Source organism: Cupriavidus phytorum (assembly GCF_003254285.1).
In the GTDB taxonomy this organism is placed as follows: Bacteria; Pseudomonadota; Gammaproteobacteria; order Burkholderiales; family Burkholderiaceae; genus Cupriavidus; species Cupriavidus phytorum.
This window is the reverse complement of record NZ_QKZN01000001.1, coordinates 57,164-169,027: the sequence shown is the minus strand read 5'-3', so window position 1 is coordinate 169,027 and position 111,864 is coordinate 57,164. Positions and strand designations below refer to the sequence as shown.

Below are 111,864 nucleotides of genomic sequence, written 5' to 3'. Positions count from 1 at the left end.
TCCCGACAATCCCGCCAACTTCCCGCGCAACATGTTCGTGTGGCGCTCCAATATCCTGGGCAGCTCGGGCAAAGGGCATGAGTATTTCCTGAAGTACCTGCTCGGCACGCAGAACGCCGTGTTCGGGGACGAAAATGATGCGATCACGCCGAGCGAAGTCACCGTGCGTCCGGCCGCCGAAGGCAAGCTCGACCTGCTGACCGTGCTGGACTTCCGCATGAGCACCACCTGCCTGTATGGCGACATCGTGCTGCCGACGGCAACGTGGTACGAGAAGGACGACCTCAACACGTCCGACATGCACCCCTTCATCCACCCGCTGTCCGAAGCCGTGCAGCCGCTGTGGGAAAGCAAGACCGACTGGGAGATCTACAAGGCCATCGCGAAGAAGTTCAGCGAGATCGCGGGCCCGTACCTGGGCACGCGCAAGGACCTGGTGTGCACGCCGCTGCTGCATGACACCCCGGGCGAACTGGGCCAGCCGTTCGAGCCGAAGGACTGGAAGGCCGGCGAGTGCGACCTGATCCCGGGCAAGACCGCGCCGTCGATGACGGTGGTCGAGCGCAACTACGCGGACATCTACAAGAAATTCACCTCGATCGGCCCGCTGCTCGACAAGCTCGGCAATGGCGGCAAGGGCATCAACTGGAACACCCAGCATGAGGTCAAGGAAATCGGCGACCTGAGCCACACGGTGACGGAGCCTGGCGTGAGCCAGGGCCGTCCGAAGCTGGAAACGGCAATCGACGCCGCCGAGATGATCCTGACCTTCGCGCCCGAAACCAACGGCCACGTGGCGGTCAAGGCCTGGGAAGCGCTGTCGAAGATCACCGGCCGCGACCACACCCACCTGGCCGAAGGGCGCGAGCACGACAAGATCCGCTTCCGCGACGTGCAGGCGCAGCCGCGCAAGATCATCTCCGCGCCGACGTGGTCGGGGCTGGAATCGGAAGAGGTCAGCTACAACGCCGGCTACACCAACGTGCACGAGCTGATCCCCTGGCGCACGCTGACCGGCCGCCAGCAGTTCTGGCAGGACCATCGCTGGATGCTGGACTTCGGCGAAGGCGCGTGCGTGTACAAGCCGGCCATCGACACCAAGACCGTGGCGCCGGTGCTGGGCAGGAAGCCCAACGGCAACCCGGAGCTGGTGCTGAACTGGATCACGCCGCACCAGAAGTGGGGCATCCACTCCACGTATTCGGACAACCTGCGCATGCTGACGCTGTCGCGCGGCGGCCCGCACGTATGGATCTCGGAAGCCGAGGCCAAGGCCAACGGCATCCGCGACAACGACTGGGTCGAAGTGTTCAACGTCAATGGCACGCTGACCGCGCGCGTGGTGGTATCACAGCGCGTGCCCAAGGGCATGTGCCTGATGTACCACGCCCAGGAAAAGATCGTGAACGTGCCGGGCGCCGAGACCAGCGGCATGCGCGGCGGCATCCATAACTCGGTCACGCGCGCGGTGACCAAGCCTACCCACATGATCGGCGGCTACGCGCAGCTGGCCTACGGCTTCAACTACTACGGCACCGTCGGCAGCAACCGCGACGAGTTCGTGATCCTGCGCAAGATGAAGAAGGTCGACTGGCTGGAAGGCCCGCTCGTGGAAAAGACTGAGAAGGAAGGAGCAACGCAATGAAGATCCGCGCCCAGGTGGCCATGGTGCTGAACCTCGACAAGTGCATCGGCTGCCATACCTGCTCCGTGACCTGCAAGAACGTCTGGACCAGCCGCGACGGCGTCGAGTACGCGTGGTTCAACAACGTCGAGACCAAGCCCGGCATCGGCTATCCCAAGGAATGGGAAAACCAGGACAAGTGGCAGGGCGGCTGGCGGCGCAATGCCGACGGCACGCTCGAGCCGCGCCAGGGCGGCAAGCTGAAGATCCTGGCGAACCTGTTCGCCAACCCCAACCTGCCGGCGATCGACGAGTACTACGAACCCTTCACCTACGACTACGAGCATCTGCAGAAAGCGCCGCTGTCGCAGACCCCGCCCACCGCGCGCCCGGTCTCGGTGCTGACCGGCCGCAAGATGGAAAAGATCGAGTGGGGCCCGAACTGGGAAGACGACCTCGGCGGCGAGTTCAGCTCGCGCGGCCGCGACAAGCTGTTCGACGACGTGCAGAAGGAGATGTACTCGACCTTCGAGAACACCTTCATGATGTACCTGCCGCGCCTGTGCGAGCACTGCCTGAACCCGGCGTGCGTGGCCTCGTGCCCGTCGGGCTCGATCTACAAGCGCGAGGACGACGGCATCGTGCTGGTCGACCAGGACAAGTGCCGCGGCTGGCGCATGTGCATCTCGGGCTGCCCGTACAAGAAGATCTATTTCAACTGGCAGAGCGGCAAGGCCGAGAAATGCCTGTTCTGCTATCCGCGCATCGAGGCCGGACAGCCCACGGTCTGCTCCGAGACCTGCGTCGGCCGCATCCGTTACCTCGGCGTGATGCTGTACGACGCCGACCGCATCGAGCAGGCCGCGTCGGTGGCCGATGAGCGCGACCTGTACCAGTCGCAGCTCGACGTCTTCCTCGACCCGCATGACCCCAAGGTACAGGCCGAGGCGCAGCGCCAGGGGATTCCGCAAAGCTGGCTGGAGGCCGCGCGCAAGTCGCCGGTCTACAAGATGGCGTGCGAGTGGAAGATCGCCTTCCCGCTGCACCCTGAGTACCGCACGCTGCCGATGGTCTGGTACGTCCCGCCGCTGTCGCCGATCCAGTCGGCGGCCGAAGCGGGCCACATGGGCATGAACGGCATCATCCCGGACGTCAAGAGCCTGCGCATCCCGGTCAGGTACCTGGCCAACCTGCTGACTGCGGGCGACGTGATGCCGGTGCTGTCGGCGCTGGACCGCATGCTGGCGATGCGCGCCTACAAGCGCTCGCAGGTGGTCGACGGCGTGCAGGACCTCGATGTGCTGAAGCAGGTAGGCCTGACGCCCGCGCAGGTCGAGGACATGTACCAGACCATGGCGATCGCCAACTACGAGGACCGCTTCGTGATCCCGTCCTCGCACAAGGAAATGGTCGAGGACAGCTTCAACGACAAGGCCAGCTGCGGCTTTACCTTCGGCAACGGCTGCTCGGGCGGCACTTCGGAGGGCGCGCTGTTCGGCAAGAAGCCGCAGGGCAGCGTGCATTTCGTCGACATGCCCAGGTCGCGCAAGAAGGCCGTGATGAGCTGAACGCCAGCGAACGAACCGGAGAACGACATGCCCCTCTATCCCATCCTTAGCGCGCTGCTCGGCTATCCCGAGCAGGAACTGCTCGACGCGCTGTCCGAGATCGACGCCGCGCTGGGCGAATGGCCGCAGGCGCGCGAGTTGTTGGCCCCGGTGACCGACATGCTGCGCAGCGAGACGCTGATCACGCTGCAGGAAAACTATGTCGCCACCTTCGACCGCAACCCGGCGCACTCGCTGCACCTGTTCGAGCACGTGCACGGCGAAAGCCGCGACCGCGGCCAGGCCATGGTCGACCTGATCGACGAGTACCGGCGCGCGGGCTTCGAGCCCGCAGCATCCGAGTTGCCCGACTACGTGCCGCTGTTCCTGGAGTTCCTCGGCGCGCTCGCGGCCGACGGCAACGAGGCACGCGCCGAACAGCTGCTGGGCGAAGCCATCCACGTGCTGGCCGCGATCGGCGACCGGCTCGCGCGCAACCAGAGCCCCTACGCCGGCGTGTTCGCGGTGCTGCGCACGCTCACCGACGTGCAGCCGCAACCGCAGCAGGAGCCGCCGGTGCGGGACATGGACGAGGCGCTGGAAACCTTCGGCCCGGGCGCCGACGGCGTGGAGCCGCTGCTGGCCCCGCACACCGGGCCGCAGGCGGTGAAGTTCTATCCACGCGGCACGGTACCGGCGCCCGCGGCCTGCTGACATGCCATCGCCAACCGCCGGTTTTCTCCCCTCTCCCGCTTGCGGGAGAGGGGCGGGGGAGAGGGCGGGAGCTTCCACCAAGCGCCGGTGCTTAAACCACCCCTCACCCTGAACACAGTTGGCACAGACGGCCGCCAAGGCAGCCCAAATCCTCTTGAAGAGCTAACACCATGGCAACCCTCCACCAATTCCTCTTCGGCATCTACCCGTACATCGCGCTTGCCATCTTCCTGTTCGGCAGCCTGGCCCGCTTCGAGCGCGAGCAATACACCTGGAAGAGCGACAGCTCGCAGGTGCTGTACCGCGGCCACCTGCGCACCGGCAACATCCTGTTCCATGTCGGCATCCTGGGCCTGTTCTTCGGCCACCTGGTGGGCCTGCTGACCCCGGTGGCGGTGTGGGACGCGCTGGGCGTCTCGCATGGCTTCAAGCAGGGGGTGGCGATGGCCGCCGGCGGCGTGATGGGCACCATGTGCCTGGCTGGCCTGCTGATCCTGCTGCACCGCCGGCTGACCAACGCGCGCGTGTCCGCGGTGACCCGCACCGGCGACAAGGTGCTGCTGCTGTGGCTGCTGGTGACGCTGCTGCTGGGCCTGTCCACCATCTTCGAATCGGCCGGCCACATGGACGGCCACATGATGGTGCAGCTGATGAACTGGGCCCAGCACATCGTCACGCTGCGCGGCGACGCCGCCGGCTTTATCGCCGACGCCCCGTTGCTGTTCAAGGCGCACCTGTTCATGGGCATGACCCTGTTCGTGATCTTCCCGTTCACGCGGCTGGTGCATGTGTGGAGCGGCTTTGCCTCGCTCGGCTACCTCGGCCGCGCCTGGCAGCTGGTGCGCAGCCGCTGAGCGCCATCACCGCACAAGGAGAACCCGATGCCTGTCACTGTCAACGGCGTGGAACTGCGCGACGCCGATATCGAGCGCGAACTCGACCACCATCACGACGCCGCCAACCCGGCGCGGCTGGCCACCATCTCGGCAATTCTGCGCCTGCTGATGCGGGCCGAAGCCGCGCGCACCGGCCTGGACGCCGGGGCCATGGACGACGACGCGCTTGCGCAGGCGCTGCTCGCGCGCGAGGCCGCCACGCCGGAAGCCGACGAGGCCAGCTGCCGCCGCCACTACGACAGCCACCCCGAGCGCTTCCGCGAAGGCGAATGGGTGGAAGCCGACCATATCCTGTTCCAGGTCACGCCGCGCGTGCCACTGGACGCGCTACGCGAAGTCGCGGCGCAGACGCTGGCGCTGGTGCGCGGCGATCCCGCGAGCTTTGCACATCATGCCAGCGCGCTGTCCAACTGCCCCAGCGGCGCCAACGGCGGCCGGCTGGGACGCGTGTTCCGCGGCGAGACCGCACCGGAGTTCGAGCGCGCACTGTTCGCCGCGCAGCAGGACGGCGTGCTGCCGCACTTGCTTGAGTCCCGCTACGGCCTCCATATCGTGCGCATCCTCGAGCGTTGCCCGGGCACGCGCCTGCCCTTCGAGGCGGTGCGCGGGGAAATTGCCCGCGCCCTCGGCGCCGCGGCGCGCGACCGCGCCTGGAAGCAGTACGCCAGCCTGCTGATCGGCCGCGCGCGCATCGAAGGCATCGAGCTCGAGGGCGCCGACAGCCCGCTGGTGCAGTAGCGAGCGGAGGCGACCGTGCATCACATCGAACATCTGCTCAAAGGCTTCGAACGCTTCCAGCAACGCTATTTCGACGACGAGCCCGGGCTGTTCGACACCCTGCGCACCGGCCAGCGTCCGCCGACGCTGCTGATCGGCTGCAGCGACTCGCGCGTCGACCCCGGCCTACTGCTCGGCTGCGACCCGGGCGAGCTGTTTACCGTGCGCAATATCGGCAACCTGGTGCCGCCCTGCACCGGCCGCCACGAAGGCAGCCTGCATGGCGTGTCGGCGGCGATCCAGTTCGCGGTGCAGCAGCTGCGCGTGGCCCGCATCATCGTGATGGGCCACGGTGGCTGCGGCGGCATCCGCGCGCTGCTGGCGCAGCCGGCCGATGCCGGCGACCATGCGCCCGACGACGGCGAGGATCCGGACTACCTCGGCGCCTGGGTGCGCATCGCCGCGCCGGCGCGGCGGCAGGTGGAGGAAGCCCTCGCCGGCGCCAGCGCCGCGCAGCGCCAGCGCGCCTGCGAGCAGGCGGCGATCCTGGTGTCGCTGCGTAACCTGCAGACCTTCCCGTTCGTACGGCGCGCGCTGGAAGCCGGCGCGCTGACGCTGCACGGCTGGTATTTCGATCTCCAGGCCGGCGCGCTGCTGGCCTATTCGCAGCGCGCCGACAGCTTCCTGCCGCTGGTCTGCCCGCTGCCTGCTCAATCAGAAACCTGCGAACCCTGCGAAGGCTGACCCCATGCATCCCTTCATCCTTGGCATCACCGGCACCTCCGGCAGCGGCAAGACCACGCTGATCACGGCGCTGCTGCCGTGGTTCCGCGTCCAGGGCCTGACCGTCAACGTGGTCAAGCACAGCCACCATCCGCTCGAGCTCGAGCCGCCGGGCAAGGACAGCGCGCGCTTCCGCGCCGCCGGCGCGGCCGAGGTGATGGTGGCCTCGCCCTATCGCTACGCCATCGTGCGCGAACTGGCCGACGAGGCCGAGCCGACACTGGCCGAACAGGTCGCGCGCCTGCGCCCCGCCGACATCACGCTGGTGGAAGGCTTCCGCCGCGAGGCGATCCCGCGCATCGAGGTCTACCGGCCCGCGCACGGCCGCGCGCCCTACTATCCGGGCGATCCGTCGATCATCGCGCTGGCCACCGACACGCGCATGGACACCGTGCTGCCATGCCTGGCGCTGGACGATATCGCGCAGGTCGGCGGCTTTATCCTGGCCCTGCGCGACCAGGCCGCCGCCATGCCGGGCGCGGGCGCCGGCGCTGCGCGTGTCCCGGAACTGGCGCTGTAGCCGCCTGAAACCGCCTGAAGCCGGCCCCGGCCTACCAGGCGCTGGCGCCGTTGTTGCCGCCGCCCGCGGCGCGATGGCCGGCAAAGTGCTCCAGCAGGAAATCCACCAGCGCCCGCACCTTGTCCGGACGATGATTGCGCGCCGGGAACACCAGGTGGATGTCCGCGGGTGCGAACTGCCACTGCGGCAACACCCGGCGCAGCGCACCGCTGCGCAGGTGCTCCGCCGCGTCCCACTCCGAGCGCACGATCAGTCCCTGGCCATCGAGCGCCCACGCCAGCGCCGACTCGCCGTCATTGGTGCTCATGGTGCCGCGCACCTTGACGGTCTCCTGCTGCGCACCATGGCGCAGATGCCAGGTGCCAAAGGTCTCGTCGGCCTCGCGGATGAAGATGCAGTTGTGCCGCGCCAGTTCACGCGGGCTTGACGGCTCGCCATGCGCCGCCAGGTACGACGGCGCCGCGCACAGCAGCCGGCGGTTGTTGGCCAGCGGGCGCGCGCTCAGCCGCACGTCCGGCATCTCGCCGAAGTGGATCATCGCGTCGAGCCCCTGCTCGACCAGGTTCAGGGGCCGGTCGCTCAGGTACAGCTGGACCTCGATATTCGGGTAGCGGCGCGCGAACCTTGCCAGCGCGGGCGCGATATGCCGGCGCCCGAATCCCAGCGTGGCGCCGATCTTCAGCAAGCCGTGCGGGGTGCTGCCGGTGCCCGCGATGGCGCGTTCCAGCGCTTCCATCTCGGCCAGGATGCGAGCGCCTTCCACCAGGTAGCTTTCACCCTCCGGCGTCAGGCTGATGCGGCGCGTGGTCCGGTGCAGCAGGCGCACGCGCAGCCGCGCTTCCAGCGCGGCCAGGCGCTTGCTGACCGCGGGCGGCGTCACGCCCAGCTGCTGCGCCGCGCCGGCGAGGCTGCCGTGCTGGTTGATACAGGCAAAGAACGCGACGTCGGAGAGCTGGTCCATTGGTGAATCAAAGGAAATAAAGAAGTAACCGAGTTTGAATTATGTGCCTCCAGGTGAATGATACGATGGCTTCCATAACAAGTCATCGCCACAGGAGACACCCATGAAAGTTGCCCGCCTCACCGCCTTGCTGCTGTGCGCCGCGTCGATCGGCACCGCCGCGGCGCAGAACTATCCCCAGCGCCCGGTGCGCCTGGTCGTGCCCTACGCCCCGGGCGGCAGCGCCGACATCGCCGCGCGGCTGGTCTCGGAGGCATGGGCCAGAAGCCTGGGCGGCACCATCGTGGTCGAGAACCGCGCCGGCGCCGGCGGCAATATCGGCGTCGACGCCGTCGCCAAGGCCGTTGCCGACGGCTACACCATCGGCCTGCAGACCGTGTCACTGGCGATCAATCCGGGCCTGTTCCCGCGCATGCCATACGACACCCTCAAGGACCTCGCGCCGATCGGCATGGTGGCCAGTTCGCAGCATGTGCTGGTGGTCAACAACAACGTGTCTGCCACCAACCTGCAGGAGCTGATCGCGGCGGCCAAGGCCGCGCCCGGCAAGCTGACCTACGGCTCCGCCGGCAACGGCAGCACCTTCCATATGTCGGCCGAACTGTTCAAGTCGGTGGCGAACGTCGCCATCGTCCACGTGCCGTATCGCGGCGGCGGCCCCGCGCTGGTCGACACCATCGCGGGCCAGGTCGACATGAGCTTCCCGGTCATCTCCGCGGCGCAGCAGCATGTGCAGGGCGGCAAGCTCAAGGCGCTCGCCGTCACCGGCCCGCGGCGCTCGGCGCAGCTGCCGAACGTGCCGACCGCGGCCGAGGCGGGCCTGCCCGGCTATGCCTTCGAGACCTGGTTCATGGTGTTCGCCCCGGCCGGCACGCCGCGGCCCGTGATCGACAAGCTCAACGCCGCCCTCAACACCGCACTGGCATCGCCGGCCACGCGCGAGCGCATGGTCAGGGAAGGCTTCGAGCCCACGCCGACCACGCCCGAAGCGGCACGCCAGCGCCTCGAAAAGGAAATGCCGGTGTGGGCCAGGCTGATCAAGCAGCGCGGCATCACCGCCGAATAACCCTTGATGACCCCTGACAAGGCAGGCTCCATGCCCCCCAAGACGCTATACCAGAAGCTGGTCGATGCGCACACCGTCGCCAGGATCGACGACGACAACGTGCTGCTGTACTGCGACCTGCACCTGATGAACGAGTACACCAGCCCGCAGGCCTTCGCCGGGCTGCACGAACAGCAGCGCGGCGTGATGGTGCCCGGCCAGAACGTTGCGGTGGTCAGCCATATCATCCCCACCCATCCCGGCGCGATCCGCGTGATCGCGGACCCGGCCTCGGCGCTGCAGGCGACCAACCTGCACGCCAACTGCGCGCGCCATGGCATCCCGCTGTTCGACACCAACGATGCGCTGCAGGGCATCGAGCACGTGGTCGGTCCAGAGCACGGCATGATCCGTCCCGGCATGGTGGTGATCTGCGGCGACAGCCACACCACCACCTACGGCGCGCTGGGCGCGCTGGGCTTCGGCATCGGCACCTCCGAGGTCGAGCACGTGCTGGCCACGCAGACGCTGGTCTACCGCATGGCGCGCACCATGCGCATCCGCGTCGACGGCACGCTGCCTGCCGGCACCACCGCCAAGGACCTGATCCTGAAGATCATCGGCGCGATCGGCGCGCAAGGCGCGCGCGGCTATGTGGTGGAGTACTGCGGCTCGGCGATTCGCGCGCTGAGCGTCGAGGCCCGCTTCACGCTGTGCAACATGACGGTCGAGGCGGCCGCGCGCGGCGCGCTGATCGCACCGGACGCGGCGGCGACCGATTACGTGCTGCGCCGCGCGCCGGACATCGCGGGCCCGCAGCGCGACGCCGCGCTCGCCCACTGGGCCACGCTGCACAGCGACGCCGATGCGGCGTTCGACCTGGAGTTCGCCTTCGATGCCGGCGAGGTCGAACCGTACGTGACCTGGGGCACCAGCCCGGACCAGGTGCTGCCGGTGTCGGGCACGATCCCGTTTGCCGAGGACCAGATCGACGAGGCCGGGCAGCGCTCGGTCGAGCGGGCACTGGCGTACACGCGCCTGCAGCCGGGGGCGGCGCTGGCCGGCACCGCGATCCAGCATGTCTTCATCGGCTCTTGCACCAACGGCCGCATCGAAGACCTGCGCGCGGTGGCGGCGGTGGCGCGTGGGCGCAAGGTGGCCGCGGGAGTCAGGGCCATGGTGGTGCCCGGCTCGGGTGCGGTCAGGGCGCAGGCCGAACGCGAAGGGCTGGCCGGCATCCTGATCGAGGCCGGCTTCGAATGGCGGCAGCCGGGCTGCTCGATGTGCCTGGCCATGAACGACGACGTGCTCGGCGACGGCGTGCGCTGCGCCTCCACCACCAACCGCAACTTCGAGGGCCGGCAGGGACGCGGCGCCATCACCCACCTGATGAGCCCGGCCATGGCGGCAGCCGCGGCCGTGACCGGCGCCATCACCGACGTGCGCCAGCTGGAGATTTCCCATGCCTGAAACGACCTGCATCGCCGGCAAGGCGGCGGCGATCCGCTTCGAGAACCTCGATACGGACCAGATCATTCCCAAGCAGTTCCTGCGCGGTATCGACAAGTCCGGGCTGGCGCAAGGCATCCTGTACGACCATCGCTTCGACGCCAGCGGCGCGCCGCGCGCGGACTTCGTGCTGAACCGGCCCGAGTACGCCGGCACCGGCATCCTGGTGGGCGGCGCCAACTTCGGCTGCGGCTCCAGCCGCGAGCATGCCGTCTGGGGCCTGCAGCAGTTCGGCATCCGCGCCGTGATCGCGCCGAGCTTCGGCGAGATCTTCTACTCCAACGCGATGAACAACCGGCTGCTGCTGGTGATGCTGCCGCGCGACGTCATCGAGCATCTGATGGACGCCGTGGACGCGGACAGCCGCAACACCGTCAGCATCGACCTCGACGCCATGCGCGTGCGCACGCCTGTGGGCGAGCATGCCTTCGAACTGTCGGCGCGCCATCGCCGCATGTTTATCGAAGGGCTCGACATGATCGGCCTGTCGCTGCGGCAGCGCGGCGAGATCGAGCAGTTCATGGCGCAGTACTGGTCCGCGTTTCCGTGGACGCAGAACGTGGCCGCGCGCACGCGCGCACGACTCGGCCGCACCTGAGCCACACCGCCTCGAGCGTGTCGCCGCCACGGCGACACGCTGCCCGCCGGGAACGAAGGTCACCACCTTCCGCATTTCGTTCCCAACCTCCCCGCTTCGTTTGATGCCAGTCAATCCCATGTCGGCAGTGTGTGCGCATGATCGCCACATGACGACGGGTCCAGGCAAACACCAGCCTGCGCGCCGCGAAATCGCTTTCCCACCGCTGATCCACGGCACCCCATGAAAGCAAAAAACTGGCTGTATCCGGCAATCGCGGCATTGCCGCTCTCGCTCTGGCCTGGCCTGCCTCACGCTGCCACCAAGGCCGACGCCAAGACCGCCCAGAAGGCTGAACACAAGGCTGAACACAAGGCTGAACAGAAGGCCGCCATCCCCACCCTGACCACCGCTGAATTCGACCACGCGCGGCAGATCTACTTCGAACGCTGCGCCGGCTGCCACGGCGTGCTGCGCAAGGGCGCCACCGGCAAGGCGCTGACCCCTGACATCACCCGCGCGCGCGGCACCGAATACCTGAAGACCTTCATCAAGTACGGCAGCCCCGCGGGCATGCCCAACTGGGGCACCTCGGGCGACCTCACCGACAAGGAAGTCGACCTGATGGCGCGCTACATCCAGCTCGACCCGCCGACGCCGCCTGAGTTCTCGCTGGCCGATATCGAGAAAAGCCGCAAGGACATCGTGCCGGTGGCCAAGCGCCCGACGCAGAAGATGAACCAGTACAACCTGGACAACCTGTTCTCGGTCACGCTGCGCGACGCCGGCGAAGTGGCGCTGATCGACGGCGACAGCAAGCAGATCATCAATATCGTCAAGACCGGCTATGCGGTGCATATCTCGCGCATGTCGGCGTCCGGGCGTTACCTGTACGTGATCGGCCGCGACGCGCGGCTGGACCTGATCGACCTGTGGCTGCCCAAGCCCGATATCGTCGCCGAGGTGAAGATCGGCATGGAGGCACGCTCGGTCGAGACCTCCAAGTACAAGGGCTACGAAGACAAGTACGCGGTGGCCGGCTCCTACTGGCCGCCGCAGTACGTGATCATGGAAGGCGACACGCTCAAGCCGCTGAAGGTGGTGTCCACGCGCGGCATGACCGTGGACAACGAGTACCACCCCGAGCCGCGCGTGGCGTCGATCGTGGCCAGCCATTTCCATCCGGAGTTCGTGATCAACGCCAAGGAGACCGGCAAGATCCTGATGGTCAACTACTCGGACCTGGCCAACCTGAAGACCACCACCATCGACTCGGCCAAGTTCCTGCATGACGGCGGCTTCGATTCGACCGGGCGCTACTTCCTGGTCGCGGCCAACGCCTCGGACAAGATCGCCGTGGTCGACACCAAGGAAGACAAGCTGGCTGCGCTGGTCAACGTCGGCAAGACCCCGCACCCGGGCCGCGGCGCCAATTTCACGCATCCGCAATTCGGCCCGGTCTGGGCCACCAGCCACCTGGGCGACGAGACCATCAGCCTGATCGGCACCGACCCCGCCGGCCACCCCGCGCAGGCGTGGAAGGTGGTGCAGACGGTCAAGGGCCAGGGCGGCGGCTCGCTCTTCATCAAGACCCATCCCAAGTCGTCCAACCTGTGGGTCGATACGCCGCTGAATCCGGATGCCAAGCTCAACCAGTCGGTCGCGGTGTTCGACACGCGCAACCTCGACGCCGGCTTCAAGGTGCTTCCCATCGCCGAATGGGCCGACCTGAAGGGCAGCGGAGCAAAGCGCGTGGTGCAGGCCGAATACAACAAGGCCGGCGACGAGGTCTGGTTCTCGGTGTGGGGCACCAAGGATGGTGAATCCGCGCTGGTGGTGGTGGACGACAAGACCCGCACGCTCAAGACCGTGATCAAGGACAAGCGCCTGATCACGCCGACCGGCAAGTTCAACGCCTACAACACGCAGCACGACGTCTACTGAGCCCGCGCCCTCGCTGCGCCCCGGCGTGGCGAGGGCCGCCGACGTCCCCGCGTTCCTTCCATGGAGAAAACCATCATGCGAACACAAACCGCGCTGCGTGCGCTGCTGGCGGCGTTCGGCTGCCTGCTGGCATTCGGCACAGCCATGCCGGCACACGCCAGCCAGGCCCTGGCATCGAGCAAGGCCTGCCTGGCGTGCCATGCCATCGACAAGAAGATGGTCGGCCCCGCCTTCCAGGACATCAAGGGCAAGTACACCGGCAGGAAGGACGCGCAGGCGCAGATGGTCCAGTCCATCCTGAAAGGCAGCAGCGGCCGCTGGGGCCCGGTGCCGATGCCGGCCAACGCGGTCAGCGCGGCCGACGCCAACACGCTGGCCAAATGGATCCTTTCCCTCTGAACCATACTGCATGGCACCGCGCCGCGGTCGCGTTGCTGGTCGCCACAGCCTGCGCCAGCGCGCTCGCATCCGCGGACCCGCCCGCGCCGGCGCGGCAGGCGCAACTGGCGCACTGGCTGCGCGATGACTGCGGCGCGTGCCACGGCATGACCCTGCGCGGCGGGCTGGGCCCGCCGCTGACGCCTGCCAGCCTTGCAGGCAAGCCGCCTGACGGCCTCGCTGCCACCGTGCTGTACGGCCGGCCAGGCACGGCGATGCCGCCCTGGCAACCTTTCATGACGCAGGATGAAGCCCGATGGCTGATCGATCGACTCCAGGCCGGCCAGCCGCCGGCCGTCACGCCGCAAGGCAACTGATGCGCGGGCTGGCCGCCGCGGCATGCACCGTGCTCGTCGCCGTGCTCGCTGCCGGTTGCGCCGCCACCGTGCGCGGCACCGGCGACTTGGGCGTGGTGGTGGAGCGCGCCGCGGGCCGGCTGCAGATCGTCGAGACCACCGGCATGACGCGCCTCGCCACGGTCGCAGGGCTGGGTGACCTGTCCCACGCCAGCGTGGTGTTCTCGCGCGATGCGCGCTATGCCTATGTGTTCGGCCGCGACGGCAGCCTGACCCGCGTGGACCTGCTCGGCGCGCGCATCACCCACCGCGTGCTGCAGGCCGGCAACAGCATCGGCGGCGCCATCTCGCAGGACGGCCGCGTGATCGCCGCGCAGAACTATGCGCCGGGCGGCATCCGGCTGTTCGACGCGCAGACGCTGGCGCCGCTGGCAGACCTGCCGGCGATCGGCAGCGACGGGCGCCGCGCCAAGGTGGTCGGGCTGGCCGACCTGCCCGGCCGGCGCTTTGCCGCCAGCCTGTTCGAGTCCGGCGAGATCTGGATCATCGACGCCAGCGATCCGCGCCAGCCGCAGGTAACGCGCCTGCCCGCCGGGCGCGAGCCTTACGACGGACTGGTCACGCCGGACGGCCGCTGGTACCTGGCCGGCCTGTTCGGCGAAGACGGCCTGGCGCTGGTCGACCTGTGGCAGGCACCGCCGCAGGCGCGACGCATCCTGTCCGGCTATGGCCGCGGCAACGCGCCGCTGCCGGTCTACAAGATGCCGCACCTGCGCGGCTGGGCCATGGCGCAGGGCATGGCGTGGCTGCCGGCGATCGGCCGCCATGAAGTGCTGGTGGCCGATCCCGCCAACGGCTGGCGCGAGGCGGCGCGCGTGGCGCTGGCGGGCCAGCCGGTGTTCGCCATGGCGCGGCCCGACGGGCGCCAGGTCTGGGTCAATTTCGCCTTTCCGCACAACGACACCGTGCAGGTGATCGACACCGCCACGCGCCAGGTGGTGCGCACGCTGCGCCCCTGCCGCGGCGTGCTGCATATGGAGTTCACGCCCAAGGGCGAGGCGCTCTGGCTGTCCTGCCGCGACGACAACCGCCTCGAGGTCTACGACACCGCCACCCTGGAACGCGTGGCCACGCTGCCGGCCGACAATCCCAGCGGCATCTTCTTCACCGCGCGCGCGCAGCGCTTCGGCATGTAGGGCACGCCATGTTCAACGAGCAAAGCCTCTACGACCAGCTGCAGCGCGGCTTCCCGCTGCAGCCGCGACCCTACCAGGCGCTGGCCGCGAAAGCCGGACTGTGCGAGCACGCGCTGCTGACGCTGCTGGCACGCGATCTCGGCAGCGGGCGCATCAGCCGCGTCGGCGCCGTGTTCGCGCCCAACGTGATCGGCGTCAGCACGCTGGGCGCCTTGTCGGTGCCGCCTGCGCAGCTCGATCACGTGGCGGCGCGCGTCAGCGCCTGCGCGGCGGTCAGCCACAACTACGCGCGCAGCGGCCATCGGTACAACCTGTGGTTTGTCGCGGGCGCGCGCGAGCGCGTCACGCTCGATGCCACGCTGGCGTCGATCGGCGACCTCACCGGCCTGGCGCCGCTGGACCTGCCGATGGCGCGCGAATACCACATCGACCTGGGCTTTCCGCTGGCGCGCCGGCACGGCGTCCGCTCGCGCCGGCCCGCGGGAATGGCAGCGCCGGCCGCGGCGGTGGCGCTGGACGAAGATGACTGGCGCCTGGTCGCGGCGCTTGAAGCCGGGCTGCCGCTGACGCCACGCCCGTTCCATGCACTGGCACGGCAGGCGCGCCTGGCCGTGCCGCAGGTGCTCGAGCGGCTGGCGCACTGGTCGGCGCAGGGCGTGATCCGGCGCCTGGGGGTGGTGCTGCGCCACGGGCGCTTCGGCTACCGCCACAACGCCATGTGCGTGTGGGACGTGGCCGACGCCCGCGTCGACGCCATCGGCATGAGGCTGGCACGGCAGCCGCGCGTAACCCTGTGCTACCGCCGCGAGCGCCGGCTGCCGGACTGGCCCTACAACCTGTTCGCGATGATCCATGCCCGCAGCGCGCAGGACCTGCAGGCCGCACTGGCGCAGGTCCGCGCCGCCGCCGGCCTGGAGCAGGTGCCGGGCTCGGTGCTGGTCGGCACGCATTGCTACAAGCAGCGCGGCACGCGCTATGCCACCGAGGTGCCGGCATGAACGGCGCCGTGTCCTGCGACGCCTCCGATCCGCACGAACCTCTCGATGCGCTCGACCGCGGCATCATCAACGCCCTGCAGCGCGGCCTGCCACTGGTGCCGCGTCCGTACGCCGAAGCCGCCGCGGCGCTCGGCATCAGCGAGGCTGTGCTGCTGGAGCGGCTGCGCGCGCTGCTGACCACCGGCGTGCTGACACGCTTCGGCCCGCTGTACCAGGTCGAGCGCGCGGGCGGGCGTTTCGTGCTGTGCGCCTGCCATGCGCCGGCAGCACGGTTGGAAGCGGTCATCGCCGCAATCAACGCCCACCCAGAGGTCGCGCACCACTACGCGCGCACCCACCACCTGAACCTGTGGTTCGTGCTGGCGGTGGCGCGGCCGGAGCAGGTCGCGCCGGCGCTCGCGCGCATCGCCGCGGCGGCCGGGGTCGAGGTGCTGCCGTTTCCCAAGGAACGCGAGTTCTTCGTCAACCTCTATCTGCCCGCGTGATGCCAAACGCTGCCGACGCCGCCGATCCCACTGACCTGGCGCTGATCCGCGCCACCCAGGCCGGCCTGCCGCTGGTATCGGCCCCGTACGCCGCGGTCGCGGCGGAACTGGGCCTGACCGAAGCTGAAGTCATCGCACGGCTGGCGGCGATGCAGGCGCGCGGCGTGCTGCGCCGCATCGCCGCGGTGCCCAACCATTACCGGCTCGGCTGGCGCGCCAACGGCATGACCGTGTGGGACGTCGACGATGCCCGCATCGATGTGCTGGGCGCGCGCGTCGGCGCCCTGCCCTTTGTCAGCCATTGCTATCGGCGTCCGCGCCGCTTGCCGCACTGGCCCTACAACCTGTTCGCGATGGTCCACGCCCGCTCGCGCGAACAGGCCGCGCCTCAGGTCGCCGCGATCGCGGCACTGCTGGGCGACGCCTGCCGCGCGCACGACGTGCTGTGGTCCACACGCGTGCTGAAGAAGACCGGGCTGCGGCTCGCGCCAGCCGATGCCCACATCCTGTCGGCCCCAGGCCCCGGCTAAACACGCCCGAACACACCCGCACACATCAATAGGAAGCCCCACCCATGTTCCGACTGTCCCGCTTCATGGAAGCCCTGCGCGATGACGGCCCGCTGCCGCCGCCGCGCCAGCCCGTCGGCCCGGTGGTGATCTGGAACCTGATCCGCCGCTGCAACCTGAACTGCCGGCACTGCTACGCCACCTCGGCCGACACCGACTTCAAGGGCGAACTCGATACCGCCGAAGCGCTGAACGTGCTCGGCCAGCTGCGCGCGGCGCGCGTGCCGGCGCTGATCCTGTCCGGCGGCGAGCCGCTGCTGCGCCCTGACCTGTACGAGATTGCCGGGCACGCGCGCGCGCTCGGCTTCCATCTGTCGCTGTCGTCCAACGGCACGCTGCTCGATGCGGGCCATGCGGCGCGGCTGGCGGCGGCGGGCTTCGACTACGTCGGCGTCAGCCTCGATGGCCTGCCCGCCACGCATGACCGCTTCCGCCGCAGCGACGGCGCGTTCGCGCAGGCGCTGGCGGGCCTGCGCACGGCACGCGCGGCCGGGCTGCGCGTAGGCGTGCGCATGACGCTGACCGAAGCCAACGCGGCACAGCTGCCCGAGCTGGTGGCGCTGGCCGAGCGCGAGGGCATCGACAAGTTCTACCTGTCGCACTTCAACTATGCCGGGCGCGCACGCAGCCACCGCACCGACGACGCACGCCATGCCTGCACCCGCGCCGCGCTGGACTGGCTGTTCGACCACGTCTGGCAGCGCGCGCGCCAGGGGCATGCGGGCGACTTCGTCACCGGCAACAACGATGCCGACGGCGTGTACCTGCTGTACTGGATCGCCAGCCGCTTTCCGCACCGCGTTGCCGACATGCGCCAGCGGCTGGAGCGCTGGGGCGGCAACGCCACCGGCGTCGGCGTGGCCAATATCGACAACCTCGGCAACGTCCATCCCGATACGATGTGGTGGCACGTGACGCTGGGCAATGTGCGCCAGCGGCCGTTCGGCGAGATCTGGGCCGACCGCGCCGATCCGCTGATGGCGGGGCTGGCCAGCACGCCGCGGCCGCTGCAGGGGCGCTGCGCGGACTGCGCCCACCGCGCCATCTGCAACGGCAACACGCGCGTGCGCGCCTTTGCGCTGACGGGCAACGCGTGGGCCGAGGACCCGGGCTGCTACCTCAGCGATGCCGAGATCGCGCACACCTTAAGCGCGGAGGTCGCGGCATGACAGCGCTGATCCGATGGCTGGGCATGTTGATGCTCGCCTGCGTCGCGCAAGCCGCAACGGCAGTCGACCCGGCCGCGCTCTACGGCCAGCACTGCGCCGCCTGCCATGGCGCCGACCGCCTCGGCGCGATGGGCCCGGCGCTGCTGCCGGAAAGCCTGGAGCGCCTGCGCGCCGGCGAGCTCGACGCGGTGCTGCGCGACGGCCGCGCCGCCACGCAGATGCCGGCGTTTGCGGGCACGCTCGCTGCGGCCGAACTGCAGGCGCTGGCACGCTGGCTGCGCACCGCGCCCAACGCCGCGCCGCGGTGGGACGCCCACGCCATCCGCGCCAGCCATATCGTCCACCACGCGCCCGGCACCCTGCCGGCGCAGCCAGTGTTCAGCGCCGACCCGCAGAACCTGTTCGTCGTGGTCGAGGCGGGCAGCCATCACATGACCGTGCTCGACGGCGACCGGCTCGCGCCGATCCATCGCTTTGCCACGCGCTTCGCCTTGCATGGCGGGCCCAAGTTCAGCCGCGACGGCCGCTATGTCTACATGGCCAGCCGCGACGGCTGGGTCAGCAAGTACGACCTGTGGAACCTGGCCTACGTGGCCGAGATCCGGGTCGGCGTGAACACGCGCAACGTGGCCGTCAGCGACGACGGGCGCTGGGTGCTGGCCGGCAACACGCTGCCGCGCACGCTGGTGCTGCTGCATGCCGACGACCTGTCGCTGGCGCAGGTGATCGACGTTGCCGGGCGCAACGGCGAGCGCTCGCGCGTCTCCGCGGTCTACGATGCCGCGCCGCGCTACAGCTTTATCGCCGCGCTGAAGGACATCCCCGAGGTCTGGGAGATTCCGTATGCTGACGCCGCCGGCGCGCCGCTGCCGCCTTCGGCGCTGCTGAAGCCGCGCGCGATCGAACTGGACGACGTGCTCGACGATTTCTTCTTCGACCAGCCGTACCGCCATATCCTGGGCGCCTCGCGCCAGGGTGGCGGCCAGGTGATCGACCTGCAGCAGGGCCGCAAGGTGGCGTCGCTGGCGCTGGGCGGCATGCCTCACCTGGGCAGCGGCATCACCTGGCAGCGCGATGGCCGTGAGGTGATGGCCTCGCCCGATCTCGGCCAGGGGCGCATCACGGTGATCGACATGCAGGACTGGCACACCGTCGCCACCGTGCCGACCAACGGCCCGGGCTTCTTCCTGCGCAGCCATGAGCGCACGCCCTACGCCTGGGCCGACGCGATGATGAGCCCCAGACGCGACACCCTGCAGGTCATCGACAAGCAAAGCCTGCGCGTGGTCGGCAGCGTCACGCCCAGCCCGGGCCGCACCGCCGCGCACGTCGAGTTCACGCGCGACGGGCGCTACGCGCTGGTCAGCCTGATGGAGCGCGACGGCGCCATCGTCGTGTATGACGCCGCCACCTTGCAGGAAGTCAGGCGCCTGCCGATGGACAAGCCTATCGGCAAGTACAACGTCTTCAACAAGACCACGCGCTCGGCCGGCACCAGCCACTGAGCGCGTGGCGAGATCCCAATGCAGGAGTCCAACATGCAAGCACCGCTGAAGCCCGGCAAGGTCTGGCTGGTCGGCGTCGGCCCTGGCAGCCCCGACCTGGTCACGGTGCGCGCCATGCGCGCGCTGGCCGCGGCCGAGGTCTGGCTGGTCGATGACCTGGTCTCGCCCGACATGGCGGTTTATGCCAGCCCTGGCACCCATGTGGAGTGGGTCGGCAAGCGCGGCGGGCGCTGCTCGGTGAGCCAGCAGCGCATCCAGCAGCTGACGCTGCAGCACGCGCTGGCCGGCCGCGCGGTGGCGCGCGTCAAGGGCGGCGATCCGCTGCTGTTCGGGCGCGGCGGCGAAGAAGCCGCGTTCCTGCGCGGCCACGGGTTGCAGGTCGAGATCGTCAACGGCATCAGCAGCGGCATGGCCGCCGCGCAGGCGCTGGGCATTGCGCTGACGCATCGCGCCCACTGCCACGGCGTGACCTTCGTCACCGGCCATACCAGTGCCGACGGCTCGCCCGACTGGCACGCGCTGGCGCGGAGCGGCACCACGCTCGTGATCTACATGGGCATGAGCCGCATCGCCGCGATCCGCGACGGCCTGCTCGCCGCCGGCATGGCGGCCGGCACGCCGGCGGCGGTGGTGATGCACGCCGGCAGCGAGCACGCGCGCAGCTGGACGGGATCGCTGGGCAAACTGGCAGATGCGCTCGCAGCCGGGCTGGCGAGTCCGGCGGTGGTGCTGGTCGGCGGGGTGGTCGCGGACACGCTGCCTGCCGTGGCGGCAGCGGCTTCCGCTCAGCCCTTTCAGTAAGGCAACCCCACATAGTTCTCCGCCAGCACGCGGCACGCCGCCTCCGACCCCACCAGGTAATCGAGCTCGGCCCGCTGCATGCGCAACGAAAACGGATCCGCATCCGGGAAGCGATGCATCAGCGAAGTCAGCCACCATGAAAAGCGCTCGGCCTTCCAGATGCGGCGCAGGCAACGCGCCGAGTAGGCGTCCAGCTCACGCCTGTCGTCATGCCGGTAGGCGGCGATCAGTCCGTCGGCCAGGGTCAGCACGTCACTGGCGGCCAGGTTGAGCCCCTTGGCGCCGGTGGGCGGCACGATATGCGCGGCATCGCCGGCCAGGAACAGGTTGCCGAAGCGCATCGGCTCGCACACGAAGCTGCGCAGCGGCGCGATGCTTTTCTCGATGCTCTGGCCCGTCACCAGCGACTGCGCCGAGTGCGGATCGAGGCGGCCGCGCAGTTCGTCCCAGAAGCGTTCATCGGACCAGTCCTCCACGCGCTCGCTCGACGGCACCTGTACGTAGTAGCGGCTGCGCGTGCGCGAGCGCATGCTGCACAGCGCAAAGCCGCGTTCGTGGCTGGCGTAGATCAGTTCGTCCGCCACCGGCGGTGTGTCCGAGAGGACGCCAAGCCAGCCGAACGGATAGACGCGCTCGAACAGCTGCGTGGCCGTCTGCGGCACGCTCTGGCGGCTGACGCCATGAAAGCCGTCGCAGCCGGCGATGTAGTCGCAGTGGATCTCATGCGCCACGCCGTCCTTGCGGTAACGGACCACCGGCCTCGTACCGTCGAAATCATGCAGACTGACCTCCTGCGCGTCATAGACCGTGGTGATGCCCGCTTCCTGCCGTGCCGCCATCAGGTCGCGCGTGACCTCGGTCTGGCCGTAGACGGTCACGCTGCGGCCGACCAGCGCGTGCAGGTCGATGCGATGCCGCTGGCCATCGAACGACAGCTCGATGCCATCGTGCACCAGCCCTTCCTGATACAGCCGCGCCGCCACGCCGGCGCGTTCCAGCGCATCGACGGTCACGCTCTCCAGAATGCCGGCGCGGATGCGCCCGAGCACGTAATCCGGACTGCGTTGTTCGACGATGATGTTGTCGACGCCCGCCCTGGCGAGCAACTGTCCGAGCAACAGGCCCGCGGGGCCGGCGCCGATGATGGCAACCTGCGTGCGCATGTCTTGTCTCCTTTTGCGTATCGATCTGGTGGCGCTAACGATAGTTGCCGGACGGCCGCTACGGAATGGACAGACCGAACCAATGGCAGGACAATCGGAACATTGCTGGTAAACACTGACGCCCCCGTGAGACCTGTCCCAACCTACTCCCTGTACGGCGTGAATTCGTCGGAGCCGCTGTCAGACCAGCTCCATTTCGAATCCATTGCCGCGCGCAGCCGCCTGCATGGGTGGGAGATAAAACCCCATCGGCATGAGCGCTTCCTGCAAATTCTGTACATTCATGCGGGTAGCGGCGAAGCCCTGCTCGAAGAGCGCCGCGAGCCGCTGCGCAGCGGCTCGCTGGTGACGATGCCGCCGCGGCATATCCACGGCTTCGTGTTCACACCGGATACGGATGGCATGGTCGTCACCATGACCGACACCCACCTGCGCACGCTGCTGGCAGGAGTTCCGGATGCGCTGCCGCTGTTCGGGCATCCACGCCATGACCGCGTGCGGCGTGGCCACTCGCTCGCGGGCGCGCTGGCGCTGTTTCGTGGAGAGATGGAAGCCGTGTCCGCCTGGCGCGGGGCCTCGCTGTCGTCGCTGCTGACGCTGGTGCTGGTTGGGATTGCGCGGCTCGCCAATGCCGATCAGCCGCCGGCCGCGCGCAGCAGCAGCCGTCCGGCGCGGCATTTCCAGCACTTCCAGCAACTGCTGGAATCGGACTACCGCTACCACAAGGAGATCGGCCACTACGCCGGCGCGATCGGCATCACCGCCACGCAGCTCAACCGCGTGTGCCGCCAGGCGTCAGGGCAGTCCGCCCTGCAGCTGATCCATGCGCGCGTCCTCGCCGAAGCGCAGCGCGACCTGCTCTTCAGCGACCTGGAAATCAAGCACATCGCTCTGTCGCTCGGGTTCTCCGATGCGGCGTACTTCTCGCGCTTCTTCGCCCGGCTGGTGGGACAGGCACCCACGGAGTTCCGGCAGTCGGGTCGGGCGCGGCTGCCGGCGTTCGCAGTCCGCTGATCGATCCGATCAGGCCGGCCGGTCCATCGTGTTGAAGATTTCCTCGGCCAGGTGGAAGGCCGAATTCGCCGCCGGCACACCGCAATAGATCGCGGTCTGCAACAGCACTTCCTTGATCTCGTCACGCGTCACGCCGTTGTTGGCGGCTGCACGCAGATGCAGCTTCAGTTCTTCCGCACGGTTCAGCGCGACCATCATGGCGATGGTCACCAGGCTGCGCGTATGGCGCGGCAGGCCCTCGCGCGTCCAGATTTCGCCCCAGGCATAGCGCGTGATCAGGTTCTGGAATTCCTCGTTGAGCGGCGTCAGCCGCGCCAGCGAACGATCGACATGCGCGCTGCCGAGTACCTCGCGCCGCACCGAGAGGCCCGCGTCATAGCGCGCGTGGTCGTCGGTGACGGGCAGGCGCCCTTGCACGAAATCGATCAGAGCTGCAGTAAAACGGCCGGGCTGCTCGAAGCTCGAGATATGCGCGGCAGGCAATTCGATATATCGCGCGCCGGGAACTGCGTCGGCCAGCGTGCTGCCCTCCTGCGCGCTGGTCGACGGATCGTGGCTGCCGGCGATGACCAGCACCGGCACCGGGATCGACGACACCGACTCGCGGAAGTCGGCGTCGCGCACCGCCGCGCAGCAGGCCGCATAGCCACGCGGATCGAGTCTTGCCAGCACGCTGCGCAGACCATCCAGCGCGCGCTCGGCCGTGGCGGCAAACCCGGGGGTGAACCAGCGCTCGACCGAAGGCGCGACCATCACGCCCATGCCGTCGCGCAGCACGGTGTCGATGCGCGTGTTCCATCCCTCCGCGTTGCCGATCTTTGCGGCGGTATTGGCCAGCACGATACGGGAGAAGCGCTCGGGCGCATGGATGCCGAGCCACATCCCGGTGAGGCCGCCCATCGACAGGCCACAGAACACGGCCTGGGCGATGCCCAATGCGTCGAGGATGGCGATCACGTCCTGACCGAGTTGTTCAACCGTGAAGGCATCGCCGGGTGCGGTCGAGCGGCCGTGGCCGCGCGTGTCGTAGCGCACCACGCGGAAACGCCCGGCCAGCGCGGCCGCCTGCGGCTCCCACATGGTGTGGTCGGTGCCAAGCGAGTTGGAGAAGACGATGGCCGGTGCCGATTCGGGGCCGTCGACGGTGTAGAAGAGCCGGGCGCCGGCATGATCGAGATAGGGCAATGCAGTCTCCTGAGAGTCTTCAGGCCAGTGCGCATGCGACGCGCTCGGCAAGCGCGGATTGCCACGCCTGCACGGCCGCATCCGCGAATGCCGCTGACTGGCCCGCGTAGTTGGCGGGGTTGGCGAGGCGGTCGAGCGTGGCGTCGTCGAGTAGACCCGCATGAGCAGGATCCTGCTGCAGCGTGAGGGCCAACGCATCGCGCAGGCTGGTGCCGTCGGCCACGGCGCGGCGCGAGGCGCGCTCCACCAGATGGTGCGCCTGCAGCCGCCCGATCCTGCCGCCGAGTTCCAGCATCGCGGCCTCGCCGAGGATCAACCCATGCGTCAGATCGAGATTGCCACGCATGCGCGCCGCATCGACCTGCAGCCCCGCCACCACCTCGCCCATCTGGCGCAGCGCGCCCGCGGCCAGCGTGACGATCTGCGGCAGCGTGTCCCATTCCGCCTGCCAGCCGCCAAGCGCGCGCTCGTGTTCCTGCACCATGCCTGCCAGCATGGTGGCTACCAGCGGCGGCACCCGCACCGCTGCCGTCAGCACCGCCGCGCAGCCGACCGGATTGCGCTTGTGCGGCATGGTGCTGGAACCGCCCCGGCCGGGCCCGGTGGGCTCGGCCACTTCCGCCACCTCGGTCTGCATCAGCAGAGAGATGTCGCGTGCCATCTTGCCGAGCGTGCCGGTCAGCATGCCGAGCGTGGTGGCAACTTCAACCATGCGGTCGCGATGCGCATGCCACGGCAGCACCGGTGCGACCAGGCCCAGCTCTCGGGCCAGTGCGGCAGCTACGCCGGGCGCGGCGTCACCGAGACTGGCAAGCGTGCCTGCGGCGCCGCCGAACTGCAGCGCGCGGGCATGCGCGCGTGTCGCATCAAGGCGGGCGAGGTCGCGGCGCAGCGCGTCGAGCCAGCCGGCGGTCTTGCAGCCAAAGGTGGTCGGCAACGCATGCTGCAGCCAGGTGCGCGCCACCATCGGCGTGGCACGGTGCGTGGTGGCCAGCACGGCGCAGGCGTCGCCCAGGCGTATCAGGTCGGCATCGAGCACGCGCAGCGCATCGCCGAGCTGGAGCACCAGCGCGGTGTCGATGATGTCCTGGCTGGTGGCGCCCCAGTGCACGAAGCGCGCCGCATCGGCATCGCGCACAGCCACCGCGGCAGTCAGTTGCTTGACGAAGGGAATGGCGAGATTGCCGGCGGCGACCGCGGCCTGTGCCAGCGCATCGCGGTCGATGGCGCCGAGGTCGCGGCAGACTTCGGTGATGACGGTCGCGGCAGCGGCCGGAATCACGCCGCATTGCGCTTCGGCGCGCGCGAGCGCGGCCTCGACGACAAGCATGTGCTGCACGGTGCCGGCGTCGGAGAAGATGTCCAGCACCGCGGGGCTGCCGAACATAGGATCGGTAAGACGCGTGACGGTTGGCATGGGGGCGATCGATAGGGGTCGTGGCGATAACGGCCACCTGATTATGCGTCGGTCGCCGGCGGCCCGGGAGTTTCCCCGGCCGCCGGCGCGGCGTGTCAGATATCGAAGAACACCGTCTCGCCCGGGCCTTGCAGTACGATATCCCAGCGCAGCGTGCCGTTGCCGGCAGCGTTGCCAACCAGCGTGCCGCGCCGCTCGGCCGGCACCAGCGCCAGCACCGGATCGGCCGCATTGGCCGCGGCCTCATCCGGGAAGTACATGCGCGTGGCAACGTGCCTGACCAGCCCGCGCATGAACACCGACACCATGATGTGCGGCGCCTGCGGGCTGCCGTCGACCCCGGGCACGGCGCCCGGCTTGACGGTGACGAAGCGGAACGAGCCGTCGGCCTCGGTCGGCACGCGGCCGAAGCCGGTAAAGCCTGGCACCAGAGGCAGATCGCGCGTGTCTTCGGCGTGGCGGTAGCGGCCGGCGGGGTTGGCCTGCCAGATCTCGACCATGCCGTCCGGCACGGGCTCGCCGTTGCCGTCGGTGACGCGGCCTTCGATCACGATGCGCTGGCCGGCCAGTGCCGGTGCGCTGGCGGTCAGGTCGGCGCAGTTCAGCCCGCTCAGGCCGATATGGAGGTAAGGACCGACGGTCTGGGATGCGGTGGCATAAAGCATGGTCTTACTCCATCGGCGTGGCATCGCGGCCGCGCAGCACGATATCGAAACGGTAGCCGAGCGCGGATTCGGGCTGGGTGGTCTCCCAGTCGAGGCTGGCGATCAGCCGGTCGCGCGCCTTCTGGTCCGGCACGCAGTTGAAGATCGGGTCGAACGGCAGCAGCGGATCGCCGGGGAAGTACATCTGCGTCACCAGGCGCGTGGCATAGGCATTGCCGAACAGCGAGAAGTGGATATGCTGCGGCCGCCAAGCATTGTGATGGTTGCGCCAGGGATAGGCGCCGGGCTTGATGGTCTTGAACCGGTAATGCCCGTTGGCGTCGGTGACGGTGCGGCCCTGGCCGGAGAAATGCGGGTCCAGCGGCGCGTCATGCTGGTCGCGCTTGTGCAGGTAGCGGCCGGCGGCGTTGGCCTGCCACACCTCGATCAGCGCGTTCGGCACCGGCCGGCCATTCTCGTCGAGCACGCGGCCGGTCACGAGGATGCGCTCGCCGATTGGCTCGCCGCCATTGCCGATGGTGAGGTCGTTATCCCCCTCGCGCACGAACTCGGCGCCGAAGGCGGGGCCGGTCACCTCGGACAGCGACTGCGGCAGCGCAATCAGCGGCTGGCCGGGCGAGCGCTTCTGCGTGGAAGCGTAGGGGTCGAAGCGGTATTCGGGCTGGGTGTCCCAGTAGGGACGGCGATATTGGGCAATACGGGTCATGGCGCAGTCTCCTTGTGGTTGGCATGGCAGGACTTTAGGCAACACATAAAGTCATGTAAATTGAGTTTTCTGAGAATTACGATAACTTTCCCGCATGAAAACTGCCGCCCGGCCAGCGCTCGAAATCTTCCGCAACCGCGTGCGACTGCGGCACCTCTACTGCTTCGTGGCGGTGTCGCAGACCCAGCACCTGGGCCGCGCCGCCGACCGCCTGGGGCTGACGCAGCCAGCCGTGTCCAAGACCCTGAGCGAGCTGGAGGAACTGACCGGCACACGCCTGCTGGTGCGCCAGCGCGCCGGTACCGAACTGACCACCGCCGGTACGCGCTTCCTGCGCCACGCGCTGCGCATCCTCGCGGATATCGACGCGGCGGCCGACAGCATGGCCGGCGAGCAGGCGCAGCCCCGCGAGCGCATCCGGCTGGGCGCGCTGCCCAGCGTCGTGCCGGCGGTCCTGACCGATGCCTTGCTGCGCTTTCGCGCCGCGCACCCGGAGGTCGGGCTGGCCGTGCAGACCGGCATGAACCGCGGCCTGATCGACCAGCTCAAGGCCGATGTGCTGGATCTGGTGATTGGCCGCATGGATGACCCGGTGGCCATGGAAAGCCTGTGGTTCGAATCGCTCGGGCCCGACTCGCTGGCCCTGGCGGTACGCCCCGCCCATCCGCTTGCCGCCGTAGCGCGGCCCGCCTTGCTCGACGTGCTGGCATGGCCGCTGGTGGTCCCCGCCGCGGGCTCGATCCCCCGCCACAACACCGAAAGCCTGCTCGCCCGCCATGGCCTGCCCCTGCCGAGCGGGTGCGTGGAAACGTCGGATGCCTATCTCGGACGGCTGCTGGCCCGCCACAGCGATTGCGTGTGGGCCGCGCCGCTCTCCGCCGTACAGCGCGCGGTGGCCGAGGATGAGCTGGTCCTGCTGCCGCTCGACACGCAGGGCACCGAGGAACCGATCGGGCTGCTGCGGCACGGCGACCGCACGCTCAGCCCGATGGCCGAAGCGCTGGCAGACTGCATCCGCGCAGCGGCCAGGCCGCTTACCGCTCAGTGAAAGGTCCTCAGTGAGGGCTCAGTGCGCGGCCACGCCCGCGCTGCCGGGAGTATCGGCACCTGACGCACGGCCGCCGCTGACATGCTTGACCACCAGCGCACCGGCAGCCAGCAATGCCGGCACGGCGAGCAGCGTGAAGATGGTGTCGAAGCCAAGGTGCAGGCGCAGCAGTTCGGCGCCCAGCAACGCCCCGGTGATGCCGCCGAAGCGGCCGATGCCAAGCATCCACGCCACCCCGGTGGCGCGCCCCTGCGTCGGGTAGAACGCTGCTGCCAGCGAAGGCATCGACGACTGCGCGCCGTTCATGGCGGTACCGGCGAGGAAAATCAGCACCCCGAGCAGCACCTGGCTGCCGGCGCCCTGGCCCACGGCGTAGATCAGCACGCCGGTAGCAGCGTAGGTGATGGCGATCACCTTGTTCGGATTGAAGCGGTCCATGAACCAGCCGGCCGCGATGGTGCCGATGCCGCCGCCGAGCGGGAACAGCGCCGTCAGGAATGACGCGTGCTGGATCGAGAAGCCGGCGTCCTTCATCAGCGTGGGCATCCAGCTCGTCAGCAGGTAGAAGATCACCAGGCCCATGAAGTAAGTGCACCACAGCATCGCCGAACCCAGGCGATAGCCGGGCGCCAGCACGGTGCCGACGCCGGAGCGCCCTGCGGGCGCCGGTTCGCCGATGATGAAGGTATCGGCTCCGGCCAGGTCCGCGCCGGTCACGCGCCGCAGCAACCGGCGGATCTGCTCGGCCGGATAGTTGCGCACCACCATGTAGCGCACCGACTCGGGCAGCAGCACCACCAGCAGCAACGCGAGCGCAAGCGGCACGATGCCGCCCAGCAGCAGCACGCTGTGCCAGCCGAAGTGCGGGATCATCGCGGCGGCGACAAAGCCGCCGGCGGCGGAGCCGAGCGGAAAGCCGCAGAACATGGTGTTCACCAGCACCGCGCGGCGGCGTTGCGGCGCGAACTCGGCGGTCAGGGTCACGGCATTGGGCATGGCGGCGCCCAGGCCCAGGCCGGTCAGGAAGCGCAGCACCGTCAGCCAGCCCAGCGTGGGCGCGTAGGCCGTGGCCAGGCTGCAGGCGCCAAAGAAGAACACCGACAGCACCAGCACCTTCTTGCGGCCAATGCGGTCAGCCAGCGGGCCGGCAAAGATCGCGCCGAAAGCGAGGCCGAACAGCGCCGCGCTCATGACGGGCCCGAGGGCAGATTTTTCGATCGCCCAGTCCTGCACCAGCGCCGGTGCGATATACCCGATGGCGGCGGTATCGAAGCCGTCGACGGCAACCACCAGGAAGCACAGCACGAGAATGAGCCACTGGTAGCCAGTGAATCGCTGTCCGTCGATCAGGGCCTGGACGTCGGCGACGCCAGTGTTGGATGGGAGGGATTGAGGCACTGTTGTCTCCGTCTGCCTTGGAATTGCACGGTGCATCTGCGTGCAGGCGCTACCGGGCGCAATGATTTTGTTCTAATAGCGAACTGACGTTCTCTAATTGAACGAATCTTAGGCAACGGGCATCAGGGCCAAGAATTAGCGTTAACCCCGGCAGAAACGTGGAGCCAGGGAAATCGAGATTTGCCAAGAATTTGCCTGCTCTCCCTCTCCTTTCCTGCCCTTTAAGCCATCGGCTGATGCTTTATTGCACGTTTTCGTTGCCGTCGTGCAATTTCCCGGCGGACGCATTTATATGGATAACGAAATTTCATATCCAAAGCGCCAGCTCTCAATTTACATTCGCTGAACTCTATGAAGTCGGGGCCCAAGCAGACAATGCCGATCAGTTAACGACCGTCGTTCCCGTCAGGCCGGAATCTACGCGCCAGCACGCGGGTCAAATGCCTCAAGACTGGCCTCACGATCCGCATCCCAATGCAACGCCTGCTCCTCATCCTGGGTGCCGTGCTGCTTGCCGCCGGTGCCGCATGGCCCTGGCTGTCGAAACTGCCGTTCGACCGCCTTGGCCGCCTGCCCGGCGACATCCATATCGTCCGCGACGGCTTCAGCCTCTACCTGCCCATCACGACCTGCATCCTGGTGTCGGTGGTGGTCTCCATCGTGATCTGGCTCCTGCGGCGCTAGGCGCCGGCCGGCGCCGCGTCGGTGCGGAACACCGCCACCGCCCGCTGCATCTGCAGCGCCTGCTCCCGCAATGACTGCGCCGCGGCCGCGGCCTGTTCCACCAGCGCCGCGTTCTGCTGCGTGACCTGGTCCATCTGCGCCACCGCCTGGTTGACCTGCCCGATGCCGCTGCTCTGTTCGCGCGAGGCCTGGCTGATGTCATCCATCATCGCCGTGACCCGACCGATGGCGGCGACGGTGCCGGCCATGGTCGCGGCAACGTCGAGTGCGAACGTATTGCCCGCGGCCACGCGCTCGCCGGATTGCGAGATCAGCATGCGGATCTCCTTGGCCGAGGCCCCGGCGCGCTGCGCCAGCCCGCGCACTTCGCTGGCCACCACCGCAAAGCCGCGGCCGGCCTCGCCGGCGCGCGCCGCCTCCACCGCCGCATTCAGCGCCAGGATATTGGTCTGGAAGGCAATGCCGTCGATCACCGCGATGATGTCGGCGATGCGCCTGGAGTCGGCGTCGATGGCCTGCATGGTCTGCTGCATGCGGCCGACCGCGTCGCCGCCGGCGCGCGCCGCGGCCGAGGCTTCGCGCGCCAGCGCGCTGGCCTGCGCGGCATTGCCGGCGTTCTGCTGCACGGTCGCGGTCAGTTGCTCCATGCTGGCCGCGGTCTGCTCCAGCGACGACGCCTGCTGCTCGGTGCGCTGCGACAGGTCGATATTGCCCTGCGCGATCTCGCCCGCCGCGGCCAGCACGTTGTGCGCGCCGGCCTTGGTGTCGCCGATCAGCGTGCGCCAGCCGGCCGCCAGCGCCAGCAGATGCCGCTTGATTTCGCTGAGCTCGTCGCGCCCGCGCACCGCAAGCCCCGCGGTCAGGTCGCCGGCATTGATGCGCGCGACCATCGCGGCGACCTCGCGCACGTCGGCGCGCATGGCGCGGCTGAAGCCGATGAACAGGTAGAACGCGGCGCCCACCGTCACCAGCGCAATGCCGGCCAGCCACGCGACCTGACGCGCCTGCGCCGCGGCGCGCTGCGCCAGCATGCCGGCGGCAATCGCGGCGAATTCGCGGCTGGCTTCCGCCACGCCTTCGATAGCGGCGGTGGCTTCGTCGAAATAGGCCCTGGCCTCGATGTCGATGCCGGCCGCGCCCAGCATGCGCACCTGCAGCGTGCGGTGGAAGCGGTCCATCGCGTCCAGCCGTGCCAGCGCGGCATCGATGCGCGTACGGTAAGCGGGTGCTGCCTTGCCGACGCGCGCGATATCGCGCCGGATCGTGTCCAGCCCTGTGCGGATCTGTTCGGCCAGGGCCCCGATCGCCGCCTGCTGCGTCGCATCGGCATAGCCGCCCTGCGCGATGATGCCCGCGCCGCGGCCGCGCGCCAGGGCGCTTTGTTCGGCCAGTTGCGGCATCGGTCCCGTCAGCAGGCTGACCAGGTAGTACGAGCCCACCTCGCTGTCCAGCGCCAGTTGCGAGCGCTCGGCGACGTCGGCGATAAACGCCTGCGTCTGCCGCACCAGCGCGCTGTGGCGCTCGAACAGCGGCCCCGCCGCGGTGCCGAGGCCGGCCCCGCGCAATTGCTGCCAGTCCTGCTCCAGCTGGCGCATGCCGGCCGCCAGTTCAAAGCCGGGATTCTGCGCGAGGCTGCGTGCCAGTGCGGCAAGGTTGGCCGCCGCCTTCTCGTCGGCCTTGTCGAAGGTGGCGCGAAAGGCGGCATTGCCCGACAGCAGCGCATGCGCGGCGCCACGCCGGACCTGGGTCTCGCGCATGAAGTCGAGCGCGTGCCCGACCACCGCGAGCCCGCGGATTTCCTGGCTGGTGGTGTTGCGCGCTTGCACCGCGTCGCGCAGCGCCACGGACAGCGCGCCGACCAGCGGCACCAGGAACAGCACGGCAATCAAGGCCAGCTTGCGGCGGATATTCAGGCGCGCCATCAGGCGCTCGGCGGGAAGGAACAGGGCGGGCATGGAGGGTCGCAGAGGGGCTTGGTTTCCCCCTGCTATCGGCCCGGTTTGGTAGTGCTGAAGCGCAGATGTCAGGGTTTTTGACGATGCGCAAATGCGGTGCGACAAAAGCGCTGAAGTGGGGCAAACGGCGCGCCGATCAGGGGCATGTTGCCCTGCTGGCGGGCCGTTTTCCCGGCATTGCCGGCACGGTTACAGCTGCGCGCCGATCAGCGAGGCCAACCGGTCGCGCAATCGTTCCTGCCATGGACGCTCGAGCCACGCCTCATAGGTCATCGGCCGCGACAGCTTCAGGTCTTCCTCGAAGATGCGCGTCTGCTGCGCCGCAAACGCCGCGTCGAGGATATTGAGCGTGGCCTCGTCATTGAGGCGGAACGAGCGGTTGTCGAAGTTGGTCGATCCCACCGAGACCAGCAGGTCGTCGACGATCAGCACCTTGCAGTGGTACATGGTCGGGGCGTACTCGGCGATCAGCGCGCCGGCCTTCAGCAGGTCGCCCCAGCGCGCGCGCGAGGCCGAGCGCACGGTTTCGGAGTCGATATGCTCGCCCGGCACGATCACCCGCACCCGGACCCCTCTTGCCAGCGCCGCCAGCAGCGCCTTCTCTGTCAGCGCGTCGGGAACGAAATATGCCGCGGACAAATCGATGGTGCGCGCCGCCGCGGTGATCGCCAGGTGGTACATCAGCGCCATGCTCTCGCTGCCGCCCGTCGGCGAGCTGCTGAACATCTGCGCCCGGCCGTTGCCGACCGGCGGAAGTTCGGGGAAGTAGTCGGGGCCGTGCGGCACCGCGCCGCTGATCTTGATCCAGTTGTCGAGGAACACCGACTGCATCTGGCCGACCACCGGACCTTCCACCTCGAAATGCGTATCGCGCCAGTGCCCGGGGTCCTGCGCGTGGCCGGTCCACTCCGGCGCGATGCCGACGCCGCCGGTAAAGCCGATGCGGCCGTCGACCACCAGCACCTTGCGGTGGGTGCGATTGTTGAGCTTGCCGATGGTGTACCAGCGCACCGGATGGTAGCGGCGCACATCCACGCCGGCACGGGTCATCAGTTCGAGCGCGCCCTTGTCGATCTTGGAACTGCCGACCGCGTCCAGCAACACTTTGACGCTGACGCCGGCCCTGGCGCGCTCGGCCAGTGCCTGTGCGAACTCATGGCCGATATCGCCCGACCAGTAGATATACGACTCGAAGTTGATGGTCTTCCGCGCGGCGCGAATCGCGCCCAGCATCGCCGGGAAGATCTCGTCGCCGTTCCTGAGCACGCGGTAGCGGTTGCCGTCGACCACCGGCGGGCCCAGCAACACCCCCAGTTCGCGCGCGAACTGCGGGTCTTCCACGCTGTAGACGCGGTCGAGGCGGCGCTCGATGCGCTTCTCGCCGCCGACCAGGTTGTAGGCGACGATGCCCGCCAGGGCAAGCAACACGATGGCGGCGGCAAACGCGAACATGCGGCCCCTAGTTCGAAACCTGGGAAAGACGCGGCGGATCACGCAGGCACCATGATATGGGGCGCGCGGTTGCCCGCGGCGGAGGTAAGTGGCCGATACAGGATAGGCGTTATCGGCGCGCTTGTGGCATCCGGCCAGCGCCGCGCTCGCGCGGCACGGGCGCCCGTTCGACCATGCCGGCGGTCGGGATGGCCTGGCGCATGGCCTCGGCGAACAGCCGCAGCCTGGCCGGATAGAAGCGCGCATGCGGATAGACCAGGTAGATCGGCAGCGGATCGGCCTGCCATTGCGGCAGCAGATGCAACAGCCGGCCGCTGGCGATGTCGTCGGCAAAGATCCACGACGAGCCGACGGCAACGCCCAACCCCAGCCGGGCCGCCGCATGCAGCGCGTACAGGCTGTCCGTGCTCATGCGCGGCGCGAACGACAGGCCGTGACTTGCGTCGGTTTGCAGGTTCCGCAGCACGATCTCGTTGCGATAGAACGTGCGCAGCGCCAGCCAGGGCAGGCCTTCCAGGTCTTGCGGACGGCGCGGCAGCGGCTTGCCGTCGAACAGCGACGGTGCGGCGATGACCGCGCGCGGCACGTCGGCCAGGCGCACGGCGACCAGGCCGGGTTCATGCACCTCGCCCACGTGGATCGCGCAATCGATGGCCTCGGCGATGAAGTCCGGGGTGCGGTCGTGCAACAGCCATTCCACCGCGACCTGCGGATATTGCCGCAGGTAGTCCGCCAGCGGGCCCACCAGCACCTCCTGCCCGAACGCGTGCGGCACCACCACCCGCAGCGTGCCGCTGGGGGCGTGGCCCACGCCGCGCAAGTCGGCCTCGAAGCGGGCCCAGTCGGCCACCAGTTCGCGCGCGCGCTCGTAGCAGCGCGCGCCGTCCTCGGTCAGCTTCATTGCATGCGTGGACCGCTGCAGCAGGCGCACGCCCAGTTGGCGCTCCAGCGTCTGCAGGCGCCGGCTGATGGTGGGCTGGGTGGTCTGCAGCTGCGCGGCGGCCAGCGACAGGCTGCCGGCCTCGACGATGCGCACGAAGGTCTGCATCAGGTCGATCCGGTCCGCGCCGGGCGCGCCACGGGCGGCGGCAGGGGCGGTGGTCGGGTTGGCGGCTGGCTGGCCTTTCATACGCGTCTCGTATAGCCATTGTTCACCCCGCACGTCTACCAGAATCGGCGCGCGTGGACAACACTTCGGGCCATCCCAACCCCTTTGCGAATCGCGCAAACCCGCCATGTCCCCTGTTCCCGCAACCTCGCCCGCCGCCACGCTGGCCGACCCGGCCGTGCCAGCGCGGCTGGTCCTGCTGCTCGCCACCGGCGCCGGCCTGTCGGTGGCCTCGCTGTACTACAGCCAGCCCATGCTCGGCGTGATGGCTCCCGACCTGCACGCCACTGATGCCACCGCCGGCGCCATCCCCACCCTGACGCAGCTGGGCTATGCGCTGGGCATCCTGCTGCTGGCGCCGCTGGGCGACCGCTATGACCGCCGCCATATCATCGTGGCCAAGGCGGTGGCGCTGGTCGGCGCGCTGCTGCTGGCGGGCCTGGCGCCCGGCATCGGCATGCTGCTGGTGTCGAGCCTGGTGGTGGGCCTGTCCGCCACGCTGGCGCAGGACATCGTGCCGGCCGCCGCCGCGCTGGCGCCGGCCGCGCAGCGCGGCAAGGTGGTCGGCACCGTGATGACCGGGCTGCTGCTGGGCATCCTGCTGTCGCGGGTGGTCAGCGGCTTCGTCGCCGCGCACTTCGGCTGGCGCGCGATGTTCATGCTGGCGGCGGCCAGCATCGCCGCGGTGGCGCTGGTGGCGCGGCGCCAGCTGCCGCGCTTTGCCCCGGCCACGACGTTGCCGTATCGGGCCCTGCTGGCCTCGCTGGCGGCGCTGTGGCGCCAGCATGGCGCGCTGCGCCGAGCGGCGCTGGCGCAGGGGCTGCTTTCGGTGGGCTTCAGCGCGTTCTGGTCGACGCTGGCGGTGATGCTGCATGGCGCGCCGTTCCACCTGGGCAGCGAGGCCGCCGGCGCGTTCGGCCTGGCCGGTGCCGCCGGCGCGCTGGGTGCGCCGCTGGCCGGCCGGCTGGCCGATCGCGGCGGTCCGGAACGGGTGACCCGCGCGGGCGCGGCGCTGGCGGCGCTGTCGTTTGCCGCCATGCTGCTGACGCCGCTGGTGCCGCCGCAGGCGCAGCTGTGGCTGATCGGCGCCAGCGCCATCGGCTTCGACCTGGGGGTGCAGGTGGCGCTGGTCGCGCACCAGACCATCGTCTATGGCATCGACCCGGGCGCGCGCAGCCGCCTCAATGCCGTGCTGTTCGTCTGCATGTTCACCGGCATGGCCGCCGGCGCTGCGCTCGGCAGCCTGGTGCTGGCGCGCTTCGGCTGGACCGGCGTGGCCGCGCTGGCCACCGCCGCGGCGCTGTCCGCGCTGGCGGTGCGGTTGATGCCGCAGCGCGCGGCGCAGTAAAGCCCCTAGTAAGCCGGAACCAGCCCTATGCCGCGGGCGCGGCCCCTTCGCCGGGCGTGCCCGCCTCATCGCCCTGCGCCGGCGCCAGCGGCACCTCCACCGTCAGCGCCGTGCCGCCGGGCGCCGAGCGGATCTGCAGCCGGCCGCCGATCGCCGCGGCGCGCACCTGCATATTGCGCAGCCCGCGACCGCCGCGCGTGGCCGCGGCATCGAAGCCGCGGCCGTCGTCGGCCAGTGTGATGCGGATCTCCTGCGCGTCCGCCTGGGCGGTCACGGTCAGCGTGCGCGCCGCCGCATGCTGCAGCACGTTGGTAACGCCTTCCAGCAGCAGGTATTGCAGCTCCTGCACCTTGCGCGCGGAGAAATGCGGCAGCACGGGCAGGCGTTCGACCTCCCAGCGGATTTCCAGCCCGGCATCGGCGATGCGCGGCCCCAGCCGGTAGCGCAGGTTGCCCAGTACCGCCGCCAGGTCGCCGCCAGTGTCCTGCATCGCATCGATGGAAAGCTTGAGCGAATCCAGCGCATGCCGCACCTGCGTGGCCACCTCCGGGCCGCTGGCCTTGCCGGACTCCAGCATCGACAAGGTCGTGACCAGCTGGCTGCCCAGCCCGTCGTGCATGTCGCGCAGGATGCGGCCGCGCTCGCGCAGCGCGGTTTCCTCGGCGGCAATCTTCTGCGTGCGCGCGAAGGCCGCGCGCAGTTGCGCCTCACGCTGCGCGACGCGCTCGGTCAGCACCTGGTTGGCGTCCTGCAGGCTCTGCACCGCGCTGGTGTAGCGTTCCACCAGCATCCATGCCATCACCACGCTGAACGGCACCGAAACATAGCGGGTCATCGAATGGACCCAGTAATAGTCGCCGGTCAGCCAGACCTTGATCCAGTCCGCCAGGAACAGCACCGCCGACACGCCCACGGTGACGGCCAGCAGCGTCGCCTCGCGGCTGGGCCGGCGCAGCGCGCCCCACACCATCGCGCCGGCCACGGTCAGGATGATGCCCACCTTGACCAGCCAGCTCAGCGGAAACACCAGCGGATGGCTGGAGATGGCGGCCAGCGGCGCAAGCACCGGCAGCGCCAGCCACAGGTAGGCGTCGAGGGTGCGATGCAGCCAGCGCCACGGCACCCGGATCACCAGCAGGCAGAACCTGGCAATGGCGCCCAGGAACACTTCGCGCGCGGCGGCGACGATATAGCCGCGCACTTCCGCCGGGATGGCGAGGTCATCGACGAAGTAGTCGAGCAGGCGCACGCTCCATGCCACCTCGGCCAGCCCGTACAGGCCGAACAGCGGATCGCGCTGGCGCCACCAGATCAGCAGCGCCAGCCCGCCCAGCACCACGCTCAGCACCGCCGCGATCAGCGGGCCGACCACGCGCAGCAGGAAGGCCCGCTCATACTGCGCGCGCACCTCGGCGGCCGGACCCACCGTCACCGGCAGCAGGCCCGAGCGCGCATAGGCGCGCGCGGCCACGGTGATGCGCAGCAGGTTGCCGTGCGTGTTGGCCAGCTCGGGCGGCACCGCCACGTAATACGGGCGTTTGGCCAGCGCCGACGCCGGCGCGTCCAGGCGCCCGCCGGCGGCGATCAGCACGCCGTTGAGGCGCACCTCGTAGCTGCCGCCGGCCCAGGGCACGAACAGCCCGCCGGGCGCCGCCGCGGGCCAGTTGCGGTCGAAGCGCAGTTCGTAGACCACGGTGCCGGACTTGCCCGGCATCACCCGGTCCCAGTAGTCCGGCAGCGCCAGCGCGCGCGCCGGCAGCACGGTGCCGTCGGCGAGTGTGGCCGAGCGCGTGGCCTCCGCCAGCGCCATGGTGTCCGCCGCCGCCATGCCGGGCAGCAGCAGGCTGGCCCACGCCAGCAGCAGGGCCAGCACGGGGCGCAGGGATCGCGGCCACGACGGCATGGTGCGTCTTACAGGGACTTGAGCAGGCCGAGCTTGGCCGCCTCGAACACGGCCTCGCCGCGCGAGCGCACCGCCAGCTTGCCGTAGATGTTCTTGATATGCGATTGCACGGTATGCACGCTCAGCCCCAGGTAGCGCGCGGTTTCGGCGTAGGTATAGCCGCGCGAGATCAGGTCCAGGATCTCGTTCTCGCGCACCGACAGCACTACCGCGCCAGGGCCCGCGCCGGGGCCCGCATCGCGCGCCGCCGCCTCCGGCGGCGCGCCGCGCAGCCGGTTCACCACCTGGCGCGCGATCAGCGGGCTCATCGGCGAGCCGCCCGCGCGCAGTTCGCCGATCGAGGCGGCGATGCGGTCGGTGGTTTCATCCTTGAGCAGGTAGCCGATGGCGCCGGCCTCGATGCTGGCCAGCACATGCTGGTCGTCGCCGAACACCGTCACGACCATGCAGTCGCAGGCGGGATAGCGCTCGCGCGCGTTGCGGATCACGTCGATGCCGCTGCCGTCGGGCAGGCCGAGGTCGCACAGCAGCACGTCGGGCTGGTGCTGCGCCAGCCACGCCAGCGCCTCCGCCACGGTCGAGGCGCAGCCCGCCACCACGGCATCCGCTGCATGCAGCTCGACGGCCTGCGCCAGCCGGCGCAGCGCCAGGGGGTCGTCTTCGACGATGAGGACTCTTGTTGTGCTTGCCATGCCTGTATTCCCGAGCCACGCCGCGATGCGGGCCCCTCCCCAGTGTTGCCGCGCGGTGCGCTGGCCGGGCAGGTTGCGCCGGCACGACGGCGGATTCTGACATATCCCGTCCGCGCGCGGACGGCCCGGCGGGCCCGTTCAGGGTAAACGCCGCCGCCCGTACCCATCGCACGGCCGCATGCCGTTGCCCATCCCATATTCAGGGGAGGCGGCGCGCCGGGGCTGGTGCGCTGCGCAACAATTACTGGCGCTCCCGTTCGGGTCGTAGCGTTCCAGACCCGTTCGGGGGATGCCAGCCTGATCTTCCCGACCGTTGCAGCGCTTTTGGCAGTTCTGTTGGATTTTGCAAGATGTACGCATACAATGCCCCGGCGTCAGCCGATAGAGCTGGCGGACCTGGAGAAGAAGCAAAATGCAGACGGGAAAACTGATGGCAGGGCTGGTCCTGGCCGGGATGCTGGCCGGTTGTGAATCGATGGATGGCGCGATGTCCTCCATCAGCGGCGTGCTCGACGGCACCGGCGACGTGCTCAGCGGCGACTTCCGCATGCTGGCCGACCCCAAGCCGGCTTCGCTGGGCGACATCTGGACGGACTGGAAGAAGAACGAAATCACGGCGAAGAAGAAGTGGGACGCGCAGGCCATCCTGGTGTCGGGCACGGTCTCGCGCATCACCAAGGTCGATGGCCTGAGCATCACGGACGACACCATCGCGGTCTACTTCAAGGATTCGGTCAATCCGCAGTGCACCGGCAAGGCGCTGATGCGCGATGCGATGCTGGTCAACCAGAAGAAGATCAGCAACCTGCAGACCGGGGACAAGATCAACGTGACCGGTGTGCTGGCGACCAGCGATGCCGAGTCGGCCAACAGCAGCAACAAGGAATGCTATTTCGCCTTCGCCAAGTCGAAGATCGAAGCGGCACCGGCAAGCACGGCCGCCCCGTCGAAGGCCTCCACCGGCACCAAGTCGAAAGCGACCAAGACCAGCAAGAAATAAGCCGTCCCGCGCGGAACGCGCGCCGGCGGCCGGCATGAACCGGTCGCCGGGCTCGATGCCCCCTGTGCCTGCTGCGCCGCGTGCGGGCCACGCCACACGCTGCCGCCAAGACTGCATCCCTTACACGCTCTGAAACCGTTGCACGGACAGTCCGTGCGCCCGGCTCCCGTGCGCCGGGGCCCGCGAGGCCATCGGCCGCACGGTACGAATCTTGCCCCTTGCTGATATCCGCCCGCGGTGCCGGCGCAACTTTGCCCCGGTTTCCGCACATGGGCGCTACCTTGTCAGGAAACCAGCATGGGCTACTACTACGATGAGCGTGAAGCGCGCGACCAGCGCGAGCGCCGCCAGGCATGGGACGACGATGACTGGCAGCCGGAATCGGAACGCGACCGCTGGCAGGCGCAGCGCCGACGCCAGCAAATGACTCCGGGCCAGACCAGCTACGGCGGCCCCGCCCGCCCGGCCCGGGAATTCAATGAGCAGTACGGCGCCAGCCGCTACCCCGACTATCCCCGCGAGGGGCGCTACGGCAGCGACCTGCGCTATGGCCTGAACGGCGGCTACGGCTGGGAACGCGCCGGCGAATGGCGCGACCCGCAAGCCTGGCAGCGCGACGACGAATACGCGGAGCAGCAATGGCGCCAGAGCACCGAACGCGCCCGCGAGCCGCGCGAGCGTTATCAGTCGCGCGAGCGCTATGAGGGCCGCGGATCATCCCGCGACGAAGGCCGCGAGCGCTACTTCAGCGACCTGCGCAGCGACCGCCGCTACTGGACCGACCCGGACGACGACGAAGAGGAAGAACACCGCTACACGGTGCAAAGCCACAGTCCGGGCTACCGCCAGTACGCACAGCGGCGCGGCTGGGAGACCGATGAAGATCGCGACGACGATCGCGATGACGACCGCGAGCACGGCATGCTTTACAACCTGGGCCGCCGCATCGGCGAAGTGGTGGGCGACTGGTTCGGCACGCCCGACGAGCGCGAACGGCGCTCCGGCCCGCGCGGCTACCAGCGCAGCGACGAGCGCATCCGCGACCAGATCTGCGAGCGGCTCAGCTACGCGCGCGGCGTGGACGTCAGCGATGTCAGCGTCGACGTCAATGACGGCGTGGTATCGCTGACCGGCACCGTGCGCGACCGCGGCCAGAAGTACTACATCGAGGACATGGCCGACGGCACCTACGGTGTCAAGGACGTCAACAACGACATCCGCGTGCGCCGCGACAGCGAGCGCCACGGCGAGTCGTCCGGCGTTACCCGCAGCGCGGGCAGCACAGGCAGCACAGGCAGCACAGGCAGCACAGGCAGCACCAGCAGCTCCAGCAGCTCGCCGGGCTCGGGCAGCGCTACCGCCACCACCGGCGGCAGCACCACCAGCACCACGACGGGCAGCACCTGGCGTGCATAAAGGCCAGCAGCCGGCGGAAATCTTCCGCCGGCTTTTTTTGATCACGCCACCGCCCACACCGCCCGCACCGCATGCCCGCGTCCAGGCTGAAGATCGCCACCTTCAACATCAACGGCATCCGCAGCCGCGTGGGTGCGCTGTGCCACTGGCTCGCGCGCGAAGCGCCGGACATCGTCTGCCTGCAGGAACTGAAGACCGCCGACGAGAGCTTTCCGGCCCGCGAGATCCGCGACGCCGGCTATGGCGCAATCTGGCATGGCCAGAAATCCTGGAACGGCGTCGCCATCCTGGCGCGCGGCGCGGAGCCGGTCGAAGTGCGGCGCGGACTGCCCGGCGATCCTGACGACAGCCACAGCCGCTACCTGGAGGCGGCGGTCGCCGGCATGCTGATCGGCTGCCTCTACCTGCCGAACGGCAATCCGCAGCCCGGTCCCAAGTTCGACTACAAGCTGGCCTGGTTCGAACGGCTGATCGCGCATGCGCAGGAACTGTTCGACAGTGGCCACCCGGTGGTGCTGGCCGGTGACTACAACGTGGTGCCGACCGACCAGGACATCTACAACCCGCGCTCGTGGCGCAAGGACGCGCTGCTGCAGCCGGAAAGCCGCGAGGCCTACGCGCGCCTGCTGGCGCAGGGCTGGACCGACGCGCTGCGCCAGCACCATCCCGATGCGCCGATCTACACCTTCTGGGATTACTTCCGCCGGCACTGGCAGACCAACTCCGGCCTGCGCATCGACCACCTGCTGCTGAGCGCCGAGCTGGCGCCGCGGCTGCGCGACGCCGGCGTCGATCGCTGGGTGCGCGGCGAGGACCATCCCAGCGACCATGCGCCGGCATGGGTGGTGCTGGGCCCGGCGGCGCGGCGCAAGCGCGCGGGCTAGCCCGCGGCCTCGGCCACCAGCTTGTCGCGGATAAAGCCCAGGAAGGCGCGCACGCCCTCCGGCAGCGTGCGGCCCGCCAGCGTCTGCAGTTCGATCGCCCGGCTGCGCATGCCGCGTTCGCGGATGGTGGCGGCATGCAGCTCGCCGCGGCGCAAGCGGTCGCCCACGGTCACGCTGCCCGAGATCGACAGGCCGCCGCCGTGCAGCACGAAGCTGGTCAGGGTCTCGAAGTGGTTCGTCACCAATACCGGCTCGAACACCATGCCGCGCTCGCCACAGGCCAGGTCGAACAGCTGGCGCACGGTGTTGTCGCCCTCGGGCAGCGCCAGCGGGTACGGCTGCATCTGCGCCAGCGTGACGCTGCGAAAGCGCGCCAGCGGATGGTCCGGGCGCATGATGGCGATCACCGGCGCGGCCTGCCGGTGGGCGATGCGGATGCCCTGCTCGGCGGCGCGGCTGTAGGTGATGCCGATATCCGCGTCGCCATGCAGCACGATGCCGGTCACATCCGCCGGCGGCGCCACGCGCACGTGGAACTGCAGGCCCGGATAGCGCTGGCGGAACTCGGCGATGATGCGCGGCAGGAACTCGATCGCAAAACCGGCGGAACTGGCCACGCGCACCCGGCCGCGGCGCAGGCCCTGCAGCGCGGCGATCTCGGACACCACGCGGTCGGCTTCCAGCGCGCCGCGCAGTGCGTAGGCCGCCAGCAGCTCGCCGGCGGCGCTGGCCACCATGCCGCGCGGGCGACGGTCGAACAACGGCACGCCGAGCAGGGCCTCGAGCGCGGCGACCTGCCGGCTCACCGCCGACACGGTGACATTGAGCCGCTGCGCCGCCTCGGTCAGCGAGCCGCTGCGGACCACTTCCAGGAAATAGCGCAGCGAGGTGTCCTGCAGGCGATGCGACAACATGGGGGCGGGCTCCGGTCGGTTTGCGTTTTACGCAAGGATATTTGAAAAAATCGTCGATTGCGGGAAAGCACGGGTCGCTCGTATGCTTTCCCCACACATCACCGGAGACCTCGCGCCATGGCGACTGCCCAGACTCCCGCTACCTCGACCAACCCGATCACCGAGCTCGATGCCGTTGCGCTGTCGCGCGCCATCCATGCGCGCGACGTCTCCTGCGTGGAAGTGCTCGATGCCTTCCTCGACCAGGTCGACCGCCACAACCCCCGCGTCAACGCCATCGTCGCCGCGGTGGACCGCGACACGCTGCGCGAGCAGGCGCGCGGACTCGACCACGAACTGGCGCGCGGCGCCAGCCGCGGTCCGCTGCACGGGTTCCCGCAGGCGCCCAAGGACATCAGCCCGGCCGCGGGCATGGTCACCACCAAGGGCTCGCCGATCTTCGCCGGCCAGGTCAGCGACGCCGATGCCGTGATCTTCGAGCGCATGCGCGCCAGCGGCGCGGTCTTTGTCGGGCGCACCAACTCGCCAGAGTTCGGCCTCGGCGGCCATACCTACAACCCGGTCTACGGCACCACCCGCAACGCCTTCGACCCCACCCGCTCCGCCGGCGGCAGCAGCGGCGGCGCCGCGGTGGCGGTGGCGCTGCACATGCTGCCGGTGGCCGACGGCTCGGACATGATGGGCTCGCTGCGCACGCCTGCGGCGTTCAACCATGTCTATGGGCTGCGCACCTCGGTCGGCTGCGTGCCGCACGGCCCGGGCGACGAAGTGTTCTTCCAGCAGTTCAGCGTGGCCGGGCCGATGGCGCGCAACGTGCCGGACCTGGCGCTGCTGCTGTCGGTGCAGGCCGGCTTCGATGCACGGCTGCCGCTGACGCGCCGCACAGAGGCGCCCGGCACCTTTGCGCTGCCGCCCGAACGCGACTGGACCGGCGTGCGCATCGGCTGGCTCGGCGACCTGGGCGGGCACCTGCCCACCGAGGCGGGCCTGCTCGACACCTGCGTGCAGGCGCTGGAGCACTTGCGGACGCTAGGCTGCACCATCGACGCGGCGCTGCCGGACTTCGACCTGGAACGGCTGTGGCGCGCCTGGATCGACCTGCGCAGCTTCTCGGTAGCTGGTGCCAATGCGGCCCTGTACCGCGACCCCGCCAAGCGCGCGCAACTCAAGCCCGAGGCGGTCTGGGAAATCGAACGCGGCCTGGCGCTGCCGGGCACGCGCGTGTACGAGGCCATGGCCGAACGCAGCGCGTGGTACCAGGCGCTGCGCGCGCTGTTCGAACGCTTCGATTACCTGGTGCTGCCGGCCGCACAGGTGTTCCCGTTCGATGCCGGCTGGGACTGGCCGCATGCCATCGACGGCCGCGACATGGACACCTACCACCGCTGGATGCAGGCGGTGGTGCCGGCCACCATGGCCGGGCTGCCGGCGCTGGCCGCGCCCGCCGGCTTCGGCCCGCAAGGCCTGCCCGCCGGTATCCAGATCATCGGCCCGGCGCAGGCCGACGCCGCGGTGCTGCAGCTGGGCCATGCCTACGACCAGGCCGGCGGCTTTTCGCGCGTGCGCAGCCCCTGGCTGGGCTGAGCCCCGCCGCCCGTCGATTCCGCTTGCCCCCATTCTCATAACTGCCGCTGGAGTGCCACGATGACTGCAATGCCCCCGAAGCTGTTTCTCGCCTGCGCCACCGCCGTGGCCGCGGCGCTGTCCGCCGCGCCCGCCGCGCAGGCGCAAACGTGGCCGGAGCGTCCGCTGCGGCTGGTGGTGCCGTTCGCCGCCGGCGGCGCCACTGACGTGCTGGGCCGCCTGCTGGCAGTCGGCCTCGGCGAAAAGCTCGGCCAGTCGGTGGTGGTCGAGAACAAGCCCGGCGCCAGCACCGTGATCGGCGCCACCCAGGTGGCCAAGGCCGCGCCCGACGGCTACACGCTGTTGCTGGCAGCCAGCACCACGCTGACGCTGAACCCCGCGATCCGCCAGCAACTGGGCTATGACCCGATCAAGAGCTTCACCCCGCTCGGCCTGATCGCCGACATGAGCCTGGTGCTGGTGGCCAACCCCGATACACAGATCGCCACGCTCAAGGACCTGGTGACGCAGGCCAAGGCAAACCCGGACAAGTTCTCCTATGGCTCGTTCGGCACCGGCTCGTCGGTGCATTTCGGCGCGGAGATGCTCAAGGCCGCCACCGGCATCCGCATGGTGCACGTGCCGTTCAACGGCAGCGCCCCCAGCCTGACCGCGCTCGCGGGCGGGCAGGTGCCGGTGGCCGTCGATACCGTGGTGGCAACCCTGCCGCTGATCAAGGGCGGCAAGATCCGGCCGGTGGCGGTGCTGTCGCCGCAGCGCCTGCCGGCCTTGCCGCAGGTGCCGACCGTCGCCGAAAGCGGCTACCCCGGCTTCCAGATGGGCACCTGGTTCGCGCTGCTGGCACCCGCCGGCCTGCCCGCGCCGGTGCAGCAGAAGCTGGAAAAGGCGCTGGCCGACGTCGCCAACGCGCCCGCCACCAAGGCGCGCATGGTCGAGCTGGCGTTGACGCCGGCTTATGGCAATGGGGCGGCGGTGAAGGCGCGGGTGGAGAAGGAACTGCCGGAGATGCGGGCGGTGGCGGCGCGCGCGGATATCCGCGCCGAGTAGCGAGGGCAGCGCGCACTCAGCGCCGCTCGCCATCCACATGCGCCGCGAAGCCCACGGCTTGCGGCGCCACTTCCTCGCGTAGCGTGAGTTGCGGGATCAGGTAGTCTCCGCCGTTCTGCCGCCGGAACGGAATCGGTGCGGTCGTCCCCAGCGCATCCAGACGCTCGCCCAGCTCCTCGCGGATTTGCGCAAAGCGCGCCTCATCAACCTTGCTGGTCCGATACACCAGATACGGCGGCAGCACGTCAAACCCGGGGTAATGCAGGATGCCGTGGTGGATCGGGAACAGGATGTCGTCGATCGGGCCGTTGATGCCGCGCGCGCTGTAGTGCGATTCCCAGCCGCCAGTCGTGACGATCAGCATGGCGCGCTTGCCCGCGAGCGTGCCTTCGCCATAGCGGTCGCCCCAACGCTGGTCCGAGTGCTCGCCGACGCCGTAGGCAAAGCCATAGGCATAGACGCGCTCGACCCAGCCCTTCAGGATGGCGGGCATCGAGAACCACCACAGCGGGAACTGCAGGATCACGGTGTCGGCCCAGCGCAGCTTGTCCTGCTCGCGCGCGATGTCGTCGCTCTGCAGTCCGTTGTCGAAGGCGTGCTTCGAATCCAGCGACGGGTGGAACGGCGCGTCGGTGTTGGGAAACTTCGAATCCGCGGCGTCCAGCTGCGGCTTCCACTGCATCGCATACAGATCCGAGACCTGGACTTCGTGGCCGGCGTCGCGCAATCGCTGCACGGCAAAGTCGCGGATGGCGCCGTTGAGCGAGCGCGGTTCGGGGTGGGCATAGACCAGCAGTACTTTCATTTCGGTGGCTTCACAAGTGTTGGTGAAGCCAGCATAGGCCGCGGTCCGGTATATTAGAAATGAATATCCGATATTTCAGGTATTGTCATGACTAATTCCGCGGCCAGCCTCAGGCGGCTCGACCTGAACCTGCTGCTGACGCTCGACGTGCTGCTGTCCGAGCACAACGTGACCCGCGCGGCCGAGCGGCTGCATCTGTCGCAGCCCTCTGTCAGCGTCCACCTGGCCCGGCTGCGCGACCACTTCGGCGATCCGCTGCTGCTGCCGGGCGCGCGCGGCATGCGCCCCACCGCCAGGGCGGAAGCGCTGCGCGAGCCGTTGCGCCAAGCGCTGGCGGCACTGGCGCAGGCGGTTTCCGCCGACACACCGTTCGACCCCGCCACGTCGACCCATACCTGGCGCGTGGCGGCGACCGACTATGGCGAATCGACCATCGTGCTGCCCGCGCTGCAGGGGCTGCGCAAGTCCGCGCCCGGCGCGCGGCTGGCCGTGGTCGAGATGGTGCCGACGCGCATCGCCCGGCAGGCCGAACGCGCCGAGCTGGACCTGGCCTTCCACACCACCGACGGCTCGCCGCCGGCGCTGCACCGGCGCGCGCTGTTCACCGAGCGCTATGTGCTGGCGGGCCGCGCCGGCCATCCGCGGCTGAAGCGGCGGCCCACGCTGGCGCAGTTCTGCGCGTTGGAGCACGTGATGGTGTCTCCGGACGGCGGCGGCTTCCTCGGCGTCACCGACGAGGCACTGGCCCGCGCCGGGATGCAGCGGCGCGTGGTGCTGTCGGTGCCGCACTTCCTGTTTGTCACGGCGGCGCTGGCCAGCACCGACCTGGTGGCAATGCTGCCCGAGCGGCTGGTGCGCGGCGCCCCGGCACTGCGCGCGGTGGCGCCCCCGGTGGAAGTGCCGGGCTACGAAATGTCGATGCTGTGGCCCGAGCGCGTGCACCGCGATCCGGCGCACCGCTGGCTGCGTGAACACATCGCCACATCGGTTTAAGCCCTGCCGTCATCACGCTTTGCATACAAAACTGGAATACAATCAGCGCTTTCAACGTTGCGGCATGGTCATGCCCCTGCCGCCCAGTTTTGGAGGAGATCATGACGTTTTCGGAAACCGGCCTGACGTCCCGCCACGTGGCCGCGCTCGCGCCGATCGAGGACTACCTGCAGGGCCATATCACCGGCAAGGCCGAATTCATGTACAAGGCCTTCGCGGCGGACGCGCGCATCGTCTCGTTCCGCGACGGCAAGCTGCACTCGCTGACGGTCGAGGAATTCGCCACGGCGCGCTGCCCCGGCCATCCGGCCGCGGACGAGGCGCAACGCAAGCGCTTCATCACGCAGTTCGACGTGGTCGGCAACGCCGGCGCGGCCAAGGTGGTGCTGGAATACCCGGGCGTGACCTTCACCGACTACATGACGCTGCTCGAGATCGACGGCGTCTGGAAGATCGTCAACAAGACCTTCAGCGCCGCGGCGCGCTGAGTCCGGCCTTCATCCCAGGCATGCCGCGGCTCAGGCCGGCAACACCGCTGTCGCTTCGATTTCGAACAGCATGTTGTCCAGCGCCAGCCGCGGCACCGGGATCAGCGTGCACGCCGGCGTCGGCCGGTCGCCCCACATCTCGCGCAGCGCCGCGCCGAAGGTGCGCAGGCGGTCGTGCGAATGGTCCACCACCAGCACCGTAAGCTTGGCCACGTCGCCGACGTCGGCACCGGCCGCCTGCAGCGCAATGCGCAGGTTCTGCATGGCACGCGCCACCTGGCGCGGAAAATCGAGCGGCAGGCAGCCCGCCGCATCTTCGCCGCCCTGCCCCGAGACATAGACGATGCGGACCGGGCCTTCGACCAGGGCCACGTGCGAATAGCCGTTGGGCCGCGGGTCATACAGGCCGTCGGGATTAAGCAGGCTCAGCGAGTCATTGGGACGGGCGAAGGGCACGGTCGGCGTGACCGGCAACGCGGGCATGGCGGGCGAGCGTAGGGACGAGGGCGAGAACGGAAACATGGTCATCGGCTTGTGGAAGGCATCTCGGACAGAGGAGCCGCCAGTATCAAACCTCAAGTTAGGTTAAGGTCAAGCGCGGCCATGGTGTTAGCATGGGCATTCCTGCGTTCCAACGTTGCAGCACTGCCTGCCCTTCGCCATGGCTTCCAAGCAACCGCCCGTCACGCCGCGCCGGCGCCGCGCCGCGCCCGCGGAAGAACTGCTCTCCGTCGGTGAAGTCGCGGCGCGCACCGGCATTGCCGTGTCCGCCCTGCATTTCTATGAAGCCCGCGGCCTGATCGCCAGCACCCGCAGCGGCGGCAACCAGCGCCGCTATGCACGCGCCGTGCTGCGGCGCCTGGCGGTGATCCGCGTGGCCCAGCGCATGGGTCTGCCGCTGGCGGTGATCGCCGACGCCATGCAAAAGCTGCCCGATGGCCGCGCGCCCACCGTGGCGGACTGGCGCAAGCTGTCCGCCAGCTGGCGCGACGATCTAAACGAACGGATCCGCACGCTGACGCAATTGCGCGACCAGCTCGACGGGTGCATCGGCTGCGGCTGCCTGTCGCTGAAGGCGTGTCCGTTACGCAATCCGCAGGACGCGCTGGCGGGAGAAGGGCCGGGACCGCATTTTGCGGAGTGAGTCCGCGCGGCCGAACCGTTGCACCGTTACTTGAAGGTCTCCAGGTACGCCAGCAGGTCGGTGATCTGCTGATCGTCGCCCAGTCCCCAGAAGCGCATCTTCGTGCCCGGCACCACCTTGCCGGGCGAACGGACGAAGGCGCGCAGCGTGTCGTGCGACCACACTACCTTCGATGCGCGCATCGCGTCCGAATACTGGAAATCCGTGGTGCTGCCGGCGGTGCGGCCGTAGATGCCGTTCAGTTGCGGACCAAAGCCCGCGCGCGCGTTGCGCCCGACGTGGTGGCACGAGGCACAGCGCGTCGCAAACAACGCCTTGCCGGCCTGGAGATCAGCGGCGGCGGTTGCGGCGGTGGGAATGGCGGTGGAAGCGATCAGTGCCAGCAGGGTGGCAACGGTACGGCGCATGTGCAGCTTGGATGGAAAATACCTGGGGAAGGGTTGGCATGATACATCCCGCGCCGGCACGCGGCGGCCTGACCGGGGGTTACACCGCGTCACACTTGCAACACTTCGCGCGCCCCATATTACAGCCCGCCCCCCTACAGTGAGCCCATGTCCAACGCCCCTTGGGAGGCAGCCATGAAACGAATCATCGCAATGGCGGTAGCAGGTGGTGCAATGCTGGTGGCCAGCGCTGGTGCTTACGCCGGTGTGAATATCGATATCGGCATCGGCGTGCCTGGCGTGGTGGTGGCGCAGCCGGCGCCGGTCTACCATCCGGCCCCGGTCTATGCGCCAGCGCCGGTGTATGCACCCGCCCCCGTGGCCTACGCACCGCGCCCGGTCGTGGTGGCGCCGCGGCCGGTGGTGGTGGCACCGGTGCCGGTGCGCTACGACAATGACCGCGGCTATCGTCGCGCCTACTATCGCGGGTATTACCGCGAAGGCTACCGCGACGGCTACCACGACCACCGCCGCGAACGGCGCGGGCGCGAGTGGGCGCACCGCCATGGCGACCACGACGACCACGGCCGCGGCCACGGGCGCCGCTGGGACTGAGCCCCGCCACGGCACGGCGGGCCGGGCGGCCACCGGCCGCAGCGTCCGCCTGCAAGGATTCGCCAGTCACGCTACCCTGTCGGCAATTTCCAATCCGGGCCGGGGCCATGGCCTCGCCCCGTCTCTGCCCAGGAGCAGCCATGCCACAACCCCTGAAGATCGACTTCGTCTCCGACATTGCCTGCCCCTGGTGCGCCATCGGCCTGTCTTCACTGCAGCTGGCGCTGGAGCGCGTGGGAGATGCGGTCGACGCCGAGATCGTGGTGCATCCGTTCGAGCTGAATCCCGGCATGCGACCGGAAGGCGAGGCCATTGTCGACTATCTCGGCCGCAAGTACGGCCGCACGCCGGCGCAGATCGCCGAAACCCAGGCGATGATCCGCGAACGCGGCGCCGCCGTGGGCTTTGCCTTTGGCCCGCGCACCCATGTCTACAACACCTTCGATGCCCACCGCCTGCTGCACTGGGCCAGGCTGGAAGGCAGGCAGCTGCCGCTGAAGCAGGCGCTGCTGCGCGCCTACCATGCGGACGGCAAGGACCCCAGCAACCATGATGTGCTGGTCGACGCGGCCCAGTCCGTCGGCCTCGACGCCGCCGCGGCACGCAAGGTGCTGGCGGGCGACGACTATGCCGACGCGGTACGCGCGGAAATCGGCGAATACCAGCGCATGGGCATCCAGTCGGTGCCTTCGATCATCTTCAACGACCGCTACCTCGTCACCGGCGGCCAGCCGGTGGAGGCCTTCGAGCAGGCCATCCGCGAGATCGCTGCCGAAGCACAGCAGGGACAAGGCTAGCCTGCTGCCTTGCCCGCCAATGCAAGTGGCCCGCCCGGTAACCCGGGCGGGCCACTGTGCTTTCGGCGCTCTAATCGTTCAGCGCGCCGCGGGCTTCATCCCGACGGTGACGGCATCGGCCGCGCGCGGCGTGCGCGTGGCCAGACCCAGCACCACCTGCCACGCGAACGACACCGCGCCGGCGATAAACACCACGTCGCCGAAGGTGCGCACCCAGCGCAGCGTCTGCAGGATGGGCTGCTGCATGAAGGCCTCGCTGCGCGCGTACCAGGTGCCATGCTCGACGCTGGCCAGGAACTGGATGATGCCGATCGGCAGCAGGCTGGTGCCGATCATCAGCACCAGGCCGATATTCAGGCCCCAGAACGCGGTCTTCATCAGCGCCGGGCTGAGACGGTAGGCCGGACGCACGTAGCGCAGCACCAGCAGCGTGAAGCCCAGCGCCAGGAAGCCGTACACGCCAAACAGCGCGGCATGGGCATGGACCGGCGTGGTGTTCTGGCCCTGGATGTAGTACAGCGCGATCGGCGGGTTGATCATGAAGCCGAACACGCCCGCGCCCAGCATGTTCCAGAATGCCACCGCGACAAAGCACATCAGCGGCCACTTCAGGTCGGCCATCCACGGCGCGCGCCGCTTCAGGCTCCAGTTCTCCCAGGCTTCATGGCCCAGCACGATCAGCGGCACCACTTCCAGCGCGCTGAAGGCGGCGCCCACCGCCATCACCGGCGTGGTGGTGCCGGCAAAGTACAGGTGGTGGAAGGTGCCGGGAATCCCGCCCAGCATGAACAGCGACGCCGATGCCAGGCTGGCCGCCGTGGCCATCGGGCGCGACACCAGGCCCAGCGTGGAGAAGATAAAGGCCAGCGCCGTGGTGGCGAAGACCTCGAAGAAGCCCTCCACCCACAGGTGCACCACCCACCAGCGCCAGTACTCCATCACCGTCAGGCTGGTGCGCTCGCCGTAGGCCAGGCCGGCGCCATAGAACAGGCCGATCGCCACCACCGACGAGGTCAGCAGCGCCAGCAGGTTGCGGTCGGTGCCGCGCGCGCGCAGCGCCGGCAGGATGCCGCGCATCATCAGCACCAGCCAGATCACGATGCCGGCGAACTTGCCGATCTGCCACAGCCGGCCCAGGTCGACATACTCGTAGCCCTGGTGACCCAGCCAGAAGTTCAGGTGCGGCGGCAGCTTCTGCGCGATCGCCAGGTAGTTGCCGGCGAACGAGCCCACCACCACGACCACCAGCGCCCAGAACAGGACATCGACGCCCAGCCGCTGGAACTTCGGATCCTTGCCGCCGTTGATCAGCGGCGCCAGGAACAGCCCCGCGGCGAGGAAGCCGGTGGCGATCCAGAACAGCGCGCTCTGGATATGCCAGGTGCGCACCAGCGCGTAAGGGAACCACTGCGACACGTCGATGCCGTAGAACTTCTGGCCTTCGACGGTGTAGTGCGCGGTGAAGCCGCCCAGGAACACCTGGAACACGAACAGCGCCACCACCAGGAACAGGTACTTGCCCAGCGCGCGTTGCGACGGCGTCAGCGCCACCGACAGCAGCGGGTCGCGCGCCGGCGCCTGCGGCGGCGTCTCTTCCTTGCCGCGCAGGAAGGCCCACGCCCACACCAGGAAGCCGACGCCGGCCAGCAGCACCACCACGCTGATCACCGACCACACCACGTTTTCGCTGGTGGGCTGGTTGCCGATCAGCGGCTCGTGCGGCCAGTTGTTGGTGTAGGTGGCTTCATGGCCCGGTCGCGCGGTCGATGCGGCCCACGCGGTCCAGAAGAAGAAGTGCGTCAGCTGCTGGCGGCGCTCGGCGCTCGGCAGCGTGTTCTCCTTCATCGCATAGTGCTCGCGCGTGGTGTGCAGCGCCGGCGCATCGGAGAAGAGCTGGTCGTAGTAGGCGGCGGTGTCGGCAATGGCCTGCGCGCGGCGCTTCGACACGGTCAGCACGTTGCTGTCCGGATCGGTTGCATTGCCGCGGTACTCGGTGCGCAATTGCTCGCGCAGCGCGGCCTGCGCCGGTGCGTCGAGCTGCGCGAAAGCTCGGCCGTGCCCATCTTGCGCGGCCAGCTCGATCCATGCGGTCAGTTCGCGGTGCAGCCAGTCGGCGGTCCAGTCCGGCGCCTGGTAGGCGCCATGGCCCCAGATCGAGCCGAGCTGCATGCCGCCGACGGACTGCCATGCAGTCTGGCCGTCGAGGATATCGTCGCCGCTGAACAGCGTGCGGCCCTCGGCCGTGACCACCTTGGCCGGGATGGGCGGGGCCTGCCGGTACACCTCGACGCCGTAGTAGCCGAGCAGGGAGAACGTGACCGCCAGCACGGCGATCAGCAGGAACCAGAGTTTGCGGTAGGGACCCATGATGCGAAGTCGTTGAGGGTGGTGTCGGGCGGGCTCAGGCGTGCGCCGAGCAGCCGCAGCCGTTGGCCTGCGCCGGCGCGGTCGCGGCAGCGGTGGTTGCCGCGCCTTCGAACAGCACGTTGTTTTCCAGGTGGATGTGTTCCATCAGGTCTTCGCGCAGCGTGCGCAGGCCCAGGTAGAGCGCACGCCAGGTATTGCAGGCCGCGCGCGGCAGCGTGATGTCGTTGGTCAGCTCGGCCAGCCGCTGCAGGGCGACGCCGTGGTCGTCATGCTCGGCGCGCATCACCGCGATCGGGCGGCTCGCGGCGGCATGCAGGCCGCGCAGCAGCATCGGGAACAGCACCTGCTCTTCCTTCTGCATGTGCGATTCCAGCTCGCCCAGCATCTCGCTCAGGTGGTCGGCCAGGCCCAGCGGGCACTCCTGCCGCTCGCCGTGGACCTGCTCGACCCGCCGCGCCAGGCGGATCAGTTCGGGCAACTGATCGCGATGGCGGGCATGGAAGCGCGTGAGGATATGGTCGATCAGCGCCGGCGGTGCGGCCGTGTTCCAGTCCTGCGCCGACGGATCGGCCTCGTCCTGCAGCGCGCGCAGCTGTGCGGCGATGGCGGCCACGGCGGCGGCATCGAGCCCCTTCTGCTGCGCGGCGTCGCGCAGCGTCTGCTTGCCGCCGCAGCAGAAGTCCAGTCCGTGGTCGTGGAAGATGCGGGTGGCACCGGGAATCTGGCGGGCCAGCTGGCCCAGCGAATGGTCTTGCAACGTCATGGCGGTTTCTCCGTGTGGAAGTGATGACCGCCAGACATACGCGAGCAACGTGCCAGAAAAAAGCCGATTTGAATCAAGGTCTTGGAATAGCAAGGGTACTAACTACCCTATACTTGTCGCGGTACTAATTACCCGGTACGGTGTTTTTCACCTTGCCCCCCCGCCCGCCATGTACTCCGAACTGCTGTCCGACCTCGTCATCGACTTGCCGCACGCCGTACGCCTGCAGCGGCTGGTCAGCGCGTTGCGCACGCATTTCCGCTGCGGCGCGGTGGCGCTGCTGCGGCTGGAGGAAGACCACCTGCGCCCGGTAGCGGTCGACGGCCTGGTGCGCGACGCGCTGGGCCGGCGCTTCGCGGTGGGCCTGCATCCGCGCCTGGCAGCGATCCTGGCGCGCCGCGGCGTGACCTGCTTCCATCACGACAGCATGCTGCCCGACCCGTACGATGGCCTGATCGACGAGCATGTGGGCGAGCCGCTGCCGGTGCATGACTGCATGGGCACCCGGCTGGAAGTGGACGGTCAGCCGTGGGGCGTGCTGACGCTGGATGCGTTGACGGTCGGCACCTTCGACGGCGCGGCTCAGGCCGAATTGCAGCGGCTGACGGTGATCGTCGAGGCCGCCGTGCGCACCACCCGGCTCGAGGGCGAGATCCGCGCGCTGCAGCTCGCGCGCGGCACGCCGGAGTCCGAGGAAGGCGCGGCCCCGCACGACATCGGCGCCGAGATCATCGGCCAGAGCGAGGCCATCGCCAACCTGCTGCATGAACTGGAAGTGGTGGCCGACACCGACCTGCCGGTGCTGCTGCTGGGCGAGACCGGCGTGGGCAAGGAGCTGTTCGCGCATCGCCTGCACCGCCAGTCGCGCCGGCGCGCGCAGCCGCTGGTGCATGTCAACTGCGCCGCGTTGCCGGAATCGCTGGCCGAGAGCGAGCTGTTCGGCCATGCGCGCGGCGCCTTCTCCGGCGCCACCGGCGAGCGCCCGGGGCGCTTCGAGGCCGCCGATGGCGGCACCCTGTTTCTCGACGAGGTGGGCGAGCTGCCGCTGGCGATCCAGGCCAAGCTGCTGCGCACGCTGCAGAACGGCGAGATCCAGCGGCTGGGCTCGGACCGCCCGCGCCGCGTCAACGTGCGCGTGATCGCCGCGACCAACCGCAACCTGCGCGAGCATGTGCGCGACGGCTCGTTCCGCGCCGACCTGTACCACCGCCTGTCGGTGTACCCGATCCCGATTCCGCCGCTGCGCGAGCGCGGCAACGATGTGCTGCTGCTGGCGGGGCGCTTCCTCGAGCTGAATCGTGCCCGCCTGGGCCTGCGCAGCCTGCGGCTGTCGGGCGGCGCACAGGACGCGCTGCGCCATTACCGCTGGCCGGGCAACGTGCGCGAGCTGGAACACGTGATCAGCCGCGCCGCGCTGCGCGCGGTCAGCCGCGGCGCGGGCCGCAATGACATCGTGACGCTGGAGCCGGAACTGCTCGACCTCGACGGCCTGGAGCTGCCGCCGGCCACGCAGAGCGGCACCGGCGCGACCATCCCGCCCACCGCGTCGGCGCCGGCCCCGGGCATCGCGCTGCGCGACGCCGTCGAGCAAACCCAGCGCGCCTGCATCGCACAGGCCCTGCGCGACCACGGCGGCAACTGGGCGCAGGCGGCGCGCCGGCTCGGCATCGACGCCAGCAACCTGCACAAGCTGGCCAGGCGGCTGGGATGCAAGTGAACCCGACCCGGCTCCGGGGCCGCGGCGGCATGGCAAGTCGCGCCATTACCGCATAAGCTGATCCGGATGCCCAAGCAGGGCGCCATCGTCGTGTGCAGCAACTGCCTCCCACGGTCGCCCACTGCGCGCACGGCCCACCACTGGAGAATCCCCGTGATGATGACCGCAACGCAAATCTTCTGGCCGCCGGTGTTCTGGCCCTTCCCCACCGTGTATGCCGGCGCACCGCAGCTGGACGCCATGCAGGCCGACCTGGCCGGGATCTGGCACCGCATGGCCGAACTCAACCTGGACTTCACCCGCAGCCTGTTCGAGAACATCCAGTTCGACGCCATGGGCACGATGATGGAGCCCGACCCCGAATCCCGCTACGCGCGCGAGATTGCCAGCGAGCTGCCGCTGCTCGGCGGTTCGCTGCATTACGCCTCGGCCATGCTGGAGCTGTATGCCCGTGCCCAGCAGAAGTGGATCGACGGCTGGGGCCACCTGCTGACGCGCGGCATGGGGTTCGAGTGGCCGGGCCTGCGGCAGGACGTTGTCGACATCCCGTTCTGGCTGGTGCGGGAAACCCCGAAGCAGGCCTGAGCGGGTCCTGATCCTGCCACGGCGGGCTTGACCGGGCGGCGGCCTCGCGGCCGCTGTTGCATCGGCGCACCCCGCTGCCAAGCCAGCGATGCCGCCCGGTATCATGCTGGCTGACGAGATCGCGGAGCGCACGCAACCGGCGTGCGCCTGGCCGGGCGGCGGCACCAATGCCCGGGTCTCGAAGACGCGCGCCGCCTTCAATGCCCTCATATTCGCTGGTTCTACTGCTTACCGTCGCCGTGGTTGCCTGCATCGGCATGGCCATCGCCACCTGGCCACGGCGCGACGATCCAACCGTGCAGGCCTTCCTGGTGCTGGCCGCCGGCGCGGCCACCTGGAGCGGCGGCCGCCTGCTCGAGATCAGCTCGACCGACCTCGAGGGGCGCATCCTGTGGGCCAAGATCCAGTACCTCGGCATCGTCGCGGTGCCGATCGGCTGGCTGGTGGCGATGGTGCACCTGAGCCGCCCGCGCTACGTGGTGCCCTGGTCGCGGCTGTGGCTGCCGGTGCTGGCGGCGGTGGTCACGGTGGTGATGGTCTTTACCAACGAACGTCACGGCCTGGTGTGGCCGCGCATCACGCTGCTGCCGGCCGGCGTGCTGCCAGGCGCGGTGTTCGACCATGGCATCGGCTATGCCGTGGTGGCGGCGTGGTCCTACCTGCTGCTGGCGCTGAGCCTGTATTTCCTGGTCACGGCCAAGGTACCCAACGGCGCCTTGTCGCGCCGCGGGCGCGCCATCCTGGGCGGGGGCCTGGCCCTGCCGCTGGTAGCCAATGTCGCCTATCTCAACCGCTGGACCGGGCCGCTGGGCGGCGACCTGACGCCGGCGACGTTTTCGCTGATGGCGGCGCTGGTGTGGTTCTGCGGGCTGCGCACGCACCTGGACGATATCGGCCACTACGCACGGCTGCGCGTGTTCGATGCACTCGGCGAAGGCTGCGTCATTGTTGACGGCCACGGCACCATCGTCGAATTCAATCCCGCCGCGGCGCAGCTGTGGCCGGCGCTGCGCCGCGGCGATCCGCTGCCGGCCGGCTGGGACACCGCACTGCGGCCATCTCCTGCAAACGCTGAGGCCCACGCCGCAGACAGCGTTGCCGTGCCCTTCGTGCCGCCGGGCGCGCCGTTCGAGCTGACCGGCGAACGCGTCGCGCGCCTGGACGGCAGGCAGATGGGCAGCCTGCTGTTCCTGCGCGACATCAGCCGCTTCCAGTCGCGCGAGCTGGCGCTGAGCGCGCGGCTGGGCCAGACCGAAGAGCAGCTGTGGCAGGTGCAGGCGGACCTGGACATCGACGCCCTGACCGGCATCCGCAACCGCCGCTACTTCCAGCGCGAGTCGATTGCCGCCGTGACGCGCGCGTGCGAGCGCGGCCAGCCGCTGGGGCTGCTGATCCTGGACGTGGACCAGTTCAAGCAATACAACGACCTGCATGGCCACATGGCCGGCGACGATTGCCTGCGGCAGATTGCCGGCGCCCTCAGCGGTGTACTGCACGGCGAGCAGTTCTGCGCGCGCCTGGGCGGCGAGGAGTTCGCCGCGGTGCTGCCCGGCGCGAGCCGTGACGAGACCCGCGAGCTCGGGCGCCGCATGGTGGCCGCGGTGCGCGAGCTGGGCATCGCGCACCAGGGCACGCCGGTGCAGCCAGTGGTGACCATCAGCGTTGGCGCGGTCTGGGCCGTGCCCGAAGCGCCGCGGCTGGAGCCGCTGCTGCACCGCGCCGACAGCGCGATGTACCGCGCCAAGCGCGCCGGGCGCAACCGCTTCATGCTGGACGGCGACGCCTGAGCCGCGCTCAGGAAGCGGCGCCGGCCCGGCCCACGGTGGCGCCATGCAGCGCCACCAGCCGCGCCGCGGCCTGGCTGACCCACGCCGGCCGCGGCGCCGCATCGAGCCAGTACTTGACCTCGAGCCCGAGAGCGGTATCGCCGCTGATGACCAGCCGGCGCTGGAAGAACAGCGTGTCGGTGTCGGCCTCGCCGCCCAGCAGGCGCAGGTAGTCCACCGCGCAGGCACGCAGCGTCAGCGCGGGCTCGGCGTCGGTGCTGCCGGCGCGGAAGCGCCCGCCTTCGCAGCGGAACGGCACGGCCAGCTCCAGGTCCTGCACCGTCAGCAGGAAGGCATGTCCGTCCAGCGCCGCGGGCGGCTCCAGCCAGCCGGCGCGGCGCGCCAGCTCCAGCGCCGCCACCAGCGGCAGCGCCCGCGCGCGGGCCGGCAGGCGCCGGTGCACGCCGGCGATCAGCTTGTGCAGCGCGCTCATGCCGGGGCCTCCCAGGCGATGCCGGCGCGGCCGTGCCAGTAGCCATTGCATGGCTCGGCACCGGCCGGCGTGATGCCGCTGGCAGCGGGCGCGCGCTGCCCGGCGCGGATCGCCGCCAGCTGCTGCACCACCGCGAGCGTACCGGATGAATGCGGGCTGACGCGCAGCATCCCCACCCCCATCCGCGCCATTTCCGGCGCCTCGGCGCACAGGTCCAGGCAAGTGGCGCTCTGCGTCTGCACCCCGTTCAGCGTGAAGAACGCCTGCCCTTCGCCGGTCGCGGCGACCAGGCCATCGGGATAGTCCATGCAGCGGAACTCGCAGCTGTCCTTGCGCAGGCGATGGTGGCGCGCGGTAAAGCAGCGCGCCGAGAACGCCAGCGGCAGGCGGCCCCAGACAAAGGCTTCCAGTTGCATGCCGGCTGGCCGCGCCGCTGCCAGCGCGGCCAGCGTGGTGCCGTCCATCTCCACCGGCGCGACACAGCCCACCGCGCCCAGGCCGGCGAGCCACGCCAGCGTATCGGCATGGTAGGCGTTCAGATGCGGGCCGCCGACGAAGGGCCGCCCGCCCATGCATCGCACCGCGCCGGGATCGTTGGCCTCGACCAGGTAATCGTCCTGCGCGCACACGCGCCGCATCCAGGCGATATCGGTATCGGACTCGACCAGCACCGGCGTGGACAGCACCACCTCCTTGCCGGCATCGCGCAGCATCTGCGCAATCTCCAGCCATTGCGCATGGCGGATTTCGTGGCGGCGCGTGCAGACGGTTTCGCCCAGGTAGACGCGGTCGACCGGCGCGTCGGCGACCGACGCATAGAACTGCAGCACGGCTTCGCGCGGCCAGTAGTACAGCAGCGGGCCCAGGGCGATGCCGAAGCCGGGCATCGCGGCGGCATGCGGCATCGCGGCCGCGGCGGTGTGTGGCATAAAGAGCTCCATCGTGGCCGGCATGTCCCGCATGTCCCGCATGTCGGGATACAGGCAGGTGGATGTCATGGTGTCAGCGCCAGGGGCGGTCATAGGCGCCCTGCGTCACCTGGTCGCCTTCGGCATGGCGTCCCAGCGTGCCCTGCCACTCCTGGCGCGGCGCGAAGCGGGCCGGATCGGCGCAGGCGGCGTCGATCGCCGCGCGCAGCACGCCGACCACGTCGCCGACATAGCGCGGGCTGCGCTGGCGTCCTTCGATCTTGATCGCAGCAATGCCCATGTCGATCAGCGCCGGCAGCAGCGACAGCGCATTCAGGCTGGTCGGCTCCTCCAGCACGTAGCCGCGCTCGCCCTCGACCTCGAAGCGGCCCTTGCACAGCGTCGGATAGCCGGCCGGCTCGCCAGGCGCGTAGCTGTCGATCAGGATGCCCGACAGCCGCGCCTGCATGGTGCCGCCCTGCTCGGTCCAGCGCACCGCATGCGCGGGCGAGCACACACCCTTGTTGTTGGGCGAATCGCCGGTGGCATACGACGACAGCAGGCAACGCCCCTCGGCCATCACGCACAGGCTGCCGAAGCCGAACACCTCCAGCTCGACGCTGGTCTGGCGCGCCAGCTTGCCGATCTGCGCCAGCGACAGTACGCGCGGCAGCACCACGCGCCGGATATTGAAGCGCTCGCGCATCAGCTCGATGGCATCGGCATGCGTGGCCGAACCCTGCACCGACAAGTGCAACCGCAAGTCCGGATGGCGCGTGCAGGCATAGCCCATCAGGCCCGCGTCGGCCATGATCACGGCATCGGCGCCAAGGTCAGCGGCCGCATCGACGGCGCGGTGCCACTGCGCCACCGCGCCCATCTGCGCAAAGGTGTTGATGGCGAACAGCACCTCGGCGCCGCGCGCATGGGCTTCGGCCACGCCGGTGCGGATGTCGGCCTCGGTGAAGTTCAGGCCGCCGAAGTTGCGCGCGTTGGTGGCGTCGCGCAGCCCCAGGTAGACCGCGTCGGCGCCGTGCTGCAAAGCCACGCGCAGCGCCGCCAGCGAGCCGGCGGGCGCAACCAGCTGCGGGCGGCGCGGCGCGCACGCGGCGGCCAACGGGGCGTCCGATGGGGCGTCGGATCGGGCGGGAGTGGAACTGGTCATCGGTGATGGCGCCGGCGGCGGCGCGGGGGAAGGAAGACAGCGGCCGATGCTAGCCAAGCGCCCGCGGCAGGGGCTTGACCGTGCGCAAACCCACGCCAAAGGCACCCCGGCCGCGACGGGCTATGCCAGTCGGCGTAGGCCGATGGCAGGCCAGCCGGCCAGGGTTGACCTGCGGCAAACGCAGGCCCGTGCCGCTGTGCCACGCTTGCGCGTCATCCCCGCGCCAGGGCCGCCGTGCGGCCTGGCGTCCATCCTCTTCCGGAGACCCGTTTATGAATCACCCCTGGCTCAAGCTGGGCGGCCGCCGCCTGCTGCCGATCGTGCAGGGCGGCATGGGCATCGGCATCTCGGCGCACCGGCTGGCAGGCGCGGTCGCGCGCGAAAACGGCGTCGGCACCATCGCCAGCATCGACCTGCGCCACCACCACCCCGACCTGATGGCCCGCACGCGCGGCAGCCGTGACAAGCCCGCCATCGAAGCCGCCAACCTCGAGGCGCTGGACCGCGAGATCCGCGCCGCGCGCGCCGCCTCCGAGGGCCGCGGCCTGATCGCCGTCAACGTGATGAAGGCGGTCGGCTCGCACGCGGCGCTGGTGCGGCAAGCCTGCGAAAGCGGCGCCGATGCCATCGTCATGGGCGCCGGGCTGCCGCTGGACCTGCCCGAACTCACCGCCGGCCATCCCAGGGTGGCATTGATCCCGATCCTGTCCGAGGCGCGCGGCATCGGCCTGGTGCTGCGCCGCTGGATGAAGAAGGGCCGGCTGCCCGACGCCATCGTGGTCGAACACCCTGCGCACGCCGGCGGCCACCTGGGTGCGGCCACCATCCAGGACTTGTCCGAGCCGCGCTTCTCGTTCTCGCGCGTGCTGGGCGAATGCCGCGAACTGTTCGCGCAGCTGGGCCTGGCCTGGGACAGCATCCCGCTGATCCTGGCCGGCGGCATCGACAGTCACGCCAAGGTGCGCCACTGGCTGGGCGAAGGCGCCGCCGCGGTGCAGCTGGGCACGGCCTTCGCCGTGACCGAGGAATGCGATGCCCATCCGGCCTTCAAGCAAGTGCTGGCCACCGCGCGGCCCGAAACCCTGCGCGAATTCACCAGCGTCGCCGGCCTGCCCGCGCGCGCGGTGCTGACGCCATGGCTGCAGCGCTACCTGTCGAGCGAAGCGCGCCTGCAGCGCCGCGCGCGCGTGCGCGAATGCCTGGAAGGATTCGATTGCCTGCAGGCCTGCGGCTTGCGCGACGGCATCGCGCGCATCGGCCAGTTCTGTATCGACCTGAAGCTGGCGCAGGCCGTGCGCGGCGACGTCGAACGCGGCCTGTTCTTCCGCGGCCGCGGCGCGCTGCCGTTTGGCGAAGCCATCCGGCCGGTGGCGGAGCTGATCCACTATCTGCTGACAGGGGAAAAACCTGCCGGGCTGGCAGCCGCCTGACCGCAGCGTCTCGATTGCCACCGCCGCCCGAACAAGGCTCCCCTCGCCCGCTTGCGGGAGAGGGGTGGGGAGAGGGCCGGAGTCTCTACGAAGTCGGGCGCGTCGGTATGCCAGCGCCCGCCCTCTCCCCCGGCGCCACTCCCGCAAGCGGGAGAGGGGAGCAAACCGGCGGCACGCCAATCCCATCCACAACACGCGGCGGCAACCCACCACACTTGCGCATCCGCCGCATGCACCGCAGCGCCGCCAGCAATTGCCATCCCAGCCACGCATTGGCACCCGCCAGCAGCAGCCCGCCGACGCGGGCCAGCAGCGCCGGCGCCAGCGGCAGCGCCAGCAGCACCGCGTAGGCCGCCAGCAGCAGCCACGCCTGCGCGCGCTGACGGCCCGGCGCGACGATCGCCTGCATCGCCGGCACGCGCGCCCTGGGCGGCAGCAGCCGGCGCAGGTGCAGCCAGACCAGGAACGGCACGATCTTGCCCAGCATCGCCGTCACCGGCAGCACGCCCACGCCGACCAGCGCCATCGTGCCGGCCCACCACGCCAGCCGCAGCGCCACCCCGGGCAGAAGCACAGCAGCCGCCCCCAGCACCGCCGCGCCGAGCATGCTGGCGCAGGCCACCGGCCACAACGGCCACAATGGATCATGGCGCCGGCGCGCGCGCAGCGTGCCGGCGAGCCCGCATGCCCCCAACACCGCCACGAACGACAGCCACACCACCAGCGCGGCCCGTGCCAGCACTGGTTCCCCTGGCCACAGCACCAGCGCAGCGCTGAACATCGCCAGCGGGGCCCAGTGCCCCAGCGGCAGCCAGCGCGCCAGCGCCGCCGGCGCGCGCGGCGTCTGCCAGAACATCGGCAGCACCGTAGCCGCGACCCCGCTGACCAGCGCCGCAAGCCAGCCGCCCAGCGCCCACGCCATATGCAGGCCAAGCGCCTGCGCCACCGGCACGCGCCACAGCCCCCCCAAGGTGCCCGCCAGCGCGATGCCGGCCAGCACCGCCGCCACCAGCGGCGCACCGATGCCGGCCAGCGTGCGCGTGGTGGCGTCGACCGCGGCCACGCGCCGGCCCGCGACAAGCAGCGCCGCGCCCGCCAGCAGCAGCACTGCGCCCAGGGCAGCCGCAACCCGCAAAGCCGCCGGCGCGCCGCCCAGCAAGCCGAAGCCGAGCGCGGCCGCCACCGCGGCGCCGGTCGCGGCCATGAACGGCGCCAGCCGACCGGCACCGGGGACGTCCACACGCGCCACCACCGGCATCATCTGGAACAGCGCCCCGACCATCACCGGCAGCAGCATGCCCAGCGCCAGCGAATGCACCGCCGCCAGCGCCAGCGGCGCGAAGCGGTCGGGCAGGCCATCGGCGGGCCCCGCAGCCAGCAGCAGCCCCGCGGCCGCGCCCAGCCACGGCGCCGGCATCAGGCAACCGAACACCAGCGCAGGCCGCGGCGCGCGCGCGTAGTCGAGATCCGCGCCTTTCATGCGCGTCCCGTGGCGCGACGGCGGTGACGCATGCGCGCGCCGGTTGAAGTGGATACGGCCATCGCTTCTTCTCACCAGTCCTGACAAAAGGCCCGATGCTAGGACGCCACGCCGCGCAGGGATTTGACCGGGGCCAAGTCCCGGCGCCGGCTTTAAATATCACGGTGTGATGGAAACCGCCTTGGCGCCATACGCGCTGCCCGCGATGCGCCGCTGCCGGCACATACTCGCGCCAAAGCCGGGTTTCCTTGATCTGGCGCAGGTAGCCCAGCCGGTTGCGCGGGGAGAATCGCTTCCGACTCCTTGCGTGACCCCTGGTAGCCCCCGATACCACCATGTCAGATACCGATCCTCCTGCCGCCTCCGCCACGGCGGCATCCGCGTTGCCCGCGCTGCGGCACCGCCTTTCCACGCGCATCATCTCGCTGTCGCTGGCCGTGCTGCTGGTGGTGCTGGGCATGATCTCCGGCACGCTGTGGCTGTCCTGGAAGCTGGAAGGCGCCGGCGCCGCCATCAACGATGCCGGCAGCCTGCGCATGCGCGCCAACCGCGTGGCGATCGAGCTGGCGCTGGCGCACGCGGGCCGCGCCAATGACCTGGCCGCGCAGGCGCAGGCGCTGGACGCCACCCTGGCGCTGCTGAAGAAGGGCGATGCGGCGCGGCCGCTGTTCCTGCCGGACGAGCCAGCCATCCATACGCAGATGACCCGCGTCACCCATGACTGGCAACAGCGGCTGCGACCGCTGGCCGTGGCCGGCGCATCGCCCGCAGCATACATTGCCGCGCTGCCGGGTTTTGTCGCCCAGGCCGACCGCCTGGTGGGCATGATCGAACACGACAGCGCGCGCAAGACCGACCTGCTGCGGCTGTCGCAAACCGCGCTGGCGCTGATGGCCTGCATCGGCACGGTCGCCGTGATCTACCTGCTCTACCTGTGGATCATCCTGCCGGTGCTGCGGCTGCAGGACGGTCTGCGGCGCATGGCCGCGCGCGAATTTTCGCTGCGCCTGCCGGTGGAAAGCCGCGACGAGTTCGGCACGCTCAGCGAGGGTTTCAACCGCATGGCGGGCGAGCTGCAGGGCCTGTACCACGACCTCGAAGCGCGCGTGGCGCAGAAGACCGCCGAGCTGGAGCGCCACAACCGCGACCTGGAAACGCTGTACGAGATGGCCGCCTTCCTGAACCAGGCCGCAGACGCCGAGGCCATGGCGCAGGGCTTCCTGGCGCGGGTGATGCGCCAGTTCGATGCCGACGGCGGCAGCGTGCGCGTGCTCGACAGCCGCCACGGCCGCATGCACCTGCTGGCCACCGCGGGCCTGCCTGCGGCGCTGGCCGAAGCCGATTCCTGCGCATCGGCCAATGGCTGCCATTGCGGCGATGCCACGCGCGAGGCCGTGATCGCCATCGTCGACCTGCGCGGCGCGGCGCGTGCCGGCGCGGCCGACGAAACGCCGTGCGGCCGCGACGGATTCCAGTCGCTGGCGGCGTTCCGCATCGAAAGCCAGCGCGGCGCCACCGGCATGTTCGCGCTGCACTTCCGTGCGCCGCGCAAGCTGCCGCCGTCGGACCGGCAACTGCTGCAGACGCTGGCGCAGCACCTGGGCACCGCGCTGGAACACCTGCGCCTGTCCGCCACCGCGCGCCAGCTGGCGGTGGTGGAAGAGCGCAACCTGGTGGCGCAAGGGCTGCACGACAGCATCGCCCAGGGGCTGAACTACCTGAACCTGCAGGTGCAGCTGCTGGACGACGCGGTTGCGCGCGACGACCTGGCCGAGACCCGCGAACTGGTGCCGATGCTGCGCCATGGCGTGGAAGAGAGCTACCAGGACGTGCGCGAGCTGCTCAACAATTTCCGCTCGCGCCTGGGCACCGGCGAGCTGCGCCCCGCGGTGGAAGAGACCGTCGGGCGCTTTCGCCGGCAATGCCGCACCGAGGCCACGCTGGCCATCGACGAACGCGGCGGCGCCTGGCCGCTGTCGCCCGAGCAGCAGCTGCAGGTGCTGTTCATCCTGCAGGAGGCGCTTTCCAACGTGCGCAAGCACGCCATGGCGGCGCACGTGGCGGTGGCGCTCAGCCATGGACGCGACTTCCGCCTGGTGGTGCAGGACGACGGCGAAGGCTTCGACCCCGACGAACTGGCCACCCGCGCCGACGCGCATATCGGCCTGAGCATCATGCGCGAGCGCGCCGCGCGGCTGGGGGCTCAGCTGCACGTGCAGGCCAGCCCCGGCAGCGGCGTGCGCATCGAACTGGTGCTGCCCGCCGGCAGCCGGCGCCGCGCGCCGCGACCGCAGCGCCAACCCCATCACCAGCCTTAGCCGCCTGACCCTCCCGAGCGAGACCCAGCCATGACCATCCGCATCCTGCTGATCGACGACCACACCCTGTTCCGCTCGGGCATCCGCGCGCTGCTGCAGCGCCAGGCCGACTTCGAGATCGTCGACGAAGCCGCCGACGGCGTGGAAGGCATCAAGCGCGCCAAGCAGCACCGCCCCGACGTGATCCTGCTCGACCTGAACATGCCGGGGCTGTCCGGGCTCGAGGCGCTGCAGCTGCTGGTCGAAGACCTGCCGCAGACCGCGGTGATCGTGCTGACGGTGTCCGAGGAGGCCGAGGAACTGGCCGCCGCGCTGCGCGGCGGCGCGCGCGGCTACCTGATCAAGAACATCGAGACCGAGGCACTGATCGCCGCCATCCGCCGCGCCGCCGCCGGCGAGCCGGTGATCTCCGACAGCATGACCGCCAAGCTGGTGGCGCAGTTCCGCGCGCCCGCGCCCGTGGCTGCGCCGCGCCAGGAGGAAGCGCCGCGGCTGACCGCGCGCGAGCGCGAGATCGTGCAGGGCCTGGCCCGCGGCGAAAGCAACAAGGAGATCGCGCGCGACCTGGGCGTGGCCGAAAGCACGGTGAAGATCCACGTGCAGAACATCCTGAAGAAGCTGAACCTGGCCAGCCGCGTGCAGGTGGCGGTCTATGCGGTGGAACACGGGCTGAACACGGCCTGAACACCGCCCGCGCTGGCCGCGCGGGTCGCCTTGCCCGCACTTGGGCGTCGTCCGATTCCTACACCGATATCAGTCCTTGCCCGGAGGGATGCCCGCACCCCTTGTTCTACGCTGAACGGTAAGCGGATGGCTCTGCGGAGCCGCCTCGGAGTCGGAAGCCGCGCGGCTTCCCCGATCCACGAACAAGGAGCACGCCATGGGCATCGGCACCATCCTTCTGATCATCCTCGTCCTGCTGCTGATCGGCGCCCTGCCGGCCTGGCCGTACAGTTCCGGCTGGGGCTACTGGCCGAGCGGCGGCCTGGGACTGATCGTCCTGATCGTGGTGCTGCTGGTGGTGCTGGGCCGGATCTAGCGTCCGGCAGGCAGCGAACCGCGGTACGGAGCGCGCCAGACGATTTGCGTGCCGGCCGCGCTTGTCGCGGCCCCGCCTGGCACCTATAACGAAGCGCGGGCTCGCGCGTCAGCGTGCGCCCGGTCCTTTCAACCTTTTCACCTTTCGCAAGGAGACTCAGATGCCAGCAAAATCCAAGGCGCAACAACAGGCCGCCGGAGCGGCACTCTCCGCAAAGCGCGGCGAAAAGAAGGCCGGTTCGCTGAAGGGACCTTCCCGCTCGATGTACAAGTCGATGAGCGAGAAGGAACTCGACAAGATGGCTTCGACCAAGACCAAGGGCATGCCGAAGCACAAGTCGGAACGTTGATCGGTACGCGCGGCCTTGCACGTGAGGCCGGGCCGCGCTGGCAGCGCGGCGGCATACCAGCACAGGGCAGGCACACGCCTGCCCTGTTGCTATCCGGCCCTGCCGTTCTTGCCCTTGCCGGTCTTCAACGGCTTCGCCGGTTTGCCGGTCTTCCCCTCCAGCGGTCCGCCGCAATAGCCCGGCAGGCGCCTGGCGCGGGGACTGCGCGCAAGCTTGATCGATTCCGCCAGCGCCAGCCCGAACCCCGCAATACTGTGCAGGTCCTGCTCGACCCGCTTGCGCAGGAACCCGGCCCAGCAGAAGTCGCCGTAGGCGCTGTCCGGCTTGCGGTACGCGCCCGCTTCGCGGGCAAAGGCAGCCAGGCTGCGATACGGGTCGTCGCGCATGCTGCGCACGGTCGAGGGCAAGGCCTTGGGCCCCTGCCGCTTGCCGTGTTCATCGTAGGGATGGACATGCCCCAGCTGGCGCATGCGCTTCCAGAATGCGGCCGCATCCAGGTCGCTGAAGTCTTCCAGCACCCGCACCGGCGCGAGCTGGTAGCCGAGGTCCAGCCACGCGCGCGCCCAGTGGTGGTGGTCGACGATATAAAGCTCCCCGCCCGGCCCGGCCACGGTCTTGATGCGATGCCGGCGCATGAAGCGCTGCAGCACCTCGTGGTCTTCCGGATCGGCGTGGCGCTGCGTGACTTCCATCTTGTGGTGGACGTGGATGTAGCCGAGCGTCAGCTGCGTCGGGCGCAGCCGTGCCAGTTCGGCGACGGCCTTGCCGCGCGGGCAGCGCGGCGCCACCACCGGCGCGGCCACGGGCTCGGCGCCGGGGACCAGGTCGGCCGGCTCGGCGGGGCGTTCAGTCGTGTTCGACACGTTTCTGGTTGACGAAATGCTCGAGCTCGCTGCCGGGGTCTTCGTTGCCAGTGCTCTCCTCGGCGGTGGCGTCGCTGGCCAGCGGGCGCGGCCAGTACTCGCCCTCGCCCTCGCGCACCGGCTCGCCGTGCCGGGCCGGATCGAAATCGGTCCACTGCCCGCATTCCCAGGTTCCCTGCGCGCGCTCGAGCTGGCTGGCGCCGGTTTCGCGCAGCACGTCGATGACCACCGAACCCAGCCCGTTGTTGACGCATGCGGCCAGCATGACGTTATCGGCCGGCTGCTGCGCGGCGGTGTCGTCCTGCTGATCGCTGGCAGGGTGCTGCACTGACACGATGGATACATCCCATACCGAGAACCCGCGCGCGAACAACGTGCGCGCGGCATCCTCGGCGCTGGCGAGCGAATCGAAACGTCCCGCGATGATCGATGACATGATGCCTCCCAGAGATTGGCGATGGCGGTCGGCTGATCCCACCCGTATTGCAAGAGCCACGCCCGCGCAGGATCTGCACGGCACGGCAGGCGACGGGCTCGCTGCATGCAATATTTGCAAACGCGGCGCTGAACTACATGCGCGTGCATGGCGCAAGCCCGCTCAGCCGTTCACGACCTCGCCGCCATTGATGTGCAGGATCTGCCCGGTGATATAGCTTGCCGCATCCGAGGCGAGGAACACGTAGCCCCCGGCGACCTCGAACGGCTGCCCGGGGCGGCCCATGGGCGTCTTCTTGCCGAATTCCGCCACCTCCTCGGGGCTGAAGGTGGACGGAATCAGCGGCGTCCAGATCGGGCCCGGGGCCACGCCGTTGACGCGGATGCCGCGCTCCACCACCTGCAGCGCGAGCGAGCGCGTGAACGAAACGATCGCGCCCTTGGTCGCGGAATAGTCGAGCAGGTGCTTGCTGCCGCGATAGGCGGTGACCGAGGTGGTGTTTAGGATCGATGCACCGGACTTCAGGTGCGGCAGCACCGCGCGCGTCAGGTGGAACATCGCGAACACGTTGGTGCGGAAGGTCGCCTCGACCTGGCTGGCCTCGACTTCCTCGAGCGATTCCTTGGGATGCTGCTCGGCGGCGTTGTTGACCAGGATGTCGAGCTTGCCGTACTGCTGCAGCGTCTGCCGCGCAACGGCCTCGGCATGGTTGCAGTCGGCGAGGTCGCCGGCGATGGCCAGGCATTTGCGGCCGGCCTGCTCGACCAGGTTGACGGTCTCGCGCGCGTCGGCATGTTCGTCCAGGTAGGCGATGGCGACATCGGCGCCTTCGCGCGCAAACGCCACCGCAATGGCGCGGCCGATACCGCTGTCGCCGCCGGTGACCAGCGCGACGCGTCCGTTGAGCCGGCCGCTGCCGACGTAATCGTCCGCGCCGCTGTCCGGCTGCGGGCGCATCGGCGCTTCCAGGCCGGGCTGGCGCGACTGGTGCTGGGGCGGGACGCTCTTGGGTGTGGACATGGCAGTCTCCTGTCGGGGGTGGCCGCGCCAGGTGACGCCGGCCTGGCGCCGCCCCGCGGCCATGCAAGATGCCAGGGTGGCGCGCAAGTTCCATGCCGCAAACCGCAAGGCGCGGGCCCGCATGCCACCACGCGCGGCGGCACACGCCCTGCCGTGCTGCCCGTAACCCTTACATCGCACGGCAAACCTTACAGCGCGCGCGTATGCGGCACTGCGCCGTTTCGTCCGCGCGCCGGGGCACGGATTTTGCGGCCTTCTCCATATCCGAAACGTCAACGGCTTCCGGCGCCTGCCGCACATGCCTGCGGGCAGTGCCGGCGCGCGGGGCCTCACCGCCAGGAGGCAGATATGTTCAACTTCCGCAATGACCGCGGCAGCCGCGGCCGGCCCGAAGCGCAACGCCGCGACCGCGGCCCCGAGCAAAGGATGCGCGATGAAAGCGAGGGCCGCGGCTCGGAGGACTGGGGGCAGGAATGGGGCGAGGACTGGCGCGGCGAGAGCAGCCAGCGCCGGGGCGAGTATGGCGGCCATGGCTATGAAAGCCGCCAGCGCTGGGAAGAAAACCGCCGCGACGAAGATCGCGACGAACGTCGCAACGAACAACGCAACGAAAGCCGCGGCCAGGGCCGCAGCATGGGCAGCGAGCGCGAATCCTCGCGCCACGGCGGCCCGTGGTATCAGCAGGACACCCCCGCCGGCCAGCGCCGCGGCAGCTGGGGCGAGAGCGGCTATGGCGCCGCCGATGTCGGCGGCAGCGGCCATCCTTACAGCAGCGCCTATGGTGGCTACCGGCCATCGCAGCAGGACAGCGGCTACCGCAGCGCGGAACGCGAATCGGGCTACGGTTATCGCGACGAGGACCGCTTCGGACCGCGCGGGCGCCGCAGCGAATCCAGCGGCCGCGGCGAGCGCTACGAGCGCGATGAACGCAGTGAACGCGGCGGCGAACGCAATCAGCGCGGCCAGGGCAGCTGGGGCTCCGAGCGCGGCCGCAGCGAAGGCGGCCGTGCCATGCACTGGCAGGAAGGCAGCGAACGCGACCGCGCCCAGCGGGGCGGACAGCCCAGCTATGGCGGCGGCTACTTCGGCGATCCGGGTCGTGGTGGGCAGTCGTTCAGCGGCGGCCAGCGCGTCTACCCGGACGACCCCGGCTACCGCCGCCGCACGCCGTTCGCTGGACAGGCCAGCGCCTCCGGCACGCAGGGCGGACAGCATGCCGGCCGCCGCGCCACCGGACCCAAGGGTTACCGGCGCTCTGACGAGCGCGTGCGCGAGGATGTGTGCGAGCGCCTGGCGATGAACCCGTATATCGACGTCGGCGAGGTCAGCGTCGAGGTAGCGAACGGGGTCGTGACGCTGGACGGCACCGTCAGCGAGCGCCGCGAGAAATACGTGGTCGAGGAGATCGCCGATGCGGTGTTCGGCGTCACCGAGGTCGACAACCGCCTGCGCGTGCAGCGCCAGCAAGGCAGCTCGTGGGCGGCAGGCTCCGAGGTGGGCGGCGACACCTCGACCAGCAGCAGCGACACGGCGTCGGCGGGCGGCACTTCGCCGGACCGCACGCTCAACAAGAGCTGAGCCTTGGCCTCCGGCCAGTCCCCCGCGCACAAGGCGCCCGCCCCGCGGCGGGCGCCGCGCAAGCTGGCGCCTGACAGCAAGCTGATGGTGCCGCTGGACGCGCTGCGTCCCACCCAGATCACGGTGGGCGGCTACCACGTGGCGCAGAAAGTCCATGTCACGCGGCGGGTGGCGCCGGAAGCGCGCGCCGCGTTCCTGGACAAGCACCGCGTGCACCTGGTGATCGGGCCGGAGCAGATGCTCTATGTGGTCGACCACCACCACTGGGTGCGCGCATGGCATGACCTGGGACTGACCCATGTGCCCGGCATCGTGCGCGCCGACCTCAGCGACATGGACGCCCCCGCTTTCTGGCGCCACATGGTCGCCAATCACCTGGTGCACCCCTACGACGAGCATGGCCGTCGGCGGCCGCTGACCGAACTGCCCGAGGCCATCCACGATATGCGCGACGACCCGTACCGCAGCCTGGAGGCCTTCGTGCAGCTGGCGGGCGGCTATCGCAAGGTCAAGACCGCCTACCTCGATTTCCGCTGGGCGGACTTCTTCCGGCGCCACGTGCCCGGTCCGTTCGACACGCCGCATCACTTTGCCTTCGCGGTGGCTCACGCGTTCAGGCTGGCGCACTCGCGCGAGGCCAGGGACCTGCCTGGCTATATCGGCGCGCTGGGTTGCTGAGCTGCGGGCCCCGGACCATTACCCGCTATTGCCCTTCTTGCCATTCGCTGGCTCGGACTGCCCCGCCGCCAGCAATTGCAGCAACCGCGCCTCGTCCGCGCGCAGCCGCGTCATCGCGGGCGCGCGGCCGCGCGCCTGCAGCACGCCGGCCAGGTAGGCATCGATGACGTCGGGATGCACATAGCATTTGCGGCATACCGCGACGGTGTTGCGCAACTGGTTCGCGACCTCGCGGATGGCATCGGTCACGGCCTTGCGGCGCGCAGTCTCGCTGGACGCTTCCGGCAGCTTGCGCAGGATCGCCAGCGCGTGCACGCTGCCGGCCCAGGTACGGAAGTCCTTGGCGGTAAAGTCCCCGCCGGTCACTTCCTGGAGGTAGGCGTTGACATCGGCCGAGCCGATCTCGCGGATCTCGCCGTCGCTGTCGCGGTACTTGAACAGGCACTGGCCCGGCAGGTCGGCGCAGTTGCGCACGATGCGCGCGAGGCGCGGGTCGTTGACCGAGACGTCGTGCGTGATGCCGCTCTTGCCGGTGAACTGGAAGCGCAGCCGGCTGCCGCGCACGGTCACGTGGCGCCGCCGCAGCGTGGTCAGGCCGTAGGTGCGGTTCTGGCGCGCGTAGCGGGGCGAGCCGACGCGCACCAGCGTGGCGTCGAGCAGCAGCACCACCGCGCCGACGACCTTCTCGCGCGGCATGCCGTTGCGGCGCAGGTCGCGCGCCACGCGCGCGCGCAGGCGCGGCAGCGCGGCGCCGAACGCGGCCAGGCGTGCGTATTTGTCGGTATCGCGCAGCGTGGCCCATTGCGGGTGGTAGACGTACTGCTTGCGCCCGCGCGCATCGCGCCCGGTGGCCTGCAGGTGGCCGCGCGGATCGGGGCAGATCCACACCGACTCGTAGGCCGGCGGGATCGCCAGCGCAGCGATGCGCGCCAGCGTGGCGGCATCGCTCACGCGCTTGCCGTCGGGGCCGGTATAGCTGAAGCCGCTGCCATGGCGCCGGCGCGTGATGCCCGGGCTGCCGTCGTCGACATAGCGCAGCCCCGCGTCGCGCAGCACCGCGTCGAGCGCGGCGGGGGCTTCGGTGGCGGGCAGCGTGCTGTCCATGGGCGTGCGAAATCAGGCGGCGCCTGGCGCGCCGGCCGATTCGGGCTGCGGGGTTTCGAGCCCGGCGTCGGGCGCGGGCGGCGCGGGCTTCGGTGCCGGCTTCGGCGCGGGAGGCGCCGCGCGCTCGGCGGTGACCGGGCCGGCGCGGGCCACGGTGACCATTTCACGCAGCCAGTTGACCAGCATGCTGCTGTAGGTGCGCTGGAATTCCTCGTCGCTCAGGCCATGGTCGGCGCCCTTGATCACGCGATAGGTGAGCGAGTTGGCATGGATGCAGGAATCGACATAGCTCATCACCACGGCATGGGGCACGATCTGGTCGTGCTCGGATTCGATCACCAGCACGTCGCCGGTAAACGCCGTGCACGCGCGCAGCGCGCGATTGCTGGCGGGCGGCACCATGCTGCGCCGGTAGGTCACCAGGTCCTGCTCACGGTGCAGCTGGCGCTTGGGCAGGTCCCAGCCCGTGTCCATGTACAGCGCCGGGGCCCGGAACGCCAGCCAGCGTACCTGTCGCAGGCTGCTGAGCAGCGCGGCCAGGTAGCCGCCATAGCTGCTGCCCACCACCGCGATCGCATTGCGGTCGACCTCGGGCTGGCGCACCAGCACATCGTAGGCCGCCACCACGTCGGCCAGGTTGCGCGTGCGACTGACGGTCTCGTATTGCGCGCGCGTGCCGGCATGGCCGGTCAGGTCGAAGGTCAGGCAGACGCAGCCCAGCCCCGTCACCTTGCGCGCCCGCGCCAGGTATTGCTGCTGGCTGCCGCCCCAGCCGTGCACGAACAACACACCCGGCAATTTGGTCTCCGGGCTGATCAGGGTACCGGCAATGGTGCCGCCTTCGCTTTCGATCTGCAGCAGTTCTTCATGCGTTGCCATCGGATTCAGGCTCCAGTCGTGCGTATTTGGTCAGGGGGCCGACATGGCGGTCTTCGCCCTGGTAGTAGATCTCGGCGTCTTCCGGCACGCGCACATCGTTGCCGTAGACTTCGCGCGTCGACGCCACCACGCGCGTGCGTCCCGGGTCGTCGCGCAGCGCCGCCAGCGCCGCCAGTTCGGCACCCGTGGCACCGCCGACGCGCCACGACTGCTCGAGCACGCCACCGAGCATCTGCCCGTCATTGGCGCCGCCGGCCGGCGCGCCGAAGGCAACGTCGTAGTTGCAGCGCGACAGCACCATGCCGCCGCCCTCGCCATAGCAGGCCAGCGCGGCCTCGTGGTACACCATCGCCGCGCGCACCGCGGCGAGGATGCGGGCGTCGAACGGATGCTGCAGCAGCGCGTCAAAGCCGCCGCGCACCACGGTCAGGGTCGAGCCGCCGTAGACCTTCTGGCCGCGGTTGTTCTCGGTCAGCCCCTGCGTGCCGCAATAGCTCGCCTCCAGTCCCGCCAGCACGACCTTGCCGACGCTGAAGGTCTGCGGCGCGCGCAGGTCGCGCTCCACCACCAGGCCGTCGCGCTCGACGTCATGCGGCGCTAGCGCGGCCAGCGCTTCCTCCAGCGCGGCTTCGCCGTCGACCACGCACTGGCCCAGCCCGCCGACGCCGCCGGTATCCTTGAGCCGCACCGGCCCCAGCGTCAGCAGCCGCAGCGCCGCGGTGCGCGCATCGCCAAGGCTGAAGGCGGTAAAGCCAGGCAGCGTGGCGCCCACCACGCGCCGCACGAAGGCCTCGGACCAGCCCCTCGGCGCCGCGGCACCGGGCTCGACCAGGCCGTGCGTGATCGCCTTGGTGGCGACGAACGCATACGGCACCACGCCGCCGAAGAGATCGTCCTCGCCCTGCACGCCCAGGCTGGCCGCCAGTTCGTGGCCGACCAGGGTCTGCGCCGGCACCAGATACGGCGCGGGCCGTCCCGCCGCCGGCGCGGCGTAGCCGCCGGCGAACGGCTGGCCGGCAATCCGGGCCACCTTGCGGGCAATATTGGCAAGGGTCATGCCATGGTGGCTGTCGGCCTGGTCCAGGGTCTCGCAGCCGTAGGCCATCACCGGACGGCTGCCCTGCTGCGCGGCTGCCGGCGCTCCGGCCGGCAGCCCCGGTTTTCGCTTGCTTGCGTCGCTGGATACGGTCACGGCCTGCTCCTGTTTCGGGTTGTCGCATGGATCCTGCGCAAGGGGGGGCCGCTGGCCGGCAAGCTACGAGGCAGCCGAGGCGCGCGTCGCGGGTGTGCCGCCGGCGGGCGCTTCGGGCGAATGCCCGCGCGAGGCGCGCGCGTGACGCTTGGCGGCGTGGTTTTCGCGCGCCTCGTCGAGCGAATGGCTGGTCTTGATGCCGTCTTCCTGGTCCGCCAGCTCGGCCAGCTGGCGGTAGAAGCTGACCAGCTGGCGCAGCTCCTCTTCATCCAGATCTTCGATCGACACCAGCATGTTGCTGGCCTCGCGGTGCGAGGCCAGCAGTTCGTTGAGCTTCAGGTGGACCGCGACGGCATCCTTGTTCTGGCTCTGCTGAATCAGGAACACCATCAGGAAGGTGACGATGGTGGTACCGGTATTGATGACCAGCTGCCAGGTTTCGGAGTACCCGAACATCGGGCCGGTAAGGGCCCACGCCACCACCACGCCGACGGCCAGCACGAAGGCGGTCGGCGACCCGGCATGGCGCGTGGCGCCGCCGGCAAAGCGGTCGAACAGGTGCAGCACGGTGGCACGTTTGCCGGCGCCGGGCCGATGGCCAACGCCGGGCAGGATGGGGCTGGATTTGGGCATCGTTGCACTCCCACGGACAAATCGCCGGATTGGCCGCCGAAAATGGTGATGGCCTGGGCGGCATGCTGATTTCATTTTATGGAGCGCATGGCCGATGTGCAGCGGGCGCAGTCCTACAACGGGCGCAGCACTTGCCGCACCCTGCACGTTTCGTTTCTACATCGGGAGATAAATCTTGCCGGCGCGTGGCCGCATTCCTGCGCGCCGACGGCGCGCGGGGCGACGGGAACGCTTCTTGCGCCGCATTCCATGACGAAGCGGCGACTTCCCGGTGCGCCGGTGGCTGGTCGCCGCCCTGTTGAACCGGGCCCGGTCCGCACCAGGGACCGGCCCACAAACTAGCGGAGCCAGCCATGTTCCAATCCCCTGCTACGCAACCCCGCGCGCCCCGCCGCGTCGTCGACATCATGACGCGCCAGCCGGCCTATATCACCCCCGATGAAACCATCCAGCATGCCGCGCAGCTGATGGCGGACCTGCACGTCGGCTCGCTGCCGGTCTGTGACGGCCGACGTTTGGTCGGCATGCTGACCGACCGCGACATCACCGTGCGCGCCACCGCCGGCGGCCAGCCGCCGCAGGCCACGCGCGTGGCCGATGCAATGTCGCCGCAAGTGGAATGGTGCCTCGAAGACGAATCGCTCGAAGACGCGCAGCACAAGATGGAAGCCGCGCAGGTGCGGCGCCTGCCGGTGCTCGACCACGACCACACTCTGGTGGGCATCGTGTCGCTGGGCGACTTCGCCAGCAAGGGTGCCGATACGCGCGAATCCGGCGAGACGCTGGCGTCGATCTCCACGCCTTCGGCGCCCGCGCGCTGAAGCCGCATCGACCAGGAGCCGCGATGAGCGCAACCCCTTCCGCCGATGACGAAGCCCTGCGCGTGGCCGTACGCGCCGAAATTGCCGCGGCCTTCGATGGCCGCTTTCCCGACGGCGTGACGCTCGAGGTGGCCGACCGGCGCGTAACCGTGCGCGGCTGCGTGGAAGACGTCGACACCGCGCAGCGCGTGGAAAAGGCCGCCGCGGTCAGTCCCGGCGTGCTGGGCGTGCATAACGCGCTGTCGACGCGACAGGCGCCTGCACCCGAACCGCAGGGCCAGCCTGCCGGCAGCGGCCGGCACGCCGACCCGGCCGACAAGCCCGCCGGACAGGTGAACCACAAGGTCTGAACGGCACGCTGAAAGACAAGGCGCCGGAGGTCATCTCCGGCGCCTTGGCGTTTTACCTGGGGCTAATGGCCTGACGAGTCTGGCTCAGCCCCACGGGTCATAGCGGTCGGCTTCCCAGTACGGCGAGATGCCGTAGTACTGGTGGATGCTGGTGGCCCATTGCGAGTCGGCCATGGTCGGCCAGTGGTCCTTGTCGAACCCCGGCGCGGCCTTGAGCCGGTCCTTCTCGACGCCGAGCACGAAGCACTTGCGCCGCGTGTCCAGGGTCAGCGCGGACCACGGCAGCGCGAACAGCTTTTCGCCGATGCCGAGGAAGCCGCCCATCGCCAGCACGGCATAGGCAACACGTCCGCCGAGCACGTCGATCATGATGTGGTCGATGGTGCCGATATCATCGCCGGCCGGATCGACCACCTTGTTGCCCTCGAGTGTGTCGGCCGCCATCACGAACGGACCGGGTCCCGGGGAATTGCGGTCGATGCCGCCGACGATCGAGGCGCCGTGCGGATGTTCGGCGCCGGGCGTTTCAGGTTGGACTGGATTCATGGATACCTCCGTTTGGCTGCTCGGGTAGCGGGTTGGAGCGGAATGCGAAGCGTGGCGCGCGGCGCGCTAGCGGCGTTCGCGCGGGTCGGCCGGCACCGGCGGCACCAGCGGATCGAAGTCGGCCCAGCGGCCATCGACCCACTCGCCGTCGGCGCGCTCGACATCCTTGGCGCCGCCCTGGCGCAGCACGGTCGCGACCGTGTCCGCGGTGGCGGTGTCGGTGCTGGTCAGGTGCGCCGCCAGCACGACCCCGGCATTGCGCACCGGTGGCTGGCCGGTGCGCGGGTTGCGCCCGGCATGGCGCGCCAGCGCCAGTGCGCCCGCGAGCGAGCCGAGGTAGGCCCCCAGCCCCACCGCGAACACCAGCACCAGGATCGACAGCGGTGGCGTCGCGCCCAGCGCGGCCACCAGCGCCGCGCCGACCGCGGCGCCGACGGCGGCGCCGATCAGCACCCCGCTGATCGCGCCCACACCCGATTTGCGCGCGCCGGCGTCGGCGGCGTGGTCGCCGCCGATGGCATACGCGGCGTGCTGCCCGGGCGGGTTCACGTAGAACAGGTTCAGGTCCTGATCGGCAAACCCCTGCGCGCGCAGCCGGCTTGCGGTGGTTTCGGCGGTGGCGAAGCTGTCGAAGCGGCCAGCGATGATGGCGGACATGGTGGCTCCTTTTCGTTCATCGATGTGTTCGGAACCGCGGCGGGGCTGGTGGCAGCCACGCCGCGGCGCTTGGACTCAAGGTGGACTAAAGGGGGCAGGCACGCTCCTCAGCGCTTGGCCGACTTGCCCGGCTTGGCGGACTTGGCCGCAGTCCTGGCCCCGGCCTTGCTCCCGGCCGCTGCCCCGCTCTTTGCGGCAGGCTTGGCTGCGCGCTTGGTAGCGGGCTTCGTTGCGGACTTGGCGGCAGGCTTGGCCGTCGCCGACCTGGTCGCAGCGGACCCGGTCGTTGCGGACCTGGCCGTGGATTTGGCAGCAGTCCGGCCCGGCGATTTCGCGGCCGGCATGTCGCCCGCCTTCGAACCCGCCTTCGCGCTCGCCTTCGCGCCCGTCTTTGCAGCAGGCTTGGCCGAGCGACCCGACTCCGCGGCTGCGCCCTTGCGCTGGCCGGCCGGCTTCGCGCCTACCGGCTGCTCCTGGCTGCCTTCCCTGAGCTTCCAGTCGACGTCGTCGCGCGCGGTCTGCATCTTCTTCTCGGCGTGCATGGCAGCGCTGGGCGAGATCGGATCGCTGGCCGGGAAGGTCATCTCCAGCGAATCGTCGACGGCGGCCTGGTAGGTCTTGGCTTCCTTGCCGCGCGGCCGGGTGCCCGCTGCCGGCTTGCCGGCTGCGCCCTTGCCCGCGGACGGGCCGCTGCTGCGGGTCGCCGGCGCGGTGCCGGCACGCGCCGACGGCGTGGCCCTGGTGGACTGCGCGGACCGCGTGGCGGTCGCGGACTTCGCCCGGGACGGCTTCTGTGCAACCTGCTCGGCCTGGGCGGACTTGCGGCTGGCGTTGGGCATGGTTGTTCCCTCCTTGGTTTAGGGTGCTTGATCCATGCAAGGGGCGGGCCAGAACCTTGTCAGCGGCCTGGCACGCAGGCTGGCGCTGCAGTGCGCGTGTGAACGCAGCCATACCGTGGCACGCCAGCACCGCGCGATGGCGCCGCGGGCAAGTGGTACGCGTAGCGTTGGCGCCGGCCTGGTAAAAACTACATCGAGCGCGGCAGCGGGGCGCCTTCAGGCCTGGCGCATATGCCGCGGGAACCGGACCGCGATGCAGACGCTGACCTTGTCGCTGTCGCAGCCGTCGCTCTCGGCGCTCAGCACGGCGCCGTGCATTTCCACCATGCGCCGCGTCAGCAGCAGTGCGCTGCTTTGCCGGGACGGCGGCTCTCCGCCCTGGGGCGGACGGCGGCCGAAGAAGTCGGTCAGCGCCGCCAGCCGGCTGGCGCTGCGCTGCGAATCCAGCGGCGGGCTTTCGGTAATGCGCAGCTTGACGTAATCGGGCTCGCTGAACAGGTGCACGCTGACCGCGCCGCCCGTGGGTGCGCGCCAGATGCAGTGCACCAGCAGGTGCCGCAGCAACGGCGCCAGCCGCATGGCATCCCCGTCGATCCGGTAGGCGGCGGCATCCGGCGCGTCCGGGGCGGCGCCCGCCGCGCCCGATGCGGTCGAGGGGGTCGATGGGGTCGCAGCCTCCGACCCGATCGCGCAGCCGTCCACGCTCAGCGGCGACAGCAGCACGCCGCGCGCCTCGGCCGCATGGCGGCGGTCGGCAATGGCCTGCAGCGCGAGCGTGCGCAGATCCAGCTGCTGCCAGCGGGGCGGGGTCTCGTCGGCCAGCAGCCGCACCCCCTCTTCCATTTCCTCGATCAGCGCCAGCTGCTGCTGCATGCCCGAGCGGATGCCGTCGAGCGCGCGCTGCGCCGGCGCCGGCGTGGTATCGAAGGCGCGGTCCAGCACATAGGCCCAGCTCTGGATGGCGTTCAGCGACGAGCGCAGGTCATGCGCGGATTGCTCGATCAGCGTGCTGACCTCCTGCACGCTGCGCACCGGCTGGGCGCTGCCGTTGCCGGCCGCGGCCTGCGCGTTCGGCGCCTGCGCGTCCGACGGCTGCGCGGAATCTGACTCAGAGGTGCCCGGCAAGCCGGACGGCGGAAATAGCTGCGTCATGTGCGGATCGGCCGCAACGGCCCGTAGACATGGCAGGCCGGATCGGCCGGAGACATTGCCCTGCTCGGAAGCAAGAAACGTGCTCCACGCGCCCAGCGCGCCACCAGGGCCGCCGCGCGCGCCCGCCATCCCCGTGGTCGCAAGCGATGGCCCACGCCGTCATCCGGTTGCGGACGGACCCGAGTCATTGCGCGAGGCGCGCAACCACTCTGGCAATTCGCCACGGGCGGCATAATCTTCCAGCCGGTTGTACAAAGTCTTCAGGCTGATGCCGAGGATCTCCGCGGCATGCTTCTTGACCCCCGCGCACTGCTCCAGCGTGGCGAAGATCAGCTGGCGGTCGGCGTCGGCCAGCGACATGCCCACCGGCACCGACACCACCGCCGCGCCGGGCGCCTGCGTGGCCGCGACCTGCAGCGGCACCTGCGCCTCGGTAATGAGGTCGTCGTCGGCCATGATGAAGGCGCGCTGCACGAAGTTGCGCAGCTCGCGCACGTTGCCGGGCCATGCGTGCAGGCGCAGGCTGTCGAGCACATTGGGCGCGAAGCGGCGCTGCACGCCCTGCTCGGCATTGAGCTGGTCCAGCATCATGTTGGCGATCTGGATCACGTCGTCGCCGCGCGCGCGCAGCGGCGGCAGTTCCACCGGAAAGACATTGAGCCGGTGGAACAGGTCGGCGCGCAGCTTGCCGTCGGCCACCGCTTCCTCGGGGTTGCGGTTGGTGGCGGCCAGCACGCGCACGTCGGCATGGCATTCGCGGTTGGTGCCCACCCGCATGAAGGTGCCGGTCTCGAGCACCCGCAGCAGCTTGACCTGCAGTTCGGCGGGCATCTCGGTGATCTCGTCGAGGAACAGCGTGCCGCCGTCGGCGCGCTCGAAATAACCCTTGTGCTGGCGGTCGGCGCCGGTAAAGCTGCCGCGCTCGTGGCCGAACATCTCGCTTTCGATCAGCGTGGGCGAGATCGCGCCGCAGTTGACCGCCAGGAACGGCTGGCGCCGCCGCGCCGACAGCTCGTGCACGGTCTGCGCGGCCAGCTCCTTGCCGGTGCCACTTTCGCCGATCAGCAGCACGGTGGCCTCGGTGGGCGCCACGCGCGCGAGCTGGTCGTAGACCGCCTGCATCACCTCCGAGCTGCCCATCAGGCGTCCGAAGCGGCCGTAGCGGCGCAATTCGCCCCGCAGCGAATGGATCTCGGCGCGCAGCTCGCCGGTGGTGGCGAGGCGCTTGAGCACGGTCTGCAGGCGCGCGACGTTGATGGGCTTGACCAGGTAGTCGGTGGCGCCGGCGCGCAGCGCTTCCACCGCGCTTTCCACGCTGGCGTAGCCGGTGGTCAGGATCACCTCGACGCCGGAAGCGCCGACCTCCTCGAACAGTTCCATGCCGTTGCCGTCGGGCAGGCGCAGGTCGGCCACGATGGCTTCCGGCATGCGCCAGCCGATCTGCAGCCGCGCTTCACGCAGCGTGCCGGCGGTGGCGGAGGTGAAGCCTTCCATGGCTACGATCTCGGCCAGGGCGGCGCATGCGTTTTCGTCGTCATCGACAATCAGGATGTGGGGCATACGATCCGTCAGTGAGACCTAATGGGAACTCAAGGCAAACCCCGGGCGCTGCCTTCCGCAACCGCAACGCCGACCGGCACCGGGTCTGCGGAAATCCGCCGGCGCGCCTCATGCGTGGCGCGTACGGCAGCCATGACAGGCACAGGAGGCTCGGCCCTGACTGCGGCTTCTGGTCCGCGGGGGGCGGGTCCACACTGCGTAATGCCAGTCTAAGCCCGGGCAGGCACGGTCGTTGCCGGTGTCCGTCTGACACAGCTGTCGGAAGTTGCCGCGCAGGCGCGCGCCGCTATGGCAAGCCCCCACGCCAAAGGCTAGCATAGGAACTTCTCCCGGCAACCCGCCACCTGCAACCCTCGACCGGCCGATTTCGGGCCAGCAACCCGTGCCAGTGACCGCCAGCACTTCGCGGCGCAGCAACGCCGCCCCCGCTTCCAGCCACGCCGCCGGCACCGCGCCGGGCAGCGAACCCGCGCCGCGCCGCGCCGTGCCGTCGCAGGTATCGCTGCTGTGGGAAAGCACAGCGCCCGCGATGCAGCGCCTGCTGGCGCAGATCGAGCGCGTGGCGCCCACCGATGTCACCATGCTGGCCGTGGGGGAAAGCGGCTCGGGCAAGGAAGTGGTGGCGCGCGCGGTGCACGAACGCAGCGCCCGCCGCAACGGTCCCTTCATTGCCGTCAACTGCGGCGCGATCCAGCCCACGCTGATCGAATCCGAACTGTTCGGCCATGAAAAAGGCGGCTTTACCGGCGCCATCGAGCAGAAGGCGGGCTACTTCGAGCAGGCCCAGGGCGGCACGCTGTTTCTCGACGAAGTCACCGAGATGCCGCTGGAGATGCAGATCAAGCTGCTGCGGGTGCTGGAGGGCCGCACTTTCCACCGCGTCGGCGGCGATACGCTGATCGCCACCGACGTGCGCATCCTCGCGGCCACCAACCGCGACCCGGTGGAGGCCGTGCGCGGCGGCCAGCTGCGTGAGGACCTGCTGTACCGGCTGGCGGTGTTCCCCTTGCATATCCCGCCGCTGCGCGAGCGGCCCGACGATATCGTGCCGCTGGCACGCCACTTCCTGGCCGAGTACAACGCGATGGAGCGCACCGACAAGAGCTTCTCGGCCGGTTCGCTCGACCGCCTGGTGCGCTACGACTGGCCCGGCAATGTGCGCGAGCTGAAGAACGCGGTCTACCGCGCCTTTATCCTCGCCGACAAGGTGGTGGAGATCGGCAACCCCAACCTCGCCACGCAGGCGCCGCGCCCGACCACCGTCGACGGCGTGGTCAACGTGCGCGTCGGCACCACGCTGGCCGATACCCAGCGCGAGATCATCATGGCGACGCTGGCGCGCTTCGACGGCGACAAGCGCCAGGCCGCGCGCGCTCTCGGCATCAGCCTGAAGACGCTCTACAACCGGCTCGACGCCTACCGCTCCTTGTGAGGCGCCGCAGGGCTGGCCGGCACCGGCTCGGCCAGGGCGCGCGACAGGGTCTCGATCGACAGCGGCTTGGTCAGGTGCGCATCGAAGCCGGCCTGCCGGCTGCGGCGCTGGTCCTCGGCGGTGCCGCGCCCCGACAGCGCCAGGAACTGCACCGCGCGGCCGCGCAGGTCCTTGCGCAGCGCTTCCAGGACTTCATAGCCCGACATGTCGGGCATCTGCAGATCGAGCAGCACGCAGTCGGGCCGGAACGCCGCGGCCACGCCGACTGCCTGCTGGCCGCTGTGCACCGCCTGGGCCTCGTGGCCAAGCAAGGTCAGCAGTTCGGCCATGCTGTCGGCGGAATCGGCATTGTCATCGACCACCAGCACGCGCCGGCGCGGCGCCTTGCCCCGCGGCAGCGAGGCGGGCTCGGCCGGACGCGTGTTGGCGCGCGGCAGGATCACGGTGAAGGTGCTGCCCTTGCCCGCGCCCGCGCTGTCGGCCTGGATCGCGCCGCCATGCGCTTCGAGGATGGCCTTGGCCAGCGCCAGGCCGATGCCCAGCCCGCTGCGGCTGCCGGCATCGCTTTCCTGCGCGAACAGGTTGAAGATCCGGTCCAGCGCCGCCGGCTCCAGCCCGCGGCCGGTATCCGACACCGCGGTGATCACGCGCTCCGCCTCCACGCTGACATGCACGCTGACGGTCCCCCCGCGCGGCGTGTACTTGGCCGCATTGCTGAGCAGGTTCAGCAGCACCTGCCCGAGCCGCGCGGCATCGGCCCGCACAAAGGGCGAAACCTCCGGCAGCGCCACCACCAGTTGCTGGCCCGACGCTTCCAGCGTGGGACGGATCGCTTCCAGGCTGGTGGTGACCACGTCGTTGTAGGAGGTTGGCGTCAACTCCATCTTGAGCTTGCCGGCAGTGACGCGGCCCACGTCGAGCAGGTCGTTGACCAGCCGCTCCACCTGGCGCAGCTGGCGGTCGATGATTTCGGCGCAGCGGCGCACGCGCGGGCCGGTGTCGGGAGTCAGCACGATCACTTCGACGGCATTGCGCACCGGCGCCAGCGGGTTGCGCAGCTCGTGGGCGAGGATGGCGAGGAAGGATTGCAGGCGGCGGTTGCCGGCATCGAGCATTTCGAGCCGCAGCGCATCGCTGAGGTCGCGCGCGGTCCACAGCAGGCTTTCCGGGCAACCGGCCGCGTCGCGCACCAGCACCATGCGCGTGGCGCAGCGCACCACCGAGCCGTCCTTGCGTGCCAGGCGCTCTTCGCCGGTCCACTGGCCGCAGGCCCGCGCCGCTTCCAGCGCCGCCTGCGGGCGGCCCGCGGCGGCTTCCTGGCGGGTATAGAGCCAGGCCAGCGGCTGGCCCGCCGCCTCTTCGGCGGTGTGGCCGGCAAGCGCGCGCGCGCCGGCGTTCCAGCTGCGGATGGTGCCGTCGAGCGAGAGTTCGCAGACCGCGGTGCAGGGCAGGTTCTCGGCCAGCAGGCGCAGCTTGTCGGCAGCCAGGTGCGCATGGTCGGCGGCGGCCTGCTGCACCGTGGTATCACGGCACGACACGATAAAGCCCGCGCCCGATGCGCCGTCGGCTGAGGTTCGCGCGGCGCCCGGCGCAGCGGCGGGCAGGTCGGCCGCGTCGATGCGCCGCAACTCGCAGCTGGCGCGCAGCAGGCTGCCGTCGCGGCGCACGCGCCAGCCTTCGTCCCGCGCCTGGCCGGCCTGCGCGGCCGCATCGAGCCATTGCTGGGGCAGGCCGGCGGCAACGTCCTCGGGACGGTGCAGCCGCGACAGATGGCTGCCGGCGATCTCCGCGGCGCTGTAGCCGAACAGCCGGCGCGCCGGTTCGGGCCACGCCACGATCACGCCGTGCGCGTCGAGCTCGAACACCGCGCAGTCCTGCACCGCGTCGAGCAGGCGCCGGTACCGTTGCGCCAGTTGCGCAGCATCGCTCTCCGGCGGCACGCCGCCGGAGGCTTCCACGGAGATCGAGCGAACTTTGGTTGCCGCTTGCAGCCCGGACATGAAGACCTTGGGTTGAGGTTGGATCGACGGCGGCCTGGCCGGCGCGGCATGCCGCCAGCGGCCCATGTCGCCGCACAGGGCCAAATGCCCGCGAGTGCGGGCATTCCAGTCAATGATAGGCGCTCGCGGCCCATGCGCCACCCGATATGGCGGCGCAGTGTGCGCAGCACGCGTTCAGCGGCAAGGAGATTGGCGTCCGGCCGCACGCAGGCCCTCCCGGGGGGCGTGCGGCACGCGCAGGTGAGCGCTAGCGGCGGCGCAGCTGGACCATCGCGGCGACCGCGGCCGAGGCCCCGACCACCAGCGCGGTGGTCAGCATGGGGTAGCGCGCGGTGGTGGTGTACGGGCAGGAATGCAGCGCGGCGCGGGTGCCGGTGCGTTCCTGGAGGCCGCTGCCGCTGCCGTAGAGGGTATTGTCCTCGAGCGGGCCGGCCGGATGGCGGGTCTGCTGCGCGCGGCCCATGAAGCGGCGCATAAAGCGGTCGAAGGTGTGCGGCGCATGGTACGCGGCGGCCGAGAAGGCCTTGGCGGCGGCGCCGACGAACAGTTCGCGACGCGGGTTCTCCGCGGCGAACAGGATCGCGTCGGCGGCCAGGGCCGGGTCGTACAGCGGCGGCGGCAGGCGCGGCTCCACGTCCAGGAAATTCTTGGCATGCATGGCCAGCGGGGTTTCCAGGCCGGCGGGCTTGATCAGCGTCACGCTGACCGGGGCCTGCTCCTGTTCCAGCTCCAGCCGCAGCGAGTCGGTGAAGCCCTTGATCGCATGCTGCGAGGCCGAGTAGGCGCTCTGCAGCGGCATCGGGCCGTCGGCGGCCTCGCTGCCCATGTTGATGATGGCGCCGCCATGCTCGCGCAGGTGCGCCGCGGCCGCCAGCGAGCCATGCACGGTGCCCCAGTAGTTGGTATCGAACAGCCGCCGCTGGTCTTCCAGCGGCACATCGCAATGGCGTCCGAAGATCGTCACGCCGGCGTTGTTGATCCAGGTGTCGAAGCCGCCGAAGCGCTCGATCGCGGCATGCGCCACCTTGCCGATCTCATCGTGCCGGCCGACATCCGCCACCACCGTGATCACTTCGGTGCCCTGCTCGCGCAGTTCTTCCGCCAGCTGGTGCAGCGACCCCTCGCTGCGCGCCACCAGCACCAGGCGTGCGCCCTGCTGCGCCGCCTTGCGCGCGGTGACCAGCCCAACGCCGCTGCTGGCGCCGGTCAGCACTATGACCTGCGAGCTGATTCTCTTCAAGGTGGGTTTCATCTGCCGCTTCCTCCAGTGGGGAGTCCCGGCCCGGCGCCGGGCGTATCGGTGGGAAGTCGCAAGGAGCGTTCCCGTCGCGGACCCGCCGTGACCGCGGCGGCGGGGCATGGCGTCCACGGCAGATTTACAACCCCTGGTAAGAACCACATGGCGCCGGGGGCGCATCCTCCGCGCGACGCGGTATGTAGGACGGGCGCCGATTTCAGCGCGGCCATGTGCTGCCTAAGCTGGATGCATCCACGCAACCGGCGACCGCCATGGCCAAGACCCCTTCGCAGGACTCGCGCGCGCCGCGCGCCGCTGGCAAGCGCGCGACCAAGCCTGCCGCCGGCACGGGCAGCAAGCCCGCCAAGACGACTTCGGCGAAGCCCGCCACCAAGCGCGCCGCAAGCGTTCGCCCAGCGGCACGGGCCACCGGCACGCCCGCGGCGCTCGAAAAATACCGCCGCATGCGCGACTTCGGCGCCACGCCCGAGCCCAGCGGCGGCGCGGCCCGCGCCGCAACGCGCAAGCGCGCGGCAGCGTTGTCGTTCGTGATCCAGAAGCATGCGGCACGGCGGCTGCACTACGACTTCCGGCTGGAACTGGGCGGCACGCTGAAGAGCTGGGCCGTGCCCAAGGGGCCCAGCCTGGACCCCGCCGACAAGCGCATGGCGGTCCATGTGGAAGACCATCCGATGGACTACGCCGGCTTCGAGGGCGTGATTCCCGCCGGGCACTATGGCGCTGGCACGGTGATCGTCTGGGACCGCGGCACCTGGGTCCCGGTGGGCGATCCCGAGGCAGGCTATCGCAGCGGCAAGCTCAAGTTCGAGCTGCGCGGCGAAAAGCTGCACGGGCACTGGACCCTGGTGCGCATGCACGGCAGCCGCCAGAAGGAGCAGGACGCCTGGCTGCTGATCAAGGAACGCGACGACGCCGCGGTGCCGGCGTCGGAGTTCGACGTGGTCGAGGCCCTGCCCGACAGCGTGCTGGGCGGCACCCAGCGCAAGCCCGCGGCCAGGCGCGCCGGCGCCGGCAAGGCGGCAAAGGCAGCCGAAGCGGCCGAGGCCGCCACACCAGCCGCGCACGATGCCATCCGCGCGCTGAAGCCGCCGCCGGGCGCCACGCGCGCGGCGCTGCCCCTGGCGCTGGCACCGCAACTGGCGACGCTGGTCGAAAAACCGCCGCCCGACGCCGCGGCCTGGCGCTACGAGGTCAAGTTCGACGGCTACCGGCTGCTGGCGCGCATCGACGGCAAGGATGTGCGGCTGTTCACGCGCCAGGGCCATGACTGGACCAGCAAGCTGCGCGCGCTGGCGCGCGATGTCGGCGCGCTGGGCCTGCCCGACGGCTGGCTCGACGGAGAGATCGTGGTGCTCGGCAAGCACGGCGAGACCGACTTCCAGGCCTTGCAGAATGCCTTCGATACCTCGCGCGTCGAAGCCATCCAGTATTTTGTCTTCGACCTGCCCTACTTTGCCGGCCATGACCTGCGCAAGGTGCCGCTGGTGGAGCGCCGCGCGCTGCTGCGCCGGATCTTCGGGTACAACGCCTCGCCGCGCCTGCAATTCAGCGAAGACTTCGAAGCCAGTGCCGGCGACATGCTGGACGCGGCGTGCCGCATGAAGCTGGAAGGCGTGATCGGCAAGCGCGCGGACTCCGGCTACGTCAGCGCGCGCAGCAATACGTGGATCAAGCTGAAATGCACCTTGCGCCAGGAATTCGTGGTGGCGGGCTTTACCGACCCCAAGGGCAGCCGCAATGGCATCGGCTCGCTGCTGCTGGGCGTGCACGACAGCGGCGGGCGCCTGCGCTATGCGGGCAATGTCGGCACCGGCTTCGACACCCGCACGCTCGACGAGCTGCGCACGCAACTCGATGCGCTGCGTGCCGATGCGTCGCCGTTCCACACGGTGCCGGCCGGCGTGCGCGGGCATTGGGTCAAGCCCAGGCTGGTGGCCGAAGTCTCCTTCGGCAGCTGGACCCGCGAAGGCCGGGTGCGCCATGCGGTGTTCCATGGCCTGCGCACCGACAAGCCCGCCGGCGCGGTTTCGGTGGAGCAGCCGGCGGCGCCCGCCGGCAAAGGCAAGGCGGCCGCCACGACGCGGGACAAGCCGGCAAGCAGGCCCGAGTCCAGCCCAAAGGCGGGCGCAGCCAAGCGCCAGACGGCGGTGGGCGGCAAGGTGTCGATCAGCCACGCCGAGCGCGTGATCGACGCCGAGTCGGGCCTGACCAAGGGCGAACTGGTGCGCTACTACGAACGCGCCGCGCCGCTGATGCTGCCGCACCTGCGCGGACGGCCGATCGCGATGGTGCGCGCGCCGTCTGGCGTGGGTGGCGAGCAGTTCTTCCAGCGCCACAGCGACACGCTGCGCGTGGACGGCCTCAACGTGCTGGACCCCGGCCTGTGGCCGGGACATCCCGCACTGCTGGAGATCGCCTCGGCCGAGGCGCTGGTGGCGGCGGCGCAGCTCAACGTGGTGGAGTTCCATACCTGGAACGCGAGCAAGCGCAGCATCGACCGGCCCAACCGCATCATCTTCGACCTCGACCCCGGCGAGGGCGTGCCGTGGGCACAGGTGCAGGAGGCGGCCGCGCTGATGAAGGCGCTGCTGGACGAGCTGGGGCTGGCCAGCTTCCTCAAGACCAGCGGCGGCAAGGGCCTGCACGTGGTGGTGCCGGTGACGCCGCGCGCCGGCTGGGACGAGCTGAAGGATTTCGCGCGCGACGTGGTGCTGCACGTGGCCGCGACGCTGCCGCAGCGCTTCGTCGCCAAGAGCGGCGCGCGCAACCGCGTCGGCAAGATTTTCATCGATTACCTGCGCAACGGCATGGGCGCCACCACGGTGGCCGCCTTCTCGGCGCGCGCGCGGCCCGGGCTGGGCGTATCGATTCCGGTGGCGTGGGAGGAGCTGGACACATTGACCAGCGCCGCGCAGTGGACCGTCGCCAACGTCGAAGCCCGGCTGGACGCGCTGGAGGCGGCAGACCCGTGGGCGGACTACGCCGATACCCGGCAGGCCATCACGCGCGCCGCGGCACGGCTGGCGCGGGCCGGATAGTCCGGATAGCCCCTGCGCCGGCTGGCTATTGTCGCCATGGCCGGCGGCACATTTCTTGCCCCTTAGTGGCGAGCGTGTCCCGGCGCCATCCACGTAGCCAGCCACACAGCAAGCCGCGCCGGGGCGGCAACACCCTACGGAGACAGACCATGGCCCCACTCAAGATCGTCGCCAACCTGCGCGCCGCCGGCACCACCGGCGCGGCCCCGCGCAACCGCCGCGGCCTGCGCCGCCTGCTGGTGTCCTGCGCCATGCTGTCCTGCGCGGCAGCCCCCGTGCAGGCCAAGCTGCCGCCGCCCACGCCGGAGCAGCAGCAGGCCGCCGAAGCCAAGAAGGCCAAGGAAGCCGAAACCGCCAAGCAGCAAGCCGACGCGCTGGCCGTGGTTCAGGACCGCATTGCCGCGCGCTTTGGCAAGGGCACCGATTACAAGGGCTGGACCGAGCCCGGCAAGATCCCGCAGAAGGCCGCCGAAGCGCCGCGCTCCACCGGCCCGCAAGGCGGCACCTCGCCCAGCGCCGAGGCCCACAGCGGCGAGGCGGCGCGCCGCTAGCCCGCTGCGGCACTCCACTCCGGCACTCCGGCCACACGCCGGTTTGGAGGCCGGCATGCCGCCCCGCGCCCTCCCCGCTGTCCGCGACGTTGACCAGCCGGCACGCGTCTTGCCACTGCGAAGCGGAACGGCCGGCGCAAAACACCGCGGCCATATTGATCAACAAGGGGGACGGCGATGATCTGGGGGATGGTGGATTGCAGGATTTTCAAAGGCTGTACGGGCCACCGTGGTAAGTCTTACACGCGGTGCGCGCCGACCAGCGCGCTTTTACACGGCGCGGCCGCGCGGTGCTGCCCGTCATTGCAGGTGCGCACCGGTGCGCCGCGCAGGGTGCAGCCATGAAGCCGCAAGCCAACCGCGCCCCGCTGATCCTGAACGTCGAGGATGGCGAAGGACCGCGCTACGTCAAGAGCCGCATCCTCCATCGCGGCGGCTTTTCCGTGATCGAGGCCGTCACCGGCCATTCGGCGTTGTCGCTGGTACGCCAGCACGCGCCGTCGCTGGTGCTGCTGTCGGCCAGGTTGCCGGACATCAGTGGCCTGGAAGTGTGCCGCCTGCTGAAAGAAGATCCGCAGACGGCGCGCACGCTGGTGCTGCTGACCTCGCCCGGGCTGGCCCAGTCGCGCCAGCGGGTGGAGGCGCTGAACTGCGGCGCTGACGGCTACCTGGTGGAACCCGCCGAACCCGAGGAACTGCTGTCCAGCATCCAGGCGCTGCTGCGCCTGCGCGGTGCCGAAGACGCCTTCCACCGCACCTCGCGCGCCCTCCACGAGCATGAAGACATGTTCCGCCAGCTCGCCGAATCGCTGGCCGACGTGGTGTGGATCCTCGATCCGTCGACGCGGCGGCTGCTGTTTGCCAGTTCGTCGCTGGTGACGGTGTGCGGGCACTCCGCTGAGCAGCTGATGGACAACCCGCGCCTGTGCCTGGAGCGCGTGGCCCCGTCCGACCGCGCACGCGTGGAAGCGGCTGTGGAAAGCATGCTGCGCGACGGCAGCATGGACATTGAGTTCGCCCTGACCCTGCCCAGCGGCGAGCCGCGCGAAGTCCGCGCGCGCGCCTTCCCCATGCGCAGCCGCGGCGGCGCCGACGACAGCGACGGCGCTGCTGCCGGTGGTCCGCCGCTGCGCATTGCCGGGATCTGCCAGGACGTGACGCTGCAGAACCGCGCCGGGCGCACATTGCGCGACGAAGAACGCCGCAAGGACCAGTTCCTGGCGATGCTGGCGCATGAGCTGCGCAATCCGCTGGCGCCGCTGCGCAGCGCCGCCGACCTGCTGCAGCAGCTCGCGCCGACGCGCGAAGACATGTTCCGCGCACGCGACATCATCGGCCGGCAGGTGCATCACCTGACCCGGCTGGTCGACGAGCTGCTCGACATCTCGCGCTTCAACCAGGGCCGCATCACGCTGCGGCAAGACCTGGTCGAGCTGCGCACCGCGCTCAATACCGCGGTGGAAGCAGTGCGTCCGGTGCTCGACGCCTACCGGCACACGCTGCGGCTGTCGCTGCCGGAGCAGCCGCTGCCGGTGCGCGGCGACCTGGTGCGCCTGACGCAGATCTTCAGCAACCTGCTGCAGAACGCGGCCGCGTACACCCCCGCCGGCGGCGTGATCTCGGTCGAAGCCGGCTTCGACGACAACGCGCCGGAGACCGTGCCGGACGCAGTCTCCGGCGGGCAGGTCACGGTACGCGTGCGCGACAACGGCACCGGCCTGTCCGCTGCGCTGCAGCGGCAACTGTTCGATCCGCTGGCCCCGCCCGACCCGGCCCGTGACAGCGATGCCCCGGCCGAGGCGCCGCACAGCGCCTTCCCGCATGACGGGCCGGGCATCGGCCTGACGCTGGTGCAAAAGCTGGTGCAGCTGCACGGCGGCACCATCCGCGCCTTCAGCGCCGGCCCCGGCCAGGGCAGCACCTTCACCGTGACGCTGCCGGTCGAGCCGTGGCAGAACTGGCATCCCGGTTCTGGCAAGGCCGGCCCGCGGCGCAGCGTGCCGCGCCGCATCCTGGTGGTGGACGACAACGTCGACGCGCTCGAGGCCATGACGATGGCGCTGCAGGCCATGGGGCACACCGTGGTGACCGCGCCCGACGGCCCCAGCGCGCTGGCGCGCGCCAGCGACGCGCGCCCGGACCTGGTGCTGCTGGACCTGGGCATGCCGGCCATGGACGGCTTTGAAACCGTGCGCCGGCTGCGCGCGCTGCCCGAACTGCGCGGCGCCAAACTGGTCGCGCTGACCGGCTTCGGCCAGCCCGAGGACCGCCGCCGCGCGCTGGCGGCAGGATTCGACCAGCACCTGGTCAAGCCCGCCGACCTGGACGCGCTGACGCGGCTGCTCGAGGAGCTCGACCAGGAGCGCGCCTAGCGCCGTGCCCGCGCCGGCCGGAGCCTTCACCCGAGGATTCAACAAGGAGCTATCCGTGCATACCACGCCCGATCCCGACATCCCGCCCCGTGAGCCCGAGGTCCCGCCGCCGGAGCCGCCGCCCGGCCCGCCCCAACCCGTGGAAGACCCGCCTCCGGGCGACATGCCGCCACCGCCGCCGCAACGCGCCGGCGCCCGTGGCAAAGGAGCGATCAAGTGTCTCGCATCATCTGGAAAGGCGCCATTGCCTTCGGGCTCGTCAACATCCCCGTCGTCCTGCGCCCCGCGTCGCGCAGCCAGTCGCTCGACCTGGACCTGCTAGACGTGCGCGACATGGCCCCGGTGGGCTACCAGCGCATCAACAAGAGCACCGGCAAGCCAGTCGACAAGGAACATATCGTCAAGGGCTACCAGTACGCCAAGGACGAGTACGTGCTGCTCAACGAGGAAGATTTCCGCCGGGCCAATGTCGAGGCCACGCAGACCGTGGACATCGTCAGCTTTGTCGATGCCGAGAGCATTCCGCCGTACTACTTCGACACCCCGTACTACCTTGAGCCCGACAAGCGCGGCGAGCGCGGCTATGCACTGCTGCACGAAACCATGCGCCGCACCGGCAAGGCCGCGCTGGCGCTGGTGGTGCTGCGCGCGCGCCAGCACCTGGCGGCGATGCTGGTGCATGACGATGCGCTGGTGCTGAACACCATGCGCTTCGCCGACGAGGTGCTGCCGCTCTCGGAGTTGCGCCTGCCCAAGGCGGCCAGCGGCAAGGCCACCGGCGCGCGCGCGAGAGAGATCGAGATGGCGTCCAAGCTGGTCGAAGACATGACCGAGGACTGGGCCCCGGAGCAGTACCGCGACACCTACCGCGACGACCTGATGGCGCGCATCGAGGAAAAGATCGAGTCCGGCAAGACCCACCAGCTGACCCCGCCCGCGGAAGAGGAAGAAGCGCCGCGCCAGGGCGCCAAGGTCATCGACATGGTGGCGCTGCTGCGCCAGAGCCTGGGCAAGCGCGGCAAGGGCAAGCAGGAAGACGAAAGCGAGGCCGAAACCGAAACCGAAGCCGAGCCCGCACGCCGCAAGACCCCCGCGCGGCACGCCGCCGCGCGCAAGCAGCCGGCCGCAAAGCGCGCCAGCGCTACGCCGGCCAAGCGCGCGCGCAGTACGGGTTCAAAGACCACCAGCACCAAGCGCGCTGCCAAGGGTGGATCGCACGCGCCCGCCGCGCGCAAGGGCGCCGGGACGAACGGCAGAAAACGCGCGGCTTGAACGCGCGGCAAGCTACAACGACTCCACGGCAAGAAGAACTCCCGCTTGTGTACTCCCTCTCCCGCGTGCGGGAGAGGGCGGGGGTGAGGGCCAGCGCCTCTACGAAGCGACGCCCGCCACTATACGAGTACCGCCCTTCGTGGACCCACGGGAGTCACCCACCACCCCCTCACCGCGTCGACACCTTCAAATTGTCATTCACTGACGTCACCCCTTCGACGCTGCGAATCGTCTTCAACGCAAGGTCGTGCTGCTGCTGGGTCGGCACCGTGCCGCTGACTTCCACGGCTCCCTGCTGCGTCGTCACGTGAATGCCGGTGGACTTGAGGTCCTTGGTGCCGAGCAGCCGGGTCTTGATCTTCGTGGTGATGGCGCTGTCCTCGATGCTTTGCCTGGCCTGGCCAACCCCGGTCACAGCGCTGGTGTCCGGGTCGGGCCGGCCGGGCATGCCGGGTGCCGAGTTGACCGGCGCCACCGGCGCATCGTCGGCCGCAACGAAGATCAGCCCGCTCTTGTCGAGCGCCAGCGCGCTGCCGGCAGCCGCCGCCAGCGCCGCGGCGCAGGCCATGCGCACGGTGCGCGCGGTGGTTCGTGGAATTCGCATGGCTTCCTCCTTGACGGTCCAGCGCACGCCGCTGCCGGGCTGGCACGCGGCGCCACTGGCAAGGCATTTTTCAGCAAGCTCCATACCCACCATGGCGGGCCGCGCGGTGCCTGCCGCAGCGAGCCGGATGCTGTGTAAAACGGGCCACGCGTTGTAAAAGCGCCGCAGCGCTGGCGTGGCGGATCGCGCGCATCGCGCCGGCCCAGGCGGCGTGGCGGCGCTGTCGTGCTTGGCATGGCGATTGCGAAGCAAGGTCTGCGGCAGTTCGCCGCGTCAAGGAGCTAGCAATGGGACAGCAGCAACAGCCGGGTCAATCGCAGTCGGGCCAATCGCAATCGGGCCAGAAGCAGCAGGAACAATCGCAAACTGGCCAACGCGGCAGCCAGCAGCAACCGGGACAACAAGGCGGCGGGCAGATGGGTGACAAGGACCGCATGCAGGACCAACAGCAGCAGCAGGACCGCGGCAGCTCGCAGCCTGGCCAGCAAAGCGGCCAGCGCAGCGGCCAGCAAAGCGGCCAGGGCGGGCAGATGGGTGGTCAGCAGGGTGGTCAAGGCGGCCAGGGCGGACAACGCCAGCAGTAACACCCAGCCGCGACAACAAGGCAGCTATCCGGGTATGTGCGTGAGCAACATGCGGTGCTGACGCAGGGGCATACGCCGGAGATTGGCAGGCCGGAACCCTGAACGGGGCTCCGGCCCTTTTTGCGGCCGCGGCGCGCTGCCGGCCCGCCCGCGCAGGTTGCCGCCATCCCGTGTATGCTGGTCTGACCAAATCCCTCCAACCCCACGCCGCCCAGGCTGTGCCCTTTGTCCAGCGTCACTGACCCCGCCCCGGGCAGCGCCACGCCGCAGCGCCGCGGCCCGCTGCATCAGCTCTCCGCAAGACTGCGGGAGCAGGCCGGTGCGCATGTGCGCGCCCTCACCCGCAGCAACTCCGGCCTGCGCCTGGACTATGACAACCCGCCCGGCGACCCCGGCCTGTTCGGCCCCGAAGCGGTCTGCTGGCGCGTGCATGCGGATTTCCCCGCGATGCTGGCCGGGGGGGTCAGCGCACTGCTGCTGCAGACCCTGCATCCGCTGGCACTGGCGGGAGTATGGGACCACTCCAGTTTCCGCACCGACATGCAGGGACGCCTGGGCCGCACCGCGCAGTTCATCGCCGGCACCACCTATGGCAGCCGCGCCGACGCGATGGCGCTGATCGAACGGGTGCGGCGGATCCATACCGGCGTGTCCGGCATCGCGCCGGACGGCCGACCTTACGCGGCATCGGACCCCGCGTTGCTGACCTGGGTGCACGTGGCCGAGGTCTCGAGCTTCCTGGCGGGCTACCTGCGCTATGTCGGCCCGCTCGGCGCTGCCGAGCAGGACCGCTATTACGCCGAGGTGGCCCGCATCGCGCAGTTGCTCGGCGCGGCCGACGTGCCGTGCTCGCGCGCGGAGGTGGACGCCTATCTCGAATCCATGCGGTCCGCGCTGCTGGCCAGCGAGCGCACCCGCGAAGTGGTGCGTCTGGTCAGGAAGATGCCAGTGGCCAATCCCTTGCTGCAGCCGGCGGTCAGCATCATGGCCGACGCGGGCATCGCGCTGCTGCCGCCATGGGCGCGCCGCCAGCTCGACCTCGACGGGCCTTCGATCCGCCGCTCCGCGGCGCTGGCCGGTATGCACGTGCTGGCGCCGGCACTGCGCTGGGCGCTTGGCGCCGGCCTGGCGGCCCGGGCCCGGCGGCGCGTGGCGCGCGGCACGGACGCTCAGGCGGGTTGAGGGGGGACGAGCCCGACAGGCGCGCGAACGACGCGCCTAGCAGCCGACAAGGGCCGATAAGCGAACGCTTCCGGAGAGCAAAACGGAAATAGCACCAGATTTCCCCGCATTTCGGGGAATCGGCCGCCGGTGAAGTGGCGTTAAATGTGGCTCGGCATTCCGAACGGCCGGTCAGGTTATTCGACCGTCCGGCAACTGCGCCGCAGAGCGCGAATCAAATGACGCGGGCAAAAAAGAAGCCCACGCGCGGGGTGCTCGTAGGCTTTCCAGGACTGCTCGAGCCAAACAGCTCTTGTTACGAATATAAACGCGCTTACATGAGGTGTAAATCCCGCTTCTATCAGGGGATTCCCCTAGCGCAAAACGCGCGCCTTTGCGTATTTCTGGCATTTTTGCCCCTGAAATCACTTTCAGGTTACTTCTTGCAGAGGCTGGCAAATTCCCGCCAGCCCAATGCCCGCCTGGCCCCGCCGGCCAGGGGGGCGCGTCTTCCCACGCCCATCGGGGAGCAACTCTCTACCTCAATTCAGAGGAAAAAAGCAACCAAATTAGTAGAGCATTGCCTCTAGACCACGAGCGGCGTGCCGTCCGTCAACGCTTGTAAAACTTTGTTACTCTCGCCCCTGAAGTATTCCCCTTCTCTTCTGGCAGCGCCAACCGCCGGCCATTGCACGACATTCACGGGCCCGCACACGGGGCCGGGTCTCGGTGCAATCCAGGCGGCCAGTCCGGTCGCCGTTACCGAGAGCGGATGTTTCCCCTGCCGCCCAGGCCGTGCCGCACCCCGAGCCGCCGGCCAACGGACCGTTATCAGCCGCCAGAACCCTTGCGGGCTCTTCCGGAGTCGTTGTGAAGAAGAAGGAAATCCGGCCCAAGCAACCCAGCCGACGGCAACTGCAGTCCCAGCAATTCGCCGCGTACCGCATCACCCAGTCCCCGGTGATCGTGCACCTGTCCAACGGCGCCCGGCTGCACGGGCTGGTGCTGGCCGCCGACGATTTTGTGCTGCTGCTCGGCCGGCGGCACGACGACAGCCAGCCCACCGTGGTCTACAAGCGCGCCATCTGCCTGGTCACGCCGGCCGACGCGCCGGAGGAAATAGGGGTTGCCCCGGAAACGGTGGCTGCGCCGGATTTCGTGCCGCTCTATATTCCGCGCACGCGCAAGCGCCGCTAGGCCGGCGCACGGCCCGACTCCCTTCCACCCTCGCCCCACGTCGCCGCAAGGCGCCTTCCCCCGCCCTGCCGGCACCCCGCGAAACTATCGCGGAGATCACTCTAAACCTTTGCCTTGCCCGGTCGATAACCCAAGCAACGGAGGCACTCTACGCCCTGCAAAGCAGGCCGCCAACGTTACGGCACTAGCCGGAATGCCCAAAACTTTGCATATAGGAGTCGTACCATGGCGCAAGTCATTAACACCAATTCGTTGTCTCTGATGACTCAGAACAACATGAACGCTTCGCAATCGTCGCTGAACACGGCGATCCAGCGCCTGTCGTCGGGCCTGCGCATCAACAGCGCCAAGGACGACGCCGCCGGCCAGGCGATTGCGAACCGCTTCACCTCGAACATCCGGGGCCTGACGCAAGCCCAGCGCAATGCCAACGACGGCATCTCGCTGGCGCAGACCACCGAAGGCGCGCTGACCGAAATCAACAATAACCTGCAACGTATTCGTGAACTGTCGGTCCAGGCGGCCACCGGCTCGAACTCGTCGTCTGACCTGAAGTCGATTCAGGATGAAATCAACCAGCGCCTGTCGGAAATCGACCGTACGTCGCAACAAACGGATTTCAACGGCGTCAAGGTTCTGGCCGGCAACAACAAGCTGTCGGTCCAGGTCGGCGCCAATGACGGCGAAACCATCTCGATCGATCTGAAGCAGATCGACAGGACGACCCTCGGTCTGAGCGGCTTTTCGGTTGCCAAGAATTCCCTGGACGTTGGCCCTAAGGTCACGACCGTTGCCGCTGCGGCTGGCACGGGGTCGCTCAACGTCAGCTTTGCTGCCGGCGAAGTTACCAAGATCAACACCGCAACGGGCAAGACGTTCGCGGCTGCGGATCTGGAGCTCCACGAAGTCAAGACGGCTGGCGGTGCGAACAGCGGCATGTTCGTCGTAAAGGCTGGTGACGACTACTTTGCAGCTTCGGTCAACCGTACCACCGGTGCTGTCGTGCTCAACGGTGCCGACGTTGCATTCCAAGACTCTGCCAATGGCATCACCACCGACGTCACGCTGCAAGACCAACTGATCCGCGTTGCCAATGACGCGAATGGGAACGCCACCGGCTACGTCACCGTCCAAGGTAAGAATTTCGCCGCCCCCGCCGGTACGCTTACTGACGGCGGTGCGACTCCCACTGCCAACGTGGCTGTCGGTACCATCAACCTGAGCGGTGCCGCCACCCCTGAATTCACCGGCGTTCCGACGGGCAACGCGCTGAAGAAAATCGATGCCGCACTGAAGCAAGTTGACGATCTGCGCAGCTCGCTGGGTGCCGTCCAGAACCGTTTCGACTCCGTCATCTCGAATCTGGGCACCACCGTGACCAACCTGTCCTCGTCGCGCTCGCGCATCCAGGACGCGGACTACGCAACGGAAGTGTCGAACATGACCCGCGCGAACATCCTGCAACAGGCTGGTACGTCGGTCCTGGCGCAAGCCAACCAGACCACCCAAGGCGTGCTGTCGCTGCTGCGTTAATCGCCTAGGCGAAAGGCCAAAAAAGGCTGGGCCGCAAGGCTCGGCCTTTTTGTCCGAGAGCATTTTGCAGGCAGCCCGGCTGCGTGCAAAGCGCTACTCAGAGCAAGCGAGTCCCATCAATCCGGACGGAGCATTCGATGTCCCTTTCCCCGACCGTGACTGCAATTGTCACCCGGATGCCAGCCGAAGCTCTGGCCGGCACAGCGACCATGGCCAGCCAGGCAACGCCGCGCGAAAATCAGGTCTCAGGCACGAGCCCGGAGGAAGCCCCCCACAGGGTGGAAACAAGCGCCGCGATCAGCGAACTCGTCGACGCGCTCAAGACCACAACCATCGGCCTGCGCTTTGAGATCGATGAAGCCACGCACCGTGTCATTACCAAGGTGATCGACAAGGAAAGCGGCGAGTTGATCCGGCAGATGCCCACCGAAGAGGTACTGCGCATCGCCCGCGCCATCGACAAGCTGCAGGGGTTGTTCATCAACCAGGCAGCGTGAGCTTTGATCATCAGTTGAAGACGAGACAATTACATGGCAACGATCTCTTCCATTGGCATCGGGTCCAACCTGAACCTGAGCGACTTGCTTGACCAGTTGCAGAAGGCCGAGCAGGCACCGCTTGACGCCATTAACGCGCAGGCCAAGAGCTACCAGACCAAGTTGTCGGCCTACAGTCAGGTGCAGAGCGTGCTTAGTGCGTACCAGGCCGCGGCAAAGAAGCTCTCCGATGCTGCTACCTTCGGCGCCGTAAAGGCCAGCGTCGGCACGACGGACGTGATGACTGTTTCCACCGGTGCCAACGCCGTACCGGGCAGCTATAGCATCACGGTCAACACGCTGGCAACGGCTCAATCGCTGGTGAGCAGCAACGTTGCAGACCAGAAGGCGGTAATCGGTGGGGGCGAGCTCGTTTTCGACTTTGGCGAAGCGCTCGCCACCGGCGGCGCGGCCACCAGCACCAAGAAGGTCACCATCCCCGCGGATTCTTCGCTGGAAGGCATGCGGGATGCCATCAACAAGGCAGGCATCGGCGTGACCGCCAGCATCGTCAATGACGGCAGTGCCAGCCCCTATCGCCTGGTGCTGACCTCGGACAAGACCGGAACGCAAGCCACCATGCGAGTTTCGTCTGCCGACGCTGCCCTGAACAACGTGGTGGCGTTCGATCCGGCCGCTGCGCCCGCTGCCAACAAGATGGAACAGAAGGTTCCGCCGGCCAACGCGACGCTCAAGATCAATGGCATCGACGTGGTCAGCCAGAGCAATTCCGTGGTGGACGCGGCGCAGGGCGTGACCATGAACCTGGTCAAGCCAGGCACTACATCGCTGGTGGTGACCCGTGACAACGAGGCAATCAAGGCCGCGGTCCAGGCCTTTGTCACTGCCTACAACAATATTCAGAGTTCCGCCAAGTCCCTGACGGCATTCGATACCAAGGCCGGCACGTCCGCGGCGCTGACCGGCGACGGCACGCTGCGCACGATCCAGTCTGGCCTGCGCTCGATGCTGGGTGGCGCCATGGACGACGGCAATGGCGGCACCATCACGCTGATCGACGTCGGCATCACGTTCGACAAGGACGGCACGATGAAGCTGGACGATTCCAAGTTGACCAAGGCAATGAACGACAACCTCGGTCGCGTCACCTCCCTGTTCTCCAGCACCACCGGCGACGGCGGCATCGGCAAGCGCGCCACCACCTATATCGAAGGCCTGAGCAAGACCGACGGCGCGCTGAAGGTGGCGCAGGACGGCATCACCAAGACGCTGGAGGACCTGGAGGACGACTATGACCGCGTCCAGGACCGCGTCACCGCCACCATCGACCGCTACAAGGCCCAGTTCACGCAACTGGACCTGGTGGTGGCGCAGATGAACCGCACCAGCAGCTACCTGACGCAGCAGTTCAACGCGCTCAACAACAGCATCAAGAAGTAACCGCCCAGCCGCACCACACCGCCACGAGGAACCCAGCCATGTTCGCCCGCGCATCCGCCAACGCCTACGCCCAGGTCGGCGTCCAGACCGGTGCCATGAGCGCCAGCCCGCACAAGCTGATCGCCATGCTGTACGACGGCGCGCGCGCCGCGATCGCGCGGGCCAGGTTCCACCTGGAAGGCGGCAACATCGCAGAGCGCGGCAATGCCATCTCCAAGGCCATCGACATCATCGACAACGGCCTGCGCGCGGTGCTCGACCACGACGTCGGCGGCGAAATCTCGGCCAACCTCGAAGCGCTGTACGAATACATGGTGCGCCGGCTGATGCTGGCCAACCTGCGCAGCGACGCGGCGCTGCTGAGCGAGGTCGACGCGCTGCTGGAAAGCCTGGCCTCGGCCTGGGCGCAGATCGACGACGCGGCCGCCGGTGCCGAGCGGCAACCCGCCTTACAGGACAACTGACATGGCCTTCCCTCCAGTGTTTTCGCCGATCGTGGCCTGCTACGAGGACATCCTCGCGCTGTCCGCGCGCATGCATGAAGCCGCGCAGGGCGCCGATTGGGACACGGTCACCACCCTGCAGCAAGCCTACCTGGCCCAGGTGGAACGCCTGCGCCAGCTCGACCACGATGCCCCGTTTTCCGATGCCGAGCGCATGCGGCGCTACCAGTTGCTGGACCGCATCCTGACCTACGACGCCCGCATCCGCGACCTGGCGCTGCCGCAGCTCAAGCGGCTCGGCGACATGCTGACCAGCTCGCGCCGGCAGTTCGAGCTGAGCGCCGCCTATGGTGCGACGGCAGGGGCCACGTCGGGCGCCACCACCTGAGGCGGCCCGGGCGCCGCTCCCCTCTTCCACCGGCTGGCCGCACCGGCCGCCGTCCCTGATCCATGCGACCCGTATGACCGGCATCCACCTGCCGCCAGGCCTGGCACCCGGTCAGGCCCCCGACCCCCAGACCCTGCGCACCGCCATCGCCCTCGACCAGGTCGCGGCCTTGCAGCCGGTGGCCGAGGCGACCGAGTCCAACGTCCAGAACGCCACCGGCCAGGCCATCCGCCACAGCGCGCTGGCAAGCGGCCCCAATGCCATGGCCGGCCAGGGCGCCCTGCTGCCGGGCGCGTCGACGCAGGAATCGCTGAGTGCGGCGGCACGAGCCATCCTGGCCGTCTTGGACGGTGCCGAGGCCCAGCCGGTGCGCGGCACGGCCTCGCTGCTGCCGGCGGCGCCCACGGCAGCGTCAGCACAGGCCACCGCCGCGGCGCTGGCCAATGCGGTCGGCCAGAGCGGCCTGTTCTATGAATCGCACCTGGCGCAGTGGGTCTCCGGCGCGCGTGGGCTCGCCAGCGTGCGCCCGGAGCCGCAGGCGCAGGTTCCGGTGCCGGGGCGGCCCGCTGTCCCGGCCGGCGCGAGCCAGGGCGCCGCGGCCACGCCGCTGTCGCTGCAGCTGGCCTATGCCGGCAGCGGCACAGGGGCCGAACCGGCGCGGCCGCCCATGCCGTCCATGCCGCCGCTGCTGCCAGCCTCGCAGGTGCTTGCCGAAGCGCTGGCCTCGGCCGGCAATCCGCGCGTGGCACACAGCCATGCGGCGGCCGAGCAGGCACTGCGGCAAGGCACCGCGACCACCGCCGCCTACAGCCGCGGCGCCGCCGCCGAACCGGCCGCGCAGCGCCCCTCGGCGGCAACGCTGGCCACGCAGGCCTATCAATCGACAGCCGAAGCTGGCGCGCGCCTGGCCGCGCTGGACAGCCTGGCCAGCCAGCCGGCGCGCGCCTCGGATGGCGGTACGCCGTCCGCTCCGGCTGATGCGGGCCGGCAACCGGCGGCCGCCGGCCCGGCCATCCATCCCGCCACCGAAGGCGTGGTCCGCCAGCAGCTGGAGCTGCTCGCCACGCAGCAGTTCCGCTTTGCCGGCGAAGCCTGGCCCGGCGTGCCGATCGAATGGGAACTGCTGCGCGCGGACGCTGACGCCACGGCCAGCCATGGCGAAGCCGCGCGGCCGTGGTCGAGCCGCCTGCGGCTGCAGCTGCCGAACCTGGGCGTGGTCGAAGCGGTGCTGACCTTGGGCCCTGGCGGTCTCGACGCCCGCGTGGCCACCCCCGAAACCGACGTGGCGGCGCGCTTTATCGCGGCTCGCCCGCATCTGCGCAGCCAGCTCGAGGCCCATGGCATCGCGGTGCAGCGCCTGAGCGTGCAGACGCAGGACAGCCTGGCGCAAGGCGCAACGCAATGAGCGACGCAGCACAAGAACGCGGGGCAGCCATCGCGCTGTCGTACCAGCACAGCGACAAGGCGCCGCGCGTGGTCGCCAAGGGCTATGGCGTGGTCGCCGAAGCCATCATCGCCCGCGCGCGCGAGGCCGGCGTCTACGTCCACGACTCGCCGACGCTGGTGAACCTGCTGATGCAGGTCGACCTGGACAGCCACGTGCCGCCGCAGCTCTATGTGGCAGTGGCCGAACTGCTGGCATGGATCTACCAGCTGGAATCCGGCCTGGATCCCGGCGCACCGGGCGCGGCCTGAGCCGGCCCGACGGCAAAAGCCCCCGGCCGCTTGCGCGCGCCGGGGGCTTTCCATTCCAGGCAAGGCATTAGCCTCACACCGCCATATTCATCATCTCCTGGTAAGCCGCCACCAGCCGGTTGCGCACCTGCACCCCGGTCTGGAACGACACGTTGGCCTTCTGCAGGTCGATCATCACGTCATTGAGCGCCACGCCGGGCTTGCCCAGTTCGAACGCCTCGGCCTGGCCGTAGGCGCGTTCCTGCGCGGCGTTGATGCGGCCGAGCGAGCGCTGCAGCTCGCCGGCGAAGCCGCCGCCGACCGGCGCCGTGGCCTGCCCGGCGGAGTTGCCGGAGGCAACCTGGGACATCCCGCGCAGTTGCTGCAGCATGCCCTCGATGGAAGAGATAGTGGTCATGGGTCGTGATCGGCCGGAAGTCCGGCCTGGTTGGTCTTGGGGCGCGCCGTTGGCGCCGGTTGGCCGGTTCCCGGCCCTGCCACAGGTCCGCGCCGGGCGGATCCGCAGCCAGTTTCAGCCCTCGCAGGGTACCCGCCGCCACCCGCGCCCGATGGACCGAAATCGGCCGGAAAACCCGGTCTATTCACCGGATTGTCTCGCTCAAGTCTGGCCGATCATTGCCACCGTGCCGGAAGAGCGCGGACCGTGGTGCCGTGCGGGTGCCGGCCATCACCAGACAACCATCCATTCGGGAGTACGCGTGTTTTCTCTGCAGCGCAACGTGAGCAATGCGGTGAGCCGTGCCGTGAGCCGAGCCGACGACCAAGGCGGTCAGCATCGCCCGTGCCGTCGCGAGCGCCGCGGCGCCGGATCCGGAGCACGCGCATGACCGCGGCAGTCGCACTGCCGGGGCGTCCCGCCGAACTGCTGGAGCGCCTGAAGGCCAACCCGAAGCTGCCGCTGATGCTGGGCGGCGCGGCCCTGGCCGCCGCGATCGCGGTGGGCGTGCTGTGGTCGCGCGGCCCGGACTACAAGGTGCTGTACAGCAACCTGTCCGAGCGCGACGGCGGCGCGGTGCTGCAGTCGCTGCAGCAGATGAACGTGCCGTACAAGTTCGCTGAAGGCGGCGGCGCCGTGATGGTGCCGGCCGAGAAGGTGCACGAGACGCGCCTGCGGCTGGCTTCGCAGGGCCTGCCCAAGAGCGGCACCGCCGGCATGGAACTGATGGACAACCAGAAGTTCGGCATCAGCCAGTTTGCCGAGCAGGTCAACTACCAGCGCGGGCTTGAAGGCGAGCTGGCGCGCTCGATCGAATCGATCGCCGCGGTGCAGGCCGCGCGCGTGCACCTGGCCATCCCCAAGCCGACGCTGTTCGTGCGCGAGCGCCAGAAGCCGACCGCCTCGATCGTGCTGCAGCTGTACCCGGGCCGCGCCATCGATGAAGGCCAGGTCGCGGCGATCAGCCACCTGGTGTCGTCGAGCGTGCCGGAACTGACGCCCAAGTCGATCTCGATCGTCGACCAGCACGGCAACCTGCTGTCGAACACCGGCAACGAGCGCATGCTCGACGCCACCCAGCTCAAGTACGTGCAGGCGCTGGAGCAGAACTACCTGAAGCGCATCGAGGCGATCCTGACGCCGATCGTCGGCAAGGACAACGTGCGCGCGCAGGTCACCGCCGACGTGGACTTCTCCATCGTCGAGCACACCGACGAAAGCTACAAGCCCAACCAGGACCCGACCCGCACCGCGATCCGCAGCCAGCAGACCAGCGAATCGACTCAGCAGGGCGCAACGCCGCCGGGCGGCGTGCCCGGCGCGCTGTCGAACCAGCCGCCCGCCGCCGCCGCGGCACCGGTGACCACGCCGCAGACTCCGCGCGCGGGCCAGGCCCCGGGTCAGGCCGGGGCCCCCGCCGCAGCTCAACCCGGCCAGGCCGCACAGGGCGCGACAACCGCCGCGTCCAGCGGACCGAGCAGCAACCGCCGCGATTCCACCGTCAACTATGAGCTGGACCGCTCGGTGCGCCATGTGCAGCAGGCCCCGGGCGGCGTGCGCCGGCTGTCGGTGGCGGTGGTGGTCAACTACCGCCAGCAGGCCGATGCCAAGGGCAAGCTCGTCGCCGAGCCGCTGCCGCCGGCGCTGCTGGCGCAGATCCAGAACCTGACCAAGGAAGCGATGGGGTTCTCGGCCGATCGCGGCGACTCGATCAATGTGGTCAACAGCCCCTTCACCGCCGAGCGCGAGAAGGCCGAGCCCGAACTGCCGCTGTGGAAGCAGCCCGACATGATTGCACTGGGCAAGAGCCTGGCCGGCTACCTGCTGCTGGCATTGCTGGCGCTGTTCGTGTGGTTCAAGGTGGCGCGGCCGATCCTGCGCCGCTACACCGCGCCTCCGTTGCCGGCCCCCGAGCCCAAGGACGAGACCGAGGCGGTGCTGCTGCCGCCGGAAGAGCCGGCCAATCCGGAAATCCTGCGGCTTGCCGCGAAGTATGAAAGCGACCTCGCGCTGGTGCGCGACGCCGCCCAGCGCGACCCCCGCCTGGTCGCCAGCGTGATCAAGAACTGGATTAGCAATGACAACCGCTAAGGGCATCTCTGAATCCGGCCTGCAGAAGAGCGCGGTGCTGATGATGGCGATCGGCGAGGATGCCGCGGCCGAGGTGTTCAAGCACCTGTCGCAGCGCGAAGTGCAGGAGCTGGGCTCGGCCATGGCCACGCTCAGCTCGGTCACCCGCGAGGAGATGGCCGAGGTGCTGGGCGAGTTCCGCGCCGAGACCGAGCAGTACCTGGCGCTGAACGTCGACTCCAGCGCGTTTATCCGCAGCGTGCTGAACAAGGCGCTGGGCGAGGAGCGCGCGCAGTCGGTGATCGAGGACATCCTGGAGTCGCGCGATCCGGGCGGCGGCATCGACTCGCTCAACTGGATGGACGCCACCGCCATCGCCGAGCTGATCCGCGACGAGCATCCACAGATCATCGCCACCATCCTGATCCACCTGGACCGCCAGAAGTCGTCCGAGGTGCTGGGGCTGTTCACCGACCGCCTTCGTAACGACGTGATCCTGCGCATCGCCACCTTCGGCGGCGTGCAGCCGGGTGCGCTGCAGGAACTGACCGACGTGCTGACCAAGCTGCTGGCCGGCCAGAGCCTGAAGCGCAGCCGCATGGGCGGCGTGCGCACCGCGGCCGAGATCATCAACCTGATGAGCACCGCGCACGAAGAGGCCGTGATCGACGGCGTGCGCCTGCACGACGGCGACCTGGCGCAGAAGATCATCGACGAGATGTTCCTGTTCGAGAACCTGCTCGAGGTCGACGACCGCGGCATCCAGCGCGTGCTCAAGGAAATCGCCACCGAATCGCTGATCGTCGCGCTCAAGGGCGCGCCGCAGGAGCTGCGCGACAAGTTCATCCGCAACATGTCGACCCGCGCCGGCGAGATGCTGCGCGAGGACCTGGACGCGCTGGGCCCGGTGCGCGTGTCGCAGGTCGAGGCCGAGCAGAAGGCCATCCTGCAGGTGGTAAGACGCCTGGCGGATGCGGGCGAAGTGCAGATCGGCGGAGGCGACGATGCCTATGTCTGAGGCAGACCCCGAGCGCGGGGCCGGGCGCCGCGCCCTGGGCACGGACCCGCTCTCGTCCCTCGGCGGCCACGGCGCCGCCGGTTCCGGTGGCTTCGCGCCGTTCGAGCCGCCGCGCCGCACCCGTGGCGGCGGCGCCGGCTGGCAGCGCTGGCAGATGGGCTCGCTCGATTCCCGGCATGCCGAGCCGCTGGAAACGCTAGCCGCCGTGCCGGCCGAACCGGCGCCGCCGCCGATCGACTTCGCCGCGCTCGACGCGATGCGCGAAGGCGCGCGCAAGGAAGGCTACGCCCAGGGCTACACCCAGGGCCAGACCCAGGGTTACGGCGACGGCCATCGCGAAGGCTATGCGCGCGGGCTGGAAGCCGCCCGCAACGAGGCCGCCCAACTGCAGGCGCTGGCCGGCAATTTCCGCAGCGCGCTGAGCAACGTCGACGACGCGGTCGCGCACGCGCTGGTGTCGCTGGCGCTGGACGTGGCGCGCCAGCTGGTGCGCACGACGCTGGCGCAGGACGCCGCGGCGCTGCTGCCCGCGGTGCGCGAGCTGCTGACCAGCGAACCGGCGCTGTCCGGATCGCCCAGCCTGCTGCTGCACCCCGACGACGTCGCGCTGGTGGAGACCCACCTGCAAGGCGAACTCGCCGCCGCCGGCTGGAGCGTGCGCGCCGATCCGTCGGTGGCGCGCGGCGGCTGCATCGCCAGCGCCGCCAGCGGCGAGCGCGACGCCACGCTGCCCACACGCTGGACCCGCGTGGTGCGGGCGCTGGGCCGCGACGACCCGTGGGAGCCGCCGCATGCCTGATGCCGCGCAGGACAACCACGACGCCGCGCACGCCCATACGCAACGCTGGATCGGCGCACTCAACGGCGCCGCGGCCGGCATTGCCGGACTCGACAGCAAGCGCAGCTGCGGCCGCCTGACGCGCGCCGCCGGGCTGGTGCTGGAGGCCGTGGGCCTGCGCCTGCCGGTGGGCAGCGATTGCCTGATCGAGCTGCCCGCCGGACAGTTCACCACCGACAGCAACGCGCCGCGCACCGCTGAAGCCGAAGTGGTCGGCTTCGGCGCCGACCGCCTCTACCTGATGCCGCAGTCCGACGTGGTCGGGCTGCTGCCGGGCGCGCGTGTCTACCCGCTGGAGCCGTCGCCGCAACCCGCCGGCACCAGCGCGCCGCGCGAGCCGGGCTCCAAGCGCCTGCCGGTCGGCGCGGGCCTGCTGGGCCGCGTGCTGGATGCGGCGGGCCGACCGCTGGACGGGCTCGGCCCGCTCGCGGCGGCGATGGAAGTGCCGCTGGCCGGCGAGCAGATCAATCCGCTGATGCGAGCCCCGATCGAAACCGTGCTCGACACCGGCGTGCGTGCCATCAACGGCATGCTGACCGTCGGCCGCGGCCAGCGCATGGGCCTGTTCGCGGGCTCGGGCGTGGGCAAGAGCGTGCTGCTGGGCATGATGGCGCGCTACACCAGCGCCGACGTGATCGTGGTCGGCCTGATCGGCGAACGCGGCCGCGAAGTGAAGGAATTCATCGAGAACATCCTCGGGCCCGAGGGCCGCCGCCGCTCGGTGGTGGTGGCCGCGCCGGCCGACTGCTCGCCGCTGCTGCGCATGCAGGGCGCCGCCTATGCGACGCGGCTGGCCGAGTATTTCCGCGACCAGGGCCAGCATGTGCTGCTGATCATGGATTCGCTGACGCGCTATGCCATGGCCCAGCGCGAGATTGCACTGGCGATCGGCGAGCCTCCCGCCACCAAGGGCTATCCGCCGTCGGTCTTCGCCAAGCTGCCGACGCTGGTCGAGCGCACCGGCAACGGCCCCGAGGGCGGCGGCTCGATCACCGCTTTCTACACCGTGCTGACCGAAGGCGACGACCAGCAGGACCCGATCGCCGATTCCGCGCGCGCCATCCTCGACGGCCATATCGTGCTGTCGCGCAGCCTCGCCGAAGCCGGCCACTATCCGGCCATCGATGTCGAGGCCTCGATCAGCCGCGCCATGACCGCGCTGATCCCGCACGAGCAGTTCGGCTCGGTGCGCCGCTTCAAGCAGCTGATGTCGCGCTATCAGCGCAACCGCGACCTGATCAGCGTGGGTGCCTACGTGCCGGGCAACGACCCGGAACTGGACCTGGCGATCCAGCTGCATCCGCGCATGGAAGCCTTCCTGCAGCAGGACATCCACGAGCGCGCCGGCTACGCCGACGCCATCGCCGCGCTGCACAGCCTCTTCGACAGGAGTGAACATGCTCAAGCATTCACCGCTCAACACGCTGGCTGACCTGGCCCAGACCGACACCGACGCCGCCGCGCGCGAGCTCGGCCGGCTGCAGGGCCTGCGCACGCAGGCAGAGGTGCAGCTCAACCAGCTCACGCAGTATCGCCAGGAATACCGCGAGCGCATGCAGGTGGTGGCGGCGCAGGGCATTACCTCCAGCCGCTGGCAGGACTTTTCGCGCTTCCTCGATTCGCTGGACCAGGCCATCCGCCAGCAGGGCGCGGCCCTGGCCAAGGCCGAGGCCGACCTGCTGGCCGGCCGCAACCGCTGGCAGCACCAGAAGCGCCGCCTGAACTCGTTCGACACGCTGATCGCCCGCGCGGAAGCGAAGCAGGAGCAGGTGGCCGCGCGCCGCGAGCAGCGCGCCAACGACGAATACGCCGCCCGCCTGGCCCGCACCGCGACCAGCCGCCTGAGCGAAGCCTGAACGATGCCCGGGCGGCAACCGCCCGCCGGGCCACACCGTAGCGAATCCCCATGATCGATATCAGCCAGATTGTCAGCAGCGCCGCCAATGCTGTGGAAGGCGCCCGGCGCGCCAACGCCGACGCCGCCGCCAGCGGCTTCCGCGACGCGCTCTCGCAGGCGCGCGACAGCCACCAGGCCGCCGCTCCGGCGCCCGCCGCAAGGGAGACGGTCGCCCGCGACAAGCCCACGACGCGGCCGGCTGCTGCACAGGCCGACGCCGGCAACCCACCACACACCGCCGCCACCGGCAAGAAGGCCGCTGCCGGCGAGAAGGATCAGGACCAGGAAGACGCCGCCGCGGCAACGCCGACGGATGCAGCCGCCGCGGCAGCCGCCGCATTGGCGCTGATGCCTCCCCCCGCCGCGCCAGCGAATCCCACGACTACTCCAACTGGCGCGACGGGCGCTGCCATCGCCGGCATGAACGACACCGGCAGTGCCGCGGCCCTGCACGCGGCGCTCGGCATCACCGTGCCGAACGCCAGCGCGCAAGCCCAGGCCGAAGCCGGCACCACGGCAGGCCCTGTTGACGGCACCGCATTGCCCGAGCCGTTGCAGGCGCTCACCGCCGAAGCGCGACCGGCGCAGCCGTCGGTCGCCGACACGCTGGCCACCATCGCCTCGCAACGCGCGGCGCTGCAGCCGGGCGGCAGCGCCGGAACCGATGCAAAGGCCGGCGCCACGCCAGCCGTTGCCGCCGACGCGCTGGCGCTCCGGCAAGACCTGCCGGGACAGGACACCGGCGCCTCCGCGGGCGGATCGGGGCATCGCCCCGACAGCGGCCTTGGCCAGCACCGCGCCGATCCGCTCGCGGCCAATCCTGCCGCGCCGGACGCCCGCCCCGCCGCCGGCCAGTTCGCCGCCGCGCAAGCTGCCGCGCGCGCCGGCGAGACCGCCGCGATCACTCCCGACAGCATCCCTGCCGCGGCCGCCACGCTGGCCGGACAACCCACTCCGGCCGCTGCCGCCGCGGCCGCCAGCCGCCCCGTGGTCGCCCCGCCGCTGTACGACAGCCAGTGGCCGCAGGCCCTGAGCCAGCAGATGATCCGCCTGGGCACGCAAGGCCAGCAAAGCGCCGAACTGCAGCTGAATCCGCCCGACCTGGGGCCGCTGAAGGTGGTGCTCAACGTGGTCAACGACCAGGCCCAGGCGAAATTCGTCTCGCCCCACCAGGCCGTGCGCGCCGCGGTCGAGGCCGCGCTGCCGCACCTGCGCACCGCGCTGTCGGAAAACGGCATCCAGCTGGGCCACACCTCGGTCGGCGCCGATGGCTTTGCCAGCCAGGCCGGCAACGGCAACGGGCAGCAACAGCAGGCGCCGGGGCATGGGCGCTGGCAGGCTGGCTTTGGTGGCGCTGCGGTGGCGGCGGCCGAGCCGGGGCCAGGGGCCAGTGCTGCGGCACGGCCTGCGCGAGTGCTGGGGCGGGGGGAGATTGATACGTTTGCGTGAAGAGCTCCGCCGCGCGGACTCCACCGCGCCCGCATGCAAGAGCAAGGCCGCCTCAAGGGCGGCCTTGTCATGTCGGCAGAAGCCAAGCGTGGAAACGCGGACACGTTGCTGCAACAAAATTGGACGTATTGCTGCTAGAATACGTAAACATTTTTGCTTACCCTGAACACCACTGATCGGCAGGAGGTTTCGGGTGAAGCAAAGTGAATTTCGGCGATGGCTCGCCGGACAAGGCGCGACCTTCAGCGAAGGCGCCAAGCATGTCAGGGTGTATCTCAATGGCAGGCAGTCGACCTTGCCGCGGCATCCCAGCCATGAAATCGGCGAGGGGCTGCGCAAGGCGATTCTCAAGCAACTCGGCCTATCGTGAGCCTGCAAGACATACCCGCCCTTGTCGCCAAAGGAGTTTCAATATGCTTCGTTTCCCCGCCAACATCGTCCCCGACGGCGAAGGCTTTGCGGTCTCGTTTCCCGATATCCCGGAAGCCCTGACCAGCGGCGCCACGATCGAGCAGGCCCAGGAGATGGCCGCCGATGCGCTTGCCACCGCCATGGAGTTCTATTTCGAGGATGGCCGGCCGGTGCCGCTGCCGTCGAGGGCCGGACGCGGCCAGCATCTGGTCGAGCTGCCGGCAAGCATGTCGGCAAAGGTGCTGCTGCTCAACGAGATGATCGCGCAGGGGGTCACGCAGGCGGAGTTGGCACGGCGCCTGCATACCCGCAAGCAGGAAGTCCAGCGCATCGTCGACCTGGATCATGCGACCAAGATCGACACGATCGAGGCCGCCTTCCGGGCGCTGGGCAGGCGGCTGGAACTGAAGGTCGCCTGAACCCGCCGGGCCACAGCAGCACCCTACCCACCATGACGTTCGACCTGTTCGACGACCTGCCCGAAGACAGCGCAGCCACCCCCGTCATCGAACCCCTCGCCGACGGCGCCGTCGTGCTGCGCAGCGCGGCGCGGGCCAATGCCGAAGTGCTGCTAGCCGATGTGCAAGCCGTCCTGGCCCTGGCCCCCTGGCGGCACATGGTCACTCCGGGTGGCCTCAAGATGTCGGTGGCGATGACCAACTGCGGTGCGTGCGGCTGGGTCTCCGATGCGCGCGGCTATCGCTATGACGCGGTCGATCCGCTGAGCGGACAGGCGTGGCCCGACATGCCCGCGAGTTTCCGCGAGCTGGCCGCCAGCGCGGCGACGCAGGCGGGCTTTGCCGGCTTTGCGCCGGATGCCTGCCTGATCAACCGCTATGTGCCGGGCACCCGGCTGTCGCTGCACCAGGACCGCGACGAGCGCGATTTCTCCGCGCCCATCGTCTCGGTGTCGCTGGGGCTGCCGGCGGTGTTCCTGTTCGGCGGCATGCGCCGTGCCGACAAGCCGCAGCGCGTACGGCTGGCGCATGGCGACGTGGTGGTGTGGGGCGGGCCGTCGCGGCTGGCGTTCCACGGCGTGGCGCCGCTGGCCGATGGCGATCATCCGCTGCTGGGGCCGCTGCGCATCAACCTGACGTTCCGCAAGGCGCGCTAGGCGCCCGCCTTGGGGCCTGGGCCTTGGCACTTTGGCGGGGGTTTTCTACAGTCAATGGACTGTCCCGAACGCCATCGTGCAAAGGTCCTTCCCATGCATCTCGACGGCTCCTGCCATTGCGGCGCGGTCCACTTCTCGCTCGAGTCCGATTCGCCCTGCCCTTACATGCATTGCCATTGCTCGATCTGCCGCAAGACGGCAGGCGGTGGCGGCTATGCCATCAACATCGGCGGCGATGCCGCCACGCTGCGCGTGCGCGGGCGCAAGCACCTGGGCGTCTATCACGCCGTGCTGCGCGAGCCCGGCAAGCGCGCGCGGCGCTCGCCCGCGCAGCGGCATTTCTGCGTCAAGTGCGGCAGCGCGCTGTGGCTGT

The 111,864-nt window shown here is 69.6% G+C and carries 109 protein-coding genes (2 of these 109 only partly in view); 70 read left to right on the top strand and 39 right to left on the bottom strand.

What is annotated here, in order from left to right; genetic code table 11:
* The 7 genes from C7416_RS00790 to mobB form a co-directional block, all read left to right on the top strand.
* Positions 1-1,645 carry the 3' portion of a nitrate reductase subunit alpha gene (locus C7416_RS00790; RefSeq protein WP_111516673.1) on the top strand. 2,105 nt of this gene lie to the left of the window's left edge, so the window shows 1,645 of its 3,750 coding nt (coding positions 2,106-3,750); its start codon lies off the left edge, out of view; its stop codon occupies positions 1,643-1,645.
* Positions 1,642-3,192, top strand: coding sequence for a nitrate reductase subunit beta (narH, locus tag C7416_RS00785; protein WP_111516672.1), 1,551 nt, complete (start codon positions 1,642-1,644; stop codon positions 3,190-3,192). The genes C7416_RS00790 and narH overlap by 4 nt, the downstream gene beginning before the upstream one ends.
* Positions 3,193-3,219: 27 nt before the next feature.
* On the top strand, positions 3,220-3,885 hold the full coding sequence (gene narJ, locus C7416_RS00780; protein ID WP_111516671.1) for a nitrate reductase molybdenum cofactor assembly chaperone: 666 nt from the start codon (positions 3,220-3,222) through the stop codon (positions 3,883-3,885).
* Between the two features lie 170 nt (positions 3,886-4,055).
* A complete protein-coding gene (narI, locus tag C7416_RS00775) occupies positions 4,056-4,739 on the top strand; it encodes a respiratory nitrate reductase subunit gamma (protein WP_111516670.1) in 684 nt (227 codons plus the stop codon).
* Positions 4,740-4,766: 27 nt separating this feature from the next.
* The gene (locus tag C7416_RS00770; RefSeq protein ID WP_111516669.1) at positions 4,767-5,519 is read left to right on the top strand and encodes a peptidylprolyl isomerase; all 753 of its coding nucleotides are present in this window, start codon (positions 4,767-4,769) and stop codon (positions 5,517-5,519) included.
* A gap of 15 nt (positions 5,520-5,534) precedes the next feature.
* The gene (locus tag C7416_RS00765) at positions 5,535-6,242 is read left to right on the top strand and encodes a carbonic anhydrase (protein ID WP_111516668.1); all 708 of its coding nucleotides are present in this window, start codon (positions 5,535-5,537) and stop codon (positions 6,240-6,242) included.
* Between the two features lie 4 nt (positions 6,243-6,246).
* A complete protein-coding gene (gene mobB, locus C7416_RS00760) occupies positions 6,247-6,801 on the top strand; it encodes a molybdopterin-guanine dinucleotide biosynthesis protein B (RefSeq protein WP_111516667.1) in 555 nt (184 codons plus the stop codon).
* A gap of 31 nt (positions 6,802-6,832) precedes the next feature.
* Here the strand turns inward: mobB and C7416_RS00755 are convergent, their stop codons facing one another.
* Positions 6,833-7,762 (bottom strand): LysR family transcriptional regulator, encoded by a 930-nt coding sequence (locus C7416_RS00755; RefSeq protein WP_111516666.1) that lies wholly within the window; start codon positions 7,760-7,762, stop codon positions 6,833-6,835.
* 103 nt (positions 7,763-7,865) lie between these two features.
* Between C7416_RS00755 and C7416_RS00750 the strand changes: the two genes are divergently transcribed.
* The 13 genes from C7416_RS00750 (at position 7,866) to cobA (ending at position 20,294) form a co-directional block, all read left to right on the top strand.
* Entirely contained in the window at positions 7,866-8,828 is a 963-nt protein-coding gene (locus C7416_RS00750) for a tripartite tricarboxylate transporter substrate binding protein (RefSeq protein ID WP_111516665.1), read from the top strand.
* Between the two features lie 30 nt (positions 8,829-8,858).
* On the top strand, positions 8,859-10,277 hold the full coding sequence (leuC, locus tag C7416_RS00745; protein WP_111516664.1) for a 3-isopropylmalate dehydratase large subunit: 1,419 nt from the start codon (positions 8,859-8,861) through the stop codon (positions 10,275-10,277).
* The gene (leuD, locus tag C7416_RS00740) at positions 10,270-10,914 is read left to right on the top strand and encodes a 3-isopropylmalate dehydratase small subunit (RefSeq protein ID WP_111516663.1); all 645 of its coding nucleotides are present in this window, start codon (positions 10,270-10,272) and stop codon (positions 10,912-10,914) included. The genes leuC and leuD overlap by 8 nt, the downstream gene beginning before the upstream one ends.
* 285 nt (positions 10,915-11,199) lie before the next feature.
* Positions 11,200-12,837: a cytochrome D1 domain-containing protein gene (locus C7416_RS00735; RefSeq protein ID WP_474077847.1), complete on the top strand. Its 1,638-nt coding sequence runs from the start codon at positions 11,200-11,202 to the stop codon at positions 12,835-12,837.
* Between the two features lie 75 nt (positions 12,838-12,912).
* A complete protein-coding gene (locus C7416_RS00730; RefSeq protein ID WP_198035619.1) occupies positions 12,913-13,236 on the top strand; it encodes a c-type cytochrome in 324 nt (107 codons plus the stop codon).
* Complete coding sequence (locus tag C7416_RS00725; protein WP_111516661.1) at positions 13,218-13,592, top strand: c-type cytochrome; 375 nt, start codon at positions 13,218-13,220, stop codon at positions 13,590-13,592. The genes C7416_RS00730 and C7416_RS00725 overlap by 19 nt, the downstream gene beginning before the upstream one ends.
* On the top strand, positions 13,592-14,767 hold the full coding sequence (locus C7416_RS00720; RefSeq protein ID WP_111516660.1) for a cytochrome D1 domain-containing protein: 1,176 nt from the start codon (positions 13,592-13,594) through the stop codon (positions 14,765-14,767). Before C7416_RS00725 ends, C7416_RS00720 begins: the two co-directional genes overlap by 1 nt.
* A gap of 8 nt (positions 14,768-14,775) precedes the next feature.
* The gene (gene ahbB / locus C7416_RS00715) at positions 14,776-15,765 is read left to right on the top strand and encodes a siroheme decarboxylase subunit beta (RefSeq protein ID WP_111516659.1); all 990 of its coding nucleotides are present in this window, start codon (positions 14,776-14,778) and stop codon (positions 15,763-15,765) included.
* Positions 15,762-16,250, top strand: a complete 489-nt coding sequence (locus C7416_RS00710; protein ID WP_111516658.1) for an Lrp/AsnC family transcriptional regulator — start codon at positions 15,762-15,764, stop codon at positions 16,248-16,250. The genes ahbB (C7416_RS00715) and C7416_RS00710 overlap by 4 nt, the downstream gene beginning before the upstream one ends.
* Positions 16,250-16,780 carry a siroheme decarboxylase subunit beta gene (gene ahbB, locus C7416_RS00705; RefSeq protein ID WP_111516657.1) on the top strand — a complete coding sequence of 177 codons (531 nt, stop codon included), beginning with the start codon at positions 16,250-16,252 and terminating at the stop codon, positions 16,778-16,780. The genes C7416_RS00710 and ahbB (C7416_RS00705) overlap by 1 nt, the downstream gene beginning before the upstream one ends.
* A gap of 44 nt (positions 16,781-16,824) precedes the next feature.
* Positions 16,825-17,988 carry a heme d1 biosynthesis radical SAM protein NirJ gene (nirJ, locus tag C7416_RS00700; RefSeq protein ID WP_111516656.1) on the top strand — a complete coding sequence of 388 codons (1,164 nt, stop codon included), beginning with the start codon at positions 16,825-16,827 and terminating at the stop codon, positions 17,986-17,988.
* Positions 17,985-19,493 carry a nitrite reductase gene (locus C7416_RS00695; RefSeq protein ID WP_111516655.1) on the top strand — a complete coding sequence of 503 codons (1,509 nt, stop codon included), beginning with the start codon at positions 17,985-17,987 and terminating at the stop codon, positions 19,491-19,493. The genes nirJ and C7416_RS00695 overlap by 4 nt, the downstream gene beginning before the upstream one ends.
* Positions 19,494-19,526: 33 nt before the next feature.
* Positions 19,527-20,294 carry a uroporphyrinogen-III C-methyltransferase gene (cobA, locus tag C7416_RS00690; RefSeq protein WP_111517443.1) on the top strand — a complete coding sequence of 256 codons (768 nt, stop codon included), beginning with the start codon at positions 19,527-19,529 and terminating at the stop codon, positions 20,292-20,294.
* Here cobA and pobA read toward each other — a convergent pair.
* Positions 20,288-21,457 carry a 4-hydroxybenzoate 3-monooxygenase gene (gene pobA, locus C7416_RS00685; RefSeq protein ID WP_111516654.1) on the bottom strand — a complete coding sequence of 390 codons (1,170 nt, stop codon included), beginning with the start codon at positions 21,455-21,457 and terminating at the stop codon, positions 20,288-20,290. The two genes, cobA and pobA, sit on opposite strands and share 7 nt — an antisense overlap.
* Before the next feature lie 126 nt (positions 21,458-21,583).
* Between pobA and C7416_RS00680 the strand changes: the two genes are divergently transcribed.
* Positions 21,584-22,471: a helix-turn-helix domain-containing protein gene (locus C7416_RS00680; RefSeq protein ID WP_111516653.1), complete on the top strand. Its 888-nt coding sequence runs from the start codon at positions 21,584-21,586 to the stop codon at positions 22,469-22,471.
* 9 nt (positions 22,472-22,480) lie between these two features.
* Here the strand turns inward: C7416_RS00680 and pcaDC are convergent, their stop codons facing one another.
* The 4 genes from pcaDC to pcaH all read right to left on the bottom strand — a co-directional run bounded on the left by pcaDC (position 22,481) and on the right by pcaH (position 26,444).
* The gene (pcaDC, locus tag C7416_RS00675; RefSeq protein WP_111516652.1) at positions 22,481-23,656 is read right to left on the bottom strand and encodes a bifunctional 3-oxoadipate enol-lactonase/4-carboxymuconolactone decarboxylase PcaDC; all 1,176 of its coding nucleotides are present in this window, start codon (positions 23,654-23,656) and stop codon (positions 22,481-22,483) included.
* Between the two features lie 19 nt (positions 23,657-23,675).
* Positions 23,676-25,073: a 3-carboxy-cis,cis-muconate cycloisomerase gene (locus tag C7416_RS00670; protein WP_111516651.1), complete on the bottom strand. Its 1,398-nt coding sequence runs from the start codon at positions 25,071-25,073 to the stop codon at positions 23,676-23,678.
* Positions 25,074-25,168: 95 nt separating this feature from the next.
* Positions 25,169-25,738 (bottom strand): protocatechuate 3,4-dioxygenase subunit alpha, encoded by a 570-nt coding sequence (pcaG, locus tag C7416_RS00665; protein ID WP_111516650.1) that lies wholly within the window; start codon positions 25,736-25,738, stop codon positions 25,169-25,171.
* 4 nt (positions 25,739-25,742) lie between these two features.
* Positions 25,743-26,444, bottom strand: coding sequence for a protocatechuate 3,4-dioxygenase subunit beta (gene pcaH, locus C7416_RS00660; RefSeq protein WP_111516649.1), 702 nt, complete (start codon positions 26,442-26,444; stop codon positions 25,743-25,745).
* A gap of 94 nt (positions 26,445-26,538) precedes the next feature.
* On the opposite strand from pcaH, the gene C7416_RS00655 reads away from it, so the two are divergent.
* Positions 26,539-27,492 (top strand): LysR substrate-binding domain-containing protein, encoded by a 954-nt coding sequence (locus C7416_RS00655; RefSeq protein ID WP_111516648.1) that lies wholly within the window; start codon positions 26,539-26,541, stop codon positions 27,490-27,492.
* Positions 27,493-27,510: 18 nt separating this feature from the next.
* On the opposite strand, the gene C7416_RS00650 is transcribed toward C7416_RS00655, so the two are convergent.
* The gene (locus C7416_RS00650) at positions 27,511-28,890 is read right to left on the bottom strand and encodes an MFS transporter (RefSeq protein WP_111516647.1); all 1,380 of its coding nucleotides are present in this window, start codon (positions 28,888-28,890) and stop codon (positions 27,511-27,513) included.
* A 474-nt stretch (positions 28,891-29,364) separates the two neighbouring features.
* Here C7416_RS00650 and C7416_RS00645 point away from each other — a divergent pair, with 474 nt between their 5' ends.
* A complete protein-coding gene (locus C7416_RS00645) occupies positions 29,365-29,574 on the top strand; it encodes a DUF2905 domain-containing protein (protein ID WP_111516646.1) in 210 nt (69 codons plus the stop codon).
* On the opposite strand, the gene C7416_RS00640 is transcribed toward C7416_RS00645, so the two are convergent.
* The 3 genes from C7416_RS00640 to C7416_RS00630 all read right to left on the bottom strand — a co-directional run bounded on the left by C7416_RS00640 (position 29,571) and on the right by C7416_RS00630 (position 34,110).
* Positions 29,571-31,529, bottom strand: a complete 1,959-nt coding sequence (locus C7416_RS00640) for a methyl-accepting chemotaxis protein (RefSeq protein ID WP_111516645.1) — start codon at positions 31,527-31,529, stop codon at positions 29,571-29,573. The two genes, C7416_RS00645 and C7416_RS00640, sit on opposite strands and share 4 nt — an antisense overlap.
* 189 nt (positions 31,530-31,718) lie before the next feature.
* On the bottom strand, positions 31,719-32,981 hold the full coding sequence (locus tag C7416_RS00635; RefSeq protein ID WP_111516644.1) for a phospholipase D-like domain-containing protein: 1,263 nt from the start codon (positions 32,979-32,981) through the stop codon (positions 31,719-31,721).
* Between the two features lie 109 nt (positions 32,982-33,090).
* Positions 33,091-34,110: a LysR family transcriptional regulator gene (locus tag C7416_RS00630; RefSeq protein ID WP_111516643.1), complete on the bottom strand. Its 1,020-nt coding sequence runs from the start codon at positions 34,108-34,110 to the stop codon at positions 33,091-33,093.
* Between the two features lie 106 nt (positions 34,111-34,216).
* Between C7416_RS00630 and C7416_RS00625 the strand changes: the two genes are divergently transcribed.
* Positions 34,217-35,437 (top strand): MFS transporter, encoded by a 1,221-nt coding sequence (locus tag C7416_RS00625; RefSeq protein WP_111516642.1) that lies wholly within the window; start codon positions 34,217-34,219, stop codon positions 35,435-35,437.
* 25 nt (positions 35,438-35,462) lie between these two features.
* Here the strand turns inward: C7416_RS00625 and C7416_RS00620 are convergent, their stop codons facing one another.
* Both C7416_RS00620 and C7416_RS00615 read right to left on the bottom strand, forming a co-directional pair.
* Positions 35,463-37,340: a sensor histidine kinase gene (locus C7416_RS00620; RefSeq protein WP_111516641.1), complete on the bottom strand. Its 1,878-nt coding sequence runs from the start codon at positions 37,338-37,340 to the stop codon at positions 35,463-35,465.
* A gap of 8 nt (positions 37,341-37,348) precedes the next feature.
* Positions 37,349-38,032, bottom strand: a complete 684-nt coding sequence (locus C7416_RS00615; RefSeq protein ID WP_111516640.1) for a response regulator — start codon at positions 38,030-38,032, stop codon at positions 37,349-37,351.
* Between the two features lie 430 nt (positions 38,033-38,462).
* Between C7416_RS00615 and C7416_RS00610 the strand changes: the two genes are divergently transcribed.
* The 3 genes from C7416_RS00610 to xth all read left to right on the top strand — a co-directional run bounded on the left by C7416_RS00610 (position 38,463) and on the right by xth (position 41,332).
* Complete coding sequence (locus C7416_RS00610) at positions 38,463-39,032, top strand: OB-fold putative lipoprotein (RefSeq protein ID WP_258400822.1); 570 nt, start codon at positions 38,463-38,465, stop codon at positions 39,030-39,032.
* Between the two features lie 297 nt (positions 39,033-39,329).
* Positions 39,330-40,448, top strand: a complete 1,119-nt coding sequence (locus C7416_RS00605; protein ID WP_111516638.1) for a BON domain-containing protein — start codon at positions 39,330-39,332, stop codon at positions 40,446-40,448.
* Between the two features lie 71 nt (positions 40,449-40,519).
* Positions 40,520-41,332 carry an exodeoxyribonuclease III gene (gene xth, locus C7416_RS00600; protein ID WP_111516637.1) on the top strand — a complete coding sequence of 271 codons (813 nt, stop codon included), beginning with the start codon at positions 40,520-40,522 and terminating at the stop codon, positions 41,330-41,332.
* Here xth and C7416_RS00595 read toward each other — a convergent pair.
* A complete protein-coding gene (locus tag C7416_RS00595) occupies positions 41,329-42,246 on the bottom strand; it encodes a LysR family transcriptional regulator (RefSeq protein ID WP_111516636.1) in 918 nt (305 codons plus the stop codon). The genes xth and C7416_RS00595 overlap by 4 nt on opposite strands.
* A 117-nt stretch (positions 42,247-42,363) precedes the next feature.
* Here C7416_RS00595 and C7416_RS00590 point away from each other — a divergent pair, with 117 nt between their 5' ends.
* Both C7416_RS00590 and C7416_RS00585 read left to right on the top strand, forming a co-directional pair.
* The gene (locus C7416_RS00590; RefSeq protein ID WP_111516635.1) at positions 42,364-43,830 is read left to right on the top strand and encodes an amidase; all 1,467 of its coding nucleotides are present in this window, start codon (positions 42,364-42,366) and stop codon (positions 43,828-43,830) included.
* Positions 43,831-43,890: 60 nt separating this feature from the next.
* The gene (locus C7416_RS00585; protein ID WP_111516634.1) at positions 43,891-44,877 is read left to right on the top strand and encodes a Bug family tripartite tricarboxylate transporter substrate binding protein; all 987 of its coding nucleotides are present in this window, start codon (positions 43,891-43,893) and stop codon (positions 44,875-44,877) included.
* 16 nt (positions 44,878-44,893) lie between these two features.
* Here C7416_RS00585 and C7416_RS00580 read toward each other — a convergent pair whose 3' ends face one another.
* Positions 44,894-45,682: an NAD(P)H-dependent oxidoreductase gene (locus C7416_RS00580; RefSeq protein WP_111516633.1), complete on the bottom strand. Its 789-nt coding sequence runs from the start codon at positions 45,680-45,682 to the stop codon at positions 44,894-44,896.
* A gap of 87 nt (positions 45,683-45,769) precedes the next feature.
* On the opposite strand from C7416_RS00580, the gene C7416_RS00575 reads away from it, so the two are divergent.
* Complete coding sequence (locus tag C7416_RS00575; protein ID WP_111516632.1) at positions 45,770-46,675, top strand: LysR family transcriptional regulator; 906 nt, start codon at positions 45,770-45,772, stop codon at positions 46,673-46,675.
* A 101-nt stretch (positions 46,676-46,776) separates the two neighbouring features.
* Positions 46,777-47,163, top strand: coding sequence for a nuclear transport factor 2 family protein (locus C7416_RS00570; protein ID WP_111516631.1), 387 nt, complete (start codon positions 46,777-46,779; stop codon positions 47,161-47,163).
* A 30-nt stretch (positions 47,164-47,193) separates the two neighbouring features.
* On the opposite strand, the gene C7416_RS00565 is transcribed toward C7416_RS00570, so the two are convergent.
* Entirely contained in the window at positions 47,194-47,646 is a 453-nt protein-coding gene (locus C7416_RS00565) for a RidA family protein (RefSeq protein WP_111517442.1), read from the bottom strand.
* Between the two features lie 178 nt (positions 47,647-47,824).
* Here C7416_RS00565 and soxR point away from each other — a divergent pair, with 178 nt between their 5' ends.
* On the top strand, positions 47,825-48,307 hold the full coding sequence (soxR, locus tag C7416_RS00560) for a redox-sensitive transcriptional activator SoxR (protein WP_111517441.1): 483 nt from the start codon (positions 47,825-47,827) through the stop codon (positions 48,305-48,307).
* A 26-nt stretch (positions 48,308-48,333) separates the two neighbouring features.
* Here soxR and C7416_RS00555 read toward each other — a convergent pair whose 3' ends face one another.
* Positions 48,334-48,714, bottom strand: a complete 381-nt coding sequence (locus tag C7416_RS00555) for a c-type cytochrome (RefSeq protein WP_111516630.1) — start codon at positions 48,712-48,714, stop codon at positions 48,334-48,336.
* Between the two features lie 174 nt (positions 48,715-48,888).
* On the opposite strand from C7416_RS00555, the gene C7416_RS00550 reads away from it, so the two are divergent.
* Both C7416_RS00550 and C7416_RS00545 read left to right on the top strand, forming a co-directional pair.
* Positions 48,889-49,308: a hypothetical protein gene (locus C7416_RS00550; protein ID WP_240988224.1), complete on the top strand. Its 420-nt coding sequence runs from the start codon at positions 48,889-48,891 to the stop codon at positions 49,306-49,308.
* 140 nt (positions 49,309-49,448) lie between these two features.
* Positions 49,449-50,105, top strand: coding sequence for a DsbA family oxidoreductase (locus C7416_RS00545; RefSeq protein WP_111516628.1), 657 nt, complete (start codon positions 49,449-49,451; stop codon positions 50,103-50,105).
* A 78-nt stretch (positions 50,106-50,183) separates the two neighbouring features.
* On the opposite strand, the gene C7416_RS00540 is transcribed toward C7416_RS00545, so the two are convergent.
* Complete coding sequence (locus tag C7416_RS00540) at positions 50,184-52,472, bottom strand: nitric-oxide reductase large subunit (RefSeq protein WP_111516627.1); 2,289 nt, start codon at positions 52,470-52,472, stop codon at positions 50,184-50,186.
* A gap of 34 nt (positions 52,473-52,506) precedes the next feature.
* Positions 52,507-53,235, bottom strand: a complete 729-nt coding sequence (gene ytfE, locus C7416_RS00535; RefSeq protein ID WP_111516626.1) for an iron-sulfur cluster repair protein YtfE — start codon at positions 53,233-53,235, stop codon at positions 52,507-52,509.
* Between the two features lie 169 nt (positions 53,236-53,404).
* On the opposite strand from ytfE, the gene norR reads away from it, so the two are divergent.
* From norR to C7416_RS00520, 3 genes are all read left to right on the top strand, one after another.
* Positions 53,405-54,952, top strand: coding sequence for a nitric oxide reductase transcriptional regulator NorR (gene norR, locus C7416_RS00530; RefSeq protein WP_111516625.1), 1,548 nt, complete (start codon positions 53,405-53,407; stop codon positions 54,950-54,952).
* Positions 54,953-55,108: 156 nt separating this feature from the next.
* Entirely contained in the window at positions 55,109-55,537 is a 429-nt protein-coding gene (locus C7416_RS00525) for a polyhydroxyalkanoate granule-associated phasin (RefSeq protein ID WP_111516624.1), read from the top strand.
* Positions 55,538-55,737: 200 nt separating this feature from the next.
* Positions 55,738-57,324: a histidine kinase N-terminal 7TM domain-containing protein gene (locus C7416_RS00520; protein WP_111516623.1), complete on the top strand. Its 1,587-nt coding sequence runs from the start codon at positions 55,738-55,740 to the stop codon at positions 57,322-57,324.
* Positions 57,325-57,331: 7 nt separating this feature from the next.
* On the opposite strand, the gene ubiT is transcribed toward C7416_RS00520, so the two are convergent.
* The 3 genes from ubiT to ubiU all read right to left on the bottom strand — a co-directional run bounded on the left by ubiT (position 57,332) and on the right by ubiU (position 59,869).
* On the bottom strand, positions 57,332-57,796 hold the full coding sequence (gene ubiT, locus C7416_RS00515; protein ID WP_111516622.1) for a ubiquinone anaerobic biosynthesis accessory factor UbiT: 465 nt from the start codon (positions 57,794-57,796) through the stop codon (positions 57,332-57,334).
* Positions 57,793-58,725, bottom strand: coding sequence for a U32 family peptidase (locus C7416_RS00510; RefSeq protein WP_181461113.1), 933 nt, complete (start codon positions 58,723-58,725; stop codon positions 57,793-57,795). The genes ubiT and C7416_RS00510 overlap by 4 nt, the downstream gene beginning before the upstream one ends.
* Before the next feature lie 73 nt (positions 58,726-58,798).
* On the bottom strand, positions 58,799-59,869 hold the full coding sequence (gene ubiU, locus C7416_RS00505) for a ubiquinone anaerobic biosynthesis protein UbiU (protein WP_240988225.1): 1,071 nt from the start codon (positions 59,867-59,869) through the stop codon (positions 58,799-58,801).
* 272 nt (positions 59,870-60,141) lie between these two features.
* On the opposite strand from ubiU, the gene C7416_RS00500 reads away from it, so the two are divergent.
* Positions 60,142-61,299, top strand: coding sequence for an NAD(P)H-dependent flavin oxidoreductase (locus tag C7416_RS00500; protein ID WP_111516621.1), 1,158 nt, complete (start codon positions 60,142-60,144; stop codon positions 61,297-61,299).
* Between the two features lie 85 nt (positions 61,300-61,384).
* Here the strand turns inward: C7416_RS00500 and C7416_RS00495 are convergent, their stop codons facing one another.
* Positions 61,385-62,779 (bottom strand): hypothetical protein, encoded by a 1,395-nt coding sequence (locus C7416_RS00495; RefSeq protein ID WP_111516620.1) that lies wholly within the window; start codon positions 62,777-62,779, stop codon positions 61,385-61,387.
* Between the two features lie 335 nt (positions 62,780-63,114).
* Here C7416_RS00495 and C7416_RS00490 point away from each other — a divergent pair, with 335 nt between their 5' ends.
* The 4 genes from C7416_RS00490 (at position 63,115) to C7416_RS00475 (ending at position 66,485) form a co-directional block, all read left to right on the top strand.
* The gene (locus C7416_RS00490) at positions 63,115-65,097 is read left to right on the top strand and encodes a type IV pili methyl-accepting chemotaxis transducer N-terminal domain-containing protein (RefSeq protein ID WP_111516619.1); all 1,983 of its coding nucleotides are present in this window, start codon (positions 63,115-63,117) and stop codon (positions 65,095-65,097) included.
* Positions 65,098-65,127: 30 nt separating this feature from the next.
* A complete protein-coding gene (locus tag C7416_RS00485; RefSeq protein WP_111516618.1) occupies positions 65,128-65,781 on the top strand; it encodes a response regulator in 654 nt (217 codons plus the stop codon).
* A gap of 196 nt (positions 65,782-65,977) precedes the next feature.
* Positions 65,978-66,136: a DUF3309 family protein gene (locus tag C7416_RS00480; protein ID WP_012356889.1), complete on the top strand. Its 159-nt coding sequence runs from the start codon at positions 65,978-65,980 to the stop codon at positions 66,134-66,136.
* Between the two features lie 160 nt (positions 66,137-66,296).
* Entirely contained in the window at positions 66,297-66,485 is a 189-nt protein-coding gene (locus C7416_RS00475; protein WP_012356890.1) for a DUF3008 family protein, read from the top strand.
* An 89-nt stretch (positions 66,486-66,574) separates the two neighbouring features.
* On the opposite strand, the gene C7416_RS00470 is transcribed toward C7416_RS00475, so the two are convergent.
* The 3 genes from C7416_RS00470 to C7416_RS00460 form a co-directional block, all read right to left on the bottom strand.
* Entirely contained in the window at positions 66,575-67,348 is a 774-nt protein-coding gene (locus C7416_RS00470) for a ParB-like protein (RefSeq protein WP_373425036.1), read from the bottom strand.
* A complete protein-coding gene (locus tag C7416_RS00465; protein WP_111516617.1) occupies positions 67,332-67,784 on the bottom strand; it encodes a hypothetical protein in 453 nt (150 codons plus the stop codon). The genes C7416_RS00470 and C7416_RS00465 overlap by 17 nt, the downstream gene beginning before the upstream one ends.
* Positions 67,785-67,946: 162 nt before the next feature.
* Positions 67,947-68,804 (bottom strand): SDR family oxidoreductase, encoded by an 858-nt coding sequence (locus tag C7416_RS00460; protein ID WP_111516616.1) that lies wholly within the window; start codon positions 68,802-68,804, stop codon positions 67,947-67,949.
* A gap of 348 nt (positions 68,805-69,152) precedes the next feature.
* Here C7416_RS00460 and C7416_RS00455 point away from each other — a divergent pair, with 348 nt between their 5' ends.
* On the top strand, positions 69,153-70,382 hold the full coding sequence (locus tag C7416_RS00455; RefSeq protein ID WP_111516615.1) for a BON domain-containing protein: 1,230 nt from the start codon (positions 69,153-69,155) through the stop codon (positions 70,380-70,382).
* Positions 70,383-70,466: 84 nt separating this feature from the next.
* The gene (locus C7416_RS00450) at positions 70,467-71,060 is read left to right on the top strand and encodes a ParB-like protein (RefSeq protein ID WP_111517437.1); all 594 of its coding nucleotides are present in this window, start codon (positions 70,467-70,469) and stop codon (positions 71,058-71,060) included.
* A gap of 18 nt (positions 71,061-71,078) precedes the next feature.
* Here the strand turns inward: C7416_RS00450 and C7416_RS00445 are convergent, their stop codons facing one another.
* The 4 genes from C7416_RS00445 to C7416_RS00430 form a co-directional block, all read right to left on the bottom strand.
* Positions 71,079-72,164, bottom strand: coding sequence for a DNA topoisomerase IB (locus tag C7416_RS00445; RefSeq protein WP_111516614.1), 1,086 nt, complete (start codon positions 72,162-72,164; stop codon positions 71,079-71,081).
* 12 nt (positions 72,165-72,176) lie between these two features.
* Complete coding sequence (locus C7416_RS00440) at positions 72,177-73,043, bottom strand: alpha/beta hydrolase family protein (protein ID WP_111516613.1); 867 nt, start codon at positions 73,041-73,043, stop codon at positions 72,177-72,179.
* Entirely contained in the window at positions 73,030-74,235 is a 1,206-nt protein-coding gene (locus C7416_RS00435; RefSeq protein ID WP_111516612.1) for a DUF3182 family protein, read from the bottom strand. The genes C7416_RS00440 and C7416_RS00435 overlap by 14 nt, the downstream gene beginning before the upstream one ends.
* 63 nt (positions 74,236-74,298) lie before the next feature.
* The gene (locus tag C7416_RS00430) at positions 74,299-74,868 is read right to left on the bottom strand and encodes a low affinity iron permease family protein (RefSeq protein WP_111516611.1); all 570 of its coding nucleotides are present in this window, start codon (positions 74,866-74,868) and stop codon (positions 74,299-74,301) included.
* A 353-nt stretch (positions 74,869-75,221) separates the two neighbouring features.
* On the opposite strand from C7416_RS00430, the gene C7416_RS00425 reads away from it, so the two are divergent.
* Together C7416_RS00425 and C7416_RS00420 are read left to right on the top strand one after the other, a co-directional pair.
* Positions 75,222-75,689 (top strand): CBS domain-containing protein, encoded by a 468-nt coding sequence (locus C7416_RS00425; RefSeq protein WP_111516610.1) that lies wholly within the window; start codon positions 75,222-75,224, stop codon positions 75,687-75,689.
* Positions 75,690-75,712: 23 nt separating this feature from the next.
* The gene (locus tag C7416_RS00420; protein ID WP_111516609.1) at positions 75,713-76,039 is read left to right on the top strand and encodes a BON domain-containing protein; all 327 of its coding nucleotides are present in this window, start codon (positions 75,713-75,715) and stop codon (positions 76,037-76,039) included.
* 84 nt (positions 76,040-76,123) lie between these two features.
* Here the strand turns inward: C7416_RS00420 and C7416_RS00415 are convergent, their stop codons facing one another.
* The 5 genes from C7416_RS00415 to C7416_RS00395 form a co-directional block, all read right to left on the bottom strand.
* A complete protein-coding gene (locus tag C7416_RS00415; RefSeq protein ID WP_018005539.1) occupies positions 76,124-76,585 on the bottom strand; it encodes a PRC-barrel domain-containing protein in 462 nt (153 codons plus the stop codon).
* A 66-nt stretch (positions 76,586-76,651) separates the two neighbouring features.
* The gene (locus tag C7416_RS00410; protein WP_111516608.1) at positions 76,652-77,242 is read right to left on the bottom strand and encodes a DUF6861 domain-containing protein; all 591 of its coding nucleotides are present in this window, start codon (positions 77,240-77,242) and stop codon (positions 76,652-76,654) included.
* A gap of 107 nt (positions 77,243-77,349) precedes the next feature.
* Positions 77,350-78,081: a hypothetical protein gene (locus C7416_RS00405; protein WP_111516607.1), complete on the bottom strand. Its 732-nt coding sequence runs from the start codon at positions 78,079-78,081 to the stop codon at positions 77,350-77,352.
* Positions 78,082-78,297: 216 nt separating this feature from the next.
* Positions 78,298-79,233 carry a sensor histidine kinase gene (locus C7416_RS00400; RefSeq protein ID WP_240988226.1) on the bottom strand — a complete coding sequence of 312 codons (936 nt, stop codon included), beginning with the start codon at positions 79,231-79,233 and terminating at the stop codon, positions 78,298-78,300.
* Between the two features lie 159 nt (positions 79,234-79,392).
* Entirely contained in the window at positions 79,393-80,793 is a 1,401-nt protein-coding gene (locus C7416_RS00395; RefSeq protein ID WP_018005543.1) for a sigma-54-dependent transcriptional regulator, read from the bottom strand.
* Positions 80,794-81,175: 382 nt separating this feature from the next.
* On the opposite strand from C7416_RS00395, the gene C7416_RS00390 reads away from it, so the two are divergent.
* Positions 81,176-82,225 carry a sigma-54 interaction domain-containing protein gene (locus C7416_RS00390; RefSeq protein ID WP_111516606.1) on the top strand — a complete coding sequence of 350 codons (1,050 nt, stop codon included), beginning with the start codon at positions 81,176-81,178 and terminating at the stop codon, positions 82,223-82,225.
* On the opposite strand, the gene C7416_RS00385 is transcribed toward C7416_RS00390, so the two are convergent.
* Together C7416_RS00385 and C7416_RS00380 are read right to left on the bottom strand one after the other, a co-directional pair.
* Positions 82,210-84,225: a hybrid sensor histidine kinase/response regulator gene (locus C7416_RS00385; RefSeq protein WP_111517435.1), complete on the bottom strand. Its 2,016-nt coding sequence runs from the start codon at positions 84,223-84,225 to the stop codon at positions 82,210-82,212. The genes C7416_RS00390 and C7416_RS00385 overlap by 16 nt on opposite strands.
* A gap of 247 nt (positions 84,226-84,472) precedes the next feature.
* A complete protein-coding gene (locus C7416_RS00380) occupies positions 84,473-85,477 on the bottom strand; it encodes an SDR family oxidoreductase (RefSeq protein WP_111516605.1) in 1,005 nt (334 codons plus the stop codon).
* Positions 85,478-85,734: 257 nt separating this feature from the next.
* On the opposite strand from C7416_RS00380, the gene ligD reads away from it, so the two are divergent.
* The 4 genes from ligD (at position 85,735) to ku (ending at position 92,716) form a co-directional block, all read left to right on the top strand.
* Positions 85,735-88,521, top strand: a complete 2,787-nt coding sequence (ligD, locus tag C7416_RS00375; RefSeq protein ID WP_111516604.1) for a DNA ligase D — start codon at positions 85,735-85,737, stop codon at positions 88,519-88,521.
* A gap of 149 nt (positions 88,522-88,670) precedes the next feature.
* Complete coding sequence (locus C7416_RS00370) at positions 88,671-89,072, top strand: hypothetical protein (protein ID WP_111516603.1); 402 nt, start codon at positions 88,671-88,673, stop codon at positions 89,070-89,072.
* 341 nt (positions 89,073-89,413) lie between these two features.
* Positions 89,414-91,444 (top strand): hybrid sensor histidine kinase/response regulator, encoded by a 2,031-nt coding sequence (locus C7416_RS00365; protein WP_111516602.1) that lies wholly within the window; start codon positions 89,414-89,416, stop codon positions 91,442-91,444.
* A gap of 216 nt (positions 91,445-91,660) precedes the next feature.
* Positions 91,661-92,716, top strand: a complete 1,056-nt coding sequence (ku, locus tag C7416_RS00355) for a non-homologous end joining protein Ku (protein WP_111516601.1) — start codon at positions 91,661-91,663, stop codon at positions 92,714-92,716.
* A gap of 169 nt (positions 92,717-92,885) precedes the next feature.
* Here the strand turns inward: ku and C7416_RS29265 are convergent, their stop codons facing one another.
* Together C7416_RS29265 and C7416_RS00345 are read right to left on the bottom strand one after the other, a co-directional pair.
* Positions 92,886-93,572: a BON domain-containing protein gene (locus C7416_RS29265; RefSeq protein WP_240988227.1), complete on the bottom strand. Its 687-nt coding sequence runs from the start codon at positions 93,570-93,572 to the stop codon at positions 92,886-92,888.
* A 29-nt stretch (positions 93,573-93,601) separates the two neighbouring features.
* On the bottom strand, positions 93,602-93,874 hold the full coding sequence (locus C7416_RS00345) for a hypothetical protein (protein WP_181461111.1): 273 nt from the start codon (positions 93,872-93,874) through the stop codon (positions 93,602-93,604).
* Positions 93,875-94,129: 255 nt separating this feature from the next.
* Here C7416_RS00345 and C7416_RS00340 point away from each other — a divergent pair, with 255 nt between their 5' ends.
* The 9 genes from C7416_RS00340 to C7416_RS00300 all read left to right on the top strand — a co-directional run bounded on the left by C7416_RS00340 (position 94,130) and on the right by C7416_RS00300 (position 102,258).
* Positions 94,130-95,086, top strand: a complete 957-nt coding sequence (locus C7416_RS00340) for an oxygenase MpaB family protein (protein ID WP_111516600.1) — start codon at positions 94,130-94,132, stop codon at positions 95,084-95,086.
* An 849-nt stretch (positions 95,087-95,935) separates the two neighbouring features.
* The gene (locus C7416_RS00335) at positions 95,936-96,262 is read left to right on the top strand and encodes an RNA chaperone Hfq (RefSeq protein ID WP_111516599.1); all 327 of its coding nucleotides are present in this window, start codon (positions 95,936-95,938) and stop codon (positions 96,260-96,262) included.
* A gap of 225 nt (positions 96,263-96,487) precedes the next feature.
* Positions 96,488-97,795 (top strand): FliC/FljB family flagellin, encoded by a 1,308-nt coding sequence (locus C7416_RS00330; RefSeq protein ID WP_111516598.1) that lies wholly within the window; start codon positions 96,488-96,490, stop codon positions 97,793-97,795.
* A gap of 137 nt (positions 97,796-97,932) precedes the next feature.
* Positions 97,933-98,292: a flagellar protein FlaG gene (locus C7416_RS00325; protein WP_025584126.1), complete on the top strand. Its 360-nt coding sequence runs from the start codon at positions 97,933-97,935 to the stop codon at positions 98,290-98,292.
* A gap of 33 nt (positions 98,293-98,325) precedes the next feature.
* Positions 98,326-99,732 (top strand): flagellar filament capping protein FliD, encoded by a 1,407-nt coding sequence (gene fliD, locus C7416_RS00320; protein WP_111516597.1) that lies wholly within the window; start codon positions 98,326-98,328, stop codon positions 99,730-99,732.
* Between the two features lie 38 nt (positions 99,733-99,770).
* Positions 99,771-100,196, top strand: a complete 426-nt coding sequence (fliS, locus tag C7416_RS00315; protein ID WP_111516596.1) for a flagellar export chaperone FliS — start codon at positions 99,771-99,773, stop codon at positions 100,194-100,196.
* A 1-nt stretch (position 100,197) separates the two neighbouring features.
* Positions 100,198-100,563: a flagellar protein FliT gene (locus tag C7416_RS00310; RefSeq protein ID WP_025584123.1), complete on the top strand. Its 366-nt coding sequence runs from the start codon at positions 100,198-100,200 to the stop codon at positions 100,561-100,563.
* A gap of 73 nt (positions 100,564-100,636) precedes the next feature.
* On the top strand, positions 100,637-101,968 hold the full coding sequence (gene fliK / locus C7416_RS00305) for a flagellar hook-length control protein FliK (RefSeq protein WP_111516595.1): 1,332 nt from the start codon (positions 100,637-100,639) through the stop codon (positions 101,966-101,968).
* Positions 101,965-102,258 carry an EscU/YscU/HrcU family type III secretion system export apparatus switch protein gene (locus C7416_RS00300; RefSeq protein ID WP_111516594.1) on the top strand — a complete coding sequence of 98 codons (294 nt, stop codon included), beginning with the start codon at positions 101,965-101,967 and terminating at the stop codon, positions 102,256-102,258. Before fliK ends, C7416_RS00300 begins: the two co-directional genes overlap by 4 nt.
* A 73-nt stretch (positions 102,259-102,331) precedes the next feature.
* Here the strand turns inward: C7416_RS00300 and fliE are convergent, their stop codons facing one another.
* On the bottom strand, positions 102,332-102,655 hold the full coding sequence (gene fliE, locus C7416_RS00295; RefSeq protein WP_111516593.1) for a flagellar hook-basal body complex protein FliE: 324 nt from the start codon (positions 102,653-102,655) through the stop codon (positions 102,332-102,334).
* 426 nt (positions 102,656-103,081) lie between these two features.
* Between fliE and fliF the strand changes: the two genes are divergently transcribed.
* The 10 genes from fliF to C7416_RS00245 all read left to right on the top strand — a co-directional run.
* Complete coding sequence (gene fliF / locus C7416_RS00290; RefSeq protein WP_111516592.1) at positions 103,082-104,785, top strand: flagellar basal-body MS-ring/collar protein FliF; 1,704 nt, start codon at positions 103,082-103,084, stop codon at positions 104,783-104,785.
* On the top strand, positions 104,772-105,782 hold the full coding sequence (gene fliG, locus C7416_RS00285) for a flagellar motor switch protein FliG (protein ID WP_062803757.1): 1,011 nt from the start codon (positions 104,772-104,774) through the stop codon (positions 105,780-105,782). The genes fliF and fliG overlap by 14 nt, the downstream gene beginning before the upstream one ends.
* Positions 105,769-106,581 (top strand): flagellar assembly protein FliH, encoded by an 813-nt coding sequence (fliH, locus tag C7416_RS00280; protein WP_111516591.1) that lies wholly within the window; start codon positions 105,769-105,771, stop codon positions 106,579-106,581. The genes fliG and fliH overlap by 14 nt, the downstream gene beginning before the upstream one ends.
* The gene (fliI, locus tag C7416_RS00275) at positions 106,574-108,052 is read left to right on the top strand and encodes a flagellar protein export ATPase FliI (protein ID WP_111516590.1); all 1,479 of its coding nucleotides are present in this window, start codon (positions 106,574-106,576) and stop codon (positions 108,050-108,052) included. Before fliH ends, fliI begins: the two co-directional genes overlap by 8 nt.
* Complete coding sequence (gene fliJ / locus C7416_RS00270; RefSeq protein ID WP_111516589.1) at positions 108,018-108,476, top strand: flagellar export protein FliJ; 459 nt, start codon at positions 108,018-108,020, stop codon at positions 108,474-108,476. The genes fliI and fliJ overlap by 35 nt, the downstream gene beginning before the upstream one ends.
* A gap of 50 nt (positions 108,477-108,526) precedes the next feature.
* Positions 108,527-109,966: a flagellar hook-length control protein FliK gene (locus C7416_RS00265; RefSeq protein WP_111516588.1), complete on the top strand. Its 1,440-nt coding sequence runs from the start codon at positions 108,527-108,529 to the stop codon at positions 109,964-109,966.
* Positions 109,967-110,159: 193 nt separating this feature from the next.
* A complete protein-coding gene (locus tag C7416_RS00260) occupies positions 110,160-110,336 on the top strand; it encodes a type II toxin-antitoxin system HicA family toxin (protein WP_111516587.1) in 177 nt (58 codons plus the stop codon).
* A 43-nt stretch (positions 110,337-110,379) separates the two neighbouring features.
* Positions 110,380-110,796 (top strand): type II toxin-antitoxin system HicB family antitoxin, encoded by a 417-nt coding sequence (locus tag C7416_RS00255; protein ID WP_111516586.1) that lies wholly within the window; start codon positions 110,380-110,382, stop codon positions 110,794-110,796.
* Positions 110,797-110,828: 32 nt separating this feature from the next.
* Positions 110,829-111,491 (top strand): DNA oxidative demethylase AlkB, encoded by a 663-nt coding sequence (gene alkB, locus C7416_RS00250; protein WP_111516585.1) that lies wholly within the window; start codon positions 110,829-110,831, stop codon positions 111,489-111,491.
* Positions 111,492-111,584: 93 nt separating this feature from the next.
* Positions 111,585-111,864, top strand: the 5' portion of a protein-coding gene (locus C7416_RS00245) for a GFA family protein (protein WP_111516584.1). The gene runs 209 nt beyond the window's last position; only the first 280 of its 489 coding nucleotides appear in the window; its start codon is at positions 111,585-111,587; its stop codon lies off the right edge, out of view.

Coding starts and splice junctions, on each gene's coding strand:
- C7416_RS00400 (WP_240988226.1), bottom strand. CDS start 79,233: ATGACGCAGCTATTTCCGCCGTCCGGCTTGCCGGGCACCTCTGAGTCA.
- C7416_RS00645 (WP_111516646.1), top strand. CDS start 29,365: ATGCAACGCCTGCTCCTCATCCTGGGTGCCGTGCTGCTTGCCGCCGGT.
- C7416_RS00555 (WP_111516630.1), bottom strand. CDS start 48,714: ATGCGCCGTACCGTTGCCACCCTGCTGGCACTGATCGCTTCCACCGCC.
- fliF (WP_111516592.1), top strand. CDS start 103,082: ATGACCGCGGCAGTCGCACTGCCGGGGCGTCCCGCCGAACTGCTGGAG.
- C7416_RS00385 (WP_111517435.1), bottom strand. CDS start 84,225: ATGTCCGGGCTGCAAGCGGCAACCAAAGTTCGCTCGATCTCCGTGGAA.
- C7416_RS00445 (WP_111516614.1), bottom strand. CDS start 72,164: ATGGACAGCACGCTGCCCGCCACCGAAGCCCCCGCCGCGCTCGACGCG.
- C7416_RS00545 (WP_111516628.1), top strand. CDS start 49,449: ATGCCACAACCCCTGAAGATCGACTTCGTCTCCGACATTGCCTGCCCC.
- fliI (WP_111516590.1), top strand. CDS start 106,574: ATGCCTGATGCCGCGCAGGACAACCACGACGCCGCGCACGCCCATACG.
- xth (WP_111516637.1), top strand. CDS start 40,520: ATGCCCGCGTCCAGGCTGAAGATCGCCACCTTCAACATCAACGGCATC.
- C7416_RS00395 (WP_018005543.1), bottom strand. CDS start 80,793: ATGCCCCACATCCTGATTGTCGATGACGACGAAAACGCATGCGCCGCC.
- C7416_RS00725 (WP_111516661.1), top strand. CDS start 13,218: ATGGATCCTTTCCCTCTGAACCATACTGCATGGCACCGCGCCGCGGTC.
- nirJ (WP_111516656.1), top strand. CDS start 16,825: ATGTTCCGACTGTCCCGCTTCATGGAAGCCCTGCGCGATGACGGCCCG.
- ubiU (WP_240988225.1), bottom strand. CDS start 59,869: ATGACCAGTTCCACTCCCGCCCGATCCGACGCCCCATCGGACGCCCCG.
- leuC (WP_111516664.1), top strand. CDS start 8,859: ATGCCCCCCAAGACGCTATACCAGAAGCTGGTCGATGCGCACACCGTC.
- C7416_RS00475 (WP_012356890.1), top strand. CDS start 66,297: ATGCCAGCAAAATCCAAGGCGCAACAACAGGCCGCCGGAGCGGCACTC.
- C7416_RS00420 (WP_111516609.1), top strand. CDS start 75,713: ATGAGCGCAACCCCTTCCGCCGATGACGAAGCCCTGCGCGTGGCCGTA.
- leuD (WP_111516663.1), top strand. CDS start 10,270: ATGCCTGAAACGACCTGCATCGCCGGCAAGGCGGCGGCGATCCGCTTC.
- C7416_RS00410 (WP_111516608.1), bottom strand. CDS start 77,242: ATGTCCGCCATCATCGCTGGCCGCTTCGACAGCTTCGCCACCGCCGAA.
- narI (WP_111516670.1), top strand. CDS start 4,056: ATGGCAACCCTCCACCAATTCCTCTTCGGCATCTACCCGTACATCGCG.
- C7416_RS00605 (WP_111516638.1), top strand. CDS start 39,330: ATGGGCTACTACTACGATGAGCGTGAAGCGCGCGACCAGCGCGAGCGC.
- C7416_RS00585 (WP_111516634.1), top strand. CDS start 43,891: ATGACTGCAATGCCCCCGAAGCTGTTTCTCGCCTGCGCCACCGCCGTG.
- C7416_RS00595 (WP_111516636.1), bottom strand. CDS start 42,246: ATGTTGTCGCATCGCCTGCAGGACACCTCGCTGCGCTATTTCCTGGAA.
- C7416_RS00405 (WP_111516607.1), bottom strand. CDS start 78,081: ATGCCCAACGCCAGCCGCAAGTCCGCCCAGGCCGAGCAGGTTGCACAG.
- pcaH (WP_111516649.1), bottom strand. CDS start 26,444: ATGACCCGTATTGCCCAATATCGCCGTCCCTACTGGGACACCCAGCCC.
- ahbB (WP_111516659.1), top strand. CDS start 14,776: ATGTTCAACGAGCAAAGCCTCTACGACCAGCTGCAGCGCGGCTTCCCG.
- fliG (WP_062803757.1), top strand. CDS start 104,772: ATGACAACCGCTAAGGGCATCTCTGAATCCGGCCTGCAGAAGAGCGCG.
- C7416_RS00455 (WP_111516615.1), top strand. CDS start 69,153: ATGTTCAACTTCCGCAATGACCGCGGCAGCCGCGGCCGGCCCGAAGCG.
- C7416_RS00635 (WP_111516644.1), bottom strand. CDS start 32,981: ATGTTCGCGTTTGCCGCCGCCATCGTGTTGCTTGCCCTGGCGGGCATC.
- C7416_RS00460 (WP_111516616.1), bottom strand. CDS start 68,804: ATGTCCACACCCAAGAGCGTCCCGCCCCAGCACCAGTCGCGCCAGCCC.
- C7416_RS00265 (WP_111516588.1), top strand. CDS start 108,527: ATGATCGATATCAGCCAGATTGTCAGCAGCGCCGCCAATGCTGTGGAA.
- C7416_RS00620 (WP_111516641.1), bottom strand. CDS start 37,340: ATGCCGTCGTGGCCGCGATCCCTGCGCCCCGTGCTGGCCCTGCTGCTG.
- ytfE (WP_111516626.1), bottom strand. CDS start 53,235: ATGACGTTGCAAGACCATTCGCTGGGCCAGCTGGCCCGCCAGATTCCC.
- C7416_RS00510 (WP_181461113.1), bottom strand. CDS start 58,725: ATGCCACACACCGCCGCGGCCGCGATGCCGCATGCCGCCGCGATGCCC.
- C7416_RS00370 (WP_111516603.1), top strand. CDS start 88,671: ATGGCCCCACTCAAGATCGTCGCCAACCTGCGCGCCGCCGGCACCACC.
- C7416_RS00655 (WP_111516648.1), top strand. CDS start 26,539: ATGAAAACTGCCGCCCGGCCAGCGCTCGAAATCTTCCGCAACCGCGTG.
- C7416_RS00430 (WP_111516611.1), bottom strand. CDS start 74,868: ATGCCCAAATCCAGCCCCATCCTGCCCGGCGTTGGCCATCGGCCCGGC.
- C7416_RS00755 (WP_111516666.1), bottom strand. CDS start 7,762: ATGGACCAGCTCTCCGACGTCGCGTTCTTTGCCTGTATCAACCAGCAC.
- C7416_RS00540 (WP_111516627.1), bottom strand. CDS start 52,472: ATGGGTCCCTACCGCAAACTCTGGTTCCTGCTGATCGCCGTGCTGGCG.
- C7416_RS00500 (WP_111516621.1), top strand. CDS start 60,142: ATGAATCACCCCTGGCTCAAGCTGGGCGGCCGCCGCCTGCTGCCGATC.
- C7416_RS00440 (WP_111516613.1), bottom strand. CDS start 73,043: ATGGCAACGCATGAAGAACTGCTGCAGATCGAAAGCGAAGGCGGCACC.
- narJ (WP_111516671.1), top strand. CDS start 3,220: ATGCCCCTCTATCCCATCCTTAGCGCGCTGCTCGGCTATCCCGAGCAG.
- fliD (WP_111516597.1), top strand. CDS start 98,326: ATGGCAACGATCTCTTCCATTGGCATCGGGTCCAACCTGAACCTGAGC.
- C7416_RS00485 (WP_111516618.1), top strand. CDS start 65,128: ATGACCATCCGCATCCTGCTGATCGACGACCACACCCTGTTCCGCTCG.
- C7416_RS00670 (WP_111516651.1), bottom strand. CDS start 25,073: ATGCCAACCGTCACGCGTCTTACCGATCCTATGTTCGGCAGCCCCGCG.
- C7416_RS00525 (WP_111516624.1), top strand. CDS start 55,109: ATGATGACCGCAACGCAAATCTTCTGGCCGCCGGTGTTCTGGCCCTTC.
- C7416_RS00750 (WP_111516665.1), top strand. CDS start 7,866: ATGAAAGTTGCCCGCCTCACCGCCTTGCTGCTGTGCGCCGCGTCGATC.
- cobA (WP_111517443.1), top strand. CDS start 19,527: ATGCAAGCACCGCTGAAGCCCGGCAAGGTCTGGCTGGTCGGCGTCGGC.
- C7416_RS00625 (WP_111516642.1), top strand. CDS start 34,217: ATGTCCCCTGTTCCCGCAACCTCGCCCGCCGCCACGCTGGCCGACCCG.
- C7416_RS00520 (WP_111516623.1), top strand. CDS start 55,738: ATGCCCTCATATTCGCTGGTTCTACTGCTTACCGTCGCCGTGGTTGCC.
- norR (WP_111516625.1), top strand. CDS start 53,405: ATGTACTCCGAACTGCTGTCCGACCTCGTCATCGACTTGCCGCACGCC.
- C7416_RS00580 (WP_111516633.1), bottom strand. CDS start 45,682: ATGAAAGTACTGCTGGTCTATGCCCACCCCGAACCGCGCTCGCTCAAC.
- C7416_RS00465 (WP_111516617.1), bottom strand. CDS start 67,784: ATGTCATCGATCATCGCGGGACGTTTCGATTCGCTCGCCAGCGCCGAG.
- mobB (WP_111516667.1), top strand. CDS start 6,247: ATGCATCCCTTCATCCTTGGCATCACCGGCACCTCCGGCAGCGGCAAG.
- C7416_RS00310 (WP_025584123.1), top strand. CDS start 100,198: ATGGCCTTCCCTCCAGTGTTTTCGCCGATCGTGGCCTGCTACGAGGAC.
- C7416_RS00550 (WP_240988224.1), top strand. CDS start 48,889: ATGAAACGAATCATCGCAATGGCGGTAGCAGGTGGTGCAATGCTGGTG.
- fliS (WP_111516596.1), top strand. CDS start 99,771: ATGTTCGCCCGCGCATCCGCCAACGCCTACGCCCAGGTCGGCGTCCAG.
- C7416_RS00575 (WP_111516632.1), top strand. CDS start 45,770: ATGACTAATTCCGCGGCCAGCCTCAGGCGGCTCGACCTGAACCTGCTG.
- C7416_RS00610 (WP_258400822.1), top strand. CDS start 38,463: ATGGCAGGGCTGGTCCTGGCCGGGATGCTGGCCGGTTGTGAATCGATG.
- C7416_RS00730 (WP_198035619.1), top strand. CDS start 12,913: ATGCGAACACAAACCGCGCTGCGTGCGCTGCTGGCGGCGTTCGGCTGC.
- alkB (WP_111516585.1), top strand. CDS start 110,829: ATGACGTTCGACCTGTTCGACGACCTGCCCGAAGACAGCGCAGCCACC.
- fliJ (WP_111516589.1), top strand. CDS start 108,018: ATGCTCAAGCATTCACCGCTCAACACGCTGGCTGACCTGGCCCAGACC.
- C7416_RS00415 (WP_018005539.1), bottom strand. CDS start 76,585: ATGAATCCAGTCCAACCTGAAACGCCCGGCGCCGAACATCCGCACGGC.
- C7416_RS00495 (WP_111516620.1), bottom strand. CDS start 62,779: ATGAAAGGCGCGGATCTCGACTACGCGCGCGCGCCGCGGCCTGCGCTG.
- C7416_RS00480 (WP_012356889.1), top strand. CDS start 65,978: ATGGGCATCGGCACCATCCTTCTGATCATCCTCGTCCTGCTGCTGATC.
- C7416_RS00325 (WP_025584126.1), top strand. CDS start 97,933: ATGTCCCTTTCCCCGACCGTGACTGCAATTGTCACCCGGATGCCAGCC.
- pcaG (WP_111516650.1), bottom strand. CDS start 25,738: ATGCTTTATGCCACCGCATCCCAGACCGTCGGTCCTTACCTCCATATC.
- C7416_RS00570 (WP_111516631.1), top strand. CDS start 46,777: ATGACGTTTTCGGAAACCGGCCTGACGTCCCGCCACGTGGCCGCGCTC.
- soxR (WP_111517441.1), top strand. CDS start 47,825: ATGGCTTCCAAGCAACCGCCCGTCACGCCGCGCCGGCGCCGCGCCGCG.
- narH (WP_111516672.1), top strand. CDS start 1,642: ATGAAGATCCGCGCCCAGGTGGCCATGGTGCTGAACCTCGACAAGTGC.
- C7416_RS00630 (WP_111516643.1), bottom strand. CDS start 34,110: ATGAAAGGCCAGCCAGCCGCCAACCCGACCACCGCCCCTGCCGCCGCC.
- C7416_RS00450 (WP_111517437.1), top strand. CDS start 70,467: ATGGTGCCGCTGGACGCGCTGCGTCCCACCCAGATCACGGTGGGCGGC.
- C7416_RS00770 (WP_111516669.1), top strand. CDS start 4,767: ATGCCTGTCACTGTCAACGGCGTGGAACTGCGCGACGCCGATATCGAG.
- C7416_RS00330 (WP_111516598.1), top strand. CDS start 96,488: ATGGCGCAAGTCATTAACACCAATTCGTTGTCTCTGATGACTCAGAAC.
- C7416_RS00300 (WP_111516594.1), top strand. CDS start 101,965: ATGAGCGACGCAGCACAAGAACGCGGGGCAGCCATCGCGCTGTCGTAC.
- C7416_RS00565 (WP_111517442.1), bottom strand. CDS start 47,646: ATGCCCGCGTTGCCGGTCACGCCGACCGTGCCCTTCGCCCGTCCCAAT.
- C7416_RS00640 (WP_111516645.1), bottom strand. CDS start 31,529: ATGCCCGCCCTGTTCCTTCCCGCCGAGCGCCTGATGGCGCGCCTGAAT.
- C7416_RS00615 (WP_111516640.1), bottom strand. CDS start 38,032: ATGGCAAGCACAACAAGAGTCCTCATCGTCGAAGACGACCCCCTGGCG.
- pobA (WP_111516654.1), bottom strand. CDS start 21,457: ATGCGCACGCAGGTTGCCATCATCGGCGCCGGCCCCGCGGGCCTGTTG.
- C7416_RS00380 (WP_111516605.1), bottom strand. CDS start 85,477: ATGAAACCCACCTTGAAGAGAATCAGCTCGCAGGTCATAGTGCTGACC.
- C7416_RS00255 (WP_111516586.1), top strand. CDS start 110,380: ATGCTTCGTTTCCCCGCCAACATCGTCCCCGACGGCGAAGGCTTTGCG.
- ubiT (WP_111516622.1), bottom strand. CDS start 57,796: ATGAGCGCGCTGCACAAGCTGATCGCCGGCGTGCACCGGCGCCTGCCG.
- C7416_RS00425 (WP_111516610.1), top strand. CDS start 75,222: ATGTTCCAATCCCCTGCTACGCAACCCCGCGCGCCCCGCCGCGTCGTC.
- C7416_RS00365 (WP_111516602.1), top strand. CDS start 89,414: ATGAAGCCGCAAGCCAACCGCGCCCCGCTGATCCTGAACGTCGAGGAT.
- fliH (WP_111516591.1), top strand. CDS start 105,769: ATGCCTATGTCTGAGGCAGACCCCGAGCGCGGGGCCGGGCGCCGCGCC.
- C7416_RS00695 (WP_111516655.1), top strand. CDS start 17,985: ATGACAGCGCTGATCCGATGGCTGGGCATGTTGATGCTCGCCTGCGTC.
- C7416_RS00720 (WP_111516660.1), top strand. CDS start 13,592: ATGCGCGGGCTGGCCGCCGCGGCATGCACCGTGCTCGTCGCCGTGCTC.
- ahbB (WP_111516657.1), top strand. CDS start 16,250: ATGCCAAACGCTGCCGACGCCGCCGATCCCACTGACCTGGCGCTGATC.
- ligD (WP_111516604.1), top strand. CDS start 85,735: ATGGCCAAGACCCCTTCGCAGGACTCGCGCGCGCCGCGCGCCGCTGGC.
- C7416_RS00710 (WP_111516658.1), top strand. CDS start 15,762: ATGAACGGCGCCGTGTCCTGCGACGCCTCCGATCCGCACGAACCTCTC.
- C7416_RS00590 (WP_111516635.1), top strand. CDS start 42,364: ATGGCGACTGCCCAGACTCCCGCTACCTCGACCAACCCGATCACCGAG.
- fliE (WP_111516593.1), bottom strand. CDS start 102,655: ATGACCACTATCTCTTCCATCGAGGGCATGCTGCAGCAACTGCGCGGG.
- fliK (WP_111516595.1), top strand. CDS start 100,637: ATGACCGGCATCCACCTGCCGCCAGGCCTGGCACCCGGTCAGGCCCCC.
- C7416_RS00490 (WP_111516619.1), top strand. CDS start 63,115: ATGTCAGATACCGATCCTCCTGCCGCCTCCGCCACGGCGGCATCCGCG.